Origin of the sequence: Allocatelliglobosispora scoriae, assembly GCF_014204945.1 — a bacterium.
Classification (GTDB): Bacteria; Actinomycetota; Actinomycetes; order Mycobacteriales; family Micromonosporaceae; genus Allocatelliglobosispora; species Allocatelliglobosispora scoriae.
Genome location: NZ_JACHMN010000003.1, coordinates 1,781,956 through 1,896,549 on the forward strand (window position 1 = coordinate 1,781,956; position 114,594 = coordinate 1,896,549).

At 71.3% G+C, this 114,594-nt stretch carries 98 protein-coding genes and 3 pseudogenes (2 of these 101 cut by a window edge); 47 read left to right on the top strand and 54 right to left on the bottom strand.

Annotated elements, in window-relative coordinates; genetic code table 11:
* The 4 genes from F4553_RS34240 to F4553_RS34255 all read left to right on the top strand — a co-directional run.
* Positions 1-73 carry the 3' portion of a GH92 family glycosyl hydrolase gene (locus tag F4553_RS34240; RefSeq protein ID WP_184847272.1) on the top strand. The gene continues 3,176 nt to the left of window position 1, outside the view, so the window shows 73 of its 3,249 coding nt (coding positions 3,177-3,249); its start codon lies off the left edge, out of view; the stop codon is at positions 71-73.
* A gap of 578 nt (positions 74-651) precedes the next feature.
* Entirely contained in the window at positions 652-942 is a 291-nt protein-coding gene (locus F4553_RS34245; protein WP_184844818.1) for a hypothetical protein, read from the top strand.
* 484 nt (positions 943-1,426) lie between these two features.
* Complete coding sequence (locus tag F4553_RS34250) at positions 1,427-6,031, top strand: galactose-binding domain-containing protein (protein WP_184844821.1); 4,605 nt, start codon at positions 1,427-1,429, stop codon at positions 6,029-6,031.
* A gap of 181 nt (positions 6,032-6,212) precedes the next feature.
* Positions 6,213-8,777: a hypothetical protein gene (locus F4553_RS34255; protein WP_184844824.1), complete on the top strand. Its 2,565-nt coding sequence runs from the start codon at positions 6,213-6,215 to the stop codon at positions 8,775-8,777.
* Positions 8,778-8,959: 182 nt separating this feature from the next.
* On the opposite strand, the gene F4553_RS41430 is transcribed toward F4553_RS34255, so the two are convergent.
* The gene (locus F4553_RS41430) at positions 8,960-9,982 is read right to left on the bottom strand and encodes a transketolase-like TK C-terminal-containing protein (protein ID WP_312875495.1); all 1,023 of its coding nucleotides are present in this window, start codon (positions 9,980-9,982) and stop codon (positions 8,960-8,962) included.
* Between the two features lie 253 nt (positions 9,983-10,235).
* Positions 10,236-10,325: pseudogene (locus tag F4553_RS43060) on the bottom strand (hypothetical protein); the annotation flags it as partial.
* Here F4553_RS43060 and F4553_RS41445 point away from each other — a divergent pair.
* Positions 10,318-10,455 carry a hypothetical protein gene (locus F4553_RS41445; RefSeq protein WP_246467558.1) on the top strand — a complete coding sequence of 46 codons (138 nt, stop codon included), beginning with the start codon at positions 10,318-10,320 and terminating at the stop codon, positions 10,453-10,455. The pseudogene F4553_RS43060 and the gene F4553_RS41445 sit on opposite strands and share 8 nt — an antisense overlap.
* A gap of 203 nt (positions 10,456-10,658) precedes the next feature.
* On the opposite strand, the pseudogene F4553_RS41450 reads toward F4553_RS41445, so the two are convergent.
* A pseudogene (locus F4553_RS41450) lies at positions 10,659-11,114 on the bottom strand (thiamine pyrophosphate-binding protein); the annotation flags it as partial.
* Here F4553_RS41450 and F4553_RS41455 point away from each other — a divergent pair.
* A complete protein-coding gene (locus tag F4553_RS41455; protein ID WP_246467559.1) occupies positions 11,050-11,373 on the top strand; it encodes a hypothetical protein in 324 nt (107 codons plus the stop codon). The pseudogene F4553_RS41450 and the gene F4553_RS41455 overlap by 65 nt on opposite strands.
* Positions 11,374-11,550: 177 nt before the next feature.
* Positions 11,551-12,249, top strand: coding sequence for a GntR family transcriptional regulator (locus F4553_RS34265; protein ID WP_184844827.1), 699 nt, complete (start codon positions 11,551-11,553; stop codon positions 12,247-12,249).
* Positions 12,250-12,329: 80 nt separating this feature from the next.
* Here the strand turns inward: F4553_RS34265 and F4553_RS42070 are convergent, their stop codons facing one another.
* Entirely contained in the window at positions 12,330-12,842 is a 513-nt protein-coding gene (locus tag F4553_RS42070) for a class I adenylate-forming enzyme family protein (RefSeq protein ID WP_221470591.1), read from the bottom strand.
* Between F4553_RS42070 and F4553_RS34275 the strand changes: the two genes are divergently transcribed.
* Positions 12,829-13,038, top strand: a complete 210-nt coding sequence (locus F4553_RS34275; protein WP_184844830.1) for a hypothetical protein — start codon at positions 12,829-12,831, stop codon at positions 13,036-13,038. The two genes, F4553_RS42070 and F4553_RS34275, sit on opposite strands and share 14 nt — an antisense overlap.
* Before the next feature lie 6 nt (positions 13,039-13,044).
* Here F4553_RS34275 and F4553_RS34280 read toward each other — a convergent pair whose 3' ends face one another.
* The gene (locus F4553_RS34280; RefSeq protein ID WP_184844833.1) at positions 13,045-13,752 is read right to left on the bottom strand and encodes a hypothetical protein; all 708 of its coding nucleotides are present in this window, start codon (positions 13,750-13,752) and stop codon (positions 13,045-13,047) included.
* Between the two features lie 306 nt (positions 13,753-14,058).
* On the opposite strand from F4553_RS34280, the gene F4553_RS34285 reads away from it, so the two are divergent.
* Positions 14,059-14,850 (top strand): hypothetical protein, encoded by a 792-nt coding sequence (locus tag F4553_RS34285; RefSeq protein WP_184844836.1) that lies wholly within the window; start codon positions 14,059-14,061, stop codon positions 14,848-14,850.
* A gap of 96 nt (positions 14,851-14,946) precedes the next feature.
* Here the strand turns inward: F4553_RS34285 and F4553_RS42075 are convergent, their stop codons facing one another.
* From F4553_RS42075 to F4553_RS40340, 6 genes are all read right to left on the bottom strand, one after another.
* Positions 14,947-15,477 (bottom strand): methylated-DNA--[protein]-cysteine S-methyltransferase, encoded by a 531-nt coding sequence (locus F4553_RS42075; RefSeq protein WP_281395691.1) that lies wholly within the window; start codon positions 15,475-15,477, stop codon positions 14,947-14,949.
* Positions 15,478-15,557: 80 nt separating this feature from the next.
* Complete coding sequence (locus tag F4553_RS34295) at positions 15,558-15,908, bottom strand: hypothetical protein (protein WP_184844839.1); 351 nt, start codon at positions 15,906-15,908, stop codon at positions 15,558-15,560.
* Between the two features lie 30 nt (positions 15,909-15,938).
* The gene (locus F4553_RS34300) at positions 15,939-17,462 is read right to left on the bottom strand and encodes a sensor domain-containing diguanylate cyclase (RefSeq protein WP_184844841.1); all 1,524 of its coding nucleotides are present in this window, start codon (positions 17,460-17,462) and stop codon (positions 15,939-15,941) included.
* Positions 17,462-18,634, bottom strand: a complete 1,173-nt coding sequence (locus tag F4553_RS34305; RefSeq protein ID WP_184844843.1) for an FIST signal transduction protein — start codon at positions 18,632-18,634, stop codon at positions 17,462-17,464. The genes F4553_RS34300 and F4553_RS34305 overlap by 1 nt, the downstream gene beginning before the upstream one ends.
* A 70-nt stretch (positions 18,635-18,704) precedes the next feature.
* The gene (locus F4553_RS40335) at positions 18,705-18,947 is read right to left on the bottom strand and encodes a hypothetical protein (RefSeq protein ID WP_221470592.1); all 243 of its coding nucleotides are present in this window, start codon (positions 18,945-18,947) and stop codon (positions 18,705-18,707) included.
* Complete coding sequence (locus F4553_RS40340; RefSeq protein WP_221470593.1) at positions 18,913-19,287, bottom strand: NmrA family NAD(P)-binding protein; 375 nt, start codon at positions 19,285-19,287, stop codon at positions 18,913-18,915. The genes F4553_RS40335 and F4553_RS40340 overlap by 35 nt, the downstream gene beginning before the upstream one ends.
* Before the next feature lie 88 nt (positions 19,288-19,375).
* Between F4553_RS40340 and soxR the strand changes: the two genes are divergently transcribed.
* Positions 19,376-19,876, top strand: a complete 501-nt coding sequence (gene soxR, locus F4553_RS34315; protein WP_184844846.1) for a redox-sensitive transcriptional activator SoxR — start codon at positions 19,376-19,378, stop codon at positions 19,874-19,876.
* Here soxR and F4553_RS34320 read toward each other — a convergent pair.
* The 7 genes from F4553_RS34320 to F4553_RS34350 form a co-directional block, all read right to left on the bottom strand.
* Entirely contained in the window at positions 19,846-19,998 is a 153-nt protein-coding gene (locus F4553_RS34320; RefSeq protein ID WP_184844849.1) for a hypothetical protein, read from the bottom strand. The genes soxR and F4553_RS34320 overlap by 31 nt on opposite strands.
* Before the next feature lie 256 nt (positions 19,999-20,254).
* A complete protein-coding gene (locus F4553_RS34325) occupies positions 20,255-23,050 on the bottom strand; it encodes a ricin-type beta-trefoil lectin domain protein (RefSeq protein WP_184844852.1) in 2,796 nt (931 codons plus the stop codon).
* A 203-nt stretch (positions 23,051-23,253) separates the two neighbouring features.
* The gene (locus tag F4553_RS34330) at positions 23,254-24,276 is read right to left on the bottom strand and encodes a hypothetical protein (protein ID WP_184844854.1); all 1,023 of its coding nucleotides are present in this window, start codon (positions 24,274-24,276) and stop codon (positions 23,254-23,256) included.
* Between the two features lie 127 nt (positions 24,277-24,403).
* Positions 24,404-25,210, bottom strand: coding sequence for an alpha/beta fold hydrolase (locus tag F4553_RS34335; RefSeq protein ID WP_184844857.1), 807 nt, complete (start codon positions 25,208-25,210; stop codon positions 24,404-24,406).
* Between the two features lie 10 nt (positions 25,211-25,220).
* Complete coding sequence (locus F4553_RS34340; RefSeq protein ID WP_184844860.1) at positions 25,221-25,667, bottom strand: SRPBCC family protein; 447 nt, start codon at positions 25,665-25,667, stop codon at positions 25,221-25,223.
* The gene (locus F4553_RS34345) at positions 25,664-26,011 is read right to left on the bottom strand and encodes an ArsR/SmtB family transcription factor (RefSeq protein WP_184847276.1); all 348 of its coding nucleotides are present in this window, start codon (positions 26,009-26,011) and stop codon (positions 25,664-25,666) included. Before F4553_RS34345 ends, F4553_RS34340 begins: the two co-directional genes overlap by 4 nt.
* A 55-nt stretch (positions 26,012-26,066) precedes the next feature.
* Entirely contained in the window at positions 26,067-27,038 is a 972-nt protein-coding gene (locus F4553_RS34350) for an NAD(P)-dependent alcohol dehydrogenase (RefSeq protein WP_184844864.1), read from the bottom strand.
* Between the two features lie 191 nt (positions 27,039-27,229).
* On the opposite strand from F4553_RS34350, the gene F4553_RS40345 reads away from it, so the two are divergent.
* On the top strand, positions 27,230-28,372 hold the full coding sequence (locus F4553_RS40345; protein WP_221470594.1) for a sensor histidine kinase: 1,143 nt from the start codon (positions 27,230-27,232) through the stop codon (positions 28,370-28,372).
* Positions 28,369-29,034, top strand: coding sequence for a response regulator (locus tag F4553_RS34360; RefSeq protein ID WP_184844867.1), 666 nt, complete (start codon positions 28,369-28,371; stop codon positions 29,032-29,034). The genes F4553_RS40345 and F4553_RS34360 overlap by 4 nt, the downstream gene beginning before the upstream one ends.
* 191 nt (positions 29,035-29,225) lie before the next feature.
* Here F4553_RS34360 and F4553_RS34365 read toward each other — a convergent pair whose 3' ends face one another.
* Entirely contained in the window at positions 29,226-30,080 is an 855-nt protein-coding gene (locus tag F4553_RS34365; RefSeq protein WP_184844870.1) for an SDR family oxidoreductase, read from the bottom strand.
* A gap of 91 nt (positions 30,081-30,171) precedes the next feature.
* On the opposite strand from F4553_RS34365, the gene F4553_RS34370 reads away from it, so the two are divergent.
* Positions 30,172-30,600, top strand: coding sequence for a winged helix-turn-helix transcriptional regulator (locus tag F4553_RS34370; protein WP_312875496.1), 429 nt, complete (start codon positions 30,172-30,174; stop codon positions 30,598-30,600).
* Here F4553_RS34370 and F4553_RS34375 read toward each other — a convergent pair.
* Positions 30,590-32,119: a hypothetical protein gene (locus F4553_RS34375; protein WP_184844875.1), complete on the bottom strand. Its 1,530-nt coding sequence runs from the start codon at positions 32,117-32,119 to the stop codon at positions 30,590-30,592. The genes F4553_RS34370 and F4553_RS34375 overlap by 11 nt on opposite strands.
* A gap of 260 nt (positions 32,120-32,379) precedes the next feature.
* Here F4553_RS34375 and F4553_RS34380 point away from each other — a divergent pair, with 260 nt between their 5' ends.
* Positions 32,380-35,115 carry an AfsR/SARP family transcriptional regulator gene (locus tag F4553_RS34380; protein ID WP_184844878.1) on the top strand — a complete coding sequence of 912 codons (2,736 nt, stop codon included), beginning with the start codon at positions 32,380-32,382 and terminating at the stop codon, positions 35,113-35,115.
* On the opposite strand, the gene F4553_RS34385 is transcribed toward F4553_RS34380, so the two are convergent.
* The 3 genes from F4553_RS34385 to F4553_RS34395 form a co-directional block, all read right to left on the bottom strand.
* The gene (locus F4553_RS34385) at positions 35,099-35,542 is read right to left on the bottom strand and encodes an NUDIX hydrolase (protein WP_184844880.1); all 444 of its coding nucleotides are present in this window, start codon (positions 35,540-35,542) and stop codon (positions 35,099-35,101) included. The genes F4553_RS34380 and F4553_RS34385 overlap by 17 nt on opposite strands.
* Positions 35,543-35,620: 78 nt before the next feature.
* Positions 35,621-36,100, bottom strand: a complete 480-nt coding sequence (locus F4553_RS34390; RefSeq protein WP_184844883.1) for a hypothetical protein — start codon at positions 36,098-36,100, stop codon at positions 35,621-35,623.
* A 9-nt stretch (positions 36,101-36,109) separates the two neighbouring features.
* Positions 36,110-36,823, bottom strand: a complete 714-nt coding sequence (locus F4553_RS34395; protein ID WP_221470595.1) for a hypothetical protein — start codon at positions 36,821-36,823, stop codon at positions 36,110-36,112.
* A gap of 129 nt (positions 36,824-36,952) precedes the next feature.
* On the opposite strand from F4553_RS34395, the gene F4553_RS34400 reads away from it, so the two are divergent.
* Positions 36,953-37,474, top strand: coding sequence for a hypothetical protein (locus F4553_RS34400; RefSeq protein WP_184844890.1), 522 nt, complete (start codon positions 36,953-36,955; stop codon positions 37,472-37,474).
* 5 nt (positions 37,475-37,479) lie between these two features.
* Here the strand turns inward: F4553_RS34400 and F4553_RS34405 are convergent, their stop codons facing one another.
* A complete protein-coding gene (locus F4553_RS34405) occupies positions 37,480-38,115 on the bottom strand; it encodes a response regulator transcription factor (RefSeq protein WP_184844893.1) in 636 nt (211 codons plus the stop codon).
* Entirely contained in the window at positions 38,103-39,392 is a 1,290-nt protein-coding gene (locus tag F4553_RS34410) for a sensor histidine kinase (RefSeq protein ID WP_184844898.1), read from the bottom strand. The genes F4553_RS34405 and F4553_RS34410 overlap by 13 nt, the downstream gene beginning before the upstream one ends.
* A gap of 137 nt (positions 39,393-39,529) precedes the next feature.
* On the opposite strand from F4553_RS34410, the gene F4553_RS34415 reads away from it, so the two are divergent.
* The gene (locus F4553_RS34415; RefSeq protein ID WP_312875497.1) at positions 39,530-40,351 is read left to right on the top strand and encodes an SDR family oxidoreductase; all 822 of its coding nucleotides are present in this window, start codon (positions 39,530-39,532) and stop codon (positions 40,349-40,351) included.
* On the opposite strand, the gene F4553_RS34420 is transcribed toward F4553_RS34415, so the two are convergent.
* Both F4553_RS34420 and F4553_RS34425 read right to left on the bottom strand, forming a co-directional pair.
* Positions 40,341-42,143, bottom strand: coding sequence for an AfsR/SARP family transcriptional regulator (locus F4553_RS34420; RefSeq protein ID WP_184844903.1), 1,803 nt, complete (start codon positions 42,141-42,143; stop codon positions 40,341-40,343). The genes F4553_RS34415 and F4553_RS34420 overlap by 11 nt on opposite strands.
* A 45-nt stretch (positions 42,144-42,188) precedes the next feature.
* Complete coding sequence (locus F4553_RS34425; protein WP_184844907.1) at positions 42,189-43,004, bottom strand: class I SAM-dependent methyltransferase; 816 nt, start codon at positions 43,002-43,004, stop codon at positions 42,189-42,191.
* A gap of 152 nt (positions 43,005-43,156) precedes the next feature.
* On the opposite strand from F4553_RS34425, the gene F4553_RS34430 reads away from it, so the two are divergent.
* The 3 genes from F4553_RS34430 (at position 43,157) to F4553_RS34440 (ending at position 45,596) form a co-directional block, all read left to right on the top strand.
* On the top strand, positions 43,157-43,618 hold the full coding sequence (locus tag F4553_RS34430) for a hypothetical protein (RefSeq protein WP_184844910.1): 462 nt from the start codon (positions 43,157-43,159) through the stop codon (positions 43,616-43,618).
* 58 nt (positions 43,619-43,676) lie between these two features.
* Positions 43,677-44,195: a hypothetical protein gene (locus F4553_RS34435; RefSeq protein ID WP_184844913.1), complete on the top strand. Its 519-nt coding sequence runs from the start codon at positions 43,677-43,679 to the stop codon at positions 44,193-44,195.
* A 231-nt stretch (positions 44,196-44,426) separates the two neighbouring features.
* On the top strand, positions 44,427-45,596 hold the full coding sequence (locus F4553_RS34440; RefSeq protein WP_312875498.1) for a lytic polysaccharide monooxygenase: 1,170 nt from the start codon (positions 44,427-44,429) through the stop codon (positions 45,594-45,596).
* 40 nt (positions 45,597-45,636) lie between these two features.
* Here the strand turns inward: F4553_RS34440 and F4553_RS34445 are convergent, their stop codons facing one another.
* Entirely contained in the window at positions 45,637-46,218 is a 582-nt protein-coding gene (locus F4553_RS34445) for a TetR/AcrR family transcriptional regulator (RefSeq protein WP_184844916.1), read from the bottom strand.
* Between the two features lie 101 nt (positions 46,219-46,319).
* Here F4553_RS34445 and F4553_RS34450 point away from each other — a divergent pair, with 101 nt between their 5' ends.
* Positions 46,320-48,449: an alpha/beta hydrolase gene (locus F4553_RS34450; RefSeq protein WP_184844918.1), complete on the top strand. Its 2,130-nt coding sequence runs from the start codon at positions 46,320-46,322 to the stop codon at positions 48,447-48,449.
* A 50-nt stretch (positions 48,450-48,499) separates the two neighbouring features.
* Here F4553_RS34450 and F4553_RS34455 read toward each other — a convergent pair whose 3' ends face one another.
* A complete protein-coding gene (locus F4553_RS34455; RefSeq protein ID WP_312875499.1) occupies positions 48,500-49,195 on the bottom strand; it encodes a TetR/AcrR family transcriptional regulator in 696 nt (231 codons plus the stop codon).
* A 68-nt stretch (positions 49,196-49,263) separates the two neighbouring features.
* On the opposite strand from F4553_RS34455, the gene F4553_RS34460 reads away from it, so the two are divergent.
* The gene (locus F4553_RS34460; RefSeq protein WP_184844923.1) at positions 49,264-49,710 is read left to right on the top strand and encodes an anthrone oxygenase family protein; all 447 of its coding nucleotides are present in this window, start codon (positions 49,264-49,266) and stop codon (positions 49,708-49,710) included.
* Here F4553_RS34460 and F4553_RS34465 read toward each other — a convergent pair.
* The 3 genes from F4553_RS34465 to F4553_RS34475 form a co-directional block, all read right to left on the bottom strand.
* Entirely contained in the window at positions 49,707-50,519 is an 813-nt protein-coding gene (locus F4553_RS34465) for a hypothetical protein (RefSeq protein ID WP_184844926.1), read from the bottom strand. The two genes, F4553_RS34460 and F4553_RS34465, sit on opposite strands and share 4 nt — an antisense overlap.
* Positions 50,516-51,493 carry a polymorphic toxin type 17 domain-containing protein gene (locus tag F4553_RS42650; RefSeq protein ID WP_184844929.1) on the bottom strand — a complete coding sequence of 326 codons (978 nt, stop codon included), beginning with the start codon at positions 51,491-51,493 and terminating at the stop codon, positions 50,516-50,518. The genes F4553_RS34465 and F4553_RS42650 overlap by 4 nt, the downstream gene beginning before the upstream one ends.
* 111 nt (positions 51,494-51,604) lie before the next feature.
* Positions 51,605-53,401 carry a bifunctional metallophosphatase/5'-nucleotidase gene (locus F4553_RS34475; protein ID WP_184844932.1) on the bottom strand — a complete coding sequence of 599 codons (1,797 nt, stop codon included), beginning with the start codon at positions 53,399-53,401 and terminating at the stop codon, positions 51,605-51,607.
* 125 nt (positions 53,402-53,526) lie between these two features.
* Between F4553_RS34475 and F4553_RS34480 the strand changes: the two genes are divergently transcribed.
* From F4553_RS34480 to F4553_RS34505, 6 genes are all read left to right on the top strand, one after another.
* A complete protein-coding gene (locus tag F4553_RS34480) occupies positions 53,527-54,324 on the top strand; it encodes a ceramidase domain-containing protein (RefSeq protein WP_221470596.1) in 798 nt (265 codons plus the stop codon).
* Between the two features lie 273 nt (positions 54,325-54,597).
* Entirely contained in the window at positions 54,598-56,217 is a 1,620-nt protein-coding gene (locus F4553_RS34485) for a pectate lyase family protein (RefSeq protein WP_184844936.1), read from the top strand.
* Positions 56,214-57,794, top strand: a complete 1,581-nt coding sequence (locus tag F4553_RS34490; RefSeq protein ID WP_312875500.1) for a pectate lyase family protein — start codon at positions 56,214-56,216, stop codon at positions 57,792-57,794. The genes F4553_RS34485 and F4553_RS34490 overlap by 4 nt, the downstream gene beginning before the upstream one ends.
* A gap of 228 nt (positions 57,795-58,022) precedes the next feature.
* Positions 58,023-59,096, top strand: coding sequence for a sulfotransferase family protein (locus F4553_RS34495; RefSeq protein ID WP_184844938.1), 1,074 nt, complete (start codon positions 58,023-58,025; stop codon positions 59,094-59,096).
* The gene (locus F4553_RS34500) at positions 59,093-60,835 is read left to right on the top strand and encodes an ABC transporter ATP-binding protein (RefSeq protein ID WP_312875501.1); all 1,743 of its coding nucleotides are present in this window, start codon (positions 59,093-59,095) and stop codon (positions 60,833-60,835) included. Before F4553_RS34495 ends, F4553_RS34500 begins: the two co-directional genes overlap by 4 nt.
* A 14-nt stretch (positions 60,836-60,849) precedes the next feature.
* The gene (locus tag F4553_RS34505) at positions 60,850-62,601 is read left to right on the top strand and encodes an ABC transporter ATP-binding protein (protein ID WP_184847285.1); all 1,752 of its coding nucleotides are present in this window, start codon (positions 60,850-60,852) and stop codon (positions 62,599-62,601) included.
* 114 nt (positions 62,602-62,715) lie between these two features.
* Here the strand turns inward: F4553_RS34505 and F4553_RS34510 are convergent, their stop codons facing one another.
* Genes F4553_RS34510 through F4553_RS34530 form a run of 5 tightly spaced genes read right to left on the bottom strand, consistent with a single transcriptional unit; the run spans position 62,716 to position 69,837 of the window.
* Complete coding sequence (locus tag F4553_RS34510) at positions 62,716-63,894, bottom strand: macrolide family glycosyltransferase (protein ID WP_184844940.1); 1,179 nt, start codon at positions 63,892-63,894, stop codon at positions 62,716-62,718.
* Positions 63,887-65,206, bottom strand: coding sequence for a condensation domain-containing protein (locus tag F4553_RS34515; RefSeq protein ID WP_184844942.1), 1,320 nt, complete (start codon positions 65,204-65,206; stop codon positions 63,887-63,889). Before F4553_RS34515 ends, F4553_RS34510 begins: the two co-directional genes overlap by 8 nt.
* Positions 65,203-65,442 (bottom strand): acyl carrier protein, encoded by a 240-nt coding sequence (locus F4553_RS34520; protein WP_184844944.1) that lies wholly within the window; start codon positions 65,440-65,442, stop codon positions 65,203-65,205. The genes F4553_RS34515 and F4553_RS34520 overlap by 4 nt, the downstream gene beginning before the upstream one ends.
* A complete protein-coding gene (locus F4553_RS42655) occupies positions 65,439-68,327 on the bottom strand; it encodes a non-ribosomal peptide synthetase (protein WP_221470597.1) in 2,889 nt (962 codons plus the stop codon). Before F4553_RS42655 ends, F4553_RS34520 begins: the two co-directional genes overlap by 4 nt.
* 40 nt (positions 68,328-68,367) lie before the next feature.
* Complete coding sequence (locus F4553_RS34530) at positions 68,368-69,837, bottom strand: class I adenylate-forming enzyme family protein (RefSeq protein WP_184844946.1); 1,470 nt, start codon at positions 69,835-69,837, stop codon at positions 68,368-68,370.
* 141 nt (positions 69,838-69,978) lie between these two features.
* Here F4553_RS34530 and F4553_RS34535 point away from each other — a divergent pair, with 141 nt between their 5' ends.
* Together F4553_RS34535 and F4553_RS34540 are read left to right on the top strand one after the other, a co-directional pair.
* Positions 69,979-71,376 (top strand): condensation domain-containing protein, encoded by a 1,398-nt coding sequence (locus tag F4553_RS34535; protein ID WP_184844948.1) that lies wholly within the window; start codon positions 69,979-69,981, stop codon positions 71,374-71,376.
* A gap of 126 nt (positions 71,377-71,502) precedes the next feature.
* A pseudogene (locus tag F4553_RS34540) lies at positions 71,503-72,234 on the top strand (class I SAM-dependent methyltransferase); the annotation flags it as partial.
* A gap of 7 nt (positions 72,235-72,241) precedes the next feature.
* On the opposite strand, the gene F4553_RS34545 reads toward F4553_RS34540, so the two are convergent.
* On the bottom strand, positions 72,242-72,652 hold the full coding sequence (locus F4553_RS34545; RefSeq protein ID WP_184844952.1) for a nuclear transport factor 2 family protein: 411 nt from the start codon (positions 72,650-72,652) through the stop codon (positions 72,242-72,244).
* An 85-nt stretch (positions 72,653-72,737) separates the two neighbouring features.
* On the opposite strand from F4553_RS34545, the gene F4553_RS34550 reads away from it, so the two are divergent.
* On the top strand, positions 72,738-73,301 hold the full coding sequence (locus F4553_RS34550; RefSeq protein WP_184844954.1) for a TetR/AcrR family transcriptional regulator: 564 nt from the start codon (positions 72,738-72,740) through the stop codon (positions 73,299-73,301).
* On the opposite strand, the gene F4553_RS34555 is transcribed toward F4553_RS34550, so the two are convergent.
* Complete coding sequence (locus F4553_RS34555) at positions 73,298-76,453, bottom strand: CHAT domain-containing protein (protein WP_184844956.1); 3,156 nt, start codon at positions 76,451-76,453, stop codon at positions 73,298-73,300. The genes F4553_RS34550 and F4553_RS34555 overlap by 4 nt on opposite strands.
* 86 nt (positions 76,454-76,539) lie before the next feature.
* Between F4553_RS34555 and F4553_RS34560 the strand changes: the two genes are divergently transcribed.
* Positions 76,540-77,949: a hypothetical protein gene (locus F4553_RS34560; protein ID WP_184844958.1), complete on the top strand. Its 1,410-nt coding sequence runs from the start codon at positions 76,540-76,542 to the stop codon at positions 77,947-77,949.
* Here the strand turns inward: F4553_RS34560 and F4553_RS34565 are convergent.
* From F4553_RS34565 to F4553_RS34580, 4 genes are all read right to left on the bottom strand, one after another.
* Complete coding sequence (locus tag F4553_RS34565; protein ID WP_184844960.1) at positions 77,849-79,315, bottom strand: FAD/NAD(P)-binding protein; 1,467 nt, start codon at positions 79,313-79,315, stop codon at positions 77,849-77,851. The genes F4553_RS34560 and F4553_RS34565 overlap by 101 nt on opposite strands.
* Positions 79,312-80,751 (bottom strand): pyridoxal phosphate-dependent decarboxylase family protein, encoded by a 1,440-nt coding sequence (locus F4553_RS34570; protein WP_246467560.1) that lies wholly within the window; start codon positions 80,749-80,751, stop codon positions 79,312-79,314. The genes F4553_RS34565 and F4553_RS34570 overlap by 4 nt, the downstream gene beginning before the upstream one ends.
* Before the next feature lie 148 nt (positions 80,752-80,899).
* Complete coding sequence (locus tag F4553_RS34575) at positions 80,900-81,775, bottom strand: M23 family metallopeptidase (protein WP_184844962.1); 876 nt, start codon at positions 81,773-81,775, stop codon at positions 80,900-80,902.
* A gap of 119 nt (positions 81,776-81,894) precedes the next feature.
* Positions 81,895-83,145, bottom strand: a complete 1,251-nt coding sequence (locus tag F4553_RS34580) for an SGNH/GDSL hydrolase family protein (RefSeq protein ID WP_184844964.1) — start codon at positions 83,143-83,145, stop codon at positions 81,895-81,897.
* Between the two features lie 162 nt (positions 83,146-83,307).
* Between F4553_RS34580 and F4553_RS34585 the strand changes: the two genes are divergently transcribed.
* Both F4553_RS34585 and F4553_RS34590 read left to right on the top strand, forming a co-directional pair.
* Positions 83,308-83,829, top strand: coding sequence for a SigE family RNA polymerase sigma factor (locus tag F4553_RS34585; protein ID WP_312875502.1), 522 nt, complete (start codon positions 83,308-83,310; stop codon positions 83,827-83,829).
* Between the two features lies 1 nt (position 83,830).
* Complete coding sequence (locus tag F4553_RS34590) at positions 83,831-85,222, top strand: hypothetical protein (RefSeq protein WP_184844968.1); 1,392 nt, start codon at positions 83,831-83,833, stop codon at positions 85,220-85,222.
* Between the two features lie 97 nt (positions 85,223-85,319).
* Here the strand turns inward: F4553_RS34590 and F4553_RS34595 are convergent, their stop codons facing one another.
* The 3 genes from F4553_RS34595 to F4553_RS34605 all read right to left on the bottom strand — a co-directional run bounded on the left by F4553_RS34595 (position 85,320) and on the right by F4553_RS34605 (position 90,503).
* On the bottom strand, positions 85,320-86,951 hold the full coding sequence (locus tag F4553_RS34595; protein WP_184844971.1) for a hypothetical protein: 1,632 nt from the start codon (positions 86,949-86,951) through the stop codon (positions 85,320-85,322).
* Between the two features lie 425 nt (positions 86,952-87,376).
* Positions 87,377-88,630 carry a cellulose-binding domain-containing protein gene (locus tag F4553_RS34600; RefSeq protein ID WP_184844974.1) on the bottom strand — a complete coding sequence of 418 codons (1,254 nt, stop codon included), beginning with the start codon at positions 88,628-88,630 and terminating at the stop codon, positions 87,377-87,379.
* 112 nt (positions 88,631-88,742) lie between these two features.
* A complete protein-coding gene (locus F4553_RS34605) occupies positions 88,743-90,503 on the bottom strand; it encodes a family 43 glycosylhydrolase (protein WP_221470598.1) in 1,761 nt (586 codons plus the stop codon).
* 295 nt (positions 90,504-90,798) lie between these two features.
* Between F4553_RS34605 and F4553_RS34610 the strand changes: the two genes are divergently transcribed.
* Both F4553_RS34610 and F4553_RS34615 read left to right on the top strand, forming a co-directional pair.
* Positions 90,799-91,425, top strand: a complete 627-nt coding sequence (locus tag F4553_RS34610; protein WP_184844977.1) for a hypothetical protein — start codon at positions 90,799-90,801, stop codon at positions 91,423-91,425.
* Between the two features lie 31 nt (positions 91,426-91,456).
* Positions 91,457-92,011 carry a snapalysin family zinc-dependent metalloprotease gene (locus F4553_RS34615; protein WP_184844980.1) on the top strand — a complete coding sequence of 185 codons (555 nt, stop codon included), beginning with the start codon at positions 91,457-91,459 and terminating at the stop codon, positions 92,009-92,011.
* 51 nt (positions 92,012-92,062) lie between these two features.
* On the opposite strand, the gene F4553_RS34620 is transcribed toward F4553_RS34615, so the two are convergent.
* The gene (locus F4553_RS34620; RefSeq protein ID WP_184844983.1) at positions 92,063-93,256 is read right to left on the bottom strand and encodes an FAD-dependent monooxygenase; all 1,194 of its coding nucleotides are present in this window, start codon (positions 93,254-93,256) and stop codon (positions 92,063-92,065) included.
* A gap of 152 nt (positions 93,257-93,408) precedes the next feature.
* Between F4553_RS34620 and F4553_RS34625 the strand changes: the two genes are divergently transcribed.
* The 3 genes from F4553_RS34625 to katG all read left to right on the top strand — a co-directional run bounded on the left by F4553_RS34625 (position 93,409) and on the right by katG (position 97,165).
* Positions 93,409-94,362, top strand: coding sequence for a TetR/AcrR family transcriptional regulator C-terminal domain-containing protein (locus F4553_RS34625; RefSeq protein ID WP_184844986.1), 954 nt, complete (start codon positions 93,409-93,411; stop codon positions 94,360-94,362).
* 123 nt (positions 94,363-94,485) lie between these two features.
* Positions 94,486-94,929 (top strand): Fur family transcriptional regulator, encoded by a 444-nt coding sequence (locus F4553_RS34630; protein ID WP_221470867.1) that lies wholly within the window; start codon positions 94,486-94,488, stop codon positions 94,927-94,929.
* Positions 94,922-97,165: a catalase/peroxidase HPI gene (gene katG, locus F4553_RS34635; protein WP_184844992.1), complete on the top strand. Its 2,244-nt coding sequence runs from the start codon at positions 94,922-94,924 to the stop codon at positions 97,163-97,165. Before F4553_RS34630 ends, katG begins: the two co-directional genes overlap by 8 nt.
* A gap of 50 nt (positions 97,166-97,215) precedes the next feature.
* Here the strand turns inward: katG and F4553_RS34640 are convergent, their stop codons facing one another.
* Complete coding sequence (locus F4553_RS34640) at positions 97,216-97,857, bottom strand: M23 family metallopeptidase (RefSeq protein WP_184844994.1); 642 nt, start codon at positions 97,855-97,857, stop codon at positions 97,216-97,218.
* Between the two features lie 158 nt (positions 97,858-98,015).
* Here F4553_RS34640 and F4553_RS40350 point away from each other — a divergent pair, with 158 nt between their 5' ends.
* Both F4553_RS40350 and F4553_RS34645 read left to right on the top strand, forming a co-directional pair.
* Positions 98,016-98,276 carry a hypothetical protein gene (locus F4553_RS40350; RefSeq protein WP_221470599.1) on the top strand — a complete coding sequence of 87 codons (261 nt, stop codon included), beginning with the start codon at positions 98,016-98,018 and terminating at the stop codon, positions 98,274-98,276.
* A complete protein-coding gene (locus tag F4553_RS34645; protein ID WP_221470600.1) occupies positions 98,273-99,253 on the top strand; it encodes a serine hydrolase domain-containing protein in 981 nt (326 codons plus the stop codon). Before F4553_RS40350 ends, F4553_RS34645 begins: the two co-directional genes overlap by 4 nt.
* A 216-nt stretch (positions 99,254-99,469) precedes the next feature.
* Here the strand turns inward: F4553_RS34645 and F4553_RS34650 are convergent, their stop codons facing one another.
* Entirely contained in the window at positions 99,470-102,202 is a 2,733-nt protein-coding gene (locus tag F4553_RS34650; protein ID WP_184844997.1) for a beta-L-arabinofuranosidase domain-containing protein, read from the bottom strand.
* A 198-nt stretch (positions 102,203-102,400) separates the two neighbouring features.
* Positions 102,401-103,222: a hypothetical protein gene (locus F4553_RS34655; RefSeq protein WP_184845000.1), complete on the bottom strand. Its 822-nt coding sequence runs from the start codon at positions 103,220-103,222 to the stop codon at positions 102,401-102,403.
* Positions 103,223-103,431: 209 nt separating this feature from the next.
* On the opposite strand from F4553_RS34655, the gene F4553_RS34660 reads away from it, so the two are divergent.
* Positions 103,432-103,770: a GrpB family protein gene (locus F4553_RS34660; protein ID WP_312875503.1), complete on the top strand. Its 339-nt coding sequence runs from the start codon at positions 103,432-103,434 to the stop codon at positions 103,768-103,770.
* Here the strand turns inward: F4553_RS34660 and F4553_RS34665 are convergent.
* Positions 103,751-105,469: a PQQ-dependent sugar dehydrogenase gene (locus tag F4553_RS34665; protein ID WP_184845006.1), complete on the bottom strand. Its 1,719-nt coding sequence runs from the start codon at positions 105,467-105,469 to the stop codon at positions 103,751-103,753. The genes F4553_RS34660 and F4553_RS34665 overlap by 20 nt on opposite strands.
* A 314-nt stretch (positions 105,470-105,783) precedes the next feature.
* On the bottom strand, positions 105,784-107,847 hold the full coding sequence (locus F4553_RS34670) for an AfsR/SARP family transcriptional regulator (protein WP_184845008.1): 2,064 nt from the start codon (positions 107,845-107,847) through the stop codon (positions 105,784-105,786).
* Positions 107,848-107,943: 96 nt separating this feature from the next.
* Between F4553_RS34670 and F4553_RS34675 the strand changes: the two genes are divergently transcribed.
* The 3 genes from F4553_RS34675 to F4553_RS34685 all read left to right on the top strand — a co-directional run bounded on the left by F4553_RS34675 (position 107,944) and on the right by F4553_RS34685 (position 110,250).
* Positions 107,944-108,306 carry a peptidase inhibitor family I36 protein gene (locus tag F4553_RS34675; protein WP_184845011.1) on the top strand — a complete coding sequence of 121 codons (363 nt, stop codon included), beginning with the start codon at positions 107,944-107,946 and terminating at the stop codon, positions 108,304-108,306.
* 80 nt (positions 108,307-108,386) lie between these two features.
* Complete coding sequence (locus tag F4553_RS34680) at positions 108,387-109,235, top strand: hypothetical protein (protein ID WP_184845013.1); 849 nt, start codon at positions 108,387-108,389, stop codon at positions 109,233-109,235.
* A 169-nt stretch (positions 109,236-109,404) separates the two neighbouring features.
* A complete protein-coding gene (locus tag F4553_RS34685) occupies positions 109,405-110,250 on the top strand; it encodes an esterase/lipase family protein (protein ID WP_184845016.1) in 846 nt (281 codons plus the stop codon).
* Positions 110,251-110,434: 184 nt separating this feature from the next.
* On the opposite strand, the gene F4553_RS34690 is transcribed toward F4553_RS34685, so the two are convergent.
* Together F4553_RS34690 and F4553_RS34695 are read right to left on the bottom strand one after the other, a co-directional pair.
* Entirely contained in the window at positions 110,435-111,871 is a 1,437-nt protein-coding gene (locus F4553_RS34690) for a pectate lyase family protein (protein WP_184845019.1), read from the bottom strand.
* Positions 111,872-112,242: 371 nt separating this feature from the next.
* Entirely contained in the window at positions 112,243-112,380 is a 138-nt protein-coding gene (locus tag F4553_RS34695; RefSeq protein WP_184845022.1) for a hypothetical protein, read from the bottom strand.
* A 167-nt stretch (positions 112,381-112,547) separates the two neighbouring features.
* On the opposite strand from F4553_RS34695, the gene F4553_RS34700 reads away from it, so the two are divergent.
* The 3 genes in view from F4553_RS34700 to F4553_RS34710 are tightly spaced (at most 14 nt apart) and all read left to right on the top strand, a layout consistent with a single transcriptional unit that may run on beyond the window.
* Positions 112,548-113,624, top strand: coding sequence for a polyprenyl synthetase family protein (locus tag F4553_RS34700; protein ID WP_184845025.1), 1,077 nt, complete (start codon positions 112,548-112,550; stop codon positions 113,622-113,624).
* Between the two features lie 10 nt (positions 113,625-113,634).
* Complete coding sequence (locus F4553_RS34705; RefSeq protein WP_184845028.1) at positions 113,635-114,573, top strand: 4-hydroxy-3-methylbut-2-enyl diphosphate reductase; 939 nt, start codon at positions 113,635-113,637, stop codon at positions 114,571-114,573.
* A 14-nt stretch (positions 114,574-114,587) separates the two neighbouring features.
* Positions 114,588-114,594 carry the 5' portion of a 1-deoxy-D-xylulose-5-phosphate synthase gene (locus F4553_RS34710; RefSeq protein ID WP_312875504.1) on the top strand. It continues 1,787 nt past the right edge of the window, so 7 of the gene's 1,794 nt are visible here — the first part of the coding sequence; the start codon lies at positions 114,588-114,590; the stop codon falls past the right edge of the window.

Here is a 114,594-nt window from a genome sequence, read left to right on the forward strand (position 1 = left end):
CTACCGGCTGCAGATCACCGCGAACCACGGCGCTGCCGAGACGCAGCTCGCCGAGTGGGAGCTGCTCGGGTAACTGATGCAGGAGGGAACGGGCCGCCATCGTGGGTGATGGCGGCCCGTTCCGTGTCGCGACGCGACGGCTCTGTGCGGCGCCGGACCGGCCCGGTGCGGTGCTTGCGGGGTGTGGTGCTTGCGGGGTGTGGTGCTTGCGGGGTGCGGTGCTTGCGGGGTGCGGTGCTTGCAGGGTGCGGGTGCGGGGGTGTGGCGCGGGCTGGCGGGTCCTTGCTCTGGGCGGTCGGGTGGCGCGGGGCGGCTTCAGCAAAGAGCGCGCCGACGAGAGGCAGGTTCTGCCGTGCGCTGCCCGCTCGGGTCGCGCTTGCGCCGTCCCTTGCCGGACCGCTCCGACCGGGGGTGACGTCCATGATCGCGTTGTTTCCCGGAAGCTGGCCCTACGTGGGGTGGGGGAGGGGCCTATTTCCGGGAAGCAACGCGATCATGACGCGTGCGCTGCCCACTCGCTGCTGCTGCTGCCGCCGCCGTTGCTGCCGTTGCTGGCGTTGCTGGCGTCGGCCGCCAGCGGTCGGTCCGGCCTGTCGGTCCTGCCTGACCGTCCATGATCGCGGTGTTTCCGGGAAGCTGGCCCTACGTGGGGTGGGGGAGGGGCCTATTTCCGGGAAACAGCGCGATCATGACGCGTGCGTCGCCCACTCGCTGCTGCTGCTGCTGCTGCTGCTGCTGCCGCTGCCGCTGCCGCTGCTGCTGCTGCCGCTGCTGCTGCTGCTGCTGCCGCTGCCGCTGCCGCTGCTGCTGCTGCTGCTGCTGCCGCTGCTGCTGCTGCTGCCGCTGCCGCTGCTGCTGCCGCTGCTGCTGCCCCGCTGCCCACTCGCTGCCGTTGCTGGTGTTGGCCGCCAGCGGGCGGTCCGGCCTCTCGGTCCTGCCTGACCGTCCATGATCGCGGTGTTTCCCGGAAGCTGGCCCTACCGGAGGTGGGGGAGGGGCCTATTTCCCGGAAACAACGCGATCATGCTCGCGCTCGTCGAGGCCGTTGGAGCGAAGTGTGGAAGGGGTGAGCGCGCGCTGACCGTCCATGATCGCTGGAAGGGGACCGTCGCGAGTGCTGGAGCCGGCGACCGCTGGGGGCGCCGCCGGGCAAAGCCGCGTGTCCTGGCCGATCGGTGGCACTGATGGTGTCCGAAGTGTTGACGCGCCCGTAGCACGTCGGTAACCTTTGGCCAAAGCAGTGCAAGTTTATGACAATCCAGTGCATGGACTGTCGTTCGCTCGTGCAAGTTCCAGCAGGGCCGCTCACCTGCCGGTGTGTTGTTTCCCGGCTAACTCGTCGGTAGCGGTCCCACGGTCATGTGCCGACACCCCCCGCTGCCGTCAATCACAGCCACGCGCCCGTCCCTCAGCGACAAGGACAGTGATGAGACGAATCAATCCGATCAAGGTGATCGCGGCGACTGCCGCGACCGCCATGATCGCCACCATGGGGTGGGTGACCGTAGCCCACGCGGCCGGCGGCCCCAACCTCTCGCTCGGCAAGGCGACCGCCGCGAGCAGCACCAACGGCGGCAACGTCAACGGCAACCTCAACGACGGCAACCAGGCGAGCTACTGGGAGAGCGCCAACAACGCCTTCCCGCAGTGGGCTCAGATCGACCTCGGCGCCGCGACCAGCATCGACCAGGTCGTGCTGAAGCTCCCGTCCGGCTGGGGCACCCGCACGCAGACGCTCTCGGTGCAGGGCAGCACGAACGGCTCGTCCTTCACCAACATCGTCGCGTCGGCCGCCTACGCGTTCCCGGCGAACAACGTCGTCACCATCAACTTCACCGCTACGTCGACCCGCTATGTGCGCGTCAACATCACCGCCAACACCGGCTGGCCGGCCGCGCAGCTCTCCGAGCTCGAGGTCTACGGCGCCGGGACGGCGAGCACCAACCTCGCCCAGGGCAAGTCGACCGCCGAGAGCGGCCACGGCGACGTCTACGGCTCCGGCAACGCGGTCGACGGCAACCAGGCCAGCTACTGGGAGAGCGTCTCCAACTCCTTCCCGGAGTGGCTGCAGGTCGACCTCGGCTCGGCGCAGAACGTCAACAAGGTCGTGCTGAAGATCCCGGCCGGCTGGGGCACCCGCAACCAGACCCTGTCGGTGCAGGGCAGCACCAACGGCTCGACCTTCACCGCGCTGTCGGCGTCGGCGACCTACACCTTCAACCCGGCCGTCGCCGGGAACTCGGTGACGATCACCTTCGCGCAGGCCTCGACCCGCTACGTGCGGCTCGACATCACGGCGAACACGGCGTGGCCGGCCGGTCAGATCTCGGAGTTCGAGGTCTACGGTCCGGGCAGCACGTCGGACACGACCGCGCCGAGCACTCCGGGCACCCTGTCGCAGACGACCTCGGGCACGACGATCACCCTCAACTGGGGCGCGTCGACCGACACCGGCGGCAGCGGCCTGGCCGGTTACGACATCTACCGCAACGGCGCCCTCGCCGCCAGCGTCGGCACCGTCACCACCTGGGCCGACACGCAGCCGGCCACGGCGACGGTGAGCTACTACGTCCGGGCGCGCGACAACGCGGGCAACGTCTCGGGCAACAGCAACACCGTGACGCGGACCGGCACGTCCCCGGACACGACCGCGCCGAGCGTCCCGGGCACCCTGTCGCAGTCCACGTCGGGCACGACGATCACGCTGAACTGGGGTGCGTCGACCGACACCGGCGGCAGCGGCCTGGCGGGCTACGACATCTACCGCAACGGCGTCTTCGCCCAGTCCGTCGGCCTCGTCACCACCTGGGCCGACACGCAGGCCGCGACGGTCACCGTCTCCTACTACGTGCGGGCACGTGACGGCGCGGGCAACCTCTCGGGCAACAGCAACACCGTGACGCGTACGGGCACCAGCCCCGACACGACCGCGCCGAGCACCCCGGGCACCCTGTCGCACAGCACCTCGGGCACGACGATCACGCTGAACTGGGGCGCCTCCACCGACACCGGCGGCAGCGGCCTGGCGGGCTACAACGTCTACCGCGACAACGCCCTGATCGCGACCCTGGGCACCGTGCTCACCTACCAGGACGGCCAGCCGCAGACCGCGACGGTCTCCTACTTCGTCCGGGCACGGGACGGCGCGGGGAACCTCTCCGGCAACAGCAACACCGTCACCCGGACCGGCACCCAGAACCCGGGCTGCACCAACGTCGCGTCGGGCAAGACGCTGACGGCATCCGGCTCCATCTTCACCTTCACCCCGGAGAAGGCGAACGACGGCCAGGTCTCGACCTACTGGGAGGGCTCGGGCTTCCCGTCGACCCTGACCGCGGTGCTCGGTGCCAACCACGTCGTGAGCGCGGTCAACGTCAAGCTGAACCCGGACAGCGCGTGGGGCACGCGTACCCAGAACATCCAGGTTTTGGGTCGTGACCAGGCCTCGGGCACCTACACCAGCCTGGTGGCCGCGGCGAACTACCAGTTCGTCCAGGGCACCAACGTGGTGAACATCCCGGTCTCGGCCACCACGGCGGACGTGCAGCTGCGCTTCACCTCCAACACCGGTGCCCCGTCGGGCCAGGTCGCCGAGTTCGAGGTCTGCGGCACCCCGTCGCCGAACCCCGACCTGACGATCACCTCGACCACCTGGTCCCCGGCCTCGCCGAGCGAGGTCAGCGCGATCACCCTCTCGGCGACCGTGAGCAACATCGGCACGGCTGCCTCGGCGGCGACGACGGTCAACTTCAGCCTCGCCGGTGCGCTCGTCGGCAGCGCCAACGTGGGTGCGCTCAACGCGGGTGCCTCGACGACGGTCTCCTTCAACGCGGGAACGCGGGGGATGGGCAGCTACACCGTCTCGTCGGTGGTCGACCCGGCCAACAACATCATCGAGCAGAGCGACGCCAACAACAGCAACACGGCGTCGTCGCAGCTCACGGTCACCCAGGCGCCGGGTCCGGACCTGCAGGTGCTCGGCATCAGCAGCAACCCGGCCAACCCGGCGGTCGGCGCGGCGGTCAGCTTCACCGTGACGGTGAACAACCGCGGCACCACGGCGTCCGGCGTCACCTCGGTGACCCGCCTGACGGTGGGCGGCACCACGCTCAACACCAACACGGCGTCGATCGCGGCCGGCACCTCGGCGACGGTCGCCGTCACCGGCACCTGGACCGCGACGAGCGGCGGCGCCACCATCACCGCCACGGTCGACGCGACCAACGTGGTCGCCGAGACCAACGAGACCAACAACGCGCTGTCGCAGGCGATCGTGGTCGGTCGCGGTGCTGCGGTTCCCTACACCTCCTATGAGGCCGAGGCCGCCAACTACAACGGCGTGCTGGTCGAGGCCGACGCGCTGCGTACCTTCGGGCACACGAACTTCGGCACCGAGTCCTCGGGCCGCAAGTCGGTGCGCCTCAACACCCAGGGCCAGTTCGTCGAGTTCACCTCGACCAACGCCGCCAACTCGATCGTGGTCCGCAACTCCATCCCGGACGCCGCCGGTGGCGGCGGCCAGGAGGCCACGATCAGCCTCTACGCCAACGGCACCTTCGTGCAGAAGCTGACGCTGTCCTCGCGGCACAGCTGGCTCTACGGCACGACCGACCAGCCCGAGGGCCTCACGAACACCCCCGGCGGCGACGCCCGGCGCCTGTTCGACGAGTCCAACGCGCTGCTGGCGCAGTCCTACCCGGCAGGCACGAAGTTCAAGCTCCAGCGCGACTCCGGTGACAACGCCTCGTTCTACATCATCGACATGATCGACCTCGAGCAGGTCGCGCCGGCGCTCACCAAGCCGGCCGAGTGCACCTCGATCACGTCCTACGGCGCGGTCCCCAACGACGGCCTCGACGACACGTCCGCGATCCAGCGGGCCGTCACCGACGACCAGAACGGCGTGATCAGCTGCGTCTGGATCCCGGAGGGCCAGTGGCGTCAGGAGCAGAAGATCCTGACCGACGACCCGCTGAACCGGGGTCAGTGGAACCAGGTCGGCATCAGCAACGTGACGATCAAGGGTGCCGGCATGTGGCGCTCGCAGTTCTACACGCTGACCGAGCCGCAGGACGTCATCGGCGGCATCAACCACCCGCACGAGGGCAACTTCGGGTTCGACATCGACAGCAACACCCAGATCTCCGACATCGCCATCTTCGGCTCCGGCCGGATCCGTGGCGGCGACGGCAACGACGAGGGCGGCGTCGGCCTCAACGGCCGGTTCGGTCTCAACACGAAGATCACCAACGTGTGGATCGAGCACGCCAACGTGGGTGTCTGGGTCGGTCGCGACTACGACAACATCCCGGCTCTCTGGGGACCGGGCGACAACCTGCTCTTCAGCGGGATGCGGATCCGCGACACCTACGCCGACGGCATCAACTTCACCAACGGCACGCACAACTCCAAGGTGTTCAACTCGTCCTTCCGCACCACCGGTGACGACGCGCTGGCGGTCTGGGCCAACACGGCGGTCAAGGACCGCACGCTGGACAACACCCACGACAACCACTTCGTCAACAACACCGTGCAGCTCCCGTGGCGTGCCAACGGCATCGCGATCTACGGCGGCTACGACAACTCCATCGAGAACAACCTCATCTACGACACGATGAACTACCCGGCGATCATGCTGGCGACGGACCACAGCCCCCTGCCCTTCTCGGGGACGACGCTCATCGCCAACAACGGGATCTACCGCTCGGGTGGTGTGTTCTGGAACGAGGACCAGGAGTTCGGTGCCATCACGCTCTTCCCGTCGAGCCTGCCGATCACCGGTGTCACGATCCGCGACACCGACATCTACGACTCGACCTACGACGGCATCCAGTTCAAGAACGGCGGCGGCGCCATGCCGAACGTTCAGATCATCAACGTCAAGATCGATAAGTCCAACAACGGCGCCGGCATCCTCGCGATGAGCGGTGTCCAGGGCAACGCGGTCCTGACCAACGTGGTGATCACGAACTCGGCGACCGGCAACATCGTGACCCAGCCCGGGTCGCAGTTCGTCATCACCGGCGGCTGACCCGTCCGGTGACCGACTCGGCCTGAATCCGACAGTGGGGTTCGGCCGGTGACACGACCAGCCATGCGGTGTGTGCCAGGCGCACACCGCATGGCTGGTCTCGTTGTGCGCGTTGGACGCCGAGGCGCGGCCTTCCGTACGCTGTCGCGCCAGGAGATCGACTGCTGTGGAGGTATGGCGGATGCGACGACTCACCCTGGCACTCGCGATCGGCGTGGCGCTGCTCGGCAGTGTGGCGGTCGGCGGGGCCCCGGCGGCGTACGCGGCGGATGGTGGTCTTGCCGTGACCGTGCGGGCGACCGACCCGCTGGCACCGGTCGTGACCCTGACCAACCGCGGTGCCGAAGCCTGCCAGGCGGCGGCGACCCCGCTCGGCACGATCACGATCGCCGCGCTCGCGCAGGGCGGGCGGGCATCGGTGCCGACCACCTTCTCGCCGGGCCTCGACGAGCCGCTGGAGACCGTGGTCGGCAAGCGCCTGCGCACCCTCCAGCCCGGTGAGTCGCTCGACCTGCGACTCCAGCTGCTGCCGATCGGGACCACCGGGCACTCGATCGAGATCGTCACCTACACCGGCACGGTCGCGCCGATGGGGCTTCTCTACCCCGTCCAGGCCGGGCAGCCGCTGGACCTGCGGGTCAGCTATTACTGGCGGATCGCTCCGGCCCAGGGACCCCCGCTCTGCACGGCGTCCGCACCGTCCACCGTGGTCGGAGCAGCGGCGTCCGCGCCGACTGCCGCGGTGGGCTCGGGGCGCCTCTGGCTCATCGGCGGCGTGGTCCTGATCGTGCTGATCAATGTCGTGGTCGTCGTCGTCCTGCTGCTCCGGCGGCGTCGGCGCGCCGCGGCGGCGGCCGTGCTGATCCTGCTCGCCGCGCTCAGCGTGCCGGTGGCGCAGGCGCGGCCCGCCCACGCCAGGGTGGTCATCAACAACCCGAGCCTGCAGGCGCCCTATGACGCGTGCCTCGCCACCCTGCAGCAGCCGGGGCACGACCCGGCGGGCATCCTGGACACGATCCTCGGCCCCGGTGTGACGGTGACGCTGGAGGTGCCGACCGACGGGGTCACCCACGAGGGCGGGCTCAGCCGGTCGGAGATGTTCATCTTCTGGAACGCGGACGACCGCAGCCCGTACTTCGGCGGTGGCGGCAACGCCGATCCGTGCACGAGCCTTTACCACGAGATGTTCCACGCGTGGGAGGACAGCCAGGGGATCCAGGACCACCACGAGTGCATCACGGCCGACGGGCGCCACACCGGCATCGGGATCAACGAGGTGCACGCGACCGAGGCGCAGAACCCCCTGCGGGTCGCGCTCGGCATGCCGCCACGCGATCACTACGGCAGCAACCCGCTGCCCACCTCGCCGTGCCGCCCCTCGCAGGAGACCGATCCGGTCTGCACCGATCAGGGCTGCCCGGCCAGCGACGGCGAGCCGCACCTCACCACCGTCGACGGGAAGCGCTACGACTTCCAGGCGGCCGGCGAGTTCGTCGCCGCCCGCGATCCGGCTGGTGGATTCACCGTCCAGGTACGCCAGCAGCCCTTCCGCGACTCGCTGACCCTCGCCGTCAACACCTCGGTCGCCCTGGACGTCGCGGGGGACCGGGTGCAGGTCGATCTCGCCACCCCCGGCATCTCCGTCCTCGTCGGCGGCACGCCACGCGACGGCGCGCTGACCGAGCTCGAGCACGGCGGCCAGGTGCGCATCGGGGACGGCGGCGCTGGCCGCCTCGCCACCGTCATCTGGCCCGACGGATCGGCGGCGTGGGTGACCGGGATCGCCGGTCTGGGGCTCAACCTCTCGATCCAGCCGGCCCCGGCCCGCAAAGCCAAGCTCGAAGGCCTGCTGGGCAGCGGTCCCCGGGTCCGCGGCGGTGCCACGATCACCGGCGACGACTACGACACGCTCTACCCCGCCTTCGCCGACAGCTGGCGGATCGACGACGCGGCCTCCCTGTTCACCTACCCGGCGGGTCGGACCACGGCGAGCTACACCGATCGGGCGTTCCCGCACCGGGCGGAGACCGGGGCACCGGTCGACACCGCCGCTGCTGAGGCGATCTGCGCCAAGGCCGGGGTGACCGCCGCCGCGCAGCTCGCCGACTGCGTCTTCGACGTGAGCCGGACCGGTCAGCCCGCCTTCGCCGCGAGCGCGCTCGCCGCGCAGGCCTTCGCGTCCGGTGCGGTCCCGGGGGCCGCGATCACGGTCCCGGCGAACGCCGATGTCTACCTCGCCGGAGCAGCGCCGCTCGGCATGCTGCCCGGCGGGGCGGGAACCCTGCCGGTGCGGATCGCCTTCGACGCCGCCAAGGACCGCAGGATCTCGTTCCCGTCGATCACCGGGGTGCTCGGCGCGGCGGGCTCGGACCCGAAGGACGGCGCCGACGGCGGCGTCGACTACGGCGGGACCAGCGTCACCGCGCTCAACGGCATCTCCGGCGTCATCCACCAGAAGCGTTCGCTCTTCCTCGTCGGGGTCTTCCTCCCGGCGGGGGCGCCGACCGGATCGGGGCAGCCGGACGTGACGGACCAGGAGGGCAAGGCCGAGGTCGCTCCCGCGCTGGGCGTGCTCTTCGCCATCGGCGACGGCAAGACGGCGGCGGGCGCGGTGCAGCAGTTCGCGGTGCCGTCGGGGGCGACGAGGCTCTACATCGGCTTCGCCGACTCGGTCTCGTTCCACGGCTCGCCCGGCTACTACGGCGACAACACCGGCTTCCTCGCCGTCACGTTCGCGGTCGGCTGACCTGTAGGGGGTGAGCGCGGGCCACCGCGCTCATCCGGCACAGCCGGGCGGCGCGTTGCGCGCGTGCCGCGTTGCGCGCGTGCCGCGTTTTGCAGCAAAGCGTGGCCATTTCGCATTGCGAGGCCACGCTTTGCTGCAAAACGTGACAGGGCGTCGTCCACCCCGGTGCTGGGCCGTGTGGCTCAGCCGAGCAGGTCGAGGGCGGCTCGGACCACGGCGTCGGTGTCGATGCCGTGGTAGCGGTAGACATCCTCCAGCGCCCCCGCCTGGCCGAACCGGCTCACCCCCAGCGACATCGACCGCACGTGGTGGATCGTGGCGAGGAACGCGAGCGTGTGCGGGTGCCCGTCGAGCACCGTCACCATCGGCACCGCGCGGCGGGCGGGGAAGACCTGGTCGAGGATCCACGACGGCGCCTCGCCCAGCCCGCTGCGGGCCTGCACCGCCTCGAAGAGCAGGCCGGGACTGGTCACGCAGACCACCTCGGCCTCGATGCCCTGCTCGGCGAGCCGGTCCGCCGCGGCGAGCGTCTCCGGGATCATCGCGCCCATCCCGACCAGCATGACCGCCGGGTGCGCGGCGGTACGCAGCGTGTAGGCCCCGGCGATGACCTGCCGCCGCCGCCGCTCGCGGGCCGCCGGGTCGGCCGGGACCGCGGCGAGCGCCTGGCTGACCGGCCGGGTCGACAAGCGCAGGTAGGACGAGCTGCCGTCCGGGCGGCCGAGCCGGGAGATCGCGTCCAGCAGCGTCCACTCCACCTCGATCGCGAAGGCCGGCTCGTAGCTCACGCACCCGGGCTGCTCCAACCCGATCGACGGCGTCTTGATCGACTGGTGCGCGCCGCCCTCCGCCGCCAGGGTCACTCCGCTCGGCGTGCCGACGAGGATCGACTGGCCCCCGGCGTAGATGCCGTAGGACCACGGTTCGAGCGCCCGCTCGACGAACGGGTCGTAGAGCACGCCGATCGGGAAGAGCGGCTGTCCCCAGCGGCTCCAGGTGGCACCGAGCTCGCCGATCAGCCCGACCAGGTTGGTCTCGGCGATGCCGAGCTCCATGTGCTGGCCGGTAGGGCGCTCGCGCCAGTGCATCGTCGTCTCGGCGTCGTCGGCGAACCAGTCGTGCCGCTCGGCGGGCGACCAGATCCCGACCTTGTTGAGCCACCCGGCCAGGTTGGTGCTGGAGCTGACGTCGGGGCTCACGGTCACGACCCGCTTCGCCGCCTGCGGCGCCTCCCGGGTCAGGTCGAGCAGCGCGCGGCCGAGGGCGGCCCTGGGTGGTCGACGTGCCCGAGGGGGTACGCCCGATGTCGCTCGGCACCGTCGGCGGAGTGGTCGGCGCCACCTCGTCCCGGCGCAGCTTCGCGGCGGTGGCCCGGCACACCTCGGCGGCGGCGGTCCCGTCGGCGAACCGGGTCCAGGGCTGCCCCGGATCCATCCCGAGGTCCGCCGCGAGCTCGGCGAACTGCTCGACCGTGAGCAGCGAGGAGTGGTTCTGCGGGTGCCCCTGCGTCGGCAGCCCGTAGCCCTTGATCGTGTAGGCGATGATCACGGTCGGTCGGGTGTCGTCGATCTGGGCGTACGCCTCCCGCAGCGCCTCCAGGTCGTGCCCGCCGAGGTTGCGGATCGCCCGGGTGAGGGCGGCGTCGTCGAGCCCCGCGACGAGCCGGGCGATCGCGTAGGACGGGGCACCGGAGCCGGGCAGCCGGGTCCGCAGCTCGTCGGGGCGGCACCGCAGCAACCGCTGGTACTCCGGGTTGGACATGCCGAGGATCCGGTTGCGCAGCTCGGCGCCGCCGGGGCGCTCGAAGAGCTCCTCCAGCAGCTTGCCGAATTTCGCCGTGATCACCTGCCAGCCGGCGGCGGCGAACATCTTCTCCAGCTTCCCGGCGGCGATGGTCGGGACGACCCGGTCCAGCGACTGGCGGTTGAGGTCGACGATCCAGACGATCTCGCCGAGCTCGGCGACGGACGGGTCGAGGATCGCCTCCCAGATCGCGCCCTCGTCGAGCTCGGCATCGCCGACGAGGGAGAACTGCCGGCCGGTGCCCGCGCCGCCGATCGACGCGTCGACGAAGCGCCGGGCCATCGCGCCCCAGATCGGGGCGGTGGCGCCGATCCCGACCGACCCGGTCGAGTAGTCCACCGGGTCGGGGTCCTTGGAACGGCTGGGGTAGGACTGGAGCCCGCCGAACTCGCGCAGTCTCGTCAGGTAGGACGCGTCGAGCTCGCCGAGCAGGAAGTTGATGGCGTGCAGCACCGGCGAGGCGTGCGGCTTGACCGAGACCCGGTCCTCGGGGCGCAGCTCGGAGAACCAGAGCGAGGTCATGATCGAGATCATCGAGGCGCAGGAGGCCTGGTGGCCGCCGACCTTGAGGCCGCTCGGGTTGGGGCGGACGCGGTTGGCGTGGTGCACCATCGCCGTGGAGAGCCAGAGCACCCGGTCGGAGATCTCGCGGAGGGCGTCGAGCTGCGCTGCGGCCGGGGTCGGCGTGGTGAAGATCGTGCTGGTCATGGACGCCTCCAGGGCTCGGGTCAGCAGCGGGGTCCCTGCCACGCTAAACGGAATATATGATAGATGCAATCCGCGCGGGCTGTGATGCCGCCGGATCGAGCGTAGGGGATCGGGGGGCGTGAGCTGGCCGGATGGTGCTTGGCGCGCCGGGTTGGCGTACACCCGCTGGTCAGAGAGATCTTGAAGTGAGCGCGCGTCCTGGGGAGAGTGACGTCGCCGACGCAGCGTGACCGTGGTGCGGACGGTGCGCTACTCTATATTCGTGACAGCAGAGGTGACGAGCGGACTGCGTTCGGTCGCGAAGAACAATTCGGCCGTGGACCGTGTGACCGCCGAGATCCGTCGCGGCGTCCTCAACGGCACCCTCAAGGCGGGCTCCAGCTTCTCGATCGTGGACCTCAGCGTTCAGCTCGGGGTCAGCCACATCCCGGTCCGTGAGGCGCTGCGGCGGCTGGAGACGCAGGGGCTGATCACGCTCCGTCCCGGCCGCAGCGCCATCGTCAACCCGCTCGACCGCGACGAGCTGCGCTCCATCTACCGGCTGCGCAAGCTCATCGAGTGCGACCTCGCCGCGCGGGCCTGCCTCGACCTGACCAGCGCCGACCTCGACCTCGCCGAGCGGCTGCTGATGGACTACACGCACGCGGAGACCGACGCCGACGAGCTGTGGGAGCTGCACAAGCAGTTCCACCTCACGCTGCTGCGCCCCGCGCTGACCGAGTGGGACCTGCGCCTGTTGGAGCAGCTCTGGCACGCCTGCGACCGCTACACCCGGATCGTGTTCGAGACCTACCAGGTCGGCCAGGAGGAGCGCCGCCGCCGCGAGATGACCCACCGCCTGTTGCTGGACGCGGCGAGGTCGGGCTCCCCCGCAGAGCTGAAGCTGGCGGTCAACGAACACCTGGCCGAAAACGAACTGGCCTGCCTGGAGTGGATGGCCGCCCTCCCGCCCACCCCCTGACCGCCGCGGCCTGAAATTCGCGTTGATCAAGGGAAGACTCGCCGCATATCGGACACCCGACATGGTGAGTCTTCCCTTGATCAACGCGAATTGTCGAGGGGCGGCTCGCGGAGGTCGCGTTTGAGGACCTTTCCCGTCGCGTTCTGGGGGAGCTGCTGGAGGAAGACCACGTCTCTCGGCTTCTTGAAGGAGGCCAGGCGGGTTCGGCAGAAGTCGATCACGTCCGCGGCTGACAGCGGGCCTTCCGCCACGACGACGGCGCGGATCGACTCGCCCCACTCGGGGTCGGGGACGCCGATCACCGCCACCTCGCTCATCCCCGGGTGGGTCAGCAGGACCTCCTCCACCTCGCGCGGGTAGACGTTGGAGCCGCCGGTGATGATGACGTCCTTAAGCCGGTCGGTGAGGTAGAGGTAGCCGTCGGCGAGGTGCCCGAGGTCGCCGGTGCGGAGCCAGCCGTCGACGACGGTGCTGCTGGTGGCCGCTTCGTCGTGCCAGTAGCCCGACATGACGACGTCGCCCCGGACCAGCACCTGCCCGTCCTCGCCGTCGGGCAGCGCCTCGTGGCCGGGCCCGGCGATGCGGACCGCCACGTCGGTGAAGGGGCGCCCGCAGGAACCGGGCCGGTCGAGCGCCTGGTCACCCCACTACCTCGCCGAGACGATGGCGGTGCTCGCCACCGACGAGGTCGAGGTGCTGGTGCAGCGTGCCGTGGTGCGCCGGGACGCGCAGCGGCCGGACGAGGTGGGCGTGACGAAGCGCTTCAACGACATGATGAACGGCGCCTGATCGGGGTCACTGCGGCGGTGGGTCCTCGGTGTAGAGGACCGCCCGCCGCAGCCCGGCCGCCCGCAGCTCCGTGCCGAGGATGCGGATCATCGTGCGGGCCATCAGCGGCATGACGCCGCCCTTGCAGTCCATCCAGATCACCGGATCCGCCGCGTCGCCGTCCACGCTGATGTAGTTGGGCGTGTAGGGCTCGTCACCCGTCTCGACCCCGGCGGCGACCAGGGCCGCCTCATAGTCGTCCTCCGAGGCGAACTCGTGCCCGTCCTCGGTGGTCCAGACCATCCGCCGCCATGTCGCCCGCAGCGCGGCGAGCGCCCGCTCCCGGTCGTCGGAGCGGACGAAGACCCTCCAGTCCTGGGTCTGCACGTAGTCGCCGCTCTCGTCGAGGACGATCTGAACGGTGCTGGGACCCACGACGATCCCCTCCGGGTCGCTCTCCGACACCACTGCCCGGCGCATCCAGGCCCGGGCGAGCGGGTTCGACACGTCCGCGTAGGCATTGGCCACCCGCCACACCATCTCGGCCCCGGAGTGCTGCGCGGCGAACTCGAACCAGGGGTCGGCGTGCACGTGATAGGCGAACTTCTCGTGCAGCAGGTGGTAGCAGCCGAGCTTGAACGCCGCCTCGGCGTCGTTTTCCTGGGTCGCCTGGCGGACCCACTCCCTGGTCAGGCTGGGATCGGCGTGGCGGGCTTCGTCGGGATGGGCGGGCATGGTGTCAGGATGCCCGCCGGGTACGACATTCGATCGTCCAGTGTGGTCTCAGCGGCGGCATTATCGAGAATGCGGCGCGCAGTTGATCCTTGCTGACGGAGCGTCACATTATATCGACGGAAATCGGCGGCGCTGAGTCGCGTAGCCGACTCACGCCCATCTGGGTGGCGGCAAAGCTTGTCGAAAGTGGTGAAGCGGCAGATTATCGCGGAGATGACTTCCGCTGAGCGGTGATTCACGCGAGACTTTCCGAGTCCCGATGCCGCCACGACACATGGCCAGACCAGCCTGAGTAAGGGGAAACCCATGACCGACCACCGGTTGAAGGGCCGCGTCAAAGGGCTGTTCGCGGGTCAGCCGATGGACAGCGAGCCCTTCGACGAGCAGCCGCCGATGGTGCCGGCCGGCCCGGCCCTGGGGCAGGTGCCGCACCAGGCGCCGCAGGATTCCGAGGCCGAGCGCCAGGCCCTCCAGGTGCTGGTGCTCGCTCGGCGCACCGCTGACGAGCACGTTTCGACCGCACAGCACGAGGCGCACAAGATCCGGGCCGAGGCGCGAGCGTGGGCCGACGAGGTCGCACGGGAGGTCCAGGCCAACGCGGAGACGGTCCGCCGCGATGCCGACGAGGCCCTCGCCGACGCGCGGGCCAAGGCGGAGCAGGTGTCCCGTGACGCGCAGGCGGGCGTCGAGTCCGCCCGGCGGGAGTCCGAGAAGATCCTGGCCGCTGCGCGGTCCAAGGCCGAGCAGGTGGGCAAGGAGGCCCGAGCGAAGGCCGCAGGTCTGGAGCAGGAGGCGCAGGAGCGCTACGACGAGATCGTCGGCAGCCTGGAGGAGAAGCGTGGCGCGCTGCAGCAGCAGATCGCGACGCTGAAGAAGTTCGACCGCGATTACCGGAGCCGGCTGGCGAAGTTCATGCAGGGCCAGCTCCGTGCCCTCGGGGTCGAGGAGGAGCCGGTCGAGGAGCCCGAGGACCTGCTGGAGGTCGACGAGCCGCTCGGCGCGCCGACGACAGCCCAGTTGCTGGGCCTCGCCGACGACGACACCGGCTCGCACCGGGCCGTGACCCCCCGCCCGGCGGGCAAATCCCGGCAGAGCTGATCCTCCGGCAGGGCTGATCCCTCGACCGGGGCTGAGCTCTCGGGCAGGGCTTGAGACGGGACAGCGGCCCCCGCGACATGCGGGGGCCGCTGTGCGTCAGGCGAACAGGCCCGAGTGGTTGGCCTCATGGGCGAGGAGCCATCGCTTCGCGTCCAGGCCGCCGCCGTATCCGGTGAGGGCGCCGTTGGCGCCGACGACCCGGTGGCACGGCACGATGATCGAGATCGGGTTCTGCCCGTTGGCGAGGCCCACGGCCCGGAACGCCGTCGGTGAGCCGATCGCCACCGCCTGCTTGGCATAGCTCCGCGTCTCGCCGTAGGGGATCTCGACGAGCGCGGTCCAGGCCCGCCGCTGGAAGTCGGTGCCGGTGGCACTGAGCGGCAGGTCGAACGCGCGGCGGGTGCCCGCGAAATACTCGTCGAGCTGGGTGCGGACGTCGTCGAAGGCGGTGTCGTCGCGCTGCCACTCGTCGCGCCGGGCGCTGACGTGCCGGCCGGTCGGCAGGTAGAGACCGGTCAGTCCGCCGGGCCGCCCGGTCGCCGGGTCGCGCCCCTCGCGCACCACCAGCAGCTCGCCCAGCGGCGACGCGTGGTAGGTGAAGATCATCGGATTCTCCTGGTCAAGCATGTTCACCCGTCCAGTCTCCGTCGCGGCGACGGCGATGGCTGGCGGAAATCAGACATGACCGTCAGCGTACGGGACCGGGGTCAGCCGCTCGCCGCGTCGAGGCGCTGGAGCAGCTCGTGTGCGGCCAGCTCGACATCCTTGTGGTGCCACTCGGACGCACGGTAGACGCAGGCGATGAGGGCGCTGCGGTGCACCCGCCGGAAGTCGCCGAACACGAAGGCGTAACGGCCCTTCGTCTCGTCGGTCGCGCCGACGGTGAGCCCGAGGTGCCAGCTCGCATACTCCGCGAAGGTGTGCTTGTCCAGGAACGCGTTCTGGGCCTCGGCGTCAGGCTGGCTGTCGCCCCAGTTGCTCTCCAGCACATACTGCTTCTTGTCGATGAGGTCGCGGGCGTGCTCGACAGCCGCGTCGTTGAGCTCATACTTCGCCATGACCGGTTACCTACCCCTCGCGATGCCGCTTCAATCCGGTGGCGGGCCGACCGCGAACCCGCTCAGCAACTCGTCGGTGAAGACCTGGTAGCGGCCGCGGCCGTGCCGTTTGGCGTGGTACATCGCGACATCCGCCCGGCGCATCAGCTCGGCGGAGTCCGCCGAGCCGAGGGTGCTCAGCGCGATCCCGATGCTCGCGTCGACCCGCAGCGTGAGGCCGCTGATGCTCATCGGCTCGGCGAGGGCCCGACCCATCCGGTCGGCGACCGCGACCGCCTCCTCGACCCCGGCCACGTCGCCGAGCATGATCGCGAACTCGTCGCCGCCGAAGCGTCCCGCGACATCGCCGGCCCGCACCTGCGCCCGGATCCGCTCGGCCGTCCGCACCAGCAGCTCGTCGCCGGTGGCGTGGCCGAGCGAGTCGTTGACCGCCTTGAACCGGTCCAGGTCGATGAAGAGCACCGCGGTGGGCCGGGCGAGGCTGAGCTGCTCGGCGAGGCGCTCCAGGAAGAGCCCGCGGCTGGCGAGGCCGGTCAGCGCGTCGAGGACCGCCTGGTTCATCCGGTCCACGGTGTGCGCGTCGGTGAGGGCGAGGCTGATGTTCTGCGCGAAGACCCGCAGCGCCTGCGCCTCCTCCGGCCGGAACCGGCGGTCCTCCTGAAAGGACGCCACGACCAGGGCACCGGCGACCTGCCCGTTCTCGTGCACGGGCACGGCCATCGAGATCCGGAACTGCCCCCTGGTCAGGTCCCGGATGGTCCGCGAGGCGTTCTCGTAACCGGCGAGCGTGACGATGTCGTTGCGGCGCATGGCCTCACCGGCCGCACCCGCCTCGGTCAGCGGCACCGTCGGTGCCCGGCGGGTCGGCAGCCCCAGCGCCATCCGCAGCGTCGCCCGGTCCGGCTGCTGCGGCGAGCAGGTCCAGAGCCCGACGACCTCGTCGCCGAGTACGTCCTGCGTGGCGTCGAGGATTGTCTTGAGCAGCTGGGGCAGCGGGTCGTGGCGGGAGATCGCCCGCTGGATCGACGAGAGGTGCAGCAGCAGCCGTTCCTGCTCGCGCAGCGAATCGACCAGCCGCGCGTTGTCGGCGGCCTGCCGCTCGCTGCGCTCCCGCATGCGGTGCTCGGCCTCCAGCGTGCGCAGCATCGTCAGGGTCAGCTCCAGCACCCGGGCCATGCCGCGGATCAGGCTGTGCTCCTCCACGGTGAAGGGCTCGTCGCCCCAGCGCGCGATGATGAGCTGGCCGGGGTGCGCCCCGCCCCAGGGCGCGGCGATCGCCTGGCACTTGTCCAACCCGCGCACCTCGATCCAGTCGCGCTCGCGGCGGCCCACCGCGATCAGATCCTCGACGGGTACGGCACCCGCCGCGAACCCGACAGCCGCGGCCACCCTGCCGTCGACGACGACCGCCGCGACCTCCGCCTCCAGCGCCTGCGCGGCGCGCTCGACGGCGCCCCGGATGGCGGCCGCCTCGTCGGAGAGGGTGGTGACGACAGCGAGCAGCTCCAGCAGTTGTTGCACCTGGACCGAGCCGGCCGGCTGGTCTTGCGCCATCAGCCGAAGGCCAGGACGGTGAGCGTCTGGTTGTGGAACCCGTCGATGCCGCGGGTGCGGGCGATCTCGCCGTAGGTGTAGAACCCGGCGAAGGGGATCCCGTCGGCCCAGGTGTCGAGCCGTTCCCCCTCCCGGCGGATGCCGTCGTCGCCGAGGACGGCCCGCAGGGCGGCGCAGCTCAGGGTGAGCATCCCGACCGGCGAATCGTCGCCGAGCCCGTCGAGGGCGTCGAGGCAGGCCTGGTCGGTCGCCTCCAGGATCGACGCCTCGTCGCCGGTCATCACCCAGGTCAGGCCGCCGTGGTCGATGGCGCCGCCGCCGCCGATGGACCGCCCGACGAGGTCCACCTCGGTGCTGAGGTTGCGCGCCTCCACGCCGCTGCGGCGCTGGATCCCGAGCGGCCGGGGCAGCGCGAACTCGGTGAACGCCTGCTCGTCGGTGTACGCCTCCGGCGGCGCGTCGAGCCGCTCCAGGTAGACGTCGAGCGCGGGTCGGTCGTCGAGGGTGTAGACGCGGCCGTCGCCCGCGCTCGTCACGATCATCGGGTGGCCGACCTTGCGCCAGCCGTGGCGGAAACCGACCGAGAGCGGCGCCTCGGAGGAGATCGCCACCCCGACGACGGCGTCGGTGAGCAGGCGGTCGTCGCCCATCAGGTAGCCGCCGGTCATCCGCCAGCCGTCCGCGCACGCGCCGCCGAAGAGCGGGATCTCGGCACCGAGGACGCCGTAGACACCGCGCAGGATCGACTCCTGGTCGCGGACGGCACCGTCGGTGAGCAGCATCAACACCCGGTGCGGCAGGTCGCGGACCGCCCCGATGCACTCGGCGACCTCGGCGCCCGCCTCGCGCTGGCGGCCGGAGACGCCCTCGGCGACGGCGGTCGAGACGCTGAAGCCGGGACCGCCGATCGCCGCCACGGTCACCGAGCCGTCGGACGGGCCGCCGGGGCCGATCTCGCCGTGCGTCGTGCACCCGACGATCGGCACGCCCGGGGCGGCCTCGCGCAGCCCGGCGAGGACCGCCGCGGGGTCGTGGGTGATGGCGGTGAAGGCGATCAGCAGGACGGGATCCTCGCCGCGCAGGGCGTCAGCGGCGGCGGCGAGTGCCGCCGTCCGCGAGTCCGCGTGCGGGGACCGCCCCACACCCATCCACCGCCGGACCGAGTCCGCCACGGCACCCCCTTGAGACGTCTCCCCAGGCTCTTCATCGTGGCACAAGACCCCAGCTCACTGTGGGTTACAGCTAAATGATCCGGTCCCAGTCGACCGTGCGGGCCCAGTCGGCGTAGGTGTGCCACCGCACGGCCGGGTAAGCGGCGTGCAGGGACGCCAGGTCCGTGAAGTCGGTATTCGCCTCGAATCGGGCGAACATGTCGGCGATCTCGTCACCGGCCCACTGGCGGACCTGGTCGAGCGGCATCTGGCGATAGGGGATCTCGCGGCCGAGCACGTCACCGATGATCTTCGCGGCCTCCTCGCCGGTCACCCGGTCGGAGACGACGTCGATGCGGGCTCCGGTGCAGAGGTCCGCGTTCTCGATCGCGTGCACGGCGAGCCCGGCGATGTCCCTCCGCGTCCTTGCCGCCGGGGCCGAACGGGACGGAGAGGCCGAAGACGGCGTCGGCGCCCTTCGCCGCGCCCGCGAGGGCGGCCGGGTCGGCGAGGTGGCCGGTGACGACCCGGGCACCGGCGGCGGCGAGGGCGAGCGCGGGCGGCGAGTCGGGGGAGCGGACGAGGGCGGTGACATCGTGGCCGTGCTGGAGCAGCAGGTCGGCGACGGCGCCACCCTGCTTGCCGGTGGCGCCGATGACGAGAACGGTGGTCATGACAGGTGGCTCCTCGATCGCGGTTGCGGGGTCGGAGCCCATCCTCTGGCCTCAACCTTTGTTGAGGTCAAGCGTTAGGGTGGCAGTCATGCCCAGGCCTCGCACCACGTTCCACGAGCTCACCGTCGGCCAGGTCGCCGATCGCAGCGGCGTCGCGGTCTCCGCCCTGCACTTCTACGAGCGGCAGGGCCTGATCCGGAGCACCCGCACCAGCGCCAACCAGCGCAGATTCAGCCGGGACACGCTGCGCCGGGTCGCCTTCATCCGGGCGTCCCAGCACGTCGGGATCTCGTTAGCGGCGATCCGGGAGGCGCTCGACCGGCTGCCGAGCGAGCGTACGCCGACCCGCGACGACTGGGCCCGGCTGTCGCTCGCCTGGCGGGGCGAGCTCGACGCCCGCATCACCCAGCTGCAGGCACTGCGCGACGACCTCAGCGACTGCATCGGCTGCGGCTGCCTGTCCCTGCGGGCCTGCCACCTCACCAACCCGCGCGACGTGCTCGGCCGCGAGGGCTCGGGCGCCCGCCGCCTCCCACCGACAGCCGGCGGCGAGAGTTCTCAGCGCTTCCAGAAGCCGCCGTCCTTGTGACAGACCTTCCCGGTCGAGCGGCACTTCGAGCAGGTCAGCTTGTCGCCGAGCAGGCTCGTTTTCGTCTGCCCCTTGCAGTCGGGGCAGGTGCTGAGCGGCGCGTAGCACTTCTCACACGTCATCGGGGTTCCTCCAGCGGCCGGGCATCCTGTCGTGCCATCGACGCCCATCGTGTCAACGGCGGATCCGCGTGGCGTCCGCGCTCGGGACCGTCTTCGCCGCGATTCGCCGAGCGCCCAGTGATGATCCGGCAGGCGGACACGGCCGAGGGTCGTCGGGTCCGGGCCGTCGACGGCGTCGGAGCAACCGCCCGGGCTAACCCTTTGATGCGATGGTGGGGCCCGGCCACCGCGGTGACCGGGCCCCACCGGGACTGCGTCAGGCGTTGACGGTCCAGAGTTGGCTGGCGACGCCGGCGTAGGTCCAGATGTGGATCTGGGTGCCGTCGGCCGAGGAGCCGCCGAGGGCGTCGAGCACCTTGCCGGACTGCGGGTTGAGCAGCGAGCCGTTCGCCTGCGGCTGCCACACCTGCGATCCGGTGCCGTTGCAGGTCCACAGCTGCACCTTCGTGCCGTCGGCGGTGCCGCCGTTGTCGACATCGAGGCACTTGCCCAGCGCCTGGTAGGTGCTGCCGACCCGGCTCCACGCCTGCGCCGTGCTGCCGTTGCAGGTCCAGAGCTGGATCTTCGTGCCGTCGGCGGTGCCGGCGTTGTTGACATCGAGGCACTTGCCGCCGACGCCGGTGATCGTGCCGCCGCCGCTGGGGCCGCCGCTGATCGTCAGCGAGTCCAGGTTGACGTTGCCGGCGTCGCCGGTGTCGTAACGGTAGGCGATCGTGTTGGCACCGGCGTTGAGCGTCACCGCCTCCTGCTTCGTCGCCCAGGTGTCCCAGGTGCCGGTGTCGGCGAGGCTGGTCTGCCTGATCTTGGTGCCGTTGACGTAGAGGCTGATCGTCTTGGCTCCGGCGGCCGGGTTGGGACCGTTGGCGAAGCGCAGCCCGGCCTGGTAAGAGCCGGTCGCCGCCACGGTGACGGTGAAGGTCGTCGTGGCGCCGACGGTGCCGTAGCCGGCGATGAAGCCGCTGCCGGTGTAGCCGGTGTGGTCGGTGGCGATCCCGGCGCCGCCGCTCGTCCCCGCAGCCTCCGCCTGGTAGACGTTGTTGATCGGCGGGGTGCTGCCGGGGATGGCGTTGAGGGTGTACCAGACCTCGGTGCTCCACAGCGACACGCCGGTGCTGGAGGTGAAGGGCCGCGGCGAGCGGATGTGGACCACCCGTCCGGCCTTGCGGCCGGCGATGGCGAGGGTGACCTTCCTGCCGTCGGCCGACAGGGTCGCCGAGGTGACGGTGAGCGTCTCCTCATCGATCTTGGGGCCGCCGTAGTTCACGGTCGGCTCGTACCGCCACTGCTTGACCTTGTAGCGCGAGGCGAGGTTGGCGGCGGTCGCGGCGGAGATCGGCTGGGTGTACTCGATCTCGAAACCGGCTGCCGTGGCGCGCATCGCGAGCATGTCGAAGGTGGTGGTGCCGTTGGGGGCGAGCTTCTGCAGGCCGTAGGTGAGCTTGCCGCTCTGTCCCCAGTTGCCGCCCGCACCGAGCCCGCCGACATAGACGGCGCCGTCGGGACCGATGTTGACCTCGGAGACACCCGCCTCCAGCCCCTGGGTGAGACGGAACAGCGCGCCCTGGTATTCGCCGTTGACCTTCTCCAGGAACGCCCGCTGCAGGCCGCCGTAGGTGACGTCGCCGATGAGCAGCTGTCCGGCGTAGACACCGGTCGGCATCAGGATCGGGGTGCTGGGGGAGTTGGCGATCTCGTTCTGCGGCATCCACAGCACCGGTGCCGTCACCGGCTTGCTGTCGAAGGGTCCGGCCGGGGTGGTGTAGTGGTTGAAGAACCGGTCCTGCTTGATCTGGACCAGCTTCGACGCGGGCAGCCAGCCGCCCTGGTTGTCGGTGACGAAGACGGTGTTCTCGGGGCCCCAGCCGATGCCGTGCGGCGTCCGCAGGCCGCCGGCGACATAGGTGACCGCACCGGTCGTCTTGTTCACCTTGATCGCGGTGCCCCGGTTGATCGCGGGCTGGGGGCTGGTCGTCGCGCCGCCGCTGTTGATCGCGACGGAGAGGTTGAGGTAGAAGTAGCCGTCGGCGTAGAGCAGGCCGAACGCGAACTCGTGGAAGTTGCCGCCCCAGGGCCAGGTCGCGACCGTCTGGTACTGGTCGGCGACCTCGTCGCCGTTGGTGTCGACGAGCCGGGTGAGCTTGCCCTTCTCGGAGACGTAGACGACGCCGTCGACGATCTTGAGGCCCATCGGCTCCTTGAGGGCGCTGCCGATCCGCTTGGTGGTGACGGCTCCCGGCGTGGTGTTGCCGCCGGTGTTGCCGAGGATGTAGACCTCACCCGCGAGCGAGGTGCCGGACTGGTCGCTGCCGCCCCAGGTGCAGATGACCAGGCGCCCGTCGGGCAGCCAGTCCATGCCGGTCACCTTGGGCTGGAAGGCCGCGGTCGGCCGCAGGTTGGTGAGCGTGAATCCCGGGTGTACGCCGGTGAGCGGCAACCCGTCGCCCGGCGAGTCACCGGTGCCCTCGCACTCCTTACGGCCCGGAGCCGTCACCCGGACGACCCCAGCGTCGGTGCTCAGCACGGAGTTGGGCACCGTGACGAAGGCGGTCGAGCCGGGGGTCTGCCACTGCAGGGTGAGCTGCTGGCCGCCGCCGGCTTCGAAGAATTCGACGAAGAGCGCGTGGTAACCGGTGGTGAGGGTGATCGCGCCGTCCTTGGCGGTGGCGCCGTGGAGCCCGTCGTGGTTGATGACGACGGTGTTGTCGATGGTGAGGCGGGATCCGTCGTCGCTGGTCAGCCGGAAGGTGTAGCTGCCGGCCGTGGGGATGTTGATGTTGCCGATGGCCTGGGACATGAAGTTGTCCTCCTGGCCGAAGTCTGCCGCGGTCGTCCAGTTGATCGTGGACATGAGCTTGTCCACATTGGGCGTCTGGGCGGGCTTGAGGGTGCAGAGGGAGCTGAGGGCGACCTGCATGTCGAAGGTGCGCAGGGTGACGCCGGGGGTCTGGGCGGGGATCGCGGCGGCGGGGGTGACCCACAGGCCGGTGGTGAGCAGGAGCGCGGTTCCGATCAGGGCAGGACCGCGGAGTCGGCGGAGCAGGCGTGTGCCCATGGTTTCTCCTGAGTGAGGGGGTGACTCAGGTGGTCATCGCGCCGACGATTAACACACCCGCAACATTGGTGTACCGAACGGTAGGGCGTTCGGGGCCCGCAGTCCAGACCCTTTAGCAGAAGAATTCAAAAGTTTGTGCCAATTGAACAGAAGGCCGGTCGGGCAGGCGACCGGCCTCCGTCGTGAGTGGTCGGAACGGGGGGTCAGAAGTTGATGAACCCGTAGAGCGCCAGGTGGTTCGACTTCGTCCCGCTCACGGTGTGCGCGACGCTCGACGGCTGCACCGTGCCCCTGATGAAGAGGTAGTCGATCTTGCTGGACCCGTTGGTCGCGCCCGTCCCGTAACCGGTCATGCCGTAACCGCTCAGGGTCGAGGCGGCGATCCCGGTACGGTTGGCGTCGATCCCGACGATCCGGATCGTGGACCCGTTGAGCAGGCTCGTCGCGTCGGCGCCGAGGTGGATGCCGGAACTCGCGATGCCCTTGTCGCCGTCGCCCGCGCAGGCGTTCTGCCGGTTCTCCTGCGGCAGGTGCATCGTCGCGGCGAAGACCGTGGTCCCGGTCTCCTTGACGGTGAACCGGGCGGCGATCGCGCTGGTGCGCTTCCACGTCCACTTGTGGTCGGCGTCGGCGTCGATGCTGGGCGGCTTGTAGAGGGTGCACCCGGCGCCGTCGGCGTAGGCGGTGCCCGGCTTCAGCCAGCCGGCGCTCCAGTAGGCCGAGACGTCCCCGGCCGCGAGGCTGAGCCGCCGGGTGTTGTAGATGATCCCGTTGGTCTGCTTCTTCTTCAGGTCGCCCAGCGACTGCACGCTGCACTTGTGGGTGGTGCCCCACTCCTCCGGGTCGTCCCACGCGACGATCGCCCTATAGGTCCCGGCGGCGTAGCCGAACTTCGCCGAGAGCTGGTCGGCATAGGCGGTGGCCTGACCGGTGCCCCGGACCTGCTGCACGATCAGGATGTCCGGTGCCACCACCCCCGCCGTGCCGGTCCGCCCGCTGTCGTCGACGAGGATCGACGTGAGGTGGTCCGGGCCGGAGATGCGGGTGCACGAGCCGTCGGCGTTGTTGCGTACCAGGTTCTCGATGTTGTTGTTGTAGACGCGCAGGACGCGATCAGCCGCGACGGCGGCCGCCTCCGGTGGTGCGGCGGCCTGCGCCGATGCCGCCGGTGCCATTGCGAGGGCGAGTGCGGCGGCGACCGCCGCCGTGAACCGGTGCCGAATCATGAGGATCCTCCCCGGGCCGCCACCGTGGCGACCAGACCGGATCAACATAAGGCTTCGAAATATCTCTATCAACCGATACGGTGGTCGGCGCCCGGTGGTACGCCGGCTCGCAGTTAGCACCAACTCTTCAAGAGTTGTGGCGATCGTGGTGGGTCTCGCCGAAGAATGCCGTCAGGACCGGGGCCAGCACCTCCGGCGCGACGTCGTGGGTCTGGCCGTCAAGCGTGCGGTGGCGGGCACCGGGGATCGCCTCGGCCGTGGCCCGGGTCGCCGCGCGCAGGCTCTCGGGGCTCGCGCCCCCGTCCAGCAGCAGCGTCGGCACGGTGATCGCCGCAGCCCGCTCGCGGGGGACCGACGAGTCGCCCATGACGGCGTCGTCATAGGCGAGCGTCGGCGCGATCGCCTCGAACCCTGCCCAGAACGGCTGCGCCCGCATCCCGTCGACCACCCCGGCCGGTACGCCGACGTGTGTCATGAACAGGGCTGCGGCGTCGCCCCGGCGCCCGGCGTCGAGCAGCTCGCGGAGGCCGACCGAGTACTCCTTCGCCTGTGCGCCGCCGCCGGACTCGGTGAGGAAGGGCGGCTCGTAGAGGGCGAGGCTGGTGAACCGGACCCCGGCGGATGCGGCGGCGATGGTGAGGGCCACGCCGGACGAGATGGCGAAGACATGAGCCGCTCCACCGGCCGCCGCGACGAGTGCCCGCAGGTCCTCGATCTCCCGCTCGACCGCGTAGGGCAGGGTGTCGCCGCTCTCGCCCCGGCCCCGGCGGTCGTAGGTGTGGACGGTGAAGTCCTTCGCGAGCAGGTCGGCGAGCGGACTCATCGGACCCGAGTGCCGGAAGCACATCGCGCCGTCGACGAGGACGACGGCGGGACCCTGCCCGGCCGACTCGTAGGCGATCACGGTGCCGTCGGCCGACGTGAGTGCCGTCATGGCGTACCCCCTAGGTGGTTTTGATCTTTGCCAGGTAGTGGTCGAAGCGGTCGAGGCTGGTCTGGAACCCGGCCCGGGCCTGGGCGCTGCGGTAGGCGGCGGGCACGTTGGTCTGGTGGGTGACCACCTCGGTGCGGCCCTGGCCGATGTCGGTGAAGGTGATCGTGGTGCGCATGCCGCCCTCGACGTCGCCCTCGACCCAGACGAGCCGGTCGGGTCGGCTGACCTCGACATAGGTCGCGCGCATCGTGTAACTGCCGCCGTCGGCGTCGCTCACCATCGTCGTGGCGAACGTGCCGCCGGGTCGCAGGTCGACCGTGATGCCGTCGACGGGCGTCGTCGTGCCCGCCGGCCCCCAGAAGCGGGTGAGGTGCTCCGGTGTCGTCATGCAGTCGAAGAGCAGCTCAGGGGATGCGTCGTGCACCCTCGTGTAGGTCAGCTCGCCGGTCTCGCTCATCGCCCGTGCCCCGTCTCCCGCTCGCCACGCAGGGCGGCGAGGTGCTCGTCGAGCCGGTCGTAGCGCTCGGCCCAGACCCGGCGGTGCTCGGCGATCCAGCTCGCCGCCGCGTCGAGCCGCACCGTGTCCAGGGCGCAGGGCCGCGACTGCGCCGAGCGCGTCCGGCTGATGAGCCGGGCGTGCTCCAGCACCTTGAGGTGCTTGGAGACCGCCTGCTGCGTCATCGCGAACGGCTCGGCGAGCTGGTTGGCGGTGGCGTCGCCCCGGGCGAGCCGGGCCAGGATCGCCCGGCGGGTGGGGTCGGCCAGGGCCGAGAAGACCAGGCTGAGCTCGTCGTCCACCATCAAGGTCATGTCCCCACCCTAACACAACCGATCAGTTGCACAACTGATTGGTTGGTTACGCCATGGTGATCACGACCTTGCCCCGGGTGTGGCCGCCCGCGACGTGACGCAGGGCGTTCGCGGTCTCCGCCAGCGGATAGGTCCGCTCGACCACCGGCCGGACCTGCCCCGAGTCGAGCAGGTCGCGGAGCATGAGCAGGTCGGCGTGGCTGTGCTTCGCCAGCATCCCCACCATCGTCCGGCTGCTGAAAAGCGCCGCCACCAGCATCCGGAGCAGCGAGCCGAGCGGCCCGGTCCACCGGTTGCGCTTGGGCCCGCCGACGAGGACGAGGGTTCCGCCGGGCGTCAACGCGCGGCGGCGAGCGGCGTTCGAGCGGTTGCCCGCCACGTCGAGGATCAGGTCGTAGGTACGGCCGTCGCGGGTGAAGTCGGCGCGCGTGTAGTCGATGACGTGGTCCGCGCCGAGCCCCCGGACCAGCTCGACGTTGCCGGTGCCGCAGACGCCGGTCACCTCCGCGCCGAAGGCCTTCGCCAGCTGCACCGCGAAGGTACCCACGCCACCGGCCGCGCCGTTGATCAGGACCCGCTGCCCCGGCCGGATCCCGCCCCGGTCGCGCAGGCCCTGCAGTGCCGTGAGCCCCGCCAGCGGCACCGCCGCCGCCTCCTCGAAGCTCAGGTCGGCGGGCTTCGGCGCGAGCCGGTCGGGACGGATGGCGACCTGCTCGGCGAAGGCGCCGTCGCCCATGCCGAAGACCTCGTCGCCGACCCGGAACGCGGTCACGTCGCGGCCGGTCGCCGCCACCACCCCGGCCAGGTCGGCGCCGAGGGCGGTCGCGCGCGGGGTGACGAGCCCGGAGCCGATGCGTACGAGATAGGGCGTGCCCGTCGTTCGATGCCAGTCGTACGGATTGACCGAGGCGGCGCGGACGCTCACCAGCACCTCGTCGTCCCCGATCGCGGGTGGGTCGACCTCGTCGAGTGCCAGCAGCTCCGGTGAACCCCACCTGTGCCGTGCGATCGCTCTCATCCGTCTGCTCCTTCGTCGTTCCGATGTCGTCTCAGCATCGCCAGCGCTGAGCCGTCCCGCGTCGGGCAGCGGGCGGCTCCCCGGCTGCGCCCCCGGTGGTAGCCGGGGGTGCGGACTGCGCCCCGGGGCGTAGGGGTGGATCCGGCGGTCGGCGGACGCGAGGTCGGGCGCGGGTCGCCTAGGGTGCTCGCATGACCAGCCCCAGCGCACCGCCGGAGGTGTCCGCGCGCCGCCGTGGCGGGGCCGGGCTCGCCGTGCTGGTCGCGCTGGTGCAGCTCGTCGGCACCGCGATCTGGTCCGCCGGGCAGGCGACCGCATGGGACCCGCTCGGCTGCGCGCTGCTCGTGGTGAGCGGTCTCGCCCTCGCCGCCCGGCACCGGGCACCCGCCGCGACGCTGGTCGGCATCGCCGTACTGACCGTCGGCCACCAGGTGCTGGACCACCCGCGCGGGCCGACCTTCCTGGCGCTGATCATCGCCGCCGTCGTGGCGGCCCGGTCCGACCGGCGCGGTCCGGTGGCGCTCGTCGCGATCGCCTCCTACGCCGCGTGGGTCGTGCTCGGCGGACCAACCCTCGGCCGGGCGCTCACCGTCGCCGCGTGGGCGGCCGGGCTGGGAATCCTGCTCGCCGTGGTCTACGCCGCCGCGCCGATGGCGATCGAGATGGCGCGCAGACAGCGGCGGCTCGACGAGGAGCGCCGACGGCGGCAGGCGAGCGAGGAGCGGCTGCGCATCGCCCAGGAGCTGCACGACGTGCTCGGACACCACCTGTCGCTGATCAACGTACGGGCGTCGGTGGGGCGGCACCTGATGGACCGCCGGCCCGACGAGGCCCGGGCCGCGCTCGACACGATCAAGCAGGCGAGCGCGGAGGCGCTGCGGGAGGTCCAGTCGGTGCTCAACACGCTCTACCCCAGCGGGGAAGCGGCGCCGCGGGCACCGGCACCCGGACTGGACCGGCTCGACGAGCTGACGGTCGACGCCGGGCTCCCGGTGCGGACCACGATCAGCGGTGCGCCCCGGCCGCTGCCGGCCGAGATCGACCGGGCCGCCTACCGGATCGTGCAGGAGGCGCTGACGAACGTGCGCCGGCACTCCTGTCCCGGCGCCGCGGTGACGATAGCGATCGACTACCGGGAGGAGGAGCTGGTCATGCTGATCCAGGACGACGGCGGCATGCGCGGGCCGATCACCGCCGCGACGGTGGAGGGCAACGGGGTCAGCGGCATGCGCGAGCGCGCCACCGTGCTGGGCGGGTCGCTCACGGCCGGACCATCGCCGACGGGCGGCTGGCGGGTACGCGCACAGCTGCCCGCCGCCGGGGACCCCGCATGATCCGGGTGCTGCTCGGCGACGACCAGGCGCTGGTGCGGGCCGGTTTCCGGGCCCTGCTGGAGTCCGAACCCGACATCGAGGTGGTGGGGGAGGCCGGTGACGGTGCGCACGCCGTGCGGCTGGCCCGGCAGACCCGCCCCGACGTGGTGCTGATGGACATCCGGATGCCCGGCATGGACGGCCTCGCCGCCACCCGGGAGATCGCCGCCGACCCCGACCTGTCCGGTGTCCGGATCGTCGTCCTCACCACCTTCGAGCTGGACGAATACGTCGCCGAGGCGCTGCGGGTCGGTGCGGCCGGGTTCCTGGTGAAGAACACGGAGCCTGCCGAGCTGATTCGCGGCGTACGGGTGGTGGCGGCGGGGGAGGGGCTGCTCTCGCCGAGCGTGACCCGGCGGGTGATCGAGCAGTTCGCGCAGCGGTCGGCGGCCCCGGCACCGCCCCGGCAGCTCGCCGACCTCACCGAGCGGGAACGCGAGGTGGTGACGCTGGCCGGTGCCGGGCTCACCAACGGGGAGATCGCGGCGCGGCTCGGGGTGAGCCCGGCGACGGCGAAGACCCACGTGTCGCGGGCGATGGTGAAGCTCGGCGCCCGGGACCGGGCGCAGCTCGTCGTCTTCGCCTACGAGGCCGGCCTGGTCCGCCCCGGCTGGCTCCCCTGACGCGCCCCACGCCGCGCCCCACGCCGCGCCGCGCGCTGCGCGCTGCTTGCGCTGCATGATCGCGTTGTTTCCCGGAAATATGCCCCTCACTCGTCCTCGGAGGGGCATATTTCCGGGAAACAACGCGACCTTGGGCGTTTCCGCAGCGCAGCGCGGGCGGCGCGGTGCGGCGCGGGTGGCGCGGTGCGCCGTCAGGCGGCGGCGCGGATCGCGTCGGCCAGCGAGGTGGCGGGGCGACCCAGCAGGCGGGGCAGGTCGCCGCTGTCGGTGTCGAGGTCGCCGCGGGCGGTCGCCTCGTCGAGTGAGGCGACGAACCCGGCCGTGCCCTCGTCGAGCCCCGCACCCCGCAGGACCGCGGCGAGCTCGGCCACGGTGATGCTCTGCCGGGCGACCGGCGTACCGGTGACCTCGGTGATCGTCGCGGCGAGCTCCGTGGTGGTGAACGGCGTACCGCCGAGCTCGTAGGTCTTGCCCTCGTGCCCGTCCGCGACGAGCACGGCGGCCGCGGCCTCGGCGTAGTCGGCCCGGGTGGCGGCGGCGATCCGGCCGTCTCCGGTGGCGTCGACCACCGCACCCCGCTCCCGGTAGGAGCCGAGCTGGCCGGTGTAGTTCTCCGTGTACCAGCCGTTGCGCAGGATCGTGAAGGGCACGCCCGACGCCTTCAGGGCCGCCTCGGTCGCCTTGTGCTCCGGTGCGACGGGGAGCTCGGTGGTGTCGGCGCGCAGGGCGCTGGTGTAGACGATCCGGCCGACCCCGGCGGCCTTCGCGGCGTCGATGACGGCGGTGTGCTGCGGCACGCGCTTGCCGACCTCGCTGCCGGAGACGAGGAGCAGCACGTCGATGCCGGTGAGCGCGGTGCCGAGCGTCTCGGGCCGGTCGTAGTCGCCGTGGCGCACCTGGACGCCGAGCTCGGCGAGGTCGGCCGCCTTCTCGGGGCTGCGGACGACCGCCGTCACGTCGGACGGGGCGACACCCCGCTCGAGCAGCGAGGCGATGACGAGGCGGCCGAAGGGGCCGGTGGCTCCGGTGACTGCGTACGCGGTCATGACTTCTCCCGGTGTTAGTACTGTCGAATGGTCTGGCACTAACTATTCCACAGCGCTAGCGATGTGCAAGTGTCTGATCTATCATTGCCTGGTGGTTACCGTCACCGCAGGCCTTTCGGCCGGCTCCGAGACCAGCCCCGACCCCACGGACGAGCTGATCAGCGACGTGTTCGCCCGGGACTGCCTGTCGCGGGCCACGCTGGAGGACGTCGCCGGGAAGTGGGGCATCCTCGCCCTGCTCGCCCTCGGCGAGGGGGAGCTGCGCTTCAACGCGCTGCGGCGCCGGGTGCAGGGGGTGAGCGAGAAGATGCTCTCCCAGACGCTCCAGACCCTTGAGCGCGACGGCATGCTCAGCCGCGACGTGATCACGACGATTCCGCCGCGCGTGCAGTACTCGTTGACGCCGCTGGGGGAGCGGGTCGCGCAGCAGCTGCGGGGCCTCGCCGAGCTGCTGGAGGGGTCGGTCGACGAGGTGGGCGCCGCACGCGCTGCGTACGACGCCCGTGCTCTCACAGGTTGACGATGTCGACGTAGCTGAGCTTGTTGTTGCTGCCACCGGTGGCATTGCCGATCGTCAGCCGGCCGTCGGTGACCGTGACGATCACCGAACGCTCCACCCAGCGGGCGGTGCTGGTCGGGGTGCCCGAGACGGTGAGCACGCCCTCGACCGCGATGCGGTGGACGCTGTCGGTGTAGTCGGGGTCGCCCGAGGCGACGTGGACGAGGTAGGTGCCGTTGGGCACCGCGATCTCCCACGCGTTGGCGCTGGTCGGATGCTGGGAGTGGATCAGCGTGTCGTAGCGCTGGTCGGCGGCGCGGACCGAGTTGCGGTCCCGGGTGAAGGCTGTGTCGTCGCTGGTCCAGCCATAGCTGAGCCCGCCGGTCCGAGCGCCGAAGACGGCACCGGTGTCGGCGAGGTAGCCGGTCGGCACGGCCGCCGAGGCGGGCTGGAAGTTGACCGTCGCGGCGAAGCGCGGCGTCAGCAGGTAGGCGTGGTACTTGCCGTTGACGAGTCCTCTCCCGACGATCTGGCCCCGGTCGTTGATGCCGTTCGCCTGCTGCAGCGTCCAGCCGGTCCCGGCCGGGATCAGCGTGTCCAGAGCGGTGATGGTCGAGCCGGCTTGCCACACCCATGCGCGCGGCGCCGGGCACGGCTGGCACATCGGGTCGACGGTGCCGACGACCTGCCCGGACGCGTTGATCGCCTTCGCGGTGCTGTAGGCGATGCCGTCGATCGTGCCGATGTCGGTGGCGACCGGGGTCTGCGCCAGATCGGCGCCCGGCCAGAGGGTCGCGTGCGTGGCGTAGTCGCCGATCGGCGCCGCCCCGACGATCTGGTCCCGGACGTTGATCGCGGTCGCGGTGACGAGGTCGCCGCTGTAGTAGCGCAGCCCCGGCAGGCTCTCCAGCACGCCGTCGTGCCAGAGGAAGCCGGGCGAGCCGACCGCGTGGCCGAGCGCGTTGATCCCGGTCGCGGCGCCGAGGGACTCCGGCGGGCTGCCGAGGAGGACGCTGCTCCCGTCGGGGTTGTAGACCATCGCGACGGGGCTGCCCGACGAGTCGGCGGGGCGCTGCCCGCCCGCGATCTGCCCGGACGCGTTGATGCCGTTGGCGACGCCGAGCCGGTTGACGACCGGGCCGCCCAGGTCGGTGATGGCGCCGCTCGCGCTCCACCGCACCGGGTAGCCGTAGCCGCCGCTCTGCCGGTCGGACACCCCGGCGACGGTGCCGGTGTCGTTGATGGAGGTGGCGTAACTCGAATCGCCGCCGGGGTTGGTGCCCAGATCGGTCATCACACCGCTGGCCCAGCGGAAGGCGTGGGAGGCGTAGCCGCTGCCGACACTGGTGACGCCGACGACCGTACCGGCGTTGTTGATGCCCAGGGCGGTGCTCTGGGCGAAGGACGCGGTGCCGAGGGTGCCCAGGTCGGTGATGGTGTAACGGGACGGGAAAGCCGCTGCGGCGGGGCTCGCCGCGAGGACGGGCAACGCCGCCGCCACGAGGGCGGCGGCGAGGGTGGGACGGATCAGCCGAAGCACGGTGACTTCTTTCGCGAGGGTCTTCCCGCTGCGGACGCGGGCGGGACGGCGGTCCAGAGAGCGCTCTCCGGCGCCGGATCGAGCCTAGCCACGCCACGACCGATGTCAACGTTCGAATGTCCCGATGCTGCTCGTCGGCCCCGATCGCCTATCGTGGTCTGCTGGCCCGGGCGGAACGGCGCCGGCACGAGGGGGCGGGGAGCGTGGCGACCGGAGCCCCGCAGGGCGCCGGAGGACACTGGGGGTAGCGGAGTATGCGGGTGAGGCTGCTGGGTGCGGTCGAGGTCGCCGTCGGCGACGAGGTGCGGCCGGTTCCAGGGCTGCGCCGTAAGGCCGTGCTGGCGATGCTGGGTCTGCATCCCGGGCAGGTCGTCAGCAGCGACCGCCTGATCGATGTGGTGTGGGCGGAGGATGCGCCCGCCACCGCGCTCAACACGCTGCAGCGCCACATCTCCTACCTCCGCGACCTGCTGGGCGCCAAGGAATTCATCATGGCCCGCTCCTCCGGCTACCTGCTCGCCCTCGGCGACGAGGCGACGGACGTGCTCGCCGCCGAGCGCCTGATCCGTGCCGCCAAGCGGGCATCGGATCCACATCGGAGAGTCGAGGGGCTCCGCGCCGCGCTCGCGCTCTGGCGGGGCCGTCCGCTGACCGGTGTCACCGCCCTGCGCTGGTTCGGCGAGCAGGCGGAGCGGCTCGACGACATGGAGCGCGACGCGATGCGGGCGCTCGCCGAGGCCCGCCTCGAACTCGGTGAGCATCAGGCGCTCATCCCCGAACTGGAGCGCCTGCTCGCCGACCGGCCGCTCGACGAGGGTCTGTGCCGGCTGCTGATGACCGCGCTCTACCGCTCCGGCCGCCAGGCCGCGTCGCTGGAGCGGTTCCAGCAGCTCCGGCAGGTACTCGCCGAGGAGCTCGGTATCGATCCCAGCCAGCCGCTGCGGGAGTTGGAGACGGCGATCCTGCGCCAGGATCCGGCGCTCGACCCGCCCATCCGGGTCGCCGTCGTGGCCGGGACGCCCGTACCGGCACAGCTGCCGCTCGCCACCCGCGGGTTCGCGCCGCGGCACCGGGAACTCGCCCGCCTCGACGCCATGCTCGCCGAGAGCCGCGACGCCGGCTCGATGATGGTCACGGTCGTCTCCGGCACCGCGGGCGCGGGCAAGACGTCACTCGCCGTGCACTGGGCCCACCAGGTACGCGGATCGTTCCCGGACGGCCAGCTCTATGTCGACCTGCGCGGCTTCGGCGGTGACGCCCGGGTGGACCCGCCCGCGGTGCTGCGCCGCTTCCTCGATGCCTACGGCGTACCGGGGAACCGCATCCCGGCCGGTCCGGACGAGCTGGCCGCGTTCTACCGCACGATGCTCGCCGACCGGCGGGTGCTGATCGTGCTCGACAACGCCCGCGACGTCGAGCAGGTGCGGCCGCTGCTGCCCGGGTCGCCCGGCTGCGCCGTCCTGGTGACCAGCCGCAACCAGCTCACCGGACTGGTCGCCGTCGAGGGCGCGCAGTCGATAACGCTGGGCCTGCTCACCGACGACGAGGCGCGCGACCTGCTGACGCGGCGCATCGGCGCGGGCCGGGTCGCCGCCGAGGCCGTCGCCGTCCGCGACATGATCACGCTCTGTGCCCGGCTCCCACTGGCCCTGGCGCTGGCGGCGGCGAGCTGCGTCACCCGGCCGGACCTGGCCGTGGGGGAGGTGACCACGCAGCTGCGCGCGACGGCGGGACCGTTCGACGCACTCCGGAGCGTCTTCTCCTGGTCCTATCAGGCCGTCAGTCCCGCCGCGGCCCGGCTCTTCCGGCTGCTGGGCCTCCACCCGGGGCCGAGCTTCACCGTGCCCGCGGCGGCAACCCTGACCGGCCTCGACGTGGCGGTGGTCCGGCCGCTGCTCGCGGAGCTCATCGACGCGAACCTGATCCAGGAGTCGATTCTCGGCCGTTACCGCTTCCACGATCTCCTGTGGGCCTATGCCCTGGACCGTGCCGGCAGCGACGAGAGCCAGGCCGCGCGCCATGCCGCGGGCCACCGCCTGCTCGACCACTACCTGCACACCTCGGTACGCGCGGCGATGCTGCTCACGCCGCATCGGCAGCCGCTCACCGGGCTCCTGCCGCCGCTGCCCGGTGTCACCCTGGCCGAGCCGGTGACGCGGGACGCGTCGGTGGCCTGGTTCACCGACGAGCGCAGCGCGCTGCAGGCGATGCTGCGGCGGGCGGCGGCCGAGGGGTTCGACACCCACGCGTGGCAGCTGGCCTGGGCGGTGCAGGACTTCCTGGACCGGTGGGGCCACTGGGACGACCAGGTCGCCAACCAGCTCCTGGCGTCCGACGCCGCCGCGCGGCTCGGTCAGCGGGCAGCCGAGGGGCACGCCCACATCAGCGCCTCGACGACCTATGCCCGGCTCGGTGACAACGACCGGGCTCAGGACCACCTGCGCCGGGCGCTCGACCTCTTCGCCGACCTGGGCGACCTCGGCAGCCAGGCCAAGGTCCAGTACCAGCTGGGCTGGCTCGCCAACCGCCAGGGCCGCCACGAGCAGGCCGTCCGGCACGCCCGGCAGGCGCTGCGCCTCTACCGCGCCGCCGGCCAGCCGATGATGGCGGCGCGCACGCTCAATTCACTGGGCTGGGGGTACGCCCTCAGCGGCGATTTCGCCCGCGCCCGCCCCCGATGCGAGCTGGCCCTGGCCCAGATGCGGGAACTCGGTGACCTGGCCTTCCAGGCCGGGACCTCGGACAGCCTCGGCTACATCAACCACCATCTGGGCAATTACGACCTCGCCATCGCGCACTACCTGCGGGCGATCGAGCTCTACCAGGGCAATGACGACCGCTACTACGAGGCCGACGTGCTCGACCACCTCGGCGACTCCTACCGGGCAGCCGGTGACACGGCGGCTGCCCGGTCCGCCTGGACGCAGGCGGTGGAGATCCTGGATCAGCTGGGCCACCTGGACGCCGACCGGGTCCGGATCAAGCTCGGGTCCTGACGGGATTCTCGTGCGGCATCGGCTGCTCGTGCCCGACGCCGCAATCCCCGTCCACGTCGCAGATCACCTGGATCTCGAGGTCGCGGACCCAGCAGGTGTAGTCGAGCAGCAACTGGTGGTACTTGCCGCCGACGCGGCCGCAGCTCTCCTGCAGCGGCGGAAGGTCGTCGAGCCGGAAGTAGCCGCACCGGGCCGACTTCTCGCACCTGATGCTGCCCTCGGGCAGCTCGCAGCCGTAGGGGTAGGGCGATTTCGGATCCTGGCGGAACTCGCCCTGGAGCGCCGCGCAGATCGTGGCGAGCGCCTTTGAATCGATGCCCTCACGGGCCGTGGCACCGGCCGATGCCGTGCTCGGCGCCACGGCGACGAGCAGCGCGACCAGCGCCGCGACGGCCGGCAAACGCAGCACTCTGCTGAGATGGGGCACGATGAGTTCTCCTTCGCGCAAAGAACGGGGTGGCAGGAGTCACCCTGCCACCCCGTCCTGAAACGGCGCTGATGCGCGTCATCGCCTCGACAGGAGGATGCACTGCGCGACGGTCCGGCCCATGCTGATGCACATGGTCAGGCACCATTCGCGGGTCTCGCCGTCATAACTGGCGAAGATCAGCGCCGACCGGAAGGCCGCGATGCCGCCAGGGCCGTCATAGGTGCCGTCGGACAGATCCGTGAGCGTGGTGCCGAGGACGTCCTTGCTCCCGGGCACCACACCGAGCACCTTCACTCCGTCGAGCTCCGCACCGGCGGCGAGAGCCTCGACCTGCTTGGCGGTCAGCCGCACGCCGTCGGCGTCGACCACCACGACCCGCTCCACGGTGCCGAGCGAGCTGCCCGTGAGCTTCGCGAGCTGTCCCAGCGCCTCGCCGGGCGCACCCGGCCGGTCGGCCACGGTCACCGTGGGTTCGGTGGCCGCGGCGGCGGGTGCGGCCGCCCCCACGAACGCCAGCCCGGCGGCCGCCAGCGCGGCCACGACCATGCTTCTCATCCGCTCCCCCTAGAACTGGCAGGTGACGATCGGGATGGTGTTGCTGCCGGGCGGCGGCGGCGGGAACCAGATGCAGTGGTTGTTGATCCAGTCACCGATCCCGCCGACCCCGTCGACCACCCAGTCGATGACGGCCTCGACCGCACCGGTGATGGCGTCCCAGATCTCGCTGAGCAGATAGACCACGACCGGCTCGCCGCCGGTGTCCCCGACGGTGTCCGGCAGGTCCGACTGCGGGTCGAGCCGGTCGATGACGCGCAGCACCTTGGCACCCGTGGTGTCCTTGCCGGCGAGCAGCGCAGCCACCTCGGCGGGCGTCCGCTTCTTGCCGTCGTCGACCGCGACGACCGCCCGCTGGAACACCGCCCGGCCCCCGGTGATGGCGCTGGTGATGCCGGCCAGCTCGCCGATCGTCAGGTCGCTGGAGTGCTCGGGCCGGTCGAACCGGTCGACCGAGACCCGCCCCTTCGCGTCGACCCGCAGCGCCGGTGCGGTGACGAGGTCGTCCGGCCCGAACGGTGCCCAGGCGTACTGCCAGAGACCGTTCACGCACCGGAACGCGCCCAGCTTCGTACCCTCGGGCACGAGCTTCTCGTGCACCGCGCCGCGCGCGTCCACCTCCTGCACGACGCAGTCGGTCGACTTCCCCGCGACCCCGGCCGCAGCCGGAGCGGCCACCCCCGTCAGCGCGGCCGCGCAGCTCGCCGCCAGTGCGACAAGCATCAGCCTTCTCATGATGTCCCCTCCCGTGCTCTGTCGTTCATGGACACGACGTTCGCAGGACGGGCTGATGCCGGCCTGATGCGTGGCTGAAACGTGAAACGTATGGCGTGGCACGGATACGATCCGGCCATGCCCACCCACGTCGAGTCCCGCGGACCGAACGAGGCCAAGTCCCCCTACCTGGGCGGTCGGACCGGTCTGATCGCCGGCTACATCGAGTACGTCATGCAGGCCGGCTTCGTGCTGGCATCGCTCGCCGTCATCGGCTTCACCTTCGTCGCCTTCGACGAGCCGATCGCGGAGGGGTGGGGCTTCCTCGTCTTCGGGTTCCTGCTGCTGGCGATCTTCGTGCCGCTCGGCATCGTCTTCGCGCGCGACACCACGCTGACCCGGCAGCGGTGGCGGCGGCTCGACACCGTCGGGGTGCCGGCGATCGCGGAGATCCTGGAGATCACCACGATAATCCTGGACGAGACCGACGGGACGAGGCTCCGGCTGCGGATCAGCGGTCCCGGCTTCACGCCCTTCGAGGCGTCCCTGGAGTGCGAATACCGCCGCCCGATGCTGCAGGTCGGCGACCGCCTCAACGCGGTGGTGGACCCGTCCGACCAGCTCTTCGCGGTGCTGGCGGCGCCCCGGCCCCGCGGCTAGCCGCCTCAGCCCCGCAGGTAGGCCAGGACCGCCAGCACCCGCCGGTTGGTGTCGTCGGTGAGCGGCAGGTGCAGCTTGGCGAGGATGTTGCCGATGTGCTTGTTGACGGCGGCCTCGGAGAGCACCAGCGTGCGCGCGATCGCGGCGTTGGAGTGGCCCTCGGCGACGAGCGCGAGCACCTCGCGCTCCCGGGGCGAGAGTGTCGCGATCGGCTCCCGTCCGTGCCGCATGAGCTGCCGGACCACCTCCGGATCGATCACCGTCCCGCCCGCCGCGACCCGCCGCAGGGCGTCCACGAACTCCGCGATGTCGCCGATCCGGTCCTTGAGCAGGTAACCGATGCCGCCGCCCGAGGCGAGCAGCTCCGCCGCGTAGGTGTGCTGCACGTACTGGCTCAGTGCCACGACCGGGAGGCCCGGGTGGGCCCGGCGGAGGGCGACGGCGGCGCGCAGGCCCTCGTCGGTGAAGCCCGGCGGCATCCGGACATCGGTGACGACGAGATCGGGCGGGTCGGCGGTGACGGCCGCGATGAGCGCCGCCGCGTCGCCGACGGCGGCGGTCACCTCGCAGCCGAACCGGGTGAGCAGCCCGGCGAGCCCTTCCCGGAGCAGGACGGAGTCCTCGGCGATCACGACGCGCACGGCAGCTCGATCCGGACGATGGTGGGCCCGCCGACGGGGCTGGAGAGCAGCAGCCGACCGCCGACGGCGGCGACCCGGTCGGCGAGGCCGGTGATGCCGGAGCCACCGGCGGGATCCGCGCCGCCCCGGCCGTCGTCGCGGATCTCCACGGTGAGCATGCCTGCATTCTGCGCCACGGTGACCGAGGCCCGGGTCGTACAGCTGTGCTTGGCGACATTGGCGAGCGCTTCGGAGATCGCGAAGTAGGCGGTGGTCTCGACGGGCGCGGGCAGCCGGGCTGCACTCACCCGCACGGTGACCGAGAGCGGGCCGGCTGCGGCGAGCTCGTCGATCGCGGCGGGCAGGCCGAGTTCGGTGAGCGTACGCGGGCTGATGCCCCGGACCAGGTCCCGCAGCTCGACCATGACCGCCTTCGCCTGCTCGTGCGCGGAGTCGACGGCGACCGCCGCGGGGGACCCCGGTGGCAGGTCGAGCTTCGCGAGGCCGAGCTGCATGGTGAGGCTGACGAGGCGCTGCTGCGCGCCGTCGTGGAGGTTGCGCTCGATCCGGTGCAGCTCGGCGTCGAACGCGTCGGCGAGCCGGGCCCGGGACGCGGTGACCTCGACGAGCTGCGCCTCGGCCGAACCCGCCTCGACGGTGAGCAGCGCCCGGGCGAGGGCCGCCTGCGCCAGGCTGAAGGCGGCGGTCAGGTAGACCAGGATCGCCGCCGCGACGAGCCCGACGAGCGAGAGCCCGATCGCCTGGCCCATCGAGTCCACCGTGGTCGTGCCGATCACGAACGCGCCGGGGTCGAGCCTGATCGCGAGCGGGGCGGCGATGAGGGCGCCGACGAGCAGCCCGGCGATCATGACCGCGCCGAGCCACAGCGGGGCGATGACCGCGAGCACGAGCAGGTAGGCGAAGGCCCGCCAGGTCGCCGGGTCGAGGTAGAGGTTCCGGCCGCTGCGCCCGTCCCGGGCCGGGCGGTCGTCGACGAGCCGCAGCCGCCACCGTTCGACGTAGCCGACGCCGACCGCGAGCGGCGGGCCGATCAGCGCCAGCAGCACGATGCCGATCAGCCCGAGCGGGACGGCGGTGACCAGGTCCTCCGTGCCGTGCCGGAGCTTGCCCGCGGCGATCGCCACCGGGGCGAGGGGGCAGGCGAGCAGGGTCCACAGGACACCGCTGGCGAGCGCGGTGCCGACGGCGTAGGCGAGGCTCCGCCAGAGTGACGCGGAGAGATGGAATTGCCGCCGGGTGACCGCGCTGAGCGGCGCGGATGGGGAGTCCAAGGTCATGCGGTCCAGGCTATGGTCCGCCCCGGTGCCCCACGAGGAGGCCAGCGCTACACCTCGGGTATCGCCAGCCATACCTCGCGCTATGCCGCGCGAGCGTTATGTATTTGAATATCGGCATGACTCAACGACGTTGGCTAGTGACAGGCTGTTCCAGCGGGCTCGGTCGGGCGCTGGCCGAGAACCTCGCCCGGACCGGCGAGCAGGCGGTCGTCACCGCCCGCAACCCGGCGACCCTCGCCGACCTGGCCGAGGCCCATCCGGCGACGATCGCGGTCGCCGCCCTGGACGTCCGGGACGAGGCGCAGTGCCAGGCCGCCGTCGACCTCGCGGGGGAGCGCTTCGGCGGGATCGACGTGCTCGTCAACAACGCCGGCTACGGCCAGTTCGGCTCGGTCGAGGAGGTCTCCGAGCAGGAGGTACGCGATCAGCTGGAGACCAACCTGCTCGGACCGTGGCGGCTGCTGCGGATGGTGCTGCCGCAGTGGCGTGAGCGCCGGTCCGGCCACTCGATCCTCGTCTCCTCCACCTGCGGCTCGATGTCGCTGCCGGGGCTGTCGGCCTATGCGGTGAGCAAGTTCGCCCTGGAGGGGCTCGGCGAGTCGCTGGCGCTGGAGGCGGCGCACCTCGGGGTGAAGTCGACGATCCTGCAGCTCGGCGGGTTCGCGACCAGCTACGGCACGTCGCTCGTCGAGCCCGCGCGGCGGATCGAGGACTACGCCGTGGCCGAGGACGGCGTCCTCGCGGGCACCCGGGCGATCGCGGACTACGAGTTCACCACGCCGGTGGAGCTCTTCCCGCTGCTGGTGCGCAAGGTCGCGGCGATGGCGGAGCCGCCGCTGCGGGTGCCGTTCGGCCGGGACATCGAGGTCTATCTCGCCGCCGCGCTCCGGGCCAGGCACCAGGACTTCGAGCAGGCGCTCGCGGAGGGCCGGCACACGGCGGAGTGGGTCACGCCGTAACGCGGAGCAGCGCCGCCAGGGCCGGGTTGTCGATGTCGGCGCCGAGCAGCCGGGACGCGGCGAGCGCGGTCGGGTCGCCCAGCCGGTGCCGGTGCAGGTGGGCGCGGACGACGAACTCCCGCATCCCGGATCTCGCGGCGAGGGACGACAGCGCGGTGACGAGCGGCCCGGCCCGCCGCTCGTCGTCGCGGTCGAGCGCGGTGGTGATCGCCGCGTCCAGCACGTAGGCGTGCACCCACTGGTACCGGTCGGGCACCCGGCTGCACCGCGTCTCCGCCTCGGTGAGCCACGCCGTCGCCGCGTCGTGGTCGCCGCGCCGGGCGTGCAGCAGGCCCATGCCCCGGGCGGCCATCCCCTCCCAGCACGGGTCGCCGAGCCGGCAGGCGGTCGCCCAGGCCTGTTCGAGCCCGTCGGCCGCGCTCTCGGCATCGCCCGTCTGCAGGTCGAGCTCCGCCTGGAGCGCCTGCGGCCAGGGCAGGAAGGCCATCCAGCGCTGCTCGCGGATGAGGGCCAGCGACCGCGCCAGCTCGATCGAGGCCTGGCTGCGCTCGCCGCGGAGCAGGTGTGCGCGGGCCGAGATCGACAGGGACCATGCCTGCTGTCGGTGGTCGCCGCAGCGCTGCGCCCGCTCGACGGACTCGGCGAGCACGGCGAGCGCGGTGGGGTAGTCGCCGGTGTCGGAGGCGTTCATGCCGCGTACCCCCAGCAGGGGCGCGAGTTCGGCGTCGGTCTCGGCCATCGCCTGCGCCTTCGCCAGCCAGGTCTCGGCGGTCCGGTAGCGGCCCGCCTGCACCTCGACGAAGCCCAGCTCCCGGTGGGCCGCGACCGAGGTGGTCCGGTCGCCGGCCTCGGCGGCGAACGCGATCGCCTCGTGCAGCGCGAGCGCGCCCTCCTCGTCCCGGCCCCGGACCGCGTGGATCAGCGCACCGCCGAGCGCCCCCAGTGCCCGCGCCTGGAGGCTGATGTCGTGGCAGCCGGCGGCCTCGGCGACCGCGCGGCGCAGGCACTCCAGCCCGGCGTCGACGGCACCGGCGACGATCGCGGCCCGTCCGGCGTCGAGCTGGCTGATCGCGGCGGCCCGGCCGTTGCGCGGTGCGAGCCGGGGCGACCCGGTGGCCGTACCCGCCGCCTCCCGCAGCGCCGGTGACGCCTCGATGCCCAGCTCGCGCCGCAGCAGGTCCTCGCAGATCGCCACCTGCCGCTGCGCCGCGGTCCGGTTGCCCGCCGCCGCGAGGCAGCGCACCAGCCGCTCGTGGTTGCCCTCCTCCAGCGGGTTGCGCGCGACGGCCCGGGCCGCGTAGGCGATGGCGTCGTCGGCCCGTCCCGCCGCGAGCAGCACGGCCGCCGCGTGGCGCAGCCGTGCCTCGATCATCGCCGAGACGCGGTGCCGCTCCACCACCAGCCACGAGTCGAACTCCGGGCTGGACGCCGGATTCACACCTTCGAGCAGCTCACCCGCGGCGTCGAGGAGCAGGCCCGGATCGGCGGACTCGTCCGTGAGCAGCACCACGTCGACGTCGATCCCGGCGCCGAGCACCACCCCGACCGGATCGCCGCGCAGCGCGTCGGTCACGCCGAGCGCGCGGCGCAGCTCCGCGAGGGTCCAGCGCAGCGCGCCCAGCGGGTCGTCGGCCTCGCCGAAGAACAGCTCCGCCAGATGGGTACGCGTGGGCGGCCGCTCGGCGAGCAGGAGGTAGCAGAGCAGGGCCCACGCCTTGCGTCCGCGCGGCGACCGCACGGGCTGCCCGTCCCGCTCGATCCCCGGCGGACCGAGCAGCCGGATCGTCGTCATCGCGTCCACACCCCTCGCCTGCCTCGCCTCCCCTGCAGTATCCGCTCAGCGCCTCCGGCCGACCGCCTCCAGGTAGGTCGAGGGCGCGGCGACCGTGCCGTCGTCGGCCCGGTTGAACTCGCGGGCCACGTCGGCGAGGTCGGCGGCGAAGCTCGCCAGGTCGTCGGCGTTCAGCGTGCCCGACAGGCGGGTGATGGGGCCGTAGTGGTCGCGGAACCACTGGGAGAAGTGCTCCGGCGAGTGGTAGCAGAAGGTGAACTCCCGCTCGACGAGGCCGGTCCACTCCACCCGGTCGCCGAAGAGCTCGGCGAGGTGGTCCGCCGTGCCCCACTGGGTGGCCGGGCGGACACCGGCGGGCGGCGGCGCCCACCTCCCGACGGTCCGGAACAGCCGGCCGACCATCCCGGTGGGCGTCCAGCTCGCCAGGGCGATGGTGCCGCCGGGCGCCGTCACCCGGACCAGCTCGTCGGCGGCCCGCTGGTGGTCGGGGGCGAACATCACGCCGACGGTGCTCAGCGTCAGGTCGAAGGAGCCGTCGGCGAGGGGCAGCTGCTCGGCGTCGCCCTCGGTGAAGGTGACCGGCAGGTGCTCGGCGGCGGCGCGTTCCCGCCCCTGCTGGAGCAGGTTGACGGCGTAGTCCACGCCGGTCGCGACGGCGAACCGGCGGGCGGCGGCCATCGCGGCGTTGCCCTGACCGCAGGCGACGTCGAGGACCCGCTGCCCCGCGCGTACGTCGGCCGCCTCGACGAGCAGCTCGGCGATGATCTGCAGGGTGTTGCCGACGCGGGGGTAGTCGCCGGTCTCCCAGCCTGCCCGCTGCGCCTTCTTGATCGTCTCGAAGTCGATGATGGTGCTGGTCATGGTCTTCTCCTCAGGTGCACCGCCGTCTCAGCGGTTGACTCAGGCCAGCAAAGCCCGCCGCCGTGTGACGCACCGTGTGATGCCCCGGCTTCTCGGCCGCCTATGCTGAACCGGACACGGATCCGACCCATCCTTCCGACGATCGGCAGCGCATGAGCCAGCTCGAAGACATCGCCAAGCAGGACAACTGGCGCTGCTGGGTGTGCGACGAACCCGTCGACAGGACGGCGTCGGCCAACGACCCGCGCGGCCCCAGCGTCGACAGCCGCACCACGGCGAAGCTGAAGAAGGGCGCCACCGACTACGCCGGTGGCGAACGCCTGGCACACAAGCGCTGCAACACCCGCAAGGGCGCGGTCACCCCGGTGATCCCCTGGCCGTCGACGATCATGCTGGTCGAGCCCGCGCCGCTGATCGCGGTCGCCGAGCGACTGGACCGCAAGGGCGGCCGGGAGGTCGTCGTGCGCTGTGCCGACCGCAAGTCGGCCGATCAGACCGCCGCGTGGCTGGTGGACCGGTTCTCCCGGCTCGCGCCCGGGATGCCGGTCGAGGCGAGCGTCGAGCCCGGCGGCGGCCAGTTCCTGGTGGCCCTGACCACCGCCCGCCGACGCTGACCAGCGCGTTCGCGGGCGATGATTGTGTAGCGTCTGTCGTCGATGCGACCATTGCCCGGTGTTCCCACTGCGACGCCACGGTTGGTGGCTCATCCCCGAGTTATGCGCGGTCGCTGCCCTCGCGACCGGCCTGATCTACCTACGTCCAGGCGGCCTGCCCAGCCGGCTGGACACCCTCGCACAGACCACATTGGAGCGACTCGCCCCGGCTGAGCTCGAGCTCTTCGACGTGCAGGGGCACGGCGGCGAGGCCAAGGTGATCTGCGCCGTCGAGTCGTTCGCCACCGAGCCCGCGACCGTCGAGCGGGTCGAGGACGTGCGGGTCATCTACGCCCACTACCTCTGCGCGCTGGCCCAGCCGAACACCGCCTGGGACTACGCGACCCGCAGCGAGGGGCCGGTGGTGATCAGCCTGACGAACCCGCCGACCGTCCGGATCGCACAGTCCGGCGTCGGTTACCCCGACCGCGTCCGGGCCATGATGCCGGACGCCCTGGAGGCGCAGGCGTTCGCCGGTTTCAGCGATCGGCGCAGGCCGAGCGCCCTGGTGGTCCGTTACCACGACGAGGTCTCTTAGCGGCATTGCCGTGGGAGCGCTACCATGCGACACTTTCGATGTCTAGACCTATCAAGCGGGCTGGGAGTCGACGCAAGAGCGCACATCCTCGGGTGTGCTGAGAGGGCTTGCCGTGGTCTGTCCTCCGGCCCGTTGGTTGACGCGCGTCAGCACCCCTTGCTGGTCGATGTCCTTGAGCGCCTGTCCCCGCACTCGATGGCGTCGACCTCCCACCAGTAGGAAGGACAGACGGTGAGACACAGACGCCAGATTCTGGCGAGCCTGGTCGCGGCGGTCCTCACGGCGAGTATCAGCTTCGTCGTGATGCAGACATCTCCGGCACAGGCCCACGGTGTAACGATGGTCCCGGGCAGCCGCACCTGGCTGTGCTACCAGGATGGCCTGCGGGCCAACGGTTCGATCGAGGCCTACAACCCCGCCTGCGCCGCAGCCATCGCCGCGAACGGCACCACCCCGCTCTACAACTGGTTCGCGGTGCTCCGCTCCGACGCCGGCGGCCGGACCACGGGCTACATCCCGGACGGCCAGCTCTGCAGCGGTGGAACGGGCGGGCCCTACAATTTCAGCGCCTACAACGCCACCCGGACGGACTGGCCGCTGACCCACCTCACCACCGGGGCCAACATCCAGTTCCGGCACAGCAACTGGGCGCAGCACCCCGGCACGTTCTACCTGTCGATCACCAAGCAGGGCTGGAGCCCCACGACTCCGCTCGCCTGGAGTGACCTGACCGACTTCGCGAGCGTCACCAACCCGCCGGTGAGCGGGGGTCCGGGCGCGCTGAACTACTACTACTGGAACGCCCAGCTCCCGACCGGTCGCAGCGGCCGGGCGATCATCTACATCCGGTGGGTGCGCTCGGACAGCAACGAGAACTTCTTCAGCTGCTCCGACGTCAACTTCGACGGCGGCAACGGCGAGGTGACCGGCGTCGGCCCGAACCAGACCCCGCCGCCGTCGCCGTCGGTGTCCGCGTCGGCCTCGCGCTCGCCCTCGGCCTCGCCGTCGGCGTCGCGTTCGGCATCCGCGTCGCCGTCGCCGTCCGCGTCGGCGTCCTCGTCTCCGCCGCCGACCGGCGGGGGAGCGTGCACGGCGACCTACGCCCTGACCAACTCGTGGAGCAACGGGCCGACCAGCGGCGGCTTCCAGGGCGGGGTCACGGTGCGCAACAACAGCACCAGCGCCACTCTCAACGGCTGGACCGTCAAGGCGACGTTCGCCAATGGACAGACGGTCACGCAGTCGTGGGACAGCGTCTACAGCCAGAGCGGCGGCGTGGCGACCTTCACCAACGCCTCCCATAATCCGACCATCGCGCCGAGCGGCACCCGCACGTTCGGCTTCCTCGCCAACTGGACCGGCAGCAACACCGCACCCAGTCTGACCTGCACGAGTCCGTGACACCGGCGCGGGCCGCGGCGCTCCTGCCGCGGCCCGCGCGTCACGCGGGTTCCAGCTCGCGCAGCAGGTCGGCGACGCGGCGCAGCGCCGTGCGGACCCGGGCCGTGAACGCGCCGTCGTTGAGCAGGATCATCGTCTCGCCGCCGAGGAACGCCAGCCCGACGAGGACGGCGAGGTCGCCGGCGGTGAAAGGCCCCAGCGAACCGAGCCGGGCCTCGGCCTCCCGGGCGACGGTCTCCAGGAGGTCGATCCAGCCCTGGAGCATCGCGAGCACCTGCTTCGCCACCGCGTCATCGGACCAGCCGGCCGCGACCATCTCCTGCAGCACCCGGACATAGCCCGACGCCAGGTCGTCGTCGAGGAAGTCGCAGGCCTGCTCGTAGCGCTGCCACAGCGGGACGGTCGCGGCGTACATCGTGCGCTGGCGGCCGACGAGCAGCCGGTTCTCATGGTCGAGCAGGGCCAGCACCATGCCCTGTCTGCCGCCGAAGTGGTAGTGGATCTGGCTCAGCGGCACCCCGGCCCGGTCGGCGACCTTGCGGGTGGAGAGGTTGGCGTAGCCGTCCGCGAGCAGGCACGACCGCGCGGCCTCCATGATCCTGGTCGATGTGTCGGTCGCCAACGACGCGCTCCCGTCGGAGAAGGCATTGCTCGGTCGATCGACCGAATGCTAGCACCGCTCGATTCGGTCGATCGACCGAAACGTGGTGAAGGGGCCGCCGGATGCGGGCGCGGATCGCGGATGCCGAGGGCTTCGTCGAGCACGACGGGGTGCGAATCCACTACGAGGTCTTCGGCGAGGGGGAGACCACCCTGCTGCTCATGCCGACCTGGACCATCATCGACAAGCGGTTCTGGAAGGGGCAGATCCCCTACCTCGCCCGGCACCACCGGGTCGTCGCCTATGACGGTCCGGGGAACGGGGGGTCCGACCGGCCGCTGGAGCCGTCCGCCTACGGCCAGGAGGCCCAGGTGGCGTACGCGATGAAGGTCCTGGCGGCGACCGCGACGGACCGTGCGGTGCTGGTCGCGCTCTCCAAGGCGGCCAACTGGGCCCTGGACCTGGCGGCGAACCACGCGGACCGGGTGAGCGGGACCGTCCTGATCGGACCGACGGTCGCCTTCGCCGGCCCCGGCGCCGCCCGCACCGTGGCCGGGAAGCCGGAGCTCACGCCGTCCCGGGTGCCGTTCGTCGAGGTGGACCCGTCCGAGCACTGGGCGAAGTACGACCGCGACTACTGGCTCGCCGACTACGCCGACTTCGCCTGGTTCTTCTTCGGACAGTGCTTCCCCGAGCCGCACTCGACCAAGCAGATCGAGGATGCCGTCGGCTGGTCCCGGCAGACCACCGCCGAGGTCCTCATCGCCGACAGCCATGCGAGCAGGCCGGACACCGCGACGCTGACCGAGTGGTGCGGCCGCATCACGAGCCCGATGCTGCTGATCCACGGCGACCACGACCTGATCAGCCCGGTTCGCCGCAGCGAGCTGATCGCCGAGCTCACCGGCGGCGACCTCGTCGTGATCGAAGGCGGCGGCCACATCCCGCTCGCCCGCGACCCGGTCAAGGTCAACCTGCTCATCCGCGAGTTCGCCGAGCGGACCGCGGTGCCACCGCATCGGCGCCGCACCTGGTCGCGGTGGCGGCAGCGGCCCAAGCGGGTGCTCTACCTGTCGTCGCCGATCGGCCTCGGGCACGCGCGCCGCGATGTCGCCATCGCCCGCGCGCTGCGCGAACACCATCCCGACGCGCGGATCGACTGGCTGGCGCAGCACCCCGTGACGAGGGTCCTCGAGGCCGCCGGGGAACTGGTCCACCCGGCGAGCCGGCACCTCGCCAACGAGTCCGCGCACTTCGAGGCGGAGGCGGGCGAGCACGACCTGCGCGCCTTCGAGGCGCTGCGCCGGATGGACGAGGTGCTGCTGGCGAACTTCATGGTCTTCCACGACCTCGTGCGCGACGGCGGCTACGACCTCGTCATCGGCGACGAGGCCTGGGATGTCGACCACTTCCTGCACGAGAACCCCGAGCTCAAGCGCTTCGCCTACGCCTGGCTCACCGACTTCGTCGGCAACCTGCCGATGCCCGAGGGCGGCTCGCGGGAGGAGCTCGTCGCGGCGGACTACAACGCCGAGATGATCGAGCACATCGCCCGCTACCCGAGGATCCGGGACCGGGCCGTCTTCGTCGGCAACCCCGACGACGTGGTCGACGGCAGCTTCGGCCCCGGGCTGCCGGTGATCCGGGACTGGACGCGGGCGCACTACGACTTCGCGGGGTACGTCACCGGCTTCGACCCGGCCGCCGTCGCCGATCGCGCGGCGCTGCGGTCCGAGCTCGGCTACGGCCCCGACGAGCGGATCTGCGTGGTGACGGTCGGCGGATCCGGTGTCGGCGGGCACCTGCTGCACCGGGTCGTGGCCGCCTTCGACGAGGCGGCGCGACGCGTGGCGGGACTGCGGATGATCGTCGTCACCGGACCGCGCATCGACGCGGCGACGATCCCGGCCCGGGCGGGTCTCGAGGTGCGCTCCTTCGTCCCCGACCTCTACCGGCACCTCGCCGCGAGCGACCTCGCGATCGTCCAGGGTGGACTCACGACCTGCATGGAGCTGGCCGCGGCGGGCCGCCCGTTCCTCTTCATTCCGCTGCGCAACCACTTCGAGCAGAACTTCCACGTGGTGCACCGGCTCAGCCGCTACGGCGCCGGACGCCGCCTCGACTATGCGGACCTGTCGCCGGAGGTGCTCGCCGGTGCGATCGCGGCGGAGATCGGGCGCGAGACGGACTACCGGCCGGTGGAGACCGACGGTGCGGCCCGCGCCGCGGCGCTCCTCGCCGACCTGCTCTGATCGAGCGTCAGGGAGATCTTGAATGATTTCTGCTGCCCTGGCAGCAGAAATCATTCAAGATCTCCCAATCCGGCTTGGATGAGGTCGGCCGCTCGGCGGACGTCGGCGGTGACCGCGTCGCGGATCCGGTCGGTCGGCTGTGTGCCGTCGAGGTGCTTGCGCAGGCTGGCGGCCTGGATCTGCCAGAGACCGAGCAGCGCGATCGCGGCGATCTGCGGTTGCGGATCGTCCGCCTCGACGCCCGCCCGCTCGGCCAGCCGTGCGGCGGCGGCAGCGGTGAGCTCGTCGGCCACGTCGCGCTGGTGCGCGCGCAACGACGGGGTGGCCCGCATCAGCTCGCCGAAGCGCAGCATCGCCCGGGCGGCCCCGACCGGATCCTCCTGCGCGCCGAGCCAGCCCATGATCTGCGCCAGCTCGCGGTCGAGGATCCGCAGCACCGCCGCCACGGGGGAGCCGTCCGGCTCGTCGAGGCCGCTGAGCAGGGCCTCCCTCGTCGTGTCCCAGCGGTCCAGGACGAGGCTCTCCTTGGTCGGGAAGTAGTTGAAGACGGTCTTTTCCGAGACGCCGCAGGCCCGGGCCACGTCGGCGACGCGCACGGCGTCGAAGCCGCGCTCCAGGAACATCTCGGTGGCGGTGTCGGAGAGCTGCTGGCGCATCAGGCGTTTCTTGCGCTCGCGCAGGCCCTCGCCGGGTGCCGTGTCGGCGGCGGTGCCGAGCCCTGTCCAGTCGACCGTGCGTGCGCTCACGGCAGCCAGCATACCTGCCGCCGCTAAATATTTTCTGCTACTGTAAATTTCATGCAACGGAAAAAATCATGAACGCGGTGCTGGTGGTGGCCGGGATCAACGCCGCCTTCGCCGGGCTGCTGGCGGGGGCGGAGGCGACGGTGACCTTCGGCGTACGCCCGGCGTTGGGCCTCCTGGACGACGGGCCGCACCTGCGGGCTCGGCAGGCCCTCGTGCGCAGCCTGCGCGTCTTCGTGCCGTCGCTCTTCCTGCCGACCGTGCTCTCGTCGATCGCGGTCCTGGTGCTCGGCGGCGGATCCGGTGCCCGGTGGGCGGCGATCGTCGCGCTGCTCGCGTGGACCCTGATCACCTTCCTCGGCACGGTCCCCGTCAACCAGGCGATCCTGACCTGGGACGCAGACGCGCCACCGGCCGACTGGCGAGCGCGCATCCGGCGGTGGGAGCCGCTCGACCTGGCCCGGACCGTGCTGGCGGCGCTGACCTTCGCGCTGCTCGTCGCAGCCCTGGGCGGCTAGGGCGCGTCGGTGTGGCCCGCCCGGAGCTCGATGCGGGTGATGCCCCGCTCCGGGCCGCGCCTGCTCGTCCAGACCGCCCCGACCGGCTCGGTGCGGTCGATCGTCCACTCCGTCGGCGGGGTCTGCGTCTTCGCGGCGATCCGCTGGATCACCGCGTCGATCGCGTCGGCCGGATCGGCCCGGGTGCCGCCGAGGTAGAGCGCGACCCGCAGCAGCCCGCCGTCGAGCGGCTGGTAACCGGTGATCGTCGCGGTGTCGGTGCTCTCCTGCAGCCGCTCGGCGAGGCCGGCCACGACCTGGCCCGCCGACTGCTGGTCGTGCCCGCGCAGGTCGGCGACGAGCCAGACCCTCGTCTCCAGCAGGCCCGCGAGCTCGGCGAGCTCGGCCTCGGTGAGCTCCTCGCCCTCGCCGAGCAGCTCGGCCGGCTCGTCGTCGCCCGGGTGATCGTCGACGTCCCACGCCTCGACCAGGGTCCATTCGATCGCCGGCACCGGGCTCTCCGCCGTCCCGAGCACCGCGTAGGCGGTCGGGCGGGCAGCCTTGACCTCGACGGCGCCCGGTGGCACGCCGAGGCGCGCCAGGACATCGGTGACCACGGTGGCGTAGCTGTCGTCGGAGCCGTCGCCGAGCCAGCGGGGGTCCGTCGCGTGGACGAGGACGTTCCAGCGGCCCGGCCGGTCCGCGTCGGGGCGGACCGCCTGCACGGCACTGTCGAGCCGGGCGGTCGCCTGCTCGACGATGCCCCGGCACCGCTCCTCGTCGTCGGCGGCCACGATCATCGTCACGATGGCGAGCAATTCGTCGGTCATCTGCGTCCGCCGCCCGGGTTGTGGGTGAGTTGCCCGTCCCGGGAGACATTCACATGCGTGCCGTCACCGAAGACGTCTTGCAGCGTACCGGAGCTGTGACCAGGCTGCACGTCCCACTCCCAGGCGTCGCCGCCGCGTCCGGGCCCCTTGACCCAGAGGTTGCCGTAGTCGTCGCGGTAGCCCTTCTGGCCGCCGACCATCTCGCTCTGCGGGTTCTCCGGCTGCCAGCGTTTCGGCGGCACGAACGGGATCGGCCCGTCGGTCGGCAGCTCCAGTCGGTCCGCACCGGCCTGGAACCGCGGATTCTCATAGCGTTTCGCCGCGTCACCGGCGAGCTTGTTGAGCTTGCCGAGCGCCTCGTTGACCTTCGCCGGATTGGTGTAGTCGATCTTCCGCAGCGTGTTGGTGATGTCGTCGAGCTTGTCGAGCGGGAGGTGCTCGAAGCGGGCGAGCAGCTTCGCGAGCTTCCCGCCCTTGCCGAACAGGTCGCCCGCATAGGGGATCATCGACAGCGCGGAGAGGCCCGCGCCGCCCCAGTCGCCGCGGAAGAGGCTGATGACGCCGGAGACACCGTCGGAGATCGGGGTGGGGTCGAAGATCCCGACGATGTCGGCGATGAGGACGACCAGATCGGTCGCGCCGAGGGCGCCCTCGCTGGTGAGCTCCGCGATCTCCAGGTCGTCCGGCGAAGCCGCGGAGTCTGCGTCCGCCGTGCTGGCCCGGCGCTGCTCCTGGGCGTTGCGGAGCAGGGCCTCGCTCTGGGTCCGCAGCAGCGTCGCGGCGGTGCCGAGGGCGGGCAGGAGCGCGGTCTGCCAGTCGCTGCGCATCAGCTCGGCGTCGTCGCCCTCCCAGCCGCCGTGGTAGAGCGCGCCGGAGATGGTCGAGCCGAGGACGTCGAGGCTGTCGGCACCGGCTCGCAGCTGCCCGGCCAGCAGGTCCAGCCGGTCCGGATCGGCTCCGATGTAGAGTCCCACGGCGCGAACGTACCAGTCCGTCGATGCTCGCGATGCCCCGTCACGTTTTGCAGCAAAGCGTGGCCTCGCACAGCCGAAATGGCCACGCTTTGCTGCAAAACGTGACCGGGGCTAGAAGACCGGTACGCCCTCGCGGACCAGCCGCCAGTTCTGCGTGAAGAAGTCGGCCGGGTCGATGACGCCCAAGGCCATCGCCCAGTCGATGAGCAGCTGGCGGATCTCCTGCTGCGCGTTGTAGACCTGCGGTTTCACGATGCCCGGGAAACCGCCGCCGCCACTGCGCCGGTAGTTGTTGACCGCCACCACGAACTGCTCCGCGTCGCCCACCGGGGTGGTCGTCCCGGCGTGGTTCAGCACCGTGATCCGCTGGCCCACCGGCTTGCTGATGTCGATCTCGTAATCGACACCGGAGATGGTGTCGTAGTTGTAGTCCGGCACGGTCGGCTCGCTGATCGCGGCCGGGTCGACCGGCGCACCGACGGCGAGGGTCCGGAAGTACTTCGCCGAATACTCCAGGTAGGCGCGCACCTCGGCACCGCTGAGGACCACCGCCTCCAGGGTGTTGTCATAGATGTAGAGCCCCGCGACATCCTTGATCTTCACGTCCCCGGCCGGGAAGAGCGCGGTCCGGCTGAAGGGCGCCGCGATCGACAGCACCGGCAGGCCCGCCTGCGGAGTGCCGGCCAGCGCCGCCGTCACCGTGTCGGTCTGCACCTTGTTGATGAAGTCCAGGATCGGGGTGTCGAGGTAGCGGGACTTCTCCGCCGACAGCTCCACGGTCGAGGCGGCCACCACCTGGTTGATGTAGGCGACGGTCTTGTTGTGCTGCGCCAGCACCGCCGCGACGACCTTGGGGTCCTCGACCACGGTGTTGGTGTTGAGCATGGTCGCGTGCTTGCCCGTCACCCGCCAGCGGCCGCGCTCGCGGCTGAGGGTGAAGTCCATCCTGGTCACCCGCTGGCCCCACTTGGACGGCTCGGAGAGCAGCACCTGCTCGCCGGTCGCGGTGTTGACGACGAACTTCTCCACCACCTCGTTGTGCGCGTGGCCGAACAGGATCGCGTCGATCCCGGGCACCTGCTGCGCGATGAGGGCGGTCGGGTTCTCGTTGGGCAGCTCCGGGCCATAGCTGGAGGTGCCGCTGTCGCCGCCGTGCGCCGAGATGATGATGACGTCGGCGCCGTGGTCGCGCATGATCGGCACCCAGCGCGCGGCCGTCGCCACCAGGTCGTCGAAGCGCAGCACGCCTTCGACGTTGGCGCGGTCCCAGATCGCGACGCCGGGGTTGGTGAGGCCGAGGATGCCGACCCGCAGGGACGGGGCGCCAGGTCCGAGCGAAACCTTCTTGATGGTGTACGGCGTGAAAGCCGGCTTCCCGTTGCGGACCTTCACGGCGTTGGCCGCGAGCGCCGGGAACCCGAGCTGCCGGATCCACAGGTCCAGCAGCGGCAGCCCGTAGTTGAACTCGTGGTTGCCCAGCGTCACGGCGTCATAGTCGATGATGTTCATCGCCCGCGCCATCGGGTGCCGCTGGCCGGTCGACGTGATCGGCTCCTGCTTGGCGTAGTAGGTCGCGAGCGGCGTGCCCTGGATCGTGTCGCCCGCGTCGAGGACCAGGGTCGCCTTCCCCTTGCGCTCGGCCCGGACCTGGTTGACGAGGGTCGCCACCTTCGCCACGCCGACGTCGTTGTGCGCGCTGTCGTCATACTCCTTGTCGCGGTAGTAGTCCCAGTTGAAAACGTTCCCGTGCGTGTCCGACGTCCCGAGCACGGTCAGGTCGTAGGTCTTCGGCCGGCCGTGGCCGCCCGCGTTCGCCGGTGTGGCGGCGACGAGCGGTCCGGCGACGACCGCTGCGGCGGCGCCGGTCAGCAGTTGTCGCCGGGACGGCGTTCCGGAGGGAGAGGTCATGTCTCGCGCCTTTCCAGGGGGTGCGCCCGATAGGGTTTCCGTCCCGCACCCTAGCCAAACAGGTGAGGGCCACGCCACCCGAACGGCGCCGGTGGCATCAGGTGCTTCGGGCTACTGTGACGCCCATGCGCCGTAGCCTCAGGCCACTGTTCTTCGCGGGAGCGACCGCGCTCGTCTCGTGCGGCCTGCTGGCGCTGGCGGTGCGGTTCGGCTGGCTCGGCGCGGATGTCGGGCGTGGCGCCAACTTCTGCGAGGCGGCGCAGGACTCGCTCGTCCGCCAGCCGGCCAACTCGTTCAGCAACGTGGGCTTCGTCGTCGCCGGGCTGCTGATCGCCTGGCACGCCGGTCGACGCGAGCAGATCGGATCGGCGCTGGCGGCGCATCGCGCCCTCGCCACGGTGGTCGCCTGCCTCGTCGTCTTCCTCGGACCCGCGAGCGCCGCCATGCACGCCACCCAGTCCGCTGCCGGCGGGCACCTCGACATGGCGAGCATGTATCTCGTCGCCTCCTTCGCCGCCGCCTACTCCGGGATGCGCTGGTGGCGGGGCGGCATCCGGCTCTTCGCGGCGCTCTTCGTCGGCGGGGTGGTGTTCTGCGAGCTCGTCGGGGTGTGGAGCACCGAGCTGCCGGTGGTGAACTACTCGGGCAACGCGGCGTTCGGGCTGCTGCTCATCACGGCGGTGGTGCTGGAGACGCTGATTCGGCGCCGGGGCGGGGTGAGCGCCGTGGGGGCGTACGCGTGGGTGGCGCTGGCGTCGATCCTGACCGCGTTCGCCATCTGGAACGCGACGAAGACGTGGCTCTGCGACCCGCACTCGCTGATCCAGGGCCACGCGATCTGGCACCTGCTCTGCGCGGTGTCGGCCTACTACGCGTACCGCTACTACGCCAGCGAGCAGGTCGCCCCCACCCCTGAATTTTAATGCTGGACACGCCGAGGATTCCGCAACAAAAGTCAGGATCGACGTGCCGGGCAGTGTCGATCCTGACTTTTGTTGCAGTTGGCGCGGCGTGTCCAGCATTAAAATTCAGGGGGGATGGCATTGAGCCATTGACATGTCACCCCGGTCGCCGCGTAGGATTCGGCCTCGGAAAGCGCTTTCCGCACATCTCCCCCCACCGCGGGCGACCCGGCCCGCGGTGTCGACCGTCGCGCCCGCCGTGGGCGGGCGCCGGAGAGATCCGAGGAGAACGACATGTCCGATCCGGAACGCCCAGCTGGATCCCGTCCCACCCACCGACGCGCCACCACCTGGCGGATCACCCTCGCCGCCGCGACCGCTGCCGCCACCACCGCCGCCCTGCTCGGCTTCACCGGTTCGGCCAGCGCCGCGGTGCTGTTCACCGACGACTTCGAGGACGGCAACGCCACCGGCTGGTCCACCTCCGGCGGCAGCTGGTCCGTGGTGAGCGACGGCTCGTCCGTCTACCGCCAGACCAGCACCAGCGCCGACGCCAAGTCCCTGGCCGGCCAGGCCGCCTGGACCGACTACTCCGTCGAGGCGCTGGTCGTGCCGATCGCCTTCAACGGCAGCAACCGCAGCCTCGGCGTCGCCGCCCGCGTCCAGAGCACGTCCAGCTTCTACTCCCTGGTGCTGTCCAACGCCGGGCGGGTGGAGCTGCGACGGGTCTCCGGCGGCGGCGTGACCGCCCTCGCCACCGCCGCCACGCCGGTGGTGTCGGGCACCGCCCGACGGCTCCGGCTGGAGACGAGCGGCACCGCCCTGCGCGGCTACGTCGACGGCGTCCACCTCGTGAGCACCACCGATACCGCCTTCGCCTCGGGCCGGGTCGGCCTGGTCGCGTCCTACGCCAGCGGCTCCTTCGACGGCGTGCAGGTCTACACGGGCGGGACACAGCCGAGCCCCTCGACCTCGCCGTCCGCCTCGGCGAGCACCAGCACCAGTCCGCCGCCGCCGATCCCGCCGGGTCAGGCCGACGGCTTCGCCTCGGTCAACGCGCTGGGCCGCAACGGCACCACCGGCGGCGCGGGCGGCACCACCGTCACCGTCACCACCGCCGAGGAGCTGCGGGACTACGTGGGCCGCGCCGGTCCCTTCGTCATCCGGGTCGCCGGGAGCATCGCGCTCGGCAGCATGGCGACCGTCGTGGCCGACAAGACGATCGTCGGGGTCGGCTCCAGCGCCCAGATCACCAGCGGTGGCCTGCAGCTCGGGTCGACCACCCGCCCCGGCAACAACGTGATCATCCGCAACCTCACCTTCCGCGGGGCCTCGGACGACTCCGTGAGCGTCACCAACGCCGCGCACCACGTGTGGATCGACCACAACGAGTTCTTCCCCGCCTATGACGGGTCGCTCGACGTCAAGCGGCAGTCCACCTTCGTCACGGTCTCGTGGAACGTGTTCCACGGCACCGACAAGAGCATGCTGCTGGGCCACTCCGACGGCTACGCCGGGGACATCGGCTTCCTGAAGGTCACCTACCACCACAACCTCTTCGACGGCTCCAACCAGCGGCACCCGCGCGCCCGGTTCGGCGAACCGGTGCACGTCTACAACAACCACTACCTCAACGTCGGCCTCTACGGCGTGGCGTCGACGATGAACGCCGGGCTCGTCGTCGAGGGCAACTACTTCGAGAACGTCGCGTTCCCGTGCTACTCCGCCAGCGGCTACGCCGACAGCGAGCCGGGGCGGCTGGTGCAGCGCGCCAACGCGTTCGCCAACTCCGGCACGTGCGAGGCGAACGGGTCCGTGGCGGAGCCGGGCGGCTGGTACGCGTACACCCTGGACAGCGCGGCCACCGTGCCCGCGCGCGTCTCGGCCGGTGCCGGTGTCGGGCGGATCTCGTGAGCCCCCGGCGGCGCAGCCGGACCGGGTGGGCAGCGATCGGCGCCGCGGCGCTGGCCTGCGCGCTCGCCGCGACGATGAGCCTCGCCGCAGCGGCGAGCGCGGCCACCCTCTACAGCGACGATTTCGAGGACGGTGACTCGGCCGGCTGGTCCACCTCGGGCGGCAGCTGGTCGGTCGGCACCGACGGCTCGCGGGTGCTCCAGCAGTCGGGCACCAGCAGCGACGCCCGTGCCCGCGCGGGCTCGGCCACGTGGACCGACTACACGGTCTCGGTGCGGGTGAAGCCGACGGCGTTCAACGGCAGCAACCGCTTCGTGGCGGTACTGGCGCGGGCGCAGTCGGCGACGAGCTACTACTACCTCGCGCTGCGCTCGGCCAACGTGGTCGAGCTGAAGAAGCTGGTCGGCGGCGCCTCGACGACGCTCGCAAGCACCTCGGTGCCGGTCTCGACGGGCACCTGGGTGACGCTGAGCCTGCAGGTCGCGGGCTCGTCGCTGCGCGGCACCGTCAACGGCGGCAGCGTCCTGACCGCGACCGACACCCAGTTCGCGACCGGCCAGGTGGGGGTGGCGACCTACTACGCCGGCGCCGCCTTCGACGACGTCACGGTCACCGACGCGGTGGTCGGCTCGCCGTCACCGTCCACTCCGAACAGTCCGTCGCCATCCACATCGGCCAGTCCGCCGCCGCAGCCGCCGGCCGGGCAGGCCGACGGCTTCGCGTCGGTCACCGCGCTCGGGCTCAACGGGACCACCGGCGGCGTCGGCGGCCCCACGGTCACCGTCACCACGACCGCCGGGCTCCTGGCGGCGATCGACACCACCGGGCCGCTCGTCATCCGGGTCCAGGGCACGATCAACATCACGAGCAAGCAGGGGGTACGCCCCAACAAGACCATCGTCGGCGTCGGCACCACCGCCGTGGTCAACGGCGGCGGGTTCGACTTCTACCGCTCGTCCAACGTGATCGTGCGCAACATCAGGTTCACCAACGCCGAGGACGACGCCATCAACGTGGGGCAGAACTCGCACCACATCTGGCTCGACCACAACGAGTTCGTCAACCCGGTCGACGGGTCCATCGACATCGTCCGGGGCGCGGAGTATGTCACCGTGTCGTGGAACTGGTTCCGGGGCACCGACAAGTCCATGCTGATCGGCCACTCCGACGGCGCGGCGGCGGAGGACGTCGGGCACCTGAAGGTGTCGATCCACCACAACTACTTCGACGGCTCCGTCCAGCGCCACCCCCGGGTACGTTTCGGCGAGCCGGTACACGTCTACAACAACTACTTCCGCGCGAACACCCTCTACGGCGTGGCGTCGACGATGAACGCGGGCGTGCTGGTGGAGGGGAACTACTTCAGTGGGGTGCCGTTCCCGTGCTACTCGGCCGGCGGCTACGCCGACAGCGGTCCGGGGCGGCTGGTGCAGCGGGGCAACATCTTCGTCGGCTCCGGTCCGTGCGAGGTGTCAGGGTCCGTGACGGAGCCGTCGGGCTTCTACGCGTACACATTGGATAATCCGGCGATCCTGCCGACGACGGTGCCCGCCGGAGCGGGGGTGGGCCGGATCTGATCCGCGGCCGCGCCGTCCCTGTTCGGGGGCGGCGCGGCGCTCTGTTCGCGGGTGCCGGGAATATTCATGTTTGAACGCATGCAACAAACCTGCACATGTTTACGCTTGTTAATGGAAAGCGCTTTCCGTTAACGTGTGATCCGCGTGGCTCGCTCTCAACGTCGAGAACGAGAAGTGCACATGGGGGCGGTCGGCATACCGCCCTCATCTTCTGCCTTGGGTGGTGTGATGGCGCAACGGCTCGCGCTTGTGGACAAGACCAAGCCATATCCGCTCGCGGTCGCGAGCCCGACCGATTTCCGCTGGTCAGGCGAGATCGAGGTCGATCCGCAGCTCGTCGTGACCGACCCGGGATACAGCCTCTACTGCCTCGATCACGACAACCGCCGCGCGCTGTTCACACGGACCGGCACGGACCTGAGCCGAGTGCCGTTCCTGTTCCAGACCCAGTACGCCGACGCCACCGACCTCGTCGCGCTCTCCTACGCGGAGCTGCACGCGCTGCGGACACCAGCCGAGCCGAGCGGCGTCTTCCTCTACTCCACCGGCCGGTGCGGTTCGACCCTCGTCGCCGCCGCCCTCGCCGAGTGCGGCGGGCTGACCGGGCTCTCCGAGCCGGACGTGCTGACCCAGCTCGTCATGCTCGGCCGCCGGATCGGCGAGCCGGAGCTGCGGGAGCTGGCCCGCAGCTGCGTCCGGGTGCTCGCCCGGGGCAGGCCGGTCGTGATCAAGCCGCGCAGCTTCGTCGTCGAGCTCGGCTCGCTGCTGCACGACGAGTTCCCGCACTTCGCCTCCGTCTTCCTCTACCGGGAGCCGCAGGCCTGGGGCGAGTCGGCGGCGCGGGCCTTCGACGGCTACGACCCGGCCCTGGTCAGCGACCCCGGTGGCGTGCAGGACCGCCTCGGCGTGCTGATGCCGCTGCTCGCCGAACGGCGTCGGCGCCTGCGCCGCCTGCTCACGGCCGAGGAGGTGCTCGCGAGCATGTGGGTGTCGCATGTGGAGCACGCGATGGCGCTGCGGCACCGGGGAGTCGACCTGTTCACGACGAGCTACGAGGAGATCGCCGCCGATCCGCAGGTTGTGCTGAGCGCGCTCTTCCAGCACTGCGGGCTGCCCGCACCCGCCGACCTCGACGAGATCCTGGCCCGGGACTCCCAGTCCGGCACACCGCTGTCCCGGGCGGCGACGTGGAGCGACGGGCGTACCCCCAGGTTTGACGAGACCGCGCTGGCGCGGGCCGTCGCCGACCTGTGGATCGAGACGCTGCGGGTCGAGACGCCGCGGTTCGCGACGCTGCGGTGAGGACCCGCGACCTGCTCGGGAGCGGCACCCGGCTCACCGTCCAGATCATCCGCCGCGAGCCGCGGCTCTTCCTCGTCTCCCTCGGCGGGGCGTGCCTGGTGGTGGCGCTCTCCATCGGCAGCGCCTTCGTCATCGGCGCGATCGTGGCGGACGTGGTGGCACCGATGCTGGACCGCCGGGAGGTCGACGCGACCCTGCTCGCCGGGGCCGCGGCGGCCCTGGTCGTGCTGAGCCTGCTGAAGGTGGTCGGCATCTTCAGCCGCCGCCTCGGCGCCGTCTATCTCCAGCAGAGCCTCCAGGCGCGCCAGCGCAAGGAGATCGTCCGCAGATATCTCAGCCTGCCGCCCGCGTGGCACCGAGACAACCCGACCGGGACGCTGCTCTCCACCGCGTCGTCGGATGTCGACGCCTCGTCGTCGCCCGCCGGGAGCCTCGCCTACGCCGTCGCGACCGTGCTGCTGCTCGTGGGCGCGCTCGTCGCCCTGTTCGCCGTCGACTGGACGCTCGGCCTGGTCGGCCTGGTGATCTTCCCGACGCTGCTCGCGGTCTTCGCCACCTATTCGCGCCGGGTGGCTCCCCGCTTCAAGCACTCCCAGGGGTTGCGGGCGCAGGCCTCGGCGCTGGCGCACGAGAGCTTCGACGGTGCGCTGACGGTCAAGGTGATGGGCCGCGAGGAGCACCAGACCCGGCGGTTCGCGGCGACGATCGCCGAGCTGCGCGAGGGGCTGATCTCGATCGGCCGCTCCCGGGCCTGGCACGACCCGGTCATCGACACGCTCCCCAACGTGGGCACGATCGCCGTCCTCGTCGTCGGTGCCTGGCGCTGCCAGCAGGGCGTGATCGACCTCAGCGACCTCACCACCGCCGCGTTCCTCTTCGCGCTGCTCGACATGCCGATCCGCGCCATCGGGTGGCTGCTGAGCGCGATGCCCCGGGCGGTCGCGGGGTGGGACCGGGTCGCGAAGGTCCTCGCCGCGACGGGCGAGATGCCCTACGGCACGGTCGGCGTCCACGGCGGCGCGGCCGAGATGAGCTTCCGGCAGGTCTGCGTGCGATCGCTGCGCGAGGTCTCCTTCCGGGTCCCGCCCGGCCGGGTCGTCGCGCTGGTGGGACCGACCGGCGCGGGCAAGTCGACCCTCGCGGCGGTCGCGGGCCGGCTGCTCGACCCCGAGTCGGGATCGGTCACGCTCAACGGGGTCGACGCGCGCGAGCTCACCGCCGAGGCCTTCGCCGCGACCGTGGCGCTCGTCCCGCAGGTCCCCTTCATCTTCGCCGACACCGTGCGCGCCAACCTGACCCTGGAGCGGCCGGGCATCGACGACGCGGCGATCTGGGAGTCGCTCGGCGTGGCCCAGGCCGACGGGTTCGTCCGCGAGCTCGCCGACGGGCTGGAGACGAAGCTCGGCGAGCGGGGCGTCATGCTCTCCGGCGGCCAGCGCCAGCGGTTGGCGCTGGCCCGGGCCCTGGCCGGCCGGCCGCGGCTGCTCGTGCTCGACGACGCCACCAGCGCCGTCGACGCGGTGGTCGAGGCGGCGATCATCGCGGGCCTCCGGTCGCGCAGCGGGCAGCCGGCGATGCTCGTGGTGGCGACCCGCCGCTCGACCGTCGCGCTCGCCGACGAGGTGGTCTACCTGGACGGGGCGACGGTCGCGGCGGTCGGTTCGCACCGGGAGCTGATGCTCACCGAGCCCGGGTACCGGGACCTGCTCGCCGCCAACGACCGGCGGGTGCGCGCGTGAGGGGTGACGGCGGGATGTGGCACACGCTGCGACGGGCGATGCGCCTGTCACCCGAGCTCTACCAGGGCCTCGCGGTGACGCTGCTGCTGGCGATCGGCATGACCGCCGGTCGCGCCGCGGCCCCGGTCGCGGTGCAGCAGGGCATCGACCAAGGGCTGCGCGGTCCGACCGGCCCGGACTTCGGGGTGGTCGCGGTCATCGGCTCGGTCGCCCTGGCCGTCCTGGTCTTCTCCATGATCTGCGGGTACGCCATGATGCTGCGCCTGTTCCGCGTGAGCGAGACGGCACTGGCGACGGTCCGGGTCAAGGTCTTCCGCCACATCCACGACCTGTCGATCCTGCGGGTGGAGTCCCAGCAGCGCGGCGCCCTCGTCTCCCGGGCGACCTCCGATGTGGACCAGATCACCACCTTCCTGCAGTGGAACGGCGTGGTGCTCTTCATCTGCGTCGGGCAGACCCTCGTCACCGGGGCGGTGATGGTCGCCTACTCGTGGCAGCTGACGCTGGTCGTGCTGGCGGTCTTCGCGCCGGTCGTCTGGGTGGTGCGCGCGTGCATGCGCAACCTCGCCGCCGCCTACGGCGCGGTGCGGGAACGATCGGCGGAGATGCTCGGTGTCATCGCCGAGAGCGTCGTCGGCGCCGAGGTGATCCGCTCCTACAACGCCGCCGACCGGACCGTCGACCGGCTCGATCGGGCGGTCGACGCGCACCGCCTCGCGGGGCAGCGGGCGTCGCGGCTCACCGTGACGGCGTACTCGGTGGGGGAGCTCGCGGCCGGGGTCGCGCTCGCGGCGACCGCGGTGATCGGGGTGCTGCTCGGGGTCGCGGGGCGGATGACGGTCGGCGAGATCGCCGCGTTCCTCTTCCTCGTGGCGCAGTTCGCGCTGCCCGCGCAGGTCGCCGGGGAGATGCTCAACGGGCTGCAGAACGCGGTGGCGGGGTGGCGGCGGGTGCTCGACATCCTCGACGTGGCGCCGGATGTCACGGAGCCCGCCGATCCGCTCGACCTGCCGCCGGGGCCGATGGCGGTGCGATTGCGCGGCGTGGGGTTCCGCTATCCGCAGTCGACGGGCGAGGTGCTGCACGGCATCGACCTCGACATCGCGGCGGGCAGCCGGGTGGCGGTCGTCGGGCAGACGGGTGCGGGCAAGACGACCATCGCCAAGCTGGTCACCCGGCTCGTCGACCCGACGCAGGGGCAGGTGCTGCTCGGTGGCGTACCGCTGGAGCGGGTGCGGCTGCGGTCGCTGCGCGAGCGGGTGGTGCTGGTGCCGCAGGAGGGCTTCCTCTTCCGGGGCACGCTCGCCGAGAACATCGGGTTCGGCCGCCCGCTCGGCGAGGACGACGTGACCGCGATCCTGGCCGAGCTCGGGCTCGCGGACTGGGCGGCGGGCCTGCCCGACGGGGTGAACACCGTCGTCGGCGAGCGCGGCGAGGGGCTGAGCGTGGGGGAGCGGCAGTTCGTCGCGGTGGCCCGGGCCCATGCGACCGGTGCGGACCTGCTCATCCTCGACGAGGCGACGAGTGCGGTGGACCCGGCGAGCGAGGTACGCCTGCGTACCGCCATGGACCTGCTCTCCCGCGACCGGACGACGGTGACGATCGCGCATCGGCTGGCGACCGCCCGCAGCGCCGACGAGGTGATCGTCATCGACGACGGCCGGGTGGTCCAGCGCGGCAGCCACGACGATCTCGTCGCGGTGGCGGGCTCGCCCTACGCCGCGCTGCACGCCGCCTGGCTCACGAGCGAGGGCGCCCTGCGCTGACCTCTTAGCACCAACTCTTCAAGAGTTGGGGCCTTTGAGCCCCAACTCTTGAAGAGTTGCGGCTTTTAGGACCAACTCTTGAAGAGTTGGGGCGATCTTGGGGATCTCTGGAGTTCAGGGCAGGCAGCGCTCGATGGTGTCGGCCGCGGTGGGGGCTCCGCCGGTGGCGGTGACGGCGCTGCGCATCGCGGCCACCCCGTCGGCGATCGCCGGGTCCTTGACCATGACCTCGACCGCGGTCTTCAGGGTGCCGGGGTCCAGCTGATCCGAGGAGGTGAGGCGGGCACCGAGGCCGAGCTGCTCCACCCGCAGGGCGTTCGCCTCCTGCTCCAGGGTCTGCGGAACGGCGAGCACCGGTAAGCCGAAGCTCATCGCCTCCATGATGCCGCCCATCCCCGCGTGGCAGACCATCGCCGTGGCATGGGCGAGCACGTCGAGCTGGGAGACGAAGCGGTGCACCTCGACGTTGGCGGGCAGCCGGCCGAGCGAGGAGAGCTCGATGCGCTCCCCGACGGCGAGCACCACCCGCCACCGGGTGCCCGCGAACGCCTCGGCGCAGGCCCGGTAGAAGTCCGGCCGGGCGTTGTAGACGGTGCCGAGGGTGACGAGCAGGACGTCGTTGTCGTCCGGCGGGTGCCACCGTCCGGGCGGCGGCTGCAGGCACGGCCCGACGAAGCTGTATCCGGGGCCGAAGAGGTCGCCCGCGTACTGGAACGACCGGGGATAGAAGGCGAGCTGCGCGTCGGGCTGCGGAGAGAGGAAGAGCTCCGGGTCGAGTGCCGGGCAGTGCTCGCCGAGGAACTCCGCCAGCCGGACGGCGTAGGCGTGCAGGACCGGATCGGCGGGGTCGAAGGCGTTCAGGGCCTGCCCCATCGACCAGTGCTCGTTGGAGACGAGCATGGGCCACAGCTGCACCGTCGGCACGTCCAGCCGGGCGCCGAGGACCCGACCGGCGAAGGCCATCCGGTCGAAGACGATCAGGTCCGGCGGGTCGTCCCGATAGACCGGTTCCAACTGCGTGAAGGCGGCCTCGGCCTCGTCCAGGAAGCTCAGCAGGGTGCTGCTGATATACCCCGCTCGGGCCGGTACGCGCAGCGACGGGTCCGTGTCGGCGGGCCGCAGCGACCGGTAGGGCCGCAGCGCGGCACCGGTCGGCTCGACGAGGGCGCGGCGCCCCTCGATCGTGCTGTAGCTGACCCGGTGCCCCCGGCGGGTCAGCTCCGCCACCACGGCGAGAGTGGGGAAGACGTGCCCCAGGGCCGGGATGTTGAAGAACGCGATGTGCTTACCCATCGGCGGCCGCCAGCTCGGAGAGGCGGAGGTCCGGCCGGGCGACCGCTGCGGCGAGGATCTGCTCGTACCGGCGGACCATCGCGCCGACGGTCTCGGGCCGGAAGAGGGCGGTGTCGTAGCGGATGCCGGTACGCAGGCCCGCCTCGTCGAGGCGCCAGATGTCGAAGACGATGTCGTGCAGCACCTTCGCGTGCCCGTGCGGGAACCCCTCGATCGAGAGCGGCCCGAGCGTGGAGTGCTGCGCCGCGTTGTCGTTGCGCATGCTGAAGACGACGGCGAAGAGCTGCGTCCGGGCGGGGTCGCGGGGCACCGCCAGCGCGGCGAGCACCCGCCCCAGCGGGACCGCTTGCCGCTGCAGCCCGCCGATGACGGTGCTCCGCGTACGCGTGAGCAGCTCGGCGAAGGTGGGGTCGCCGGACAGATCGGTACGCAGGGCGAGCGTGTTGGCGAAGAGCCCCACGACCGGCTCGAACTCGGCGCGGACCCGGCCGCCGACGGGGGTGCCGACGCAGAAGTCGTCCTGCCCGCTCCGCTCTCGCAGGAGCACCGTCAGCGCCGCCAACAGCAGCATGTATGGCGTGCACCGGGACCTGCGGGCGAGCTCGACGACCCCGGTGGCGAGTTCCGGTCCGATGTGGTGGATCACCTCCTCGCTGCTCGCCGCCTTCTCGGCCGGGCGGGGATGGTCCGTCGGCAGGTCGAGCTGCGGCGTCCCGGCGAGCCGGTCGTGCCAGTAGGCGAGGTCGGCGGCCTGGTCCTGCTCGGACTCCCAGACGGCGAAGTCGCCGTACTGCAGCTCCAGCTTCGGCAGGTCCGCCGGGTGCGTACCCTCCACAAGAGAGAGATAGGCGGCGCGGACCTCGCGGCCGACGATGCGCAGTGAGGCGCCGTCGGCGATGATGTGGTGCATCGTGAAGCACCAGACGTGGTGGTCGTCGGCGAGGCGTACCAGCGACGAGCTGACCAGCGGGTCCTCGGCGAGGTCGAGCAGCATGTGCGTGCGGGCGCCGACCAGGTCGGCGGTGCGGGCCTCGCGCTCGTCCGGCGGGAGGGCGCTCATGTCGACGAGGTCGGTCTCGATCCCGGCGGGCGGCAGGACGACCTGCACGGGCTCGGCGTCGCGGAGCACGAAGTTGGTGCGCAGGCTCTCGTGCCGGTCGACCACCAGGTCGACGGCGGCCCGCCAGGCCTCGACGTCGAGCGGTCCGTGGATGCGCCAGTTGAGCACCAGGATCGGTGACGCGTCGCCCGGGTAGGAGGTGCACAGGAACCAGTAGCGCTGCTGGAGCGCGGAGAGCGGCAGGTGTCTCATCGTCGCGCCGCCACCATCCGGGCGATCGCGTCCAGCGTGTCGAGGCCGGGTTCGGTGCCGAGGTCGATCTCCACGCCGTACTCCAGGTCGATGGCGTCGATGAGCCGCAGCGCACCGAGCGAGTCCAGGCCCATCGCGCGCAGCGAGCCGCCGCCCAGCGCGTCGCCGACGCCGATCGTGCCGGTGGTGGCGCCGTTGACGAGTTCGGCGAGGCGCTGCCGCAGGTCGGTGCTCATGCGCGCTCCCGCAGGCCGTGCTCCGGAAGGCCGTGCTCCCGCAGGTGGTGGGCGATCTCGGCGATGGTCGGGGTGTCGAAGAAGACCTCCAGGGGCACCTCGCGGCCGAGCTGCTGCATGATGCGCACGTTGATCCGGGTGATCGTCAGCGAGTGGCCGCCGAGGTCGAAGAGGTCCTCGTCGACGCCGATGTCGTCGATGGCGAGAACCTCTTGCCAGATGCCGCGCAGGACCGCCACCAGCTCGTCGGCCTCGCCTGCCGCCCCGGTCTCCGCCGCCGGTGCCCTGCTCGGCGCGGGCTCCGGCAGCGCCGCCCGGTCGAGCTTGCCGTTGGGGCTGACCGGGAGCTGCGCGAGGGTCGACCACCGGGTGGGCACCATCGCGGCGGGCAGGGTCTCGGCGAGGTGCCGGCGCAGCTCCGCGCCGTCCGGGGCGGTTCCCCGCGCCACGACATAGGCGGCGAGCTCGCCACCCCGCAGCGCCACGGCCGCCTGGGCGACGCCGGGGTGCTCGCGCAGGCGCGTCTCGATCTCCTCCAGCTCCACCCGGTGCCCGCGTACCTTGACCTGGCCGTCGGTCCGCCCGCCGTAGACGATCCTCCCGTCGGCGGCCCACCGGCACCGGTCGCCGGTGCGGTAGAGGCGCCCCGCCGCGAAGGGGTTGTCCTGGAAGCGCTCCTCGGTCAGGTCGGGCCGCCGCAGGTATCCGCTGGCGACACCGTGCCCGCCGATGCGCAGCTCGCCCCAGACCCCGATCGGCAGCGGCCGCCCGTCGGCGTCCACGACGTAGGCCTGCGTGTTGGCGATAGGACGCCCGATCGTGACCGCCGACGGCTCGGCCGGGAGCTCGTCGGTGGTCGACCAGATCGTCGTCTCGGTGGGGCCGTAGACGTTGTGGAGCCGGGCCACCCGCGCACGCACCTGCCTGGCCAGGTCGAGTGGCAGCACTTCGCCACCCGCGAGCGCGGTGATCGTGGCCCGGCCGTCGAAGCCGGCGTCGAGCAGCACCTGCCAGCCGGACGGGGTCGCCTGCACATGCGTGACGCCCTCCCGCCCGATCAGCGCGGTGAGTGCCCGCCCGTCCAGGGCGCCGGTGCTGCCCGCGATCACCAGCCGGCCGCCGGTGACGAGCGGGAGGAAGAGTTCCAGGCCGGAGATGTCGAAGGAGAGCGAGGTGAGCCCCAGCCACCGGTCGTCGGGCCCGCTGCCGAGGGTCTCGGCCATCCCGAGCAGCAGGTTGGCGAGCGCGCCGTGCGGCACGACCACCCCCTTGGGCCGCCCGGTCGAGCCGGACGTGTACATCACGTAGGCGGCCTCGCCGATGCCCTCGGTGACCGGCTGCGGCTCGGGCAGGGCGCCGAGGCCGTCGATGACGAGCGCGGGCCGCGCGTCGGCGAGGATGAGCTCCTGGCGGGCGGGGGGATAGGCCGGATCGACCGGGACGTAGGCGCCGCCGCTGCGCATCACGGCGAGCATCGCGACGACCGCCTTCCAGCCGCGCGGCAGCCGGACGGCGATGAGGGCACCCGGACCGGGGAGGCGGGCGGCGAGTTCGGCGCTCGCCGCGTCCAGCTCGGCGTAGGTCAGGCGGTGGTCGCCGTCGACGACCGCCACGTCGTGCGGGCGGTGGCGGACCTGGGCGGCGAAGAGCTCCGGCACCGTGCCGCGCTGCTCGCGGGCGGTGTCGTTCCACCGCCGCAGCACCGTGTCGAGCTCCGCCGGCGGCATGATCGGCATCGTGGCGACGTCCACGTCGTGGTCGTCCGCGACGGCGGCGAGCACGGTCCGCAGGTGCTCCCCGATGCGCGCCACCGCTGCCGTCGGGATCGCATCCGGGCTGTGCTGCAGGCTCACCGCGAGACCGTCGTCGCCGTCGACGATCTGCAGGTGCAGCGCGTTGCGGGCGCCGCCGCCGAACAGCGACCACTCGACGCTCGCGGTGACACCGGGGAAGGCCGGTGCCGGGCCGCGCCGCCGGTAGCCGACGGAGATCGGGGTGAGCGCCGGTGCCACCCGCAGCCCGCCCACCACCTGCGCCAACGGGACCGCCCGGTGCCGGTAGAGCTCGCGCAGGCGGGACCGCAGGCCGAGCGCGTAGTCGCGGAATCCGCCGGTCGCCGCCGCCACGGTGACGGGCAGCTCGGTGACGTGGAGTCCGATGTGGTCGGTCGTCTGCTCGGAGCGGGTGGAGAGCCCGATCGTCACCGGCAGCCCGGTGTTGCCGTAGCGGGCCAGCAGCACGTGCACGGCGCCGAGCACCACCTCGAACCTGGTCAGCCCGTCGACGGCGACGCCCGGCAGGGTGAGCTCGACCGTCGCGCCCGGCTCCGCGGCGACCGGCGTCCGCACCAGCTCCGGCAGCACGACCTCGCCCGGGGCGGCCCAGCGACCCGCCCAGTACGCCTTCGCCGACTCTACATCGGACGGTGAAGGTGCCGCCTCGGCCAACGGCTCCAGGGCTGCGCCGCCGTACGCCGCCGCGAGGTCGTTGACGAGGATCTCCTTGGAGGTCCCGTCGAAGACGAGGTGGTGCGCGGTGACGAGGAGCAGGTGCCGGGTGTCCGACTCGCGCAGCAGCGTGAACCTGGCCAGCGGCCCTCGACCCAGGTCGTAGCGGCGGGCGATCTCCTCCCGCAGCCGGGCCTCGCTGAACGGCGCGTCCGTGAGGGTGACCTTCTCCGCCGCCGGAACCAGCCGGGGCAGGTCGCGGTCGACGGCGACGGCGCTGCTCAGGGCCGGGTGCCGGGCGATGACGGCGGCGCACGCCTCGCCGAGCGCGTGCCGGTCCAGCTCGCCGTCGAAGCGGATCCCCACCGCCATGTGATAGGTGGTGCCCGCCACCGAGGCCTGCTCGGTGAACCACACACCATGGAAGGACTGGTTCACGCTGCCTCCTCGGTCCGGGCGTCGCGGCCCTTCGCTGCACTCACTGCCGACCTCCGGTGTCGCCGGGGAAGAGTTGCCCGAGCTGTCGTTTGAGGACCTTGCCCGCGTCGTTGCGCGGAAGCTGATCGAGCAGCACGACGCCGCCGGGGAGCTGGTGCTCGGCGAGCCGCTCGGCGAGGAAGGCGCGGACGGCGGCGAGGCCGAGGTCACCGGCGGTCGGTCGGGGCACGATCACCGCGGCGAGCTGCGTGCCGAGCACCGGGTGCGGCACGCCGACCACGGCGGCCTCGGCGATCGACGGGTGCTCGTGCAGCGCCGCCTCCACCTCCAGGGTGGAGATCTTGTAGGCACCCGACTTCACCACGTCGCCGTCCCGGTCGGCGAGGTAGAGGTAGCCGTCGCGCAGCCTGCCGAGGTCGCCCATGCGTACCCATCCGTCCTGAAAGGTGTGACCGGTGGCGGCGTCGTCGCCGAGGTAGCGGCGGGCGTGCGGCGAGCGCAGCCAGACCTCGCCGATCTCGCCGTCGGGCAGCGGCGACCCGGCGGGGTCGGTGATGCGCACGACGCCGGGCTGCACGCGCCCGACCGCGTCGGGGCGCGTCGGATCGAAGATCATGCTGGTCTGTGCGGGTGCGGCCTCGGTCGAGGTGTAGTAGTTGACGATCGCGGCCCGCGGGAAGGCGCGGGCGAGCCGCTGCGCGATCGCCGGCGGCAGCGGGGCGGCGGTCGACCCCACCAGGTGTACGCCGCCGAGCTCCACCCCGTCCAGCGCCCCCGAGTCGAGCAGTTCGATCGCCATCGCGGGGACCAGGAAGGCGGTGCCGACCTCGGGCAGCCGCTGTGCGAACCGGCGCGGCGTGAAACGGGGCAGCGTGACGGCCGACGGTTTGGCGCTGAGCGCGTTCATCAGCATCGTCTGCGCCGCGTTGGTGCCGATCGGGAAGGCGTGCAGGAAGCGCTGCGAGTGGGCGAGCGTCATCCGCCGGGGATGGGTCTGGACGCCCGTGGTGAGGTTGGCGTGGGTGGCGGTGACCCCCTTGGGCTCGCCGGAGGTGCCCGAGGTGAAGAGGATCTGCCCGACATCGTCGGGCCGCGCGTCGTCATCACCGTCCATGGCGGAGGCACCGATCAGCCGCTCGACCCCGGCTTGCCCGGTGATCGCCATCACCGCACCGCACGCGGCCAGGAGCTGGGCGAGCCGGGTCGGCGGCAGGGTGTCGTGCAGCGGCACGGCCACGGCGCCCGCCTTCTGGACCCCGCAGTAGGCGACGGCGAACCAGGTCCAGTCCTTGTTGGCGAAGACCAGCCCGACGGCGTCGCCCCGGACGACACCCCGGTGCCGCAGCGTCGCGGCGAGCGCGGTCGATGCGGTGTCCCACTGCTCGAAGGTGAGCGAATCGCCGCCCACCACGTCGATCGCGACCGCGCCGGGGTCGCGGGACCGCCGCAGGGCCAGCAGGCCGGGCACGGTCAGGCGCGGTAGAGGCGAGTGCTCGCCGACCCCGGACATGGAGAATGGCTCCTCACGACAGCTGGAGCGGGGATCGGCATCTCGCCCGCGTATCGATACGAGTGTGCATCTCAGTAGATCGATGAAGCATCGACCGAATGGAGGAAAGCGCTTTCCGTACGCGCGGCCTACGCTGTCGTGATGCCCGCCGAACCCTTCCTCGCCGAGCAGGTGACGGCGCCGTTCGCCGGAGCACCCGACCCCGGCGCCCCGCTCACCTGGGGCCAGCGTGCACTGTGGATCGCGATCCGCCGGCACGGTGCCAGCCACGCCATGTTCAGCCTCCGCCGGGTCGTCGCCGCACCGCGCCGGTCCACTGTCGACACGGCCGCGGCGCTGCGGGCGGTGAGCGGACTCCTCGCGCGGCACTCGTCGCTGCGGACGCGGGTGCGGACCGTCGACGGGGAGTTGCGGCAGGTGGTGGCCGAGCGCGGTGAGCAGCCGGTGCTGCTCGTGCCGATCGAGAGCCTCGGCGGCCTCGGCGCCGATGACGGGGCGGCCGCCGCGCAGCAGCTCGCCGTGCGGATCGCCGCGACCCCGTTCGACCACGAGCGGGAGTGGCCCCAGCGGATCGCCCTGCTGATGGCGGGGGAGCGCATCTGCCGGATCGTCGTCGTCTTCAGCCACGTGACCGTCGACTTCCGGGCGGCCGAGCTGGTGCTGAAGGACCTGCGCCTGCTCCTGCTGCGCGGTGCCGTGCGGACGCCGGTGCAGCTCCAGTCGGCCGAGGTCGCCCGGATCGAGCAGGGCGAGCGCCAGCAGCGCCGCTGCGAGCGGGCCGTCCGCTACTGGCTCGACAGCTACCACCGCCTGCCCGCCGAGACGCTGCCCTACGTCGGTCCGGCCGGGTCGCCCCGCTTCCAGCGCTATCTCCTCGCCTCCGAGGCCGCCGACACCGCCGCCCGCGTCATCGCCCGGCGGGAGCGGGTGACGACCGCCACGGTGCTGCTCACCGTGGTCGCCGGGGTCGTCGCGGCGTGGTCCGGCAGCGACACCTGCGGGATCTACACGATGGTCGACAACCGGTCGGCCGACGACTACCGGGAAGCGATCTCGAAGCTCAACCAGCTCGGCCTCCTCGTGATCGACCTCGCCGACAAGCCCGGTTTCGCCGAGGCGCTGCCCCGGGTCTGGCACGCGGCCGTGGACGCCTACCGGCACGCCTACTACGACCCGGAGGAGATGGCGCGGGCGCACGAGGAGGCGGGCCTGCCCTACGCCACCGGCATCAACAAGCACTGCTACTTCAACGACATCCGGCTCCTGCCGGACGCCGAGAGCTCCGGCCGGGCCGCCGACGAGGCGGCCCTGCGGGCGGCGATGTCGCGCAGCACGTTCACCCTGGCCGAAGGGCTGGAGACGTTCACCTGGCGGATGCGGGTCGAGATCGTCGACGCGACCGGCGGGATGGGCTTGGCGGTCACCGGCGACACGGGCTACCTGCCGACCGAGGTCGCCGAGCGGTTCCTGCGCGACCTCGAACGCCTGCTCGTCGACGCCGCGGTGGCGGACCTGCCCTGGCCGTGGACAGCCCGGTAGCTCTCGCCAGGTGCGTGTCACGTTTTGCAGCACAGCGTGGCCATTCGTGAAGCGGAGACCACGCCGTGCTGCAAAACGTGGCAGGGTGGCGGCGAAAAGGGAGGCGGCGACATGTCCACCGAGCCGTTGTACGACACCATCGGAGCCACCTATACCGTCACGCGGCGTACCGAGCCGAGGATCGCGGCAGCGGTCTGGGCCGCGCTCGGCGACGCGCGGACGGTCGTGAACGTCGGGGCCGGGACCGGCTCCTACGAGCCCGTCGACCGCGACGTGACCGCGGTGGAGCCGTCGGCCGTCATGCGCGCGCAGCGCCCGGCGGATGCGGCGCCCTGCGTGGCCGGCTCCGCGGAGAGCCTCCCGTTCGAGGACCGGTCCTTCGACGCCGCGATGGCCTTCGCCACCATCCACCACTGGCCGGACCCGATCGCGGGCCTGCGCGAGATGCGGCGCGTGGCCCGCCGCGTGGTGGTCTTCACGCACGACACCAGCGCCGAGGGCTGGCTGGACCGGTTCTGGCTCATTCGCGACTACGTGCCCGAGATCGCCGACCTCCTGCATGGCCGGCCATCGGTGAACGAGCTGGCCGACGCGATCGGCGCCCGCCTGGAGCCGGTGCCCATTCCGTGGGACTGCGTCGACGGCTTCTTCGAGGCCTACTGGCGCCGGCCGGAGGTCTACCTCGACGAGCAGGTCCGGCGCGGGATGTCGGTGTGGGCCAGGGTCGGGCCGCAGGTCGAGCAGCGAGCGGTGCGCGAACTCCGTGCCGACCTCGCCTCGGGCAGGTGGGCCGAGCGCAACCGCGACCTCGCCGGGCTCGACGCCGCCGAGCTCGGCCTGCGCCTGCTCATCGCCTGAGCCGCCCTTACGCAGTGGCGGGCCGGCGCAGCTCCTCCCCGAGGACGTGGTGGTTGTGGTAGTCGCGGGTCTCGACGATCTCGCCGTCGCGGACGCGGAAGAGCTGGATGTTGGCGATCCGGAACTCGTGCCCGGTGTGCGTCGCGCGGGCGCGGTAGTCGTACTCCGCGATGAGGACCTCGGGGTCGAGCGTCTGGTGCAGGACGACGTTCTCCACCCGGAACTCGAGCGGCGCCCCGTCGGCGAGCGCCAGGTGCGCCTCGATGGCGGCCCGTCCCTCCAGGTGCACCGGGTGGGGAAGCGCGAACGGCATCCGGACCTGCGCGTCGGCCGCGTAATGAACGGCGAGCTCCTGCCATCGTCCAGAGTGGATGATCTCCGTGCGCAGGTCGAAGATCTCCTGGGGGGTGAGGCTCATGGCGGCTCCCTCGGTTAGAATCGGAGTAAGCACTCCGTTAATTCGACTATATGGAGTGGACACTCCGATTGTCTAGGTGGACCCCGTGACGACTGCCAAACCGCTGCGCGCCGACGCGCAGCGCAACCGCGCCCGGCTGCTCGAAGCGGCGGAGGCGGTCTTCGCGGGCAGCGGTGCCGGTGCGTCGACGGAGGAGGTCGCCCGGGTGGCCGGGGTCGGCATCGGTACGGTCTTCCGCCACTTCCCGACGAAGGAAGCGCTGCTGGAGGCGGTCTACGTCGGCCGGCTGGAGCGGTTCGCCGCCGAGGCGGAAGAACTCACCTCCTCGGTCGACCCGGTCGCCGCGCTCCTCGGCTTCTTCACCCGGACCGTGCAGCAGGCGGCGACGAAGAACGCGCTGGCCGAGGCGCTCTCGGCGGCCGGTGTCTCGACCGAGCACGCGAACTCGACCGCCGGGACCGCGCTGCGCACCGCGCTGACGACCCTGCTCGACCGAGCTCAGCGAGCCGGTGGGGTCCGGTCCGACATCGGGATCGGCGACCTGGTGGGCCTCATGATCGGCGCGTCGCACGCGGTGTCGGGAAAGGACGACGCCGCCCGGGACCGCATCATCGCCGTGGTGGTGGACGGCCTGTCCGCCCGCCGCTAATAGGTCTCGAGCTCCTCGACCAGGGCACGTGCCCGCTTCAGCAGTGCGGGCGGGGCATCGCCCAGCGACAGCAGGTCGCGTTCCGCGGTACGCGCGTAGAGCAGCGCCTCGGCGTACCGCTGTCCGCGCTGGATCAGGTGGTTGGCGAAATCGCCCCGGCTCTGCGCGGACCGGAGCACCGCACCGGCCTCGTCGTGACCGGCGATCGCCGTGCGGAAGTGGGTGTCCGCCTCCGCCCACAGCGCCATCATCCCCGCGATGCCGCCGAGCTGGTGGTGCAGGGACGCGACGGTCGCGCGGTCCTCATGACCCTGCCATCGCAGGGCCGCCTGGTAGTAGCCGTACGCGGACCGCAGGCAGGCCGCCTGCTCCTCGGTGACGGGCACGGTGAACCTGCCCTCGATCCCGTCCCGGCGGACCTGCTCGCCGATCGCGTCCAGGTTCTCCTCGACGATCTGGTCGAACCGGCTCAGCATCAGGGCGCCCAGCCCGTCGAAGACGCGAGCGCGGTGCCGGGTGTCGGAGTCGGGCCCGAGATCCAGCGCCTCCTCCAGGCAGACGCGGGCCCGGTCGAAGTCGCCGTCGTTGCGGTACGCGTGGCCGAGGTCGATCAGGGCGGAGGCTTCGAGCGCGGTGTCGGAGATCCGGTGCGCGAGATCGACGGCGCGGCGGATGTCGTCGACGGAACCGTCGCGCAGCAGCTGGATCGCCTGGCTGCGCAGCGCCACCTGCCGAAGGTCGTCGTCGCCGTCGAGATCGCCGGCGATGAGGTCCCGGCGGGCGGCGGCGATCCCCCCGCGGGCGATCGGGTCGCCCCGGCGGGCGGCGAGGGCGTCGGCGTAGTCGAGCAGCACTCCCCGCAGGCTCACATCGACGAAGTTCACCTCCGGCTGCGGCAGGAGCGTCGCCGGGTCGAGCAGGACGGGCTGGAGGCGTTCGGCCATGGCGTACCAGGCGTCCAGGCGGTGGCCCTGCTCGTAGAGCATGCGCAGAGCCTGCAGCGGGCCGAGCAGCTCGTCGGCGCGGCCCCGGGTGAACGCGAGCTCGAACGCGTGGACGAGGTTCCGCTCCTCCAGCGCGATGATGTTGAGCGTGTCGCGGTTGCCGAGGTTGTATGCCCAGAAGAGCCCGTGCCCGAAGAGCGCGACCGACCGGCAGTAGGCCTCCTCGATCACCTCCGGCGTGCCCTGTCCGGCGGTGACGAGCTGGTGGAGGGCGTGCCGGAGGAAGGGGTGCGGGCCGTAGTGCTCGCCGTCGAGCCGCGTGAACCAGCCGAGATCGGCGACGCGGTCGAGGATCGCCGCCGCCTCGGCGTAGGTCAGGTCGGACGGCAGCTGCAGCGCGCGGTGCATCCGGATCAGGTGGTGGGCGGAGACGACGTCGCGGAAGGGCAGCAGGAGGGTGAGCGCCGAGCGCTGCGCGGCGGGCAGGCCGGCGAGAGCCCTCGATGCCGCGCCCGAGGGATCCGCGGTCACGCGGCCGGTGCCGAGGTCCGCGACGGGCGGCGCGGCCCCGCTGGTCAGCAGCCGGATCGCCGCGGGGTGGCCCTGGCAGAAGGCCCGGTCGGCCGGGGACCACACACCCGCGAGCTCGTCGCTCTCCGCCGGTGACAGGGGCCGGACCTGAAGCCGCCGGACGGTCGCCGGGAGCCAGGCGGCGCGGTCGCGCGATGTCAGGAGCAGCCGGACCGGTCCGCCGGCCAGGGCGGCGATCCGGTCGGCGAGCGCCCGCCGGTCGGCCTCGGGCCAGGAGGCGGTCCGCTCCAGCCCGTCCCAGATCCAGATGGCCGGTGCGTCGGCAGCCGGCTCGGCGAAGCCCGCCTCGGGCTCGGCACCGAAGCTGCCCCGGTGCAGCGGCCCGTCGACACCCCGGCTGGACCTGTACCACTCGGCGAAGTCCTCGGCGAGAGCGGACTTGCCGACACCGGCCGCACCCCAGAGCACGATCGCGTTGCCGGTGTCGAAGGCTCGATCGATGGAGATCGTGAGGTCGTCGCGGCCGACGAAGACCGGTGCCGCCGCGGCGGGTGCGGGCCGGTCGTCGGCGGTGACCGCCACCGGCGCGGCCTGCAGGATCACCGGCACCAGCCACTCACCGTAAGCCTCGTCCGCGGCGAGCCCGGCCCGGGCGACCGAGGCGGCGTGGCCCAGCGTGCGGCCCTGGAACAGCAGGTCGTAGAGGGTGGTGACGAAGGTGGTCGCGGTGGAGACGTAGATGTCGTAGCGCATCGCGACGACCGCCTTCACCCCGGCGTCGAGGCACCGGCGGGCCAGCGAGGTGTAGCCGGTCCCGTCCCGCGACGACTCCGACCGGCCGGAGCTGCAGGCGTTGAGGACGAGCGCCTCGACACCGTGGGTCGAAAGGGCCTCGCCCAGCTGGGCTCCGCTGACCAGCCGCCGGTTGCCCGGGGCGCCGGGCTGCTCGAAGACGGCGTACCCCTCGGGATCTCCGCCGGTCGGGCCGATGAGGCCGTGCCCGTCGAAGTGCACCAGGTGGTAGGGCTGCCCGCTCGCCGCGGCCGCTTCCAGCCGGCGCGACAGGGCCGCGAAGGTCGGCGGGCGCAGCACGTCGATGCGCGGGCCGCCACCGGCGGCGTGGCGGATCAGCCGGCCCGCGATGGAGCGGAAGGGCACGTCCAGGTCGGCGTGGGGGCGCGCGACGACGAGCAGGATCCGCAGCGGACCGGACAGGACGGTCACCGGGGCGGGGTCCGGGCGGCGCACCGTGTGCGCGAAGGAGCGCGCGGCGAGCGCCGGGCGGATGCCGCTGCCGGGGTCGCGGAGCATCTCGAACGGGATCGGCACGCTCCCGGCCAGGTCCGCGTCGATCTCCCAGTCCAGCCCGGCGATGTCGGCCCGCGCGCTCGACCAGATCTCGCGGGCCGCCGGATCGCCGTCGAAGATGCCCGTGAACAGCTCCCCGCCGAGCCGCTCGATCAGGGCGGCGCTCGCCGCCGCGACGGCGGGCGCCGGATCCGCGGGGAACTCCCGGAAATCCTCCAGGTACCACCGGATGCTCTCGCGCTCCCAGGCCCCCACCGGCAGGGGCGGCAGGGCGACGGTCGCGGTGAGCGAGTCCGCCTCGCGGTCCAGCCGAAGGTCGAGGGTGACGCCCGAGCCGCCGGGTTGGTGCGAGCGCCCGATCCACAGCATGTCGTGATTCGAACATGGCATCGACAGGAGCGAAAGCGAGACCCTACCGTGTGCCGCGGAGCCGACACCCGGCCGGAGGAGGGCTCGTGCGACCGGAGGAACTCGTCCTGTATGGAATGAGCATCGCGAGCAGGCCGTCCGGCGATCGGTCGGCGAACATCGAGGCCTCCATCGAGGCGTTCACCTCGGCCCTCGACCAGATCCCGGCCAGCCGCCGCTTCCCGCGTGCGTTCGCCGAATACCAGCTCGCCATGAGCAGGCAGGAGCGGCTAGCCGGGTCGGCCGAGGAGAACCGGGCCGCGGCGGCCGAGGGCTACCTGCGCGGGGTGAAGCTGCTGGAGGGGCTGCGCACGCAGGAGGCACGGGACCTGCTCGGCCAGACCCTCGGCAACCTGGCCCACCTCGCCGTCGCGGGGAACGACGTCGAAACCGCCATCGCGTACGCGGAGAGGTCCCTCCTCTATCTGGAGAAGTCGATCAATCCGCGCGCGTGGGGGGTGAGCCAGCAGAACCTCGGCAGCATGTACCTGCTGCGGTCGACGGCCGACCGCGCGGCCGACCTCGCACTCTCGATAGCCGCCTTCGACGCCGCGCTGGAGGTCCGTCGGCCGGACGGTCCGGAGCCCGCCCTGCACCGGCGGACCGTCGTGTCCCGGCAGCAGGCGGTGGCGATGCTGGCGCGGCTCGGCACCGCGCCGGGCGCGGCACCCGGCCCGGGCATCGAGCTGCTGGAGGCGCTGGCGGCCGAGCCGTCCGGCGACATCGTCCAGGACCGCCAACTGCACCTGCACCTCGGGCTCGCCTATCGCCGCCTCGCCGATCACGACGGCGTCGACCGGATGACGAGGCTGGAGGCGCGCGATCGGGCCCTGCGGCACTTCGAGCGCCTGCGGGAGCTGTCGGCGGACGACACGGACGAGCGTCGCGCTCGCGTCGACACGCTGGTGGCGATCGGGCGGGGTGAGCAGAGCGAGCGCGATCCGGTCGGCGCGACGGAGGAGTTCATCACCCGGACGGAGGCGTCGCTGACCGGCATCGCCACGGTGCTGGAGCCCGAGGATGTCGCGCGGATCAACGCGCGGTTGGCGGCGGCGTACACGCGCCGGCTCGCCGGTGATCGCGGGGACAACCTGCGGTCGGCGATCGGCGCCTATGAGCGGGCCCTGGCGGCCCTGGCCGGGACGACGGGAGGCAGCGGCGGCGCTCGCGGCATACGCCGACGCCGACGGCGACCACAGCCGCCAGGTGGCCGACGTGCTCGCCCGCCTCTACGCGCTGGAGTCCCGGGGGACGCGGCGCCGCTGGCTCCTGCCGCAGGTCACGCGCGCCTGAGCCGCGTCACCGCACGACCATCAGCCGGGTACGCCGACCGCGCCGCCCGGGCACCGGGAGCGGTCACCGCGCGCCGGTTCGCAGGACCAGGTCGGCGGCGAGGCGCTGCGCGTTGTCGCGGTTGGTCTCGATCGAGTTGGTGTAGAAGTGCACGCCACGGGTGAGCGGACCGAGCAGGTACATCCGGTCGTCGAGGGTGCTGTCGGCCCGCCGGACCCGGAGGGTGCCGAAGTCGACGTCGAGCCCGCCGAGCGGGTGCGCCACGAGTTCGCCCTGGAGCAGCAGGTGGTGCAGGAGCTCCGACGGGAGGACCCACGGGTTGTAGCCGGTACCGGTGGCGTTGATCAGGAAGTCGACGGCCGACCGGCCGCCGGTGCGGACGACGTCGAACCCGCCCCGGTGGTCCGGGTGGATCCCGCTGATTCCCGTGTGGACGGTGAGGATGCCTGCCGCCAGCATGCGCTCCACCCGGTACGCGTTGGCGAGCGGCATCGGGTGGCGGTAGGTCGACCAGGTGGAGAACTCGGCGAGCATGGTCTGCCGGGCGGATCCGCTCAACCGGTGCCAGATGATCGGCGTCAGCGCGGACATGGCGTCGAGGACCTCGTACCAGCGGACCTGGTTGTTCTCGGCGGCGTGGATGTCGGCCCGCAGCGCGGTCAGCGGATCGGCATCGTCGGGGCGGCGGATCGACTCCCAGGCGGCCGGCCCGCCGAGAGCCAGCTCCAGCTCGGCCCGGATCAGGCGTTCCATGGTGGAGAGGCTGATGCCGCCGGGCTCCTCCAGGGCGAGGCGTTCGACGGTGTCGCGGGTGACGAGTTTGAGGTCGGGGGTGTCGAGGATGCGCGGCTGGACCTTGGGCAGCCCGCGGCGGCGGGAGAAGCACGCGATCGGTCCGGTGTGGCCGCGGGCGTCCAGGGCGGCCAGCGCGTCGACGGCGGTGAGGCTGGTGCCGAGGATGCCCACCCGGGCGTCGCGGGGCAGCGCGTCGAGGAACGCGCCGTCCCACGGCGTCGGCGCGTAGGCGGGGTGCTCCGCCAGCCGGTTGTACTCGCCGGACGGCAGATCGCCCAGGCACAGCACGACGGTGTCGAGGTCCGGCAGGGGGATGCCCGCCGTCAGCCGCCACTGCCGGCCGACGCGCGTGCAGCCGGTGACCTCGCACCGGTGCGTGGTGACGGTCGGCGTACCGGTTGCGATCTTCTGCTCCAGGCACTGCCTCAGGTAGGCGCCGTAGAGCCGGCGGGGGACGTAGTCGATGAGATCCGTACCCGTCGCCGGTGTCCCGCGCCGGGCGGCGAGCCACCGTACGAAGTGGTCCGGGTCGTCCGAGTGGACGCTCATCGTCTGCGCCTGCATGTTGAGGATGTGCACCTGCTCGGCCGTCCCGTAGGCGACCCCGGCACCGAGCCGGTCCCCCTGCTCCATCAGGTGGATCTGGACCTCGGGACCCCCGGCGAGGCGGTCGATCAGCTGCATGGTGAGCATCACGCCGCAGGCGCCACCACCGATGATGCCGATCCGGATCATCGAGCGGCTCCGGCATCGGCCGCGGTCCCGTTTCCGGCGGTGACGACGGCGCGGTGGCAGGCGAGCAGCGACGTGGCGGCCGCGTCGACATCGGCGGCGGTGGTCGCCCAGTTGATCAAGCATAGGCGCAGCACGATCCTGCCGTTCCAGCGGCTGATGGCAGCCCAGCCCTCACCGCGGGCCTGGAACTCCTCCGCGACGAGGCGCGTGTGCTCGTCGCGGCCGCCCGGTCCGTCGAACCGCACCAGGACCTGGTTCAGCGTCACCTCGTTGAGGATCTCCACGCCCGGCTGCCCGGTGAGCCGGTCCGCGAAGCGGCGGGCGTTGCGGCAGCAGCCGTCGATGATGTCGGCGATGCCGCTGCGGCCGAGGCTGCGCAGCGCGGCCCAGATCGGGAAGACCCGCGAACGGCGCGACACCTCCATGCCCCACTCCACCGGATGGCGGTGCTCGGGCTGCATGTTCAGGTACTCCGCGAGCAGCGGCAACGCCGCGAGGTGGGCGTCGCGGTCGGCGATCATCGCGACGCCGCCGTCATAGGGGGTGTTGAGCCACTTGTGTGCGTCGGTGGCCCACGAGTCCGCCCGCTCGATGCCGTCGACGAGCTGCGGTCGCAGGGTCGGCGACGCCGCGGCCCACATCCCGAACGCGCCGTCGAGGTGCAGCCAGCCGCCCGCGTCGTGCACCCGGTCGGCGAGGTCCCCGACGACGTCGATGCCGCCGGTGTTGATGTCGCCCACGAGCCCGCAGACGATCAGCGGCGCGTCACCGACCTCGTCGAGTGCGGCGCGCAGCGCGGCGGGGACGATGCGGCTCTGGTCGTCGATCTCCAGGTGATGGATGCCGCCGCCGAGCCCCAGAACCTGCAGCGATCGGATCACCGCGGCATGCGTCGCGCCGTTGACCAGGACCCTGATCTCGGGGGCGCCCTGCATGCCCTGCGTCGCCACGTCCCAGCCGCGGGCCGCCAGCACGTGGTGCCGGGCCACGGTCAGGCAGAGCAGCTCGGCGTGGGTGCACGCGGGGACGAACGCCACCGACGTGGCCCGCGGCAGGCCGAAGATGTCGATCAGCCACTCGGCGCAGATCTCCTCGACGACGGCGGTGGCGGGCGAGATGTCATGGACGATGCAGTTCTGGTCCCACGTCGCGGTGAGCCAGTCCGCGGCCATCGCCACCGGCAGGGTCCCGCCGACGACATAGCCGAAATACTCCCCGTGCCCGGTGGGGACGAGGCCCCGGTCGACGCCGGTGACGAGCTGCTGGAGCACCTGCTCCGGATCGGACGGGCCGTCGGGCAGGCGGCCGCCGAGGAACTGCCGCAGCTCGGCATCGGTGGCGGTGGCGCGGACCGGGCGGTCCGGCAGCCCGCGCAGGTAGGCGAGCGCGTGGTCGGCGGCGGCGGGCAGCAGTGTCTCGAATTCGAGCTTGGTCATTGTCGAACTGTTGCTCGGGGGCATGGTTCCACCAACCGCACGTTCCGCGCAGTGGAACACTCATCGACTCGAACGCCACCTCGCCGCTTCCAGATCGCCGCAACTCTTCACGAGCCGGTCCTGAGCGCGGGGCCGGGGACGAACGGCGTCAGTCCCACTGGTCCAGGTTGATGAATCGGGCGAAGCCGCGCCACGAGTTCGGGCCCATGACGCCGTTGAGCGGCCCGGTGTAGCCGTAATCGGCGGCGAGGGTCTGCACCGCCCGCCACGAGTTGACGCCCATCACGCCGTTGACGGGGCCGGTGTAGCCGTAGCCGCGCATCGCCCGCTGCAGGGCCGCATAGGTGTTGACCCCCGGTACGCCGTTGACCGGCCCCGTGTAGCCGTTGGTGATGCGCAGCCAGTTCTGCATCCGGGTGTAGAAGACCGGGCCCGGCTCGCCCGTCGTCTCCGTGGTGGTCTTGGGCAGGCCGCCGGTCCCGGGCGGGTGCTGGGCGACGTAGTCGAGCGGGTTGATGCGTACCCCACTGGGGTTGATCATGTGCCAGTGGCAGTGCGGACCGGTGGAGGACCCGGAGCCGGGAGCACCCGCGGCGCCGCCGGATCTCCCGACGATCGCGCCGCTGCCGACCGCGGTGCCGTTGGCGAGCAGGAACGCCGACAGGTGCAGGTACTGGCTCTTGTAGCCGTCGGCGTGGGCGATCGTGACGGTGTGGCCGCCGGTGCCGTTGTCGGGGATGTTGGTGACGGTGCCCGCGCCGCAGGCGGGCAGGCTGGTGCCGACCGGCATCTTGAAGTCGATGCCGCCCAGCGAGCCGTGGTCGCGGTGGTCCTGCCAGCCGCTCGAGATGGGGTAGCCGGCGAACGGGTTGTAGATCACCGGCGCGGCGTGGGCGACGCCGGGCAGTCCGACCACGGCGGCACCGGCCACGGCTCCGCTCGTCAGAACCAGCAGGGAACGCCTGCTCAGGCCGGTGGCCGTGTCGTCGGTGCCGCAGCAGGCGGGCACCCGGTCTGTCGTCATGGGACGCTCCTCGATCTCCGGGGCGCGTCGGTCGGCGCCGTCGGTGATCGACATTACATAGACAATATGCGATAGATCAAGGGGTGGCCGGGAACCCCGGTGGGGCTCCCAGCCGTGGCTCACGGGTTGTTGGCGATCAGGATGTCGTCGACGTAGCCGCGGAACAGGCCCGTGCCGGCGGGCTGGTCGTAGCCGATGCGGATCTGGTCGACCGTGCCGCCGGCGAGCGAGCCGAGGCCGACCTGGACCAGGTTCCACTGGTTGGCGACCAGGCGACCGCCCTGGCCCTGGAACTGCGGGTGCGCCCGGACGCCCCACTGGTCGACCGCGCCCGAGTCGCGCAGGCTGCGCCCGTCGGTGAGCGCGAGGTCCAGCGCGACGAAGCGGGCGTTGGTGGTCTGCGGGTAGATCCAGTAGGTCAGGACGGACTTCGCCGTCAGCGGCAGGTGCACGTCGAAGACCCGGTTGTAGGAGTACGAGCCGGTGGCGCTGAGGTCGTTGCCGGAGTACATGAGCGCGTAGGTGCCGCCGTGGGCGGTCTCGGCGCGGCGGGCGCTCTCCATGCCGGGCAGGCCGCAGCAGTAGCCGCCGACACCGACACTGCCCTGCACGGTGTTGACCCAGGTCAGCGGCCAGTTGTCGCCGAAGTCCTGCTTGTAGAGCGGCCATGCGGTTCCGGCGCCGAGGACCGGCTGCAGGCCCGAGTGCCAGAGGTTGGCGAGCTTGACGTAGCCGCCGTTGGTGGGGTGGATGCCGTCGGAGCCGATGTCGGCGGGGGTGAGCCCGGCGTAGAAGTCGACGAGCCGGACCCTGTGCCCGGCGGCGGCCTGGGCCTGGGCGATCGCGGGCAGCTGCGCGTTGAACGCCTGGACCTCGCTGTTGTTGGCCGCGTCGGTCGACGGTACGAGGGTGGAGAAGACGACCGTCGCCAGCGGTGCGTCGGCGACGATGCGGTTCAGCAGCGCGTTGAGGCGGGCCGGGGCGGTCGGGAGCTGGTAGTTCTGCAGGGTGTCGTTGGTGCCGACGTTGAGCAGGACGACATCGGGGCGGTTGGCGGCGATCCAACCGTCCACTCCGGACGCGATCTGGTCGATGCGGTAGCCCGGGTGGCCCTCGTTGTCGCGGTCGGCGGCGGTTCCGGACTGGACGGAGCCGACGAAGTCGATGGCGACACCGGCGTCGAGGGCGAGGTGTTTGCGCAGCTCCTCGCGGTATCCGTTGCCGTCGCCGGAGCCGGTGCCCCAGGTGATGGAGGCGCCGAGCGGCATGATGCGCACCGGCGCCGCGGCGTGGGCGGGCGGCGCGGGAACGGTGAGGCCGGAGACCGCGGTACCGAGGGCGAGGACGGTCAGGGCATGGGTCAGTCGCATTCAGGACTCCCAGTTCAGGGATGGTGACAACGTTGTCATCGGGTGGACGGATCCGACCGGGGGACTGCGGTCGGGGATTCGGGCCAGGCTAGTCCATAACATCCGAATGCGTCAATTCGTGGTGCCCACTCAACCTTCCGGTCGGGCCACGTGTTGGGTGGGGTGAGACGAGGGGAGAACGACCTGATGCCCGACGACGAGTTCCGCGCGTTCGTGGAACAGCGGTACGCGCACCTGCTGCGTACGGCGTACCTGCTCTGCGGATCAGCCGACCGAGCCGAGGACCTGCTGCAATCGGCGCTGATCTCGGCGATGCGGCGCTGGCGCCGGATGGACCATCCGGAGGCCTACATCCGCCGCATCATGGTCAACACGCTGATCAACCGGTGGCGGCGGCCGATCCGCGAGGTGGCGTCCGCGTTCCCGCCGGACCGCGCCGTCCACGACGAACCGATCGAGGAGCGTGACGAGCTGTGGCAGGCCCTGCTGTGGTTGCCGGTCCGGATGCGCGCCGTCCTGGTGCTGCGCTACTGGGAGGACCGCTCCGAGGAGGAGACCGCGCAGATCCTCGGCGTCAGCGTCGGCACGGTGAAGAGCCAGGCGTCCCGCGGCCTCGCCCGGCTCCGCGACATCATCGGAGAGCAGCGCAGCCGCCCCCTCGCCCCCGCTCACGGGAGGAACTGACATGATCGACGAACTGCGCGACACGATGGAGCGGCAGTCGGAGCGGGTGATCCCGCGCCCCGACCCCTATGCCCGGCTGCTGCGGCTGCGCCGTCGTCGGCGGCAGCGGAGAGTCGCGGTGCTCGCGGCGGTGGCGGTGCTCGCGGCCGCGGGAGTGATGACGGGCTGGCGCTGGGCCGATCCGCCGGTCCCCGCCTTCACCCAGACCTTCGGCGAGGTGCCGGCGGCGCTGCGGCCGCTGCTGGACTCCCCGACCCGGGGCAGCCTCGCCGACGATGAACCCTTCCTGGAGGGCGCCCGGCGGGAGGGCGCGATCGAGGCGGCGAGCTGGCACTGGTTCGGTGGCGCGACCTACGCGGTCAAGGTGCTCTTCGCCGGGGACCTGGGCAACCGCCGCGTCGCGGTGGTCGCGGCAGGCGGCGCCACGCTGCAGGCACTGGTCTTCCAGGGCGTCGCCGGTGCCGCCGCCGATGACCTGGAGCTGACGGGAACGGGCGAGTTGGGACCGGTGGTGGACACCGGGTTCGCCTCGGACCCCGCGCACCCGGAGTACACCTACCTGCTGCTGGGACCGGCCGGGTCGGTCTACGAGGCGGCGCAGACCCGCTACACCGCCACGGGCGCCGAACGCGTCTGGTCCGATGCCGGTGCCGGGAGGGACTACCTGGGCATCGCCGATCTGGCCGGGCGGCACCGCTACCGGGTCAAGCTGGGTGCGGCGGTCCTGCTGGAGACGGAGGCGGGGATGGCGGGGACCCGGCCCTCGGTGGCGATCGACCCCCAGCCGGTCGGCGGGCGCGGGAGACCGCTGCCGAACGAGGCTCGCGATGCGGCCTCCACACTGGCCCTGCTGACCGGGCTGACCGGCCCGGCCGTCACCTACCGGGTGCTCTGGAGCGACGAGATCGACATGCCCGGGACCAAGAACGGCCGGGCCTTCGTCCTCACCGTCCAGGCCGCGACCGCCGACGGCGGCGGTCCCTTCTTCACCTCGTCCTATGACACCGCCGAGGGCCTCTACCGCGACCACCCGTCGGGTTACGGCATCGCGGGCGGCGTGGAGAGCACCCTGATCGTGATGCGGCTGCCGCGGTACGCCGAGTCCGACGACCGGCTGCAGATCATCGCGCCCCCCCACGCCGTCCGGGCCGAGATCACCCGGGACGGGGGCGGGCCGGTCACGGTCGACCTGGTGAACGGTGTCGGGCAGGTGCGGATGGCGGTCGGATCGCCGATCACCGTGACGACGTTCGACACGGCCGGGGCCGTCGTGGCGGCCAAGGTCTTCACGGAGGTGGACGGCTTCGCCTGCGACAGGTTCGCCCCTGAGGTGTGTGCGGCGCCCACCGCACCGACAGCGACACCGACACCGACACCGACGCCGTCGTCCTGACGGCCGGTGGCGCCCGGGACTGCTCCCGGGCGCCACCGGACCGGCGCCGAAGCGGGGCCGGTGGAAGCCGCCGTCCAGGGCCGGTCCACGCCGCAGGTCAGGGCCGGTCGACGCGCACAGGGGCGAGAGACCGGCGCAGCGAGCCCTGCTGACCCGCCGACGGGTCGAAGAACGTGCCGACCACGTCGATCGCGATGTCGATGAGTCCGGCCTGGTTGAAGACCTTGAACTCCTCCGTGGGGCCGATCTGGACGACAGCGGCGTTCGCCACGGTCTGGCCGGCGGCCGGGTTGAGGTTGGAGACCCCGGGCCGGCCGACTCCGTCCAGGGCCGGCCAGAGCGTCAGGAAGGTCGCGGCCGAGGGCACGATCGCGGTGACGTTGGCGGCCAGCGCCACGGTGTTGTAGATCGCGACGGGTGACGCGCTGAGCGTCCTGGTGAAGCCCGGGCCGAAGGGCCCGGAGCCTATTCCGACCCGGGTGTCGACGATGCGGGTCGGGGTCTGCGGCTGGAACCGCAGGCCGCCGCCGAGCGTGCCGTCGTCGTAGACGCCGACGAGGTCGACGAGCACGTGGACGCCCTTCGCCGAGCCGTTGTAGATGCCGATCATCGCCTTGTCGATGCAGCCGCCGTGGAACAGGCAGATCGAGGTCGGCACGATCGCCATGTTCGCCACCGTCGTGCCGGTGGTGAAGTTCAGGGTCGAGGTGCCCGGGATCGGGCCGTTGGCCCCGCTCCACGCGGTGAGGTAGCCCGCCGCCAGCGGGGAGACCGCCGTGATGGTGACGGCGAAGGCCTTGATGCGGCGGTTGTCCACCCCGAAGCTCAGGGGGACGTAGATCGACTCCTGCCCGCCCAGCCGGTATCCGGGTTCGGACCGGGTGTCCAGGACCCGCTGCGGCACGGTGGGGAAGAACTCCCCGGCACCGGCGCCGTCGCCCGTCGCGGTGAGGTAGTAGCCCATCACATCGGCGATGACCCCGGTCGAGCCGGCGGAGTTGAAGAAGTCGACCTTCCCGTCGGTGCCGATGCCGACGGTGACCGAGTTGGCCCCGGTCCAGCCGGCCGGGAAGTTGAGCGACGACGCGTACGGCCGGATCACCCCGTGGGGGAAGACGGTGACGAACCCGGCCGAGGTCGGGCCGGTCACCGTCACGTTCAGCACCACCGCCGAGACACTGTCGCCCGGCACGCCGCCCCGCCCCAGCACCGGCAGGCCGAGGGTGCCGCCGGGACCGATCGGGGCCTTCGGCGCGCCGATGCCGAACCGCGTGTCGAGGATCCGGGTCGGGGTGATCTGGCGGTAGGTGCCGGTGACCCCGGCCACGCCGGTGAGGGTGAGCTCGATCCAGGTCTCCTCGCCACCGACCTCCGTCAGCAGGAGGTAGGCGCCCTGCGCGCCCGTCGCCGCTGCCCGGGGCAGGATCGTGACGGTGCAGGTCCCGCCGACCGCCAGGGTCGTGCCGGAGCAGGTGTCGGCGCTGATCGAGAACGAGAGCGGCACATCGGAGCCCGGGTCGGTGATGGAGGCCTGGTCCATCTGCGAGGGGAGCGGGCCGTCGGCGGTCATCGTGACCGTGCGCGGCGAACCGGCCTGGCCCAGGGTGCCGGTGCCGAAGTCGATCGAAGTCACGTCGGGCACCACCGCCGCGGCGGCGGGTGCGGGTGCCGATCCCAGCACGGCGAGCAGGACGGCGGTGCTGACGATCGCAGCTCTGAGCTTGGTCACCTGAAGTTCCCCGTCGGTCGAAGGGGCACGCGACCCGGGCGCCGCGGCGTGTCCGAAAACCATAGATGCCCGTGATTGCCGAGGCCATCGGTCGTCCGGGCGACCCGCGGCAGGGTCACCCCCATTTCCGGGTACGCCGTCAGCCGCCCCCTGCTGCGAGGAGGCGGCTGACGGAGAGCTTCGCGGAGCGCGCCGCGGTGCCTGGGCTGAGAGCTTCGCGGAGCGCGCCGTGGTGCCTGGGCTGAGAGCTTCGCGGAGCGCGCCGCGGCGCCTGGACTAGAGCTTCACGGATCGCGCTGCGGTGCCTGGGCTGAGAGCTTCGCGGAGCGCGCCGCGGCGCCTGGACTGAGGAGCGCAGCGACGAGGGAAGGCGCCGCACAGGGGCGCGCGGAGCGAAGCGACCCAGTAATAGTGCGACAGCTCGTTCAGTACCCGTAGCGGTTCTTCAGGTGGCGCCACCAGTCGCGCAGCATCCACCTGTCGAAGTCGGTGATCTGCGTGGCGCTCCCCGCCTTCATGATGAAGCCGCCCACGCCGGTGGGGGTCCAGTCGTAGAAGTCGTCCAGGCCGAACGTGTGGCCCATCTCGTGCAGCAGGATGTGGATGTTGTCGGCGCCGACGTTGCCGACCAGATATTCGGAGCCGATGCGCTGGCCCCAGTCACCGCCCGCGCCGCCGCTCATGCCCGCGGTCAGCCACAGCGACTGGTCGTAGTGCCGGGCCGCGCCGCCGGGGCAGCCGGAGTAGTTGCCGTCCTGGTGGAAGAATCGGCCGCAGGGCTCGGAGCACTGCGGCGCGTTCTCGCGGATGTTGTTGACATAGATGTCGACCGAGTTGTCCGACCACTGCAGGGTCGAGCGGTCCCGGACCGCCCAGCCGACCACGCGGATGGGGACGGTGGCGTAGGGCCAGCCGTTGTGCCCGGCCATCACGTCCATCCACTTCTTGGACTGCCGCGCGAGTGCGGCGTGGATCTGGTCGCGCAGCGCCGCCGTCACCGGCGCGGTGGAGTCCCAGCGGACGCAGTAGTTGAGGAATCCGCCGTTCGCCACCACCTGGTCCCAGCCGTAGTTGCGGAAGCCGTAGAGGTTGCTGTAGGTGCTCTCCACGTGTGACCAGACCTCGCCTAGCGGTGTCACCAGCGAGGCCGGCGGGTTCCAGCCGCTGGTCGGCGGCGGGCTGCTGGAGGTCGACGGGCTCGCGGACGGCGATCGGCTCGGGGTGGGGCTGGCCGGCGGGGGAGTGGTGGGTGTGGTCGTGCCGGTGCAGGTGACCCCGTTGAGGGCGAACGAGGCGGGGGCGGGGTTGCTGCCGGTCCAGGAGCCGTTGAAGCCGAAGGCGACCGTGGCGCCGGTGCCGATGGAGCCGTTGTAGCCGACGTCGACGGCGGTGGCCTGCGATCCGCTCATCGTGGTGGTGGCACCCCAGGCCTGGGTGACCTGCTGCCCGGCGGGGAATGTCCACACCAGACGCCAGGAGGCGACGGGGTCACCCAGGTTGGTGATCGAGACGTTGGCGGTGAAGCCGCCGCCCCACTGGGACGGCACGGTGTAGGCGACCCGGCAGCCGGCGGCGGCGGCCTGGGCGGTCGCGACCGCCGTCCCGCTGGCGGCGACCGCTCCGGCGAGGACGGCGCACAGGGCGAAGGATCGGAACCTGCGGTGTGGATGGGTTTTCATGGCGCTCCTTTGTCGTGGGCGTTGACGACGCGCGAGGGTGACCATATTAGTTGGATATATAAACTAATTCAATCGTCCGCCCCGGTCGCGGGACCGGGGCGGACGCGATCGGTCAGGAGGCGGGCTCGCCCGAGGGCGCGGTCAGGGTGGTGCCGAGCGCGACGGGGGTGCCGAGGTTCGGCGTACCGTCCGCGTTCCAGGTGATCTTCTGGGCGCGGGTGGACCGGTTGATGTCGCAGCCGCCGTTCACGGAGCTGTTGCCGTGGTAGACGATCCAGTCCTCGGTGCCGTCGGGCGACTTGAAGAACCCGTTGTGGCCGGGGCCGTAGACGCTGTTGGCGTTGGAGCGCTGGAAGACCGGGTTCGGCGACTTGGTCCACGACGACGCCAGCAGCGGGTCGCCGGTGCCGTTGTAGGTGATCATGCCGAGCTTGTAGTCCGGCGTGGAGCAGTGGCTGGTGGAGTAGACGATGAAGGTCTTCCCGTTGCGCTGGATGACCTCGCCGCCCTCGGCGACGGCGCCGCCGACCGTCTCCCAGCTCAGGGTGGGCGTCACCAGGGTGCGGCGGGTGCCGCTCGCGGTCCACGGATTGCTCAGCGGCCGGATGAACAGCGGCTGCGACCCGTTGTAGAACGTCCCGAGCAGGTAGAGGTTGCCGTTGAGCTGCAGGATGCCCGGGTCGAGCTCCCAGGTGTTGTCGGCGGTCGGGTCGAGCAGGTCGGCCTTGAAGGTGTAGGGGCCCATCGGGTCGAGCCCGGCGCTCTCCAGCACGTGGATCCGCTGGGTGCCGAGGTCGTAGGGTTCGCGGCCGGCCGTGTAGTAGAAGTACCACCGCTGCCCGTTGGGGCCTGAGAGCAGGTGGAACTCCGGCGCCCACATGGTGCCCGCGCCGTTGGGGTTGGTGAGGTTGAACAGCACCTGGTCGGTGGCGGTGGCGAGGCCGCGCAGGGTGGTCGCCCTGCGCATGGTGATGGTGCGGTTCCACGTCGTGGTGGCGAGGTAGTAGTAGCCGTTGTAATACTGCAGCCACGGGTCGGGCCCGGCCTGCTTGAGCGGGTTGGTGAACGTGTTCGTCGAGCCGCCCGAGGTGATGGTCCAGGTGAAGGTCGCGCTGCCGCTGACACCGGCACTCGTCGCGGTGGCGGTGACGGAGTAGGACGCGACGGTGGTCGGGGTGCCGCTGATGACACCGGTGGCGCTGTTGATGCTCAGCCCGGCGGGCAGGCCGGTCGCCGCCCACGTGTAGGTGGTGCCGCCGGAGGCGGACAGGGTCAGCGACGTGGCGGTGTTGACGGCGGTGGAGCGGCTGCCGGGGTTGGCCACGGTGACGGTGGTGCCGCCGCTGGTGAATCCGGCGAGCCGCCAGATCCGGCTGGTGGCGGTGCTGCACGGCAACTGCACCAGGCCGGTGTTGACGGTGGAGGCTCCGCCCGCCGGGACGACGCACTTACTCGACCCGACGGAGAGGAGGTTGAAGGTCTTGTCGGTGCCGCTGACCGTCACCGGGTTGAGCTTCCACCGCTGGTTGGGGTTGCTGTGGCAGCCCCACTGGATGATCGTGGCGTTGTCGGCGGTCGAGGCGCCGAAGACGTCGACGCACTTCGAGGCGACGGTGGCGATCGTGTAGGTGTCGGTGGTGCCCGACACCGGCGTGAAGGTGAACTGCTGGTAGGCGGCGCCGGTGCAGGCCTGCTGCGTGAGCTGCACGGCGTCGGCCGTGGAGCCGCCGGGTAGCGCCATGCAGTTGCCGCCGTTGGAGTTGACCAGCGTGGTGGTGAAGGTCGCGATCGCGGCGGCGGGCTGCGGGACGAGCAGCATCGCGGCCACGAAGAGCGGCACGCTGAGGAGCGTGAGCTTTCGGGAGCGGTTCATTGCGTACAACCTCCGGGTTGGGGGTGGGTTGTTCGAGCGTCACGATGCATGACGAAAACCTTTTCGGCAAGCGGCAACCGTGACATGTTCGTGATCCAATGGACACTGAGGAGGCTGGCGGCGATCGACTGACCGAAAGGCTTTCGGTCAGTCGAAATATTTCGACAGGCGGAGCGGTGGCGCGGCGGTGCGAAAGGGCGGCGAATCCGCGCGGCGGGCATTGTCGGCGAGGACTAGTAAACTGCTGCTGCTGTCCGGTCCCACCGCCACGAACGGGCCGCGAGAGGAGCCGTCGATGACCGACTCGACCACCGAGGGATATGAAGTCAGCGCCGCCGAGATCGAGGGCATGGTGCGCAACCTGTGCGGCTACGCCCTGGGCGAGCCGGATCCGCTGCTGCGCTACGCGGACCTCACCCACCAGCAGGTCCTCTTCGACGGCATCGTCGCCGCGCTCCAGCGCGCGCGGGGCCGGGCGGTCGCGGACCTCATCGTCGCGGGCACGCCGATAGACACCGTCGCCACCACGACCAACCTCGCCACGGTGGCCCGGGTGAAAAAGCTCGTCAGCCTGGCCGGCGAGACCGAGCGGGTGAAGACCGCTCTGACGCCGCCCAAGGCGGTGCCGGCGAAGGCGCGGAAGAAGGCCGTTGCGCCGCCCGATCCGGTCATCGCCACCATCGCCGTTCCGGTCGATCCCGCCACCGCCAACCGCCCGCCGGCCGCGCCGCCCGCGGTGCGGCCGCCCGCCGCGGTGCCACCCGCTGCGCCGCCCACCGCCATGCCGCCATCGGCTGCGGTGCCGCCGCGGCTCGCCACGGCGACCGACAAGCGCGTGCTGACGGCGGCCGAACTCGAAGCGCTCGGCATCGGCGGCCGGGGATCGATCCCGACGAAGCGGCCACGCGCCTCGACACATTGACTCATATAGATCTTTAGCCCATCGTGGTGGGATGAGATTCGATCTGAAGCGAGTCGCTGTGGCCACCCTCGCCGCAGCAGCGATGACGCTGTCCATCCAGGCGCTCGGTCCGGGCACGGCAACAGCCGCGCCCGCCGTTGCCTCCGTGCGGGTCCTCTACTACGACGCGAGCGGGGCCGGCGAGTTCGTCAACGCCGTGCACCAGGGCGCGGCCAACTGGAACGCCCGCGTCACCAACGTGCGGCTGGAGCGGTGGACCTCCGGCCGCACCCGCAACGTCCGGGTGCTCGTCGACAACGGCTGGCCCCGCGCCTACGTCAACTCGCTGGGCAACGGCACCATCTACATGGGACGGCAGGCGGTGACGGAGGGCCACAACCCGACCCGGATCGCCGCTCACGAGCTGGGCCACATCCTCGGCCTGCCCGACCGCCGGACCGGTGTCTGCGCGGACCTGATGTCGGGTGCGAGCGCGGGCACGTCGTGCACCAGCGCCGTCCCCAACTCCCGGGAGATCGCCGAGGTCAACGCCCTGTTCGCCGGCTCGGTGCTGGTCGCGGCGGGCTGGCGGAGCGAGGCGGGCTGATCCGACCGGCAGGGCCGCTCCCCGCGGAGCGGCCCTGCTTCGACAAGCCGGCTACGCGGGGTACGCCTTGAGCGTGATCGCGTCCGCCTTGCCCGCCTGCTTGGCCATGATCTGCCGCATCGGCCAGTGGTTGACCATGCCCATGGAGATGTTGCGCAGCGAGATCATGAGCTGCGAGTTCGGGGCGTAGCCGCTGATCCCGCCGGGCGGCAGCTCCATGCACTGCTCGACATAGCCGCGCATCTCGTCCTGGTACCGGGCGAACGCGCCCTCGTGGTCGTCCGGGGTCGAGGCGAGCTCACCGGCGAGCACGTAGCCGCCGACGAGGGAGAGGCTCGTGCCGAGGCCGGACAGCGGGGAACCGCAGTAACCCGCGTCTCCGGCGAGGGTGATCCGGCCCCGGGACCACCGGTCGACGCGTACCTGGCTGATGCTGTCGAAGTAGAAGTCGGGCGCCTCCCACACCGCGTCGAGCAGCTGCGGCACCAGCCACCGCGACCGGGCGTGCCGCTCGGCGAGGATCTCCTTCTGGGCCTGGACGTCGTGCCGGTCGTAGGCGAGCTCCGGCGACCGGAAGCTCAGCGACGCCTTCGCCGTGCCGCCGCGCTCGGGCCGCAGGCTCGCGACGAGGCCGCCGGGCGCGTTGTACATCAGGAACCAGTCGTCCAGATTCCCCGGGTCCGGGACCGTGAAGTATCCGGTGTAGGCCCCGAGGTGGGTGACGAACCGCGCCTGTGGCCCGAAGGCGAGCCGCCGGACCCCGGAGTGGACGCCGTCGGCGCCGATCACGAAGTCGAAGGAGCGCACGAGGCCGCTGCCGAAGGTGACCTCGACGCCGTCGGTGCCCTCGGCCAGCTCCGCGATCCGGTCCCCGAACAGGTATTCGGTGCCGTCGCGGGTGGCCTGGTAGAGGATCTCGCTCAGGTCGCCGCGCATGATCTCGATCTCGGCGACGATGCCGCCACCGCCGAAGGCGTCGGCGGGGACGGCTCCGGTGATCCTGCCCGCGCCGTTGACCAGGGCATAGCCGCGCTCGTGGACCCCGGCCGCCCGGATCGCGGGCAGGAGGCCCATCTCCTCGACGACCCGGCGCGCGACACCGCGGATGTCGACCGCGTGGCCGCCGGGACGCAGCGCCGGGCCGACCTCCACGATCGTGGTGGCGAAGCCGTACCGGTGCAGCCAGTGGGCCAGGGCCGGTCCGGTGATGCTCGCTCCGGATATGAGCACACTCTGCTGACGCATCGCGGGATCCCCTATCGTGTGTACGCTGTAAGCCGGTAGTGCGTACACCGTAAGTTTGGTCGCTTCGGAACGGCAATGTGTACTAGTACACCAGCGTCGACCGGCCAAGGGTGGCGCCCTGGTGTACTAGTACATGAGGGGAAGGGAGCGCTGTGGCGAAGCCGCCGTACCAGCAGATCGCCGACGAGATCCGCAACCGCATCGCCACCGGCGACCTGGGCCCCGGCGCTCGCGTACCGTCCGCCCGGCAGATCACCGCCCGGTGGGGGGTCGCGATCGCCACCGCGACCAAGGCGCTCGCGATCCTCCAGCACGAGGGGCTGGTGAAGGTGGTGCCGGGGGTCGGCACGGTGGTCGGCGGCGTGCCGCCCCGGCCCGTGCCGGAGCCGTCCGGCGGCGGGCTGAGCCGGGAGCTGATCGTGGCGACCGCGATCGGTCTCGCCGACGCCGAGGGGATGTCGTCGCTCTCCATGCGCCGCATCGCCACGGAGCTCGATGTCGCGACGATGTCGCTCTACCGCTACATCCGCAGCAAGGACGAGCTCATCCTGCACATGATCGACGCGGCGTTCGGCGAGCACCCGCTGCCGGTGAAGCCGGACGGCTGGCGGGCGCAGCTGGAGACGGCGGCGCGCCTGATGTGGGCGCTGTTCCGCCGGCACCGCTGGCTCGCGCCGGTGATGTCGCTGACCCGGCCGCAGATCTCGCCCAACGCGCTGGCTCACACCGACTGGGTGCTGACGAGCCTGGACGGTCTCGGTCTCAGCCTGGAGGAGGTCGTGCAGACGCATGTCGTCCTCTTCAGCTACGTCCGCGGCCTGGCGACGGCGCTGGAGACCGAGGCCGAGGCGGAGCGGGACACCGGCCTGACCAACGACGAGTGGATGCAGTCGCAGGAGGCGACGATCACCGCCATGGCCAGGGCGGTCCCGCACTCCTCCGTACTGCGGCTGATGATGGAGTCGGAGCTGGACATGGGCCTGGACTCGCTGCTCGAATTCGGCCTGACGCGCCTCCTGGACGGGCTCGCGGTCCTCATCGCCCAGCGGCAGGCGGCCGCCCGCGGACGGGCACCGCGCCGGACGGGCACCGCCGGCCGGGCCTGACCGGCTCGCCGCCGCGTGAGCGCGCTCCGGCGGGCGCGACGTGATGTTCCGGCGATATTCTTGACTGATTCCAGAAAACTGACCAGAATACGGGACGTGGCCACGACCCCGGACTTCCAGCGGATGCTGCGGGGTGCGGCGTTGCGGGTGACCCGTCCCCGCTTGGCGGTGCTCAGCGCGGTCTTCGCCCATCCGCACGCCGACACCGACTCGCTGTTCGGCGTCGTCCGCCAGGACCTCCCCGACGTGTCGCGCCAGGCGGTCTATGACGTGCTCCGAGCGCTGACGGTCGCGGGCCTGGTGCGGAAGATCGAGCCGTCCGGCTCCGTGGCGCGTTATGAGTCACGGGTCGGGGACAACCATCACCATGTGGTCTGCCGATCCTGCGGCCTCATCGCCGACGTCGACTGCGCCGTCGGCGAGGCGCCCTGCCTCACCGCGTCCGACGACAACGGCTTCTCGATCGATGAGGCCGAGGTCGTCTACCGGGGTGTGTGCGCCACCTGCTCCACCGCCTCGATTTCCCATCAACCCAACCACAGAGCAACCGAAGGAAGTCATGTCTGAGAACCACGACATTGTCGTCACCGAGGAGCCGGCGCCCGATGCGAGCGCGGAGAGTGCGGAGAGTGCGGGTCGTTGCCCGGTCGTGCACAGCCCGCAGCCGACCCAGGGCGGCGGCAACCGCCAGTGGTGGCCCAACCAGCTCAACCTGAAGATCCTCGCGAAGAACCCGGCCGTGTCCAACCCGCTGGGCGAGGAGTTCGACTACGCCAAGGCGTTTAGCACCGTCGATCTCCCTGCGGTGAAGCGGGACATCGCCGAGGTGCTGACGACCTCGCAGGACTGGTGGCCGGCCGACTACGGCCACTACGGCCCCTTCATGATCCGGATGGCGTGGCACAGCGCAGGCACCTACCGCATCAGCGACGGCCGTGGCGGTGCCGGCGCCGGTCAGCAGCGTTTCGCGCCCCTCAACAGCTGGCCGGACAACGTCAACCTCGACAAGGCCCGCCGCCTGCTGTGGCCGGTCAAGAAGAAGTACGGTCAGACGATCTCCTGGGCCGACCTGATGGTGCTCGCGGGCAACGTCGCCCTGGAGTCGATGGGCTTCAAGACCTTCGGCTTCGCCGGTGGCCGGCCGGACGTGTGGGAGCCGGAGGAGGACGTCTACTGGGGTCCTGAGGCCATCTGGCTGGGCGACGAGCGCTACACCGGTGATCGCGAGCTGGAGAACCCGCTGGCGGCGGTGCAGATGGGCCTGATCTACGTCAACCCCGAGGGCCCCAACGGCAACCCGGACCCGCTCGCCTCGGCCCGCGACATCCGCGAGACGTTCCGGCGGATGGCGATGAACGACGAGGAGACCGTCGCACTGATCGCGGGCGGACACACCTTCGGCAAGACCCATGGCGCCGGTCCGGCGGATAACGTCGGCCCGAACCCCGAGGGCGCGGACCTCGCCGACCAGGGCTTCGGCTGGAAGAACGCCTACGGCACCGGCAAGGGCAAGGACACGATCACCAGCGGCCTCGAGGGCGCGTGGACCTTCAACCCCGCCGCCTGGGACAACGACTTCTTCAAGATCCTGTTCGGTTTCGAGTGGGAGCTCTCCAAGAGCCCGGCCGGCGCGCACCAGTGGAAGCCGAAGGACGGAGCCGGTGCGGACACCGTGCCGGACGCGCACGACCCGTCGGTGCGGCACGCCCCGACGATGCTCACGACCGACCTCGCGCTGCGCGTGGACCCGGCGTACGAGCAGATCTCGCGGCGCTTCCTGGAGAACCCGGAGGAGTTCGCCGACGCCTTCGCCCGGGCCTGGTTCAAGCTGACCCACCGCGACATGGGCCCGATCGCCCGCTACCTCGGCCCCGAGGTCCCGACCGAGACGCTGATCTGGCAGGACCCGGTCCCGGCGGTGACGCACGAGCTCATCGACGCCGCCGACATCGCCACCCTCAAGGACCAGCTCCTCGCCTCGGGTCTGTCGGTGTCGCAGCTCGTCTCGACCGCGTGGGCGTCGGCGTCGACGTTCCGCGGCAGCGACAAGCGCGGCGGCGCCAACGGTGCGCGCATCCGCCTGGAGCCGCAGAACGGCTGGGAGGTCAACAACCCGGACGAGCTGGCGCTGGTCCTGCGGAAGCTGACGGGCATCCAGGAGGCGTTCAACGCCGCACAGACCGGCGGCAAGCAGGTCTCGCTCGCCGACCTCATCGTGCTCGGCGGCGTCGCCGCCGTGGAGCTGGCGGCGAAGAACGGCGGCCACGCCGTCGAGGTTCCCTTCGCACCGGGGCGCACCGACGCGTCGCAGGAGCAGACCGACGCGGAGTCCTTCGTCCCGCTCGAGCCGACCGCGGACGGGTTCCGCAACTACCTCGGCAAGGGCAACCGGCTCCCGGCCGAGTTCCTCCTGGTCGACCGGGCCAACCTGCTCACCCTGAGCGCGCCCGAGCTGACGGTGCTCGTCGGCGGTCTTCGCGTCCTCGGCGCGAGCTCGCCGCAGTTCAGCTCCTTCACCGCCACCCCGGGCGTGCTGACGAACGACTTCTTCGTCAACCTGCTCGACCTGGGCACGCAGTGGAGCGCGACCTCGGCCGACGAGGAGACCTTCGAGGGCCGCAGCCTCGCCACCGGCGAGGTCGTCCTGACCGGCAGCCGCGCCGACCTCGTCTTCGGGTCCAACTCGGAGCTGCGGGCGGTCGCGGAGGTCTACGCCAGCGACGACGCGAAGGAGAAGTTCGTCAACGACTTCGTCGCCGCGTGGGTCAAGGTCGCCAACCTCGACCGGTTCGACCTGGTCTGATCCATCCGGACGTGCGGGCCGGCCGGACACCGGCCGGCCCGCACGTCCGGTCAGCGCTTCGCGCAGTTGTTGCTCTTGCGCCGGACCGTGTATTCGGTGGCGTCGTCGGTGATGCCGGACGGCTCGCCGTCGAACCAGGTCTCGACCTTGGTCCAGCCCGTACGCTGCTCGTAGTGCAGGTGCGCGGCACCGGAGTTGCCGGTGCTGCCGACCTTCCCGAGCTGGTCGCCCTGCTCGACGTGCTGGCCGACCTCGACCATCGGCGGTTCGAGCATGTGCAGGTACTGGGTCTCCCACGTGCCGCCGTGGTCGATCTTCACCCAGTAGCCGCCGCCCTTGCCCCGCGGACCCTCCGGGTTCTGCGGGTTCCGCCCGCCCAGGGAGCCGTTGATCCCGGCCTGGGTGACCGTGCCGGCCGCGGACGCGAGCACCGGCCGTCCCCACGTCGGCTTCCCGTCGAGGGGGAACATGTCGACGTCGAACTCGCCGTGTCCCGGGTAGGTGCCGAGCTGCCACGTCTCACCGCAGGTGACGGGGAGCTGGAAATTCGGGCGCGGACCGGGCGGCAGGAGCTGCGGCACGACCACGATGCCGGCGGTGATGACGATCGCGGCGGCACCGAGCAGCAAGACGATGAGCAAGGTACGCCGACGGCGGCGCGGGCGGGACCGCTGGGACTGGTAGGTCGTCACCGCCCGAGCATGACAGACCCGCGCGCTGTGCCGGACCCCACCGCATACGCGATATCCGGGCGGTCCGCCGTCGGTTCGGGCGGATTGGCAGAGCCCGGCGGCTCCGGATGGTCTACTCCATCCAGGGCATACACCGTGACGGAAGCGGGGGTCGTGGGATGCGACGGTTCAGTGCGAGCGTAGCGGTACTCCTGCTCGGCGTGGTCGCCACCGGCACCGGGGCGTGCAGCCAGGCGATCGGCAGCTCCGGGAAGCGGGCCGCCGCAGACCCGGCGTACGCCGCGGACCTGCAGACCTCGCTCCGGTCGATCCTGGCGGAGATGAAGGTACCCGGTGCCGTCGTGATGATCAGGTCGCCGGAGAAGGGCGACTGGACCTGGGCCTTCGGGACCCGCTCGATCGGCGGCGCCGACCGGTGACCGTCGGGGACCATTTCCGGATCGGTTCGAACACCAAGACCATGACCGGTACGGTCCTGCTGCAACTCGTGCAGGAGGGCCGGATCGGACTCGACGACCCCGTGTCGAAATACCGCCCCGACGTGCCCGACGGCGACGGCATCACGATCGCCGAGCTGCTGAACATGCGCAGCGGGCTCTACAACTACTCCGAGGACGAGCGGTTCAACGCCAAGCTCGACAGCGATCCGCGGTATGTCTGGAAGCCCGACGAGCTGCTCGCCATCGCGTACGCCCAGCCGCCCTACTTCCCGCCGGGATCGGACTTCCACTACTCCAACACCAACCTCGTCCTGGCCGGCCTCATCATCGAGCAGCTCACGGGTATGCCGCTGGCCGACGCGTTCCAGCAGCGGATCTTCGGCCCGCTCGGCATCCGGGAGACGCTGCTGCCGGGACCGAGCGACGCCGGGATCGCCGCTCCGCATCCGCAGGGCTACATGTTCGGCACCAATGTCAGCACGCTCGCCGACCCGGCCCTGCCCGCCGCCGAGCAGGCCGCCGCGGCGCAGGGCAGCCTGCTGCCGCGCGACGTCACCGACGGCAACCCGTCGTGGGCATGGGCGGCGGGCGGCGCGATCTCCACGGCCGACGACCTGACCCGCTACGCCACCGCGCTGGTCGACGGCGGACTGCTCGACCCGGCGATGCAGCAGACCAGGATGAACAGCATCCAGCCGTTGTCGGCGGCGGGCGGGACGGAGATCGGCTACGGCCTGTCCATCGTGAAGTTCGGGCCGCTCTACGGCCACGACGGCCAGCTGCCGGGCTTCAACTCCTTCATGGCGCACGACCCCGTCCGCAAGGACACGGTCATCGTGCTGACCACCCTCTTCGCGGGCCCCGACGGCAGGCAGCCGGCGAACGTGATGGCGATGGCGATCATGCAGGCCCTCTACGGCCAGCCGGCGAGCGCGTCCCCGTCGCCCACCCGCTGACCCGGGCTTCTTCTTAGCACCAACTCTTCAAGAGTTGGTGCTGAAGAAGAAACCCGAGCCCGGCGACGCACGGTCCGGCACCCCGGTCACGTTTTGCTGCAAACCGTGCCCATTCCGCGCCGCGAGGCCACGCTTTGCTGCAAAACGTGACGCGGGGGACGGCCGCGCCGCCGAATAGGACCAACTCTTGAAGAGTTGCGCCGATCATGGGTGGGGTCAGAGGAAGCGCCAGAGGTGGTCGTTGGTGCCGTTGTCGTCCCAGAGCAGGACCTGGGCGCCCTGCGCGGTGGAGGCGCCGCTGACGCCGAGGACCCGGCCGCCGTTGGCGCACTGGATCCGGAAGTAGCCGTTGGCGGTGTGGCGCAGGCGCCACCGGTGATCGGCGGTGCCGTTGTCGGCCCACTGCACCACCCGCGCGCCGTTGGCGGTCCCGGCGTTCTCCACGCCGAGGACCTTGCCGCTGTGGGAGTTGCGCAGCCGCAGGTAGCCGCCGGTGTCCACGACCGCGGTCCAGAGGTGGTCGGCGGTGCCGGTGTCACCCCACTGCAGCACCAGGCCGCCGTCGGCGGTGGACATGTTCTGTACGCCGAGCACCAGGCCGCTGCCGAGGTTCTGGATCCGCCGGGCGCCGGTGGGGACGAACCGCCACTGGTTGTCCGGCGTACCGTTGTCGGGGTCCTGGACGGCCTGGGCGCCCGTCGCGGTGGAGCCGTTGAGGATGGCGAGCAGCTTGCCGGTGTGCACGTTGCGGATCCGGTGCGAGCCGTCGCCGGAGTCGGTGATCGTCCAGCGGTGGTCGGCGGTGCCGTTGTCGGCCCACTGCAGGACGCGGGCGTTGTCGGCGGTCGACATGTTCTCCACCCCGAGCACCTTGCCGCTGTTGACGTTGCGCAGCCGGACGGCGGTGCCGTCGACGATCAGCTCCCAGTCGTGGTCCGCGGTGCCGCTGTCGGTCCACTGCAGCGCCGGGCCGCCGTCGGCGGTGGACATGTCCTGGATGCCGAGCACGAGCCCGCTCGCCGCGTTGACCAGGCGGAAGCCGGCGTTGCCGGACTGGCCGCCGGTCGACCAGTAGACGGTGTAGTTGAACCCGTGCGCATCGTGGAACGGGCCGAGGGAGACCGGGGAGCCGTTGGCCGTGGCGGTGAAGGCGAGCGCGGAGGTGCTGGTCCGGGTGACCGACGAGGGGACCAGGACCGGCAGCGCCGACAGCGCCGTGCTGCCGTAGTTGCCGGACAGGACGACCGGGCCGTAGGTGACCGCGACGACGTTCGGGTCGTCGTTCGCCGCGCGCAGGCTGACCTGCATCGGTAGGCGTACGGTGACGGCGTCCCCGGCGGTCCACGAGCGGGTCAGTGTCGCGTAGCTGCCCGGGGTGGTGGCGATGGCCTGCGCGACGCCGTTGACGCTGACCGTGGCGCCGGAGGTCCAGGCGGGGATCCGGATCCGCATCGTCCACGACCCGCCGACATTGCCGGTGACGGTGAGCGTGGTGGTGTCGCCGACGGGGTAGGCGGTCGTCTGGGTGACGGTGATGCCGCGCTGGGTCCAGGTCAGCACCGACGGCGTGAACAGGTTCACCGTCAGCGTGGTGCCGCTGTAGAAGTAGATGGAGTCCATCAGCTTCGTGTTCGTCTCCAGACCGGTGCCCTGGCAGCACCAGGCGGAGTTGTAGTCGGTGCTCCAGGTGCCGCCGCCCCAGGCCGGTCCGACGCCGCGGCGGCCACCGGGGTTGAGCGGGGTGAAGTAGGTGACGTGGCCGTGGCTGTCGGCCGGGTTCTGCTGGCCGATGAGGTGGTTGAGCAGCGCTCGCTCGTAGTAGTCGAAGTACCCGGCGTTGCCGGGGTCGAGCAGCCACAGCTCCCGGGTGAGCTTGAGCATGTTGTAGGTGTTGCACGCCTCGGCGGTGTCGCCCGAGAGGTGGGCGGCGATCGCGTTGGGCGCCCGGAAGTGTTCGGCCTGGCTGTTGCCGCCGATGGCGTAGGTGTGCGCGTTGACGGTGATGTTCCACGCGTTGGCCGCGATGTCGCGGTAACGGGTGGTGCCGGTCGCCTTGTACTCGCGGGCGGCGCCGATCCACTTGGGTACCTGGGTGTTGGCGTGCAAGCCGCCCAGCTGGTCGGCGTTGGCGGCGAGCGGGGTGAAGACGACCGCGTGGTCGAAGCGCTGCGCGACGGTGAGCCAGCGCGCGTCGCCGGTCTGCTGGTAGAGGTCGGCGAGGACGGCGTTCATGCCGCCGAACTCGGTCTGCAGCGTCGCCTGCTGCTGGCTGGAGCTGAGCCTGCCGGTCCGCGTGTCGACCCACCCGGCGAGGCTCAGCAGCACGTCGCGGGCCTGGGTGCTGCCGAGGTATCGCCACACGTCCAGCAGCCCGGCCATCGTCTTGTGCACCGCGTAATACGGCACGTTGCCGTTGGCGAGCGTGCCGGATTCGAGGTTGGCGACATCGGACTCGGGGAAGCCGGAGAGGTAGCCGGTGGCGTACCCGGCGGAGGGGTTGTTGTTTTGGCATTTTGCCAGCTCAGCCACCATGTAGGCGGCCTTGTCGCGACAGGTGGTGTCGCCGAGCACGGCGTAGGCCTGCGCCCAGGCGGTGAGGAAGTGCCCCTGCATGTGGGTGCGGAAGGGGAAGTTCGGCGCGTCCCAGCCGCCGGAGGCGGCGGCACCGTTGGTCGAGAGCCGGTGATTGGCCCGGAAGTTGTAGAGCAGCCGATCGACGTCGACGAACCGCAGGTAGGACAGGGTGCGGTTCTGATTGTCCAGCCAGCGGCCGGTGCTGAGCCGGACCTGGCCGAGGTCGAAGGCGTAGGCGGCGGCGCCGATGTCGGGCCGCGCCGGTGGCAGGGCGGCGGCAGCGGCCGGGGTGCCGCCGATCGCGGGCAGCAGGGACGCGGCGGCGGAGGCCCCGGCGGCCTGGAGCAGCCGGCGGCGGGTCACGGATGAGGACATGGGAACTCCTGATCTCGGTGGACCTCCGGCAAGGTCGACGGTCGCTGATGTTAGCGCTAACATTTCGGGGCCGATCGCCGCGACGTGCGGCATCGGGGATGGGGATTGCTCGATGGGGGCGCCGGGGGAACGCCCCCATCGATACGTTGACGAGATTGCCAGAATGTTTCGTCGCCTTCAAGGGGTGGCCGCGAACAACTACACGATCAAGGTCGCCGACGCGTGTACGCCGATCTGCGTCCCGCCGTTGGTGAGCTGGACGAAGCGCGGCGTCACCGTCGCGGCGTCCCGGGTCGCGCCGGTCAGGTAGGTGACGGCGACACCCGCCGGGGCCGCACCGAGCAGCTGCAGACCGAAGGTGTGGTAGCCGAGGATGTCGCGCTGCGTGGACTCGCCGCACAGCCGCAGGTATTCGGCGACCCAGGCCGGGCGGTTCATCGCGATGCCGCGCAACGCCACCGGCAGCGCCTGGCCGATCTCCGAGGTGACCCGCGCGGTCGCTGCCGCCTCCGAGGTGAACGGGCCGAACTTGCCCCGCCCGGCGACGAGGTTCAGCGCGTTGTCGAGCTGGGCCAGCGAGTTCTGGTAGGCGTAGAGGTGATCGTTGCAGTGCTCCACCTCGGCGTCGTGGTTGCGGGTCGCGATCGCACCGGTGAGGTAGAGGTAGACGCGGTCGTTGTTGTAGCCCTCGAACGGCCGCAGGCACTGCTGGACCGTGGCGCCGCCCAGGTTGTACGCCGTCATGTCGATGGCGAGGTTGGTCTCGTAGACCCCGGCCGCCAGGTAGTGCGAGGCGTTGGTGCCCTGCACCGAGGCCTGGTTGACGACGAGGTGGCCGAACCACCGCCGGTTGTCGCCGTCGCCGCTGTGCGTCGTGGTGATCGTCCACTGCGGCGCCTGGGGGCCCGCCGGGTCGATCGTGAGGCCGATCGTCCCCTCCGCTGCGGTGTCCGGGTTGCTGCCGCCCAGCTGCACCAGCGTACGCAGGTTGGTCGCGGTCGAGTCGTTGACGAGTGGCATGGTCGCTCCTTGTGCCGAAGGTATCTGTCGGCATGGAGAGGACGCGGTCGACGGCCCTGATACCGGAGCTGTCCGTCACGTATCCGATGTATCAGGCGCCGCCCGCCACGACCGTCCTGCTCGTTCATGGCCCTGGAGATCTTGAGTGGTTTCCGTCGTTATAACGACGGAAACCACTCAAGATCTCCAGGGCGCACATGCTCGCCCGCGTGGACGACTGCACCACGATCACGCCGCTGCCGCTGCGCGCCATCGGTTGGCTCCACGCACCCGAGCCGTCGGATGAAAACCTGCTCCGCTGGTCGTTCTGCTACCCCAGCGTCGAGCTGCGCACCCACCACCTGCACGTCGTCGAGCACCGCTCCACCGGCTGGCCCACCTGGCTCGCCTTCCGCGACCACCTCCGAGCACATCCGGAACTCGCCGGGGAGTACCAGCGGATCAAGACCGAGCTGGCCGACACCGCCGCCGACCGCCCCGCCTATCGGGCGGGCAAGGCGCCGTTCATCGAGGCCGTCCTCGCGTCGATCACTTCGTCGGCAGCGTGACCCGCAGGATCTGCGTCTCGGTCTTCCCCGCCGCGTCGGTGTTGCTGCTCGTGACCCACAGCGTGCCGGCCGCACCCGGGTCGGCGGTGCGGAGCTGCCCATAGGTGCCGACCAGCATCGCCTGCAGATCGGCGAGCGCACCGTCGCCGTCGACATCGGCCCGGTAGAGCCGCGAGCTGCCCGCGCACGCGACGTAGACGACGTCGCGGACGAAGGCCACGCCGAGACACCCGCCCTGAGCGGCGGTGAAGGTCTGCTGCGGCGCGAGGAGATCCGTCGCCTCGCAACCGTCGCCGGACTTCGACTCGGTGCCGTCGCACGCGGGCCAGCCGTAATTGCCGCCCTTGACGATCAGGTTGGTCTCGTCGGCGGCGCCGTCGCCGTACTCCTGGATCCAGGCCCTGCCCCGCCCGTCGAAGGTGATGCCCTGCGGGTTGCGGTGGCCGATGCTCCAGAGGTAGCTGCCGCCGAACGGATTGCTGGCCGGTGGCGTGCCGTCCGGGTTGAATCGCAGGACCTTGCCGCCGAGGCTGCGCACGTCCTGGGCCACCTGCGGCTTCTGCGCGTCACCGGTGGCGACGTAGAGCTTGCCGTCGGGCCCGAACCGCAACCGTCCTCCATTGTGGAACTTGCCGCGGGGGATCCCCACGACCAGCGACTGCATCGATCCGGCGTCCAGCACGCCGCCGTTGAGCCGCAGCCGGACGACCCGGTTGTCGGTGGTGGTCGTGAGGTAGGCGTAGATCCAGCGGTCCTTGGCGAAGGTCGGCGCGACGGCGATGCCCAGCAGGCCGCCGTCACCGCCGGTCCCGGCCGCGCCGGGAACCTCTCCCAGCGAAACCCCCTGTCCGGTACGCGGGTCCAGCCGCACGATCTCGTGCCCGTCGCGCCGGCTGTAGAGGACCGACCCGTCGGGCAGCTCCACCAGCCCGCCGATGATGTCGGTCTCCTTCGCCACGGGGGCGACCCCGCAGAGCATCGTGCAGAGGGCGCCGGCGGTGACGTCGACCCCGGCGCTGCGCGGCGAGGTGTTGCCCTGGCCGTCGCGGGCGCCGACCTGGTAGCGGTGGCCGCTGGAGGGCGCCACCCCGAAGTCGATGAAGGTAAATTTCTTGGCCTTGCCGACGCCGTCCACGGTGCCGGTCTTCGCGCCGTCGCGGTAGACGTCGTAGGCCGCGATCCCGACGTCGTCGCTCGCGGCGTCCCAGGTCATCGTGACGGTGGTGCCGTCGGCGACCGCCTTGACGCCGCCCGGTGTGCTGGGCGCCTTGGCGTCGGAACCGCACTGCGGCGGCGTCACCGCGACCGCGTCGCTCGCCGGTGAGGTGTTTCCGGCCTCGTCGCGGGCGCTGACGTGGATGCTCCAGGTGGTGGCGGGGACGAGCGTGATCGCGGTCGACCGCTGCTCGCTGTCGACGCTCGTGATCAGCTGGCCGTCGTGGAAGATCTCGTAGCGCGTGACCTCGGTGTCGTCGGTCGACCCCGACCAGGTCAGCGAGGTCGCCCGGCAGGTCACCTCGCCGAGGGTGAGCCCGCCGGGCCGGGTCGGGGGAGAGGTGTCGGGCGGTGTCTCCGGCCACAGCGCCACCGCGAAGACGCCGCTGGTGACGACCACGACGAGGGCGATCCACAGCAGGACAGTCAGGAGTCGGGAACCACCGGAATCCGAAGCGACGGGTGACGGACCGCTGGACGTCATCCCGGAAATCTATCCAGGTAGATGGCGCGAGCGCCAGCCCTCACGACCAGCACTCCACTCCCGCTCGGAGGCGCTCAACCTGCATCCCATCACCCTAGGATGCTCAAGGGGTGGTGACGCCTGCACCACACCCGTACTCCTCTTAGGACCAACTCTTCACGAGTTGCGGCGAGGGTTAGGACCAACTCTTGAAGAGTTGCGGCGATCTTGGGGCGGCGGGGCGGCCGGGCCGCGTGGCCCCTGGGCCGCGGGCGGGGCGGTTTTAGGGCCAACTCTTCAAGAGTCGGCCCTAAAACCGGGCGTGGCCGGGGGCTTCAGGGGGTGCAGGCCCGGTTGAGCAGGCGGGTGTGCAGGTGCCAGCCGGTGCTGCGGGCGTGCTGGATCAGGGCGAGCAGCACTCGGCGTTCCCCGGCGAACCAGTCGAGCGCGTGCCGCTTGTCGGTGAAGGTGGCGATGACCGTGCCGGGCGACGCCACCGGCAGTGAGACGACGTCGCGGTCCGGGTTGATCAGCCGGTCGGCGGCGTGCGCGGTGTGCAGGTAGTGGTCGAGCAGCCGGTGGGTCGCGGCGTCGCGCTGCTGCCGGTCCTCGACGAGGTTCACCTGCTCCGAGGCGAACAACCGCATCAGGTCGTGCAGCCCGTAGCGCTGCGGCCGGAACTCGTCGATGAGGTGCGACCGGGCCAGCTCGGCGAGGAGCGTGGCGGCGCGGCGCGGGGGCCGGCCGGCGAGGCTCGCCGCGGCGGCGAGCGAGATCTCCGGGCCCGGGTGCAGGCCCAGCAGCCGGAACAGGCGGGCAGCGGCGATGCTGACACCGCTGAACGACCAGGAGAAGGCGCCGCTGATGTCGATGCCGGGGTCGCCCGCGCCGAAGGCGTCGAGGGACAGCGAGGCGCGCATCTCCGCCGCGACGGCGGCGAGCGAGAGCTTGGGCCGGGCGGCTGCCCGGGCCGCCGCGATCACCAGGGCCAGCGGCAGGTTGCCGCAGCGGGCGATGATCTCGGCGGCGGCGTCGGGTTCGCGGGCCACCCGGTCGACACCGAGCCGGGCCGCGAACAGTTCGCTCGTCTCGGCCGTGGAGAGCAGGCCGAGGGTGAGGGTGCTGACGCCCTCGGTGGCGTGCAGCGCGGTGAGCTGCTGGCGGCTGGTGATGATGACCAGGCAGTCCGCCGTCCCCGGCAGCAGCGGCCGGACCTGGTCGGCGTCGCGCGCGTTGTCCAGCAGCATCAGCATGCGCTTGCCCGCGAGGCTGCTGCGCAGCAGGGCGGACTGCGACTCCATGTCGTCCGGAATCCGCTGCGGCGCCACGTTGAGCGCCTCCAGGAAGGCCTGCGCGGCGGCGGACGGCTCCACCGGTACCCCGCCGGGATCGGATCCGCGCAGGTTGACATAGAGCTGGCCGTCCGGGTACCGGTCGGCGATGCGGTGTCCGAACTGGATGGCGAGGCAGGTCTTGCCGATCCCGGCCGCGCCGTCGATCGCCGAGATCACGGTCCGGCCCTGCTCCGACTCGTGCGACAGCCGGGCCAGCCACCGCAGCTCCGCGTCCCGGCCGACGAACGGCCACGCCGCCGTGGGCAGCTGCCGGGGCACGATGAATTCCTCCGGCGGCGACTCCGGTTCTGTCCGCTCCACCGGATCCAGCTCCCCGCGCAGGATCGCGCCGTGCAGGTCCCGCAGCTCGACGCAGGGTTCGATGCCCAGCTCCTCGTCGAGCAGTCCCCGCACCGACTGGTAGGCGGCGAGCGCCTCGGCCTGTCGGCCGCAGCGGTACAGGGCCAGCATCCACAGCCGCCACAGTCCCTCGCGCAGCGGGTGCTCCCGGGTCAGCGCCTGCAGTTCGGCCACGAGCTCGGAGTGCCGTCCGCAGGCGAGGTCGGCCTCGATGCGCGCCTCCATCGCCGCGATGCGCAGCTCGTTGAGGTGGTCGGCGGCGGCCCGGACCGCCTCGGTCGGGGGTGCGTCGGCGAACGCCGTCCCGCGCCACAGCCCGAGTGCGGAGGTGAGCAGCCGCGCCGCCTGCTCCGGGTCATCGGCCCGCAGCGCCTGCATGCCCTCGGCCGCCTGCGACACGAAGAGGGCGGCGTCCACGTCCTCGTCGTCGACGGCGAGGCGGTAGCCGGGCGAGTGGGTGACCAGGATCCGGCCGTCGGCGTCGCCGAGCAGTCGGCGCAGCCTGCTGACATAGCCGTAGACCTGGTTGGCGACCGTGCGCGGCGGCGAGTCGCCCCACATCTCCGCCGCCAGCTGGTCCAGCGAGACCACGCGCCCGGGGTCGACCAGCAGGGCCGCCAGCAGTGAGCGCCATTTGGCGGCGGGTACGGCGTGCCACTGCGTGCCGTCGAACGCCTCCAGCGTGCCCAGAACCCGGAATCGCATGGCTACACATTGCCCACACATCGACAACATTCGCTAGTTCTATCGTCGGAAATAGTCCCGTACCAGCTACTACCACCACCATGGAGGTGTATCCGAATGACCCGTACGAAGAAGATCATGGCGGCACTGGGAGCAGCCGTTCTGCCGGTGCTCTTCATCGGCGCCGTCGGGAGCCCGGCGGCCGCCGACTGCCCCGGGGACACGTTCTGCCTGTACGAGACCGCCGGCTACGCCGGTGGCCAGTACACCTACCACCCGACCACGAGCTGCACCAACCTGGGCAGCGGCATCGCCGACGACGCGAACGCCATGCGGAACTACCGCGGCTACTACGTCAAGCTGTGGGACTTCCCGGGCTGCTCGGGCTCGCTCACCTACACCGCCAACCCCAACTCCTACGACTCGGACTTCGGGAACAACGGCTTCTCCAACAAGGCCAGCTCCCTGAAGCGGGTCTAGTTCCCCGACAAGGTGCTGGGACCCGGGGCATCGGTGTCCCAGCACCTTTCCCACCTTCGGCACTAGAGCAAGGATTCGTGATGCTGCGACCGATCAGCCTTCTCGCCGCCGTCCTCCTCCTCGCCGGCTGCGCTGCTCCCGTACCCCCGCGCTCTCCTGACCTGGCTCTGGACTTCGCGCCCACCGCGGCGGTCGAGGCGCTGCGCCTGCCCTTCGACGCCTACTCCTACTCGCTGTCCGAGCTCTACACCATCTCCAACGCCGAGGACGTGCTGACGGGGGAGTGCATGCGGGCCAAGGGACTGGCCTGGGAGGTCGTCGACCGGCCCACGGACCTGCCGGACCTGCGCAACCGCCGCCGCTACGGCGTGGTCGAGATGCGGATCGCCGAGCGGGTGGGCTACCACGTCCCGGCCGGGCTGCTCACTCCGGTGGCGGTCGAGCAGAGCTACGACCAGCGCGAGAGCAGCCTGAGCGAGGCTCAGAAGGCGGCGGCCTTCGGCGCCGGCGGCTGCGGGCCGCAGGCGTCGCAGCGGCTGCGGCCGGACGAGGATGCCGGCCAGGGCCTGCTGCAACGGCTGGACCGCGGCTCGCTCGACGATTCCCAGCGCGATCCCCGGGTCGCGGCGGCGCTGCGCTCGTGGCGGGACTGCGTCCGCCGGCTGGGCTTCGACTACCCGGACCCGTTCGCCGCGATCTCCGATGCGCGATGGTGGGCGGACGACGCCGCGGGCCCGTCCCGGCAGGAGGTGGCGGTCGCCGTCGCCGATGTCCGGTGCAAAGAGCAGACGAGCTTGATCGAGGCCTGGTACGCCGCCGAGCTGCGCATCCAGCAGGAACTGGTCGAGCGGAATGCCGTCGAACTCCGGAAGGTCGGTGCCGCGATGCAGAAGGAGCTCGCCGCGGCCCACGCGATCCTGGGGCGGTAGACGTTCTCCTGCGGGCGTCGATTGTCCGACATCGACCACAAGCGCAGTTGGTGCCTTCCGCCGGTTCGCGATGCACCCATTGACACGCCAATCCGCCGCGGTCATGATCGGCAGCCAACCGATGATCCATTCGACGTCGGTCAACGTCCCATTCGCGTAAAGGACCCGCATGCGACGTACCGCAGCCTTGCTGGCAGCCCTGGCCCTCGCCCTCGGCGCCTCGCTCATCGCCACGACGCCCGCCTACGCCGCACCGGCCCGGGCGAACGGCCAGAGCAACCCGGTGATCTTCATCCACGGCTACAGCAGCACGAACTGCAGCACCTACTGGTCGAAGGCCTCGTCCCTGTTCAGCAGCACCGGCTGGACGGGTGCACGGGTCACCTACGGCTACTACACCGACGACTCCAGCTGCTCCCACGAGTACGCCGGCAGCCTGAACTCGTCGATCAAGACGATCGGCAAGGACCTGGCGAACTGGATCTACACCACGTATTCGAAGAACGGCGTCAAGGTCGACGTGGTCGCCCACTCCATGGGCGGGCTCATCATCCGGTCCGCGCTCACCGAGGTGGCGAAGAAGACCGCGGGCTGGCCCGCCTACCTCTACGTCGAGGACGTCGTGACGCTGGGCACCCCGCATGACGGTGCGATCGTCGCCGGTGGCCTGTGCATCTTCGTGAACAACACGCAGTGCTCGGAGATGTCGGCGGGCAGCACGTTCCTGCAGGGGCTGACGGCGCGTCCGGAGTCGGCGATGCAGACGGACTGGACGAACATCGGCTCCTACGCCGACGAGATCGTGACCGCGGCGTCGGCCACCTACATGAACGGCCAGCACAAGATCCAGTACCAGCTGGCGGCCGGTCTGCAGCACGCCGAGCTGATCACGGCGAGCACGGGTACCTACAGTTCCCGGTTCTCGCACAACGGTGCTGCGTGGAGCGCGTACGCCGCCCGCGTCAACCCGGTCCAGTGGGCCAGGAACGCCGTGTACTACAGCTCCTCCACGTAGGCCTGCACCCCTTGATCGTGCTGTTTCCCGGAAACAGTCCCCTCGCAGACCGGGTGAGGGGACTGTTTCCGGGAAACAGCACGATCAAGGCCGGGTGGGACCCCGTCGGTGTGCATTCACCACGGGAGCTCCGAGTAGGTCGAGGACCTGGGCAGGCCGGGGGGCCGGCCCGCCCAGGATTGCGCTACACCGTGATGCGGCCCGCGCCCGCTCCCGCGGTCACGCTCGCCTTGACGCCACTCGCGCTGTCCAGGGTGTACGAGTACGGGATGCTCGCCACGCTGCCGCCGGTGCCGCCGGCGCTGGAGCCGACGAAGTAGTTGTTGCGTGCCACCAGCCCGCCGACCGGTGAGGAGCCCTCGCCGCGGTGATAGGTGTCGTCGACGTTCTCGAAGTAGTTGCCTTCGACCAGGACGCCGGCCCCGCAGGTGGAGGCCACGCCGTACCCGCCGTTGCCGTTGTAGTAGTTGTTGTAGACGTGCACGGGGTTGCCGAAGCGCACCCGGGGGTGGCGCTGGTTGGACCCGTCGAACCAGTTGTGGTGGTAGGTCACCCGCAGGTGGCCGGCGTCCTCGCCGGCATTGTCGTCGCTGTGTCCGAGCAGCATGGACTTGTCGTGGTTGAAGACCCGGTTCCAGGAGATGGTGACGTAGTCGGAGGCGCGCTTGACGTCGACCGCACCGTCGTACCCGTTGGAGAAGCTGTTGTGGTCGATCCAGACCCGGGTGGAGTATTGGACGTTGATCCCGTCGTCGTCCCAGTCGCGGAAGGCGATGTTGCGGATGATGACGTTGCTGGCGTTGGAGACGTTCAGACCGCAGCCGGCGATGGTGGCACCGGAGTTGCCGAGGATCGTCTTGTTGGACCCGACGGTGATCATGCCGGAGCAGGAGATCGTGCCGGAGATCCGGACGACGCGGGCGGTGGTGCCGGAGACGGCGCTGGCCAGGGCCGAGGAGCTGGTGACCGTGGTGGCCGAGGCGCTGCCGCCGCCGGTGGTGCCGCCGCCCTGGGTGGCCCAGCCGACGAGGCCGGTCTGCGACCCGCCGCCGCCTCCGCCGCCGGAGCCGGTGTTGATGAGCTGCCAGTTCTGGTTCCAGCCGCCGAGGTCGGCGAACTGGCTGATGATGCCGCCGTCGGTGGTGGACCACTCCCACAGGTCGAGGGCCTTGCCGCTGTGGCGGTTGAGGAACTTGACGTAGCCGCTGTCGGTGTCGCGCACCGCGAAGTGCTGGCGGGTGCTGCCGTTGTCCGGGTTCTGGACGAGCCCGGTGCCGTCGTTGGCGTTGGGCAGTTCGAGGAACTTGCCGCTGTGGCGCGACTTCAGCTTGTAGTAGCCGCTGCCCGCGCCGACGAACTGCCACTGCTGCTGGTAGCCGTCGTTGCGGGCCCACTGGACGATGGGCGCTGCGTCGGCGGTGCTGAAGTTGTAGAGGTCGATCGCCTTGCCGCTGTGCCGCGACACGATGGTGTACCAGGCGTTGGTGTCGATGGTGACGGCGTGGGCGGGTGCCGCGACGGCCGCGCCGACCGCGGCCAGGACGAGGCTGAACAGGGCGGTGACGGCGGTACGCCGACGCCATAAGTGCGTGGTCGACGTCCGTGGAGTGAGGTGAGACATCGGATGGGACCTCCGAGGTATGGACCGCGAGCGGCATTGGCGTGCCGCCCGCGGTAGGTTGGGGAGCGGGTGGAAAGCGCTTTCCAATCCGGAAGGCTAGCCAGGGCGCATATGGCTGTCAATGCGATGGGCATGCCAATGGGAGCGCTCACATTGATCTTCATGGTCTGCTCGCCCGCAGTGGAGTCACGGAGGCGGGTGCCGTCGGTGGCGCGCACGGCGGGAGATGCGCGCGGCTCGACCCGGCCGACTACGTCCATTCCGCCAATGGAATGCCGATCGCCTGCCGTGCCGCCGACGAGTCGGATCATCGGATTCCGGAGCTCCGGCGGAAAATCCTGTCATCAGTAGAAATACAGGTTGCGTATCGGCTATTGACCGATGTGCCACTCGCCGGACGTGACGGCGCACACCGCGAGTTCTTCCTGCGTGTTCTCCACGCTTGCGCAGCCCTCGCCGCCGGTTCGGCATCGATCGTGGTGAGCTGAAATATCGATCTGTCCGCTCATCTTCGACCCCTTCTTGAGGTCGCGCCGATAGCGTGAATTCAGGCCGTGGCGGCGACCGCCCATGGCTTTACAGAGGAAATGCAGCCCCGAATATCGCCGTGAGTCCGGCGAATTATTCGCCTCATGGGGAAACGGAACCAGTCATTCCATAAGGCGAAGGTAGTCACATGAACACATTTACGGAAACGCGTGCCGCCCTGGAGCCCCACGAGCTCCGGTGGCGAGTGGACGAGACCCTGGCCGATTTCCTCTCGACCCAGGGTGCGCTCTGGCCGGAGGCGGCGCCACAGGCGGTGCTGGCGGAGCTGAGCCGGTTCGTCACGGCCGGCGGGAAGCGGCTGCGGCCGGCCTTCTGCTACTACGGCTACCTCGCCCTCGGCGGGGCCACCGAGGACGGGATCATCCCGGCCGCGGCGTCGCTGGAGCTGCTGCACGCCTTCGCGCTGATCCATGACGACATCATGGACGCCAGCGACACCCGGCGCGGCCACCCGACGCTGCACCGCAGCCTCGCCGGGATGCATCGCCGGGAAGGCTGGCGGGGCGACAGCGACCTGTTCGGGACGGGGACCGCGATCCTCTGCGGCGACCTGTGCTTCGCCTGGTCGGAGGAGCTCTTCTCCGGCTGCGGGCTGCCCGCCGCCGACGTCGCCGCGGCCCGCCGGATCCTGATGTTGATGCGGACCGAGACGATCGGCGGGCAGTACCTGGACCTGCGGGAGCAGGCCGATCCGGGCACCGTCGAGACCGCGCTGCGCGTGGTGCGGTTCAAGACCGCCAAATACACCGTGGAGCGGCCCCTGCAGATCGGGCTGGCGCTGGCCGGCGGCGACACCGAGCTGAGCAAGGCCTTCGGCGAGCTCGGCGAGACGCTGGGGGTGGCGTTCCAGCTCCGCGACGACCTGCTGGGAGTCTTCGGCGACCCGGCCAGGACCGGCAAGTCGGACCTGGACGACCTGCGCGAGGGCAAGGCCACCGTGCTGATGGCCGCCGCCCGGGCCCGCGCCACCGCACTGCAGATCGACGAGCTCGACCGCCTGGTCGGCGACCCCGAGCTGGACGAGGCCGGGGCGCAGATCGTCCGGGAGATCATCACCGGCACGGGAGCGGTCGCGGTCACCGAGACCATGATCGCCGACCGGGCCGCGGAGGCCTACGACATCCTGCAGTCCGTCAAGATCGCCGACGAGGTCCGGCCCGTCCTCGAGTCGCTCATCGCCGGCTGCGTGCGGCGGGACTACTGAGGGAGTCGAGATGGGACGGGTACTGCTGGCCGCACCGCGCGGCTACTGCGCGGGCGTCGACCGGGCGATCGAGATCGTCGAAGCCGCGCTGGCACGTTACGGACCGCCGATCTACGTACGCCGGGAGATCGTCCACAACAGCTACGTCGTCGGGGACCTCGCGTCCCGGGGCGTGGTCTTCGTCAAGGAGCTCGACGAGATCCCGGCGGAGTCGCTGGTGATCTTCTCCGCGCACGGGGTGGCGCCCTCGGTGCGGGCGGAGGCGGAGGAGCGGGGGCTGACCTTCGTCGACGCCACCTGCCCGCTGGTGAGCAAGGTGCACGCCGAGGCGCGCCGGTTCGACCGGGACGGATACGACATCCTGCTGGTCGGGCACGCCGATCATGAGGAGGTCGTCGGTACGGTCGGCCAGGCGGCGGACCGCATCCGGGTGGTCGACCCCGACGACGGCGAGTTCGACCTGGCCGGGGTGGACCCGGACCGGGTGGTGTGGCTGTCGCAGACCACCCTCGCCGTCCAGGACGTGACCGGCACGGTGCAGCGGCTCAAGGAGCGGCTGCCGCAGCTGCGCAACCCGCCGAGCGACGACATCTGCTACGCCAGCCAGAACCGGCAGGACGTGGTCCGGCTCATCGCCGACCGCTGCCAGCTGGTCCTGGTGGTCGGGTCGCAGAACTCCTCGAACTCGATCCGGCTCGTCGAGGTGGCCCGGCAGGCGGGGGCGGACGCGGCGTACCTCATCGATCGGCCGCACGAGCTGCGGCCCGAGTGGCTCGACGGGGTGGAGACCGTCGGGGTCACCGCCGGTGCGTCCGCCCCCGAACTGCTGATCCAACAGTTGCTCGGCCTGCTCGCCGAGCACGGCTACGCCGATGTCGAACCGATCACCACCGTCGTGGAGACGGAACGTTTCGCACTGCCGGCCGGCTTGCGGACGACGAGTCCCTAGAAGGAGCTTCCATCGTGGCAG

Excerpts from the sequence above, each read along its gene's own strand:
- F4553_RS34250 (WP_184844821.1), top strand. The coding sequence starts at position 1,427 with ATGAGACGAATCAATCCGATCAAGGTGATCGCGGCGACTGCCGCGACC.
- F4553_RS34255 (WP_184844824.1), top strand. The coding sequence starts at position 6,213 with ATGCGACGACTCACCCTGGCACTCGCGATCGGCGTGGCGCTGCTCGGC.
- F4553_RS41445 (WP_246467558.1), top strand. The coding sequence starts at position 10,318 with ATGATCACGGTCGGTCGGGTGTCGTCGATCTGGGCGTACGCCTCCCGC.
- F4553_RS34275 (WP_184844830.1), top strand. The coding sequence starts at position 12,829 with ATGCGGACCGCCACGTCGGTGAAGGGGCGCCCGCAGGAACCGGGCCGG.
- F4553_RS34280 (WP_184844833.1), bottom strand. The coding sequence starts at position 13,752 with ATGCCCGCCCATCCCGACGAAGCCCGCCACGCCGATCCCAGCCTGACC.
- F4553_RS34285 (WP_184844836.1), top strand. The coding sequence starts at position 14,059 with ATGACCGACCACCGGTTGAAGGGCCGCGTCAAAGGGCTGTTCGCGGGT.
- F4553_RS42075 (WP_281395691.1), bottom strand. The coding sequence starts at position 15,477 with ATGCTTGACCAGGAGAATCCGATGATCTTCACCTACCACGCGTCGCCG.
- F4553_RS34295 (WP_184844839.1), bottom strand. The coding sequence starts at position 15,908 with ATGGCGAAGTATGAGCTCAACGACGCGGCTGTCGAGCACGCCCGCGAC.
- F4553_RS34300 (WP_184844841.1), bottom strand. The coding sequence starts at position 17,462 with ATGGCGCAAGACCAGCCGGCCGGCTCGGTCCAGGTGCAACAACTGCTG.
- F4553_RS40340 (WP_221470593.1), bottom strand. The coding sequence starts at position 19,287 with ATGACCACCGTTCTCGTCATCGGCGCCACCGGCAAGCAGGGTGGCGCC.
- soxR (WP_184844846.1), top strand. The coding sequence starts at position 19,376 with ATGCCCAGGCCTCGCACCACGTTCCACGAGCTCACCGTCGGCCAGGTC.
- F4553_RS34320 (WP_184844849.1), bottom strand. The coding sequence starts at position 19,998 with ATGACGTGTGAGAAGTGCTACGCGCCGCTCAGCACCTGCCCCGACTGC.
- F4553_RS34325 (WP_184844852.1), bottom strand. The coding sequence starts at position 23,050 with ATGGGCACACGCCTGCTCCGCCGACTCCGCGGTCCTGCCCTGATCGGA.
- F4553_RS34330 (WP_184844854.1), bottom strand. The coding sequence starts at position 24,276 with ATGATTCGGCACCGGTTCACGGCGGCGGTCGCCGCCGCACTCGCCCTC.
- F4553_RS34335 (WP_184844857.1), bottom strand. The coding sequence starts at position 25,210 with ATGACGGCACTCACGTCGGCCGACGGCACCGTGATCGCCTACGAGTCG.
- F4553_RS34340 (WP_184844860.1), bottom strand. The coding sequence starts at position 25,667 with ATGAGCGAGACCGGCGAGCTGACCTACACGAGGGTGCACGACGCATCC.
- F4553_RS34345 (WP_184847276.1), bottom strand. The coding sequence starts at position 26,011 with ATGGTGGACGACGAGCTCAGCCTGGTCTTCTCGGCCCTGGCCGACCCC.
- F4553_RS34350 (WP_184844864.1), bottom strand. The coding sequence starts at position 27,038 with ATGAGAGCGATCGCACGGCACAGGTGGGGTTCACCGGAGCTGCTGGCA.
- F4553_RS40345 (WP_221470594.1), top strand. The coding sequence starts at position 27,230 with ATGACCAGCCCCAGCGCACCGCCGGAGGTGTCCGCGCGCCGCCGTGGC.
- F4553_RS34360 (WP_184844867.1), top strand. The coding sequence starts at position 28,369 with ATGATCCGGGTGCTGCTCGGCGACGACCAGGCGCTGGTGCGGGCCGGT.
- F4553_RS34365 (WP_184844870.1), bottom strand. The coding sequence starts at position 30,080 with ATGACCGCGTACGCAGTCACCGGAGCCACCGGCCCCTTCGGCCGCCTC.
- F4553_RS34390 (WP_184844883.1), bottom strand. The coding sequence starts at position 36,100 with ATGAGAAGCATGGTCGTGGCCGCGCTGGCGGCCGCCGGGCTGGCGTTC.
- F4553_RS34395 (WP_221470595.1), bottom strand. The coding sequence starts at position 36,823 with ATGCTTGTCGCACTGGCGGCGAGCTGCGCGGCCGCGCTGACGGGGGTG.
- F4553_RS34400 (WP_184844890.1), top strand. The coding sequence starts at position 36,953 with ATGCCCACCCACGTCGAGTCCCGCGGACCGAACGAGGCCAAGTCCCCC.
- F4553_RS34410 (WP_184844898.1), bottom strand. The coding sequence starts at position 39,392 with ATGACCTTGGACTCCCCATCCGCGCCGCTCAGCGCGGTCACCCGGCGG.
- F4553_RS34420 (WP_184844903.1), bottom strand. The coding sequence starts at position 42,143 with ATGACGACGATCCGGCTGCTCGGTCCGCCGGGGATCGAGCGGGACGGG.
- F4553_RS34425 (WP_184844907.1), bottom strand. The coding sequence starts at position 43,004 with ATGACCAGCACCATCATCGACTTCGAGACGATCAAGAAGGCGCAGCGG.
- F4553_RS34430 (WP_184844910.1), top strand. The coding sequence starts at position 43,157 with ATGAGCCAGCTCGAAGACATCGCCAAGCAGGACAACTGGCGCTGCTGG.
- F4553_RS34450 (WP_184844918.1), top strand. The coding sequence starts at position 46,320 with ATGCGGGCGCGGATCGCGGATGCCGAGGGCTTCGTCGAGCACGACGGG.
- F4553_RS34460 (WP_184844923.1), top strand. The coding sequence starts at position 49,264 with ATGAACGCGGTGCTGGTGGTGGCCGGGATCAACGCCGCCTTCGCCGGG.
- F4553_RS34465 (WP_184844926.1), bottom strand. The coding sequence starts at position 50,519 with ATGACCGACGAATTGCTCGCCATCGTGACGATGATCGTGGCCGCCGAC.
- F4553_RS34475 (WP_184844932.1), bottom strand. The coding sequence starts at position 53,401 with ATGACCTCTCCCTCCGGAACGCCGTCCCGGCGACAACTGCTGACCGGC.
- F4553_RS34480 (WP_221470596.1), top strand. The coding sequence starts at position 53,527 with ATGCGCCGTAGCCTCAGGCCACTGTTCTTCGCGGGAGCGACCGCGCTC.
- F4553_RS34485 (WP_184844936.1), top strand. The coding sequence starts at position 54,598 with ATGTCCGATCCGGAACGCCCAGCTGGATCCCGTCCCACCCACCGACGC.
- F4553_RS34495 (WP_184844938.1), top strand. The coding sequence starts at position 58,023 with ATGGCGCAACGGCTCGCGCTTGTGGACAAGACCAAGCCATATCCGCTC.
- F4553_RS34505 (WP_184847285.1), top strand. The coding sequence starts at position 60,850 with ATGTGGCACACGCTGCGACGGGCGATGCGCCTGTCACCCGAGCTCTAC.
- F4553_RS34510 (WP_184844940.1), bottom strand. The coding sequence starts at position 63,894 with ATGGGTAAGCACATCGCGTTCTTCAACATCCCGGCCCTGGGGCACGTC.
- F4553_RS34515 (WP_184844942.1), bottom strand. The coding sequence starts at position 65,206 with ATGAGACACCTGCCGCTCTCCGCGCTCCAGCAGCGCTACTGGTTCCTG.
- F4553_RS34520 (WP_184844944.1), bottom strand. The coding sequence starts at position 65,442 with ATGAGCACCGACCTGCGGCAGCGCCTCGCCGAACTCGTCAACGGCGCC.
- F4553_RS34530 (WP_184844946.1), bottom strand. The coding sequence starts at position 69,837 with ATGTCCGGGGTCGGCGAGCACTCGCCTCTACCGCGCCTGACCGTGCCC.
- F4553_RS34535 (WP_184844948.1), top strand. The coding sequence starts at position 69,979 with ATGCCCGCCGAACCCTTCCTCGCCGAGCAGGTGACGGCGCCGTTCGCC.
- F4553_RS34545 (WP_184844952.1), bottom strand. The coding sequence starts at position 72,652 with ATGAGCCTCACCCCCCAGGAGATCTTCGACCTGCGCACGGAGATCATC.
- F4553_RS34555 (WP_184844956.1), bottom strand. The coding sequence starts at position 76,453 with ATGCTGTGGATCGGGCGCTCGCACCAACCCGGCGGCTCGGGCGTCACC.
- F4553_RS34565 (WP_184844960.1), bottom strand. The coding sequence starts at position 79,315 with ATGATCCGGATCGGCATCATCGGTGGTGGCGCCTGCGGCGTGATGCTC.
- F4553_RS34570 (WP_246467560.1), bottom strand. The coding sequence starts at position 80,751 with ATGACCAAGCTCGAATTCGAGACACTGCTGCCCGCCGCCGCCGACCAC.
- F4553_RS34575 (WP_184844962.1), bottom strand. The coding sequence starts at position 81,775 with ATGACGACAGACCGGGTGCCCGCCTGCTGCGGCACCGACGACACGGCC.
- F4553_RS34580 (WP_184844964.1), bottom strand. The coding sequence starts at position 83,145 with ATGCGACTGACCCATGCCCTGACCGTCCTCGCCCTCGGTACCGCGGTC.
- F4553_RS34590 (WP_184844968.1), top strand. The coding sequence starts at position 83,831 with ATGATCGACGAACTGCGCGACACGATGGAGCGGCAGTCGGAGCGGGTG.
- F4553_RS34600 (WP_184844974.1), bottom strand. The coding sequence starts at position 88,630 with ATGAAAACCCATCCACACCGCAGGTTCCGATCCTTCGCCCTGTGCGCC.
- F4553_RS34605 (WP_221470598.1), bottom strand. The coding sequence starts at position 90,503 with ATGAACCGCTCCCGAAAGCTCACGCTCCTCAGCGTGCCGCTCTTCGTG.
- F4553_RS34610 (WP_184844977.1), top strand. The coding sequence starts at position 90,799 with ATGACCGACTCGACCACCGAGGGATATGAAGTCAGCGCCGCCGAGATC.
- F4553_RS34615 (WP_184844980.1), top strand. The coding sequence starts at position 91,457 with ATGAGATTCGATCTGAAGCGAGTCGCTGTGGCCACCCTCGCCGCAGCA.
- F4553_RS34620 (WP_184844983.1), bottom strand. The coding sequence starts at position 93,256 with ATGCGTCAGCAGAGTGTGCTCATATCCGGAGCGAGCATCACCGGACCG.
- F4553_RS34630 (WP_221470867.1), top strand. The coding sequence starts at position 94,486 with ATGCTGCGGGGTGCGGCGTTGCGGGTGACCCGTCCCCGCTTGGCGGTG.
- katG (WP_184844992.1), top strand. The coding sequence starts at position 94,922 with ATGTCTGAGAACCACGACATTGTCGTCACCGAGGAGCCGGCGCCCGAT.
- F4553_RS40350 (WP_221470599.1), top strand. The coding sequence starts at position 98,016 with ATGCGACGGTTCAGTGCGAGCGTAGCGGTACTCCTGCTCGGCGTGGTC.
- F4553_RS34650 (WP_184844997.1), bottom strand. The coding sequence starts at position 102,202 with ATGTCCTCATCCGTGACCCGCCGCCGGCTGCTCCAGGCCGCCGGGGCC.
- F4553_RS34655 (WP_184845000.1), bottom strand. The coding sequence starts at position 103,222 with ATGCCACTCGTCAACGACTCGACCGCGACCAACCTGCGTACGCTGGTG.
- F4553_RS34665 (WP_184845006.1), bottom strand. The coding sequence starts at position 105,469 with ATGACGTCCAGCGGTCCGTCACCCGTCGCTTCGGATTCCGGTGGTTCC.
- F4553_RS34670 (WP_184845008.1), bottom strand. The coding sequence starts at position 107,847 with ATGCGATTCCGGGTTCTGGGCACGCTGGAGGCGTTCGACGGCACGCAG.
- F4553_RS34675 (WP_184845011.1), top strand. The coding sequence starts at position 107,944 with ATGACCCGTACGAAGAAGATCATGGCGGCACTGGGAGCAGCCGTTCTG.
- F4553_RS34680 (WP_184845013.1), top strand. The coding sequence starts at position 108,387 with ATGCTGCGACCGATCAGCCTTCTCGCCGCCGTCCTCCTCCTCGCCGGC.
- F4553_RS34685 (WP_184845016.1), top strand. The coding sequence starts at position 109,405 with ATGCGACGTACCGCAGCCTTGCTGGCAGCCCTGGCCCTCGCCCTCGGC.
- F4553_RS34690 (WP_184845019.1), bottom strand. The coding sequence starts at position 111,871 with ATGTCTCACCTCACTCCACGGACGTCGACCACGCACTTATGGCGTCGG.
- F4553_RS34695 (WP_184845022.1), bottom strand. The coding sequence starts at position 112,380 with ATGAGCGGACAGATCGATATTTCAGCTCACCACGATCGATGCCGAACC.
- F4553_RS34700 (WP_184845025.1), top strand. The coding sequence starts at position 112,548 with ATGAACACATTTACGGAAACGCGTGCCGCCCTGGAGCCCCACGAGCTC.
- F4553_RS34705 (WP_184845028.1), top strand. The coding sequence starts at position 113,635 with ATGGGACGGGTACTGCTGGCCGCACCGCGCGGCTACTGCGCGGGCGTC.